78 protein-coding genes and 2 tRNA genes are annotated in these 88,914 nt (G+C 69.5%); 38 read left to right on the top strand and 42 right to left on the bottom strand.

What is annotated here, in order from left to right:
• The coding region (locus BMY74_RS32155) for an integrase core domain-containing protein (RefSeq protein ID WP_143091777.1) at window positions 1-339 on the top strand (339 nt) is incomplete at its 5' end.
• On the opposite strand, the gene BMY74_RS32150 is transcribed toward BMY74_RS32155, so the two are convergent.
• From BMY74_RS32150 to BMY74_RS45345, 7 genes are all read right to left on the bottom strand, one after another.
• On the bottom strand, window positions 336-1,778 hold the full coding sequence (locus BMY74_RS32150; protein WP_089922243.1) for a DHA2 family efflux MFS transporter permease subunit: 1,443 nt from the start codon (window positions 1,776-1,778) through the stop codon (window positions 336-338). The two genes, BMY74_RS32155 and BMY74_RS32150, sit on opposite strands and share 4 nt — an antisense overlap.
• Before the next feature lie 40 nt (window positions 1,779-1,818).
• Entirely contained in the window at window positions 1,819-2,301 is a 483-nt protein-coding gene (locus tag BMY74_RS32145; RefSeq protein ID WP_218159812.1) for a MarR family winged helix-turn-helix transcriptional regulator, read from the bottom strand.
• A gap of 49 nt (window positions 2,302-2,350) precedes the next feature.
• Window positions 2,351-7,750 (bottom strand): pullulanase-type alpha-1,6-glucosidase, encoded by a 5,400-nt coding sequence (pulA, locus tag BMY74_RS32140; RefSeq protein WP_089922242.1) that lies wholly within the window; start codon window positions 7,748-7,750, stop codon window positions 2,351-2,353.
• A 94-nt stretch (window positions 7,751-7,844) separates the two neighbouring features.
• Window positions 7,845-9,089: a hypothetical protein gene (locus tag BMY74_RS45350; RefSeq protein WP_177230022.1), complete on the bottom strand. Its 1,245-nt coding sequence runs from the start codon at window positions 9,087-9,089 to the stop codon at window positions 7,845-7,847.
• Window positions 9,090-9,109: 20 nt separating this feature from the next.
• The gene (locus BMY74_RS32130; RefSeq protein WP_089922241.1) at window positions 9,110-10,618 is read right to left on the bottom strand and encodes an alkaline phosphatase D family protein; all 1,509 of its coding nucleotides are present in this window, start codon (window positions 10,616-10,618) and stop codon (window positions 9,110-9,112) included.
• Between the two features lie 51 nt (window positions 10,619-10,669).
• Window positions 10,670-11,095 carry a hypothetical protein gene (locus BMY74_RS32125; protein WP_089922240.1) on the bottom strand — a complete coding sequence of 142 codons (426 nt, stop codon included), beginning with the start codon at window positions 11,093-11,095 and terminating at the stop codon, window positions 10,670-10,672.
• Window positions 11,096-11,138: 43 nt separating this feature from the next.
• Complete coding sequence (locus BMY74_RS45345; protein ID WP_177230021.1) at window positions 11,139-11,822, bottom strand: ESX secretion-associated protein EspG; 684 nt, start codon at window positions 11,820-11,822, stop codon at window positions 11,139-11,141.
• A gap of 243 nt (window positions 11,823-12,065) precedes the next feature.
• On the opposite strand from BMY74_RS45345, the gene BMY74_RS45340 reads away from it, so the two are divergent.
• The 4 genes from BMY74_RS45340 to BMY74_RS32100 are packed head-to-tail and all read left to right on the top strand — an operon-like array spanning window position 12,066 to window position 14,882.
• Window positions 12,066-13,040: a DUF6346 domain-containing protein gene (locus BMY74_RS45340; protein WP_177230020.1), complete on the top strand. Its 975-nt coding sequence runs from the start codon at window positions 12,066-12,068 to the stop codon at window positions 13,038-13,040.
• A 36-nt stretch (window positions 13,041-13,076) separates the two neighbouring features.
• The gene (locus BMY74_RS32110; protein ID WP_089922237.1) at window positions 13,077-13,520 is read left to right on the top strand and encodes a YbaB/EbfC family nucleoid-associated protein; all 444 of its coding nucleotides are present in this window, start codon (window positions 13,077-13,079) and stop codon (window positions 13,518-13,520) included.
• A 9-nt stretch (window positions 13,521-13,529) separates the two neighbouring features.
• Window positions 13,530-13,835, top strand: coding sequence for a hypothetical protein (locus BMY74_RS32105; RefSeq protein ID WP_245786473.1), 306 nt, complete (start codon window positions 13,530-13,532; stop codon window positions 13,833-13,835).
• 3 nt (window positions 13,836-13,838) lie between these two features.
• The gene (locus tag BMY74_RS32100) at window positions 13,839-14,882 is read left to right on the top strand and encodes a WXG100-like domain-containing protein (RefSeq protein ID WP_089922235.1); all 1,044 of its coding nucleotides are present in this window, start codon (window positions 13,839-13,841) and stop codon (window positions 14,880-14,882) included.
• A 27-nt stretch (window positions 14,883-14,909) separates the two neighbouring features.
• On the opposite strand, the gene BMY74_RS32095 is transcribed toward BMY74_RS32100, so the two are convergent.
• The 3 genes from BMY74_RS32095 to BMY74_RS32085 are packed head-to-tail and all read right to left on the bottom strand — an operon-like array spanning window position 14,910 to window position 19,293.
• A complete protein-coding gene (locus tag BMY74_RS32095) occupies window positions 14,910-15,326 on the bottom strand; it encodes a DUF4233 domain-containing protein (protein WP_089922234.1) in 417 nt (138 codons plus the stop codon).
• Window positions 15,323-16,660, bottom strand: a complete 1,338-nt coding sequence (gene folC, locus BMY74_RS32090; protein WP_089922233.1) for a bifunctional tetrahydrofolate synthase/dihydrofolate synthase — start codon at window positions 16,658-16,660, stop codon at window positions 15,323-15,325. Before folC ends, BMY74_RS32095 begins: the two co-directional genes overlap by 4 nt.
• A gap of 5 nt (window positions 16,661-16,665) precedes the next feature.
• Entirely contained in the window at window positions 16,666-19,293 is a 2,628-nt protein-coding gene (locus BMY74_RS32085) for a valine--tRNA ligase (RefSeq protein WP_089922232.1), read from the bottom strand.
• A 136-nt stretch (window positions 19,294-19,429) separates the two neighbouring features.
• Here BMY74_RS32085 and BMY74_RS32080 point away from each other — a divergent pair, with 136 nt between their 5' ends.
• Together BMY74_RS32080 and BMY74_RS32075 are read left to right on the top strand one after the other, a co-directional pair.
• Window positions 19,430-20,287, top strand: a complete 858-nt coding sequence (locus tag BMY74_RS32080) for a hypothetical protein (RefSeq protein ID WP_089922231.1) — start codon at window positions 19,430-19,432, stop codon at window positions 20,285-20,287.
• A 150-nt stretch (window positions 20,288-20,437) separates the two neighbouring features.
• On the top strand, window positions 20,438-22,726 hold the full coding sequence (locus BMY74_RS32075) for an FdhF/YdeP family oxidoreductase (RefSeq protein ID WP_089922230.1): 2,289 nt from the start codon (window positions 20,438-20,440) through the stop codon (window positions 22,724-22,726).
• A gap of 1 nt (window position 22,727) precedes the next feature.
• On the opposite strand, the gene BMY74_RS45335 is transcribed toward BMY74_RS32075, so the two are convergent.
• Window positions 22,728-22,886, bottom strand: a complete 159-nt coding sequence (locus BMY74_RS45335; RefSeq protein ID WP_177230019.1) for a hypothetical protein — start codon at window positions 22,884-22,886, stop codon at window positions 22,728-22,730.
• A 23-nt stretch (window positions 22,887-22,909) separates the two neighbouring features.
• On the bottom strand, window positions 22,910-23,467 hold the full coding sequence (locus BMY74_RS32070) for an ArsR/SmtB family transcription factor (protein ID WP_089922229.1): 558 nt from the start codon (window positions 23,465-23,467) through the stop codon (window positions 22,910-22,912).
• Window positions 23,468-23,634: 167 nt separating this feature from the next.
• Between BMY74_RS32070 and BMY74_RS32065 the strand changes: the two genes are divergently transcribed.
• A complete protein-coding gene (locus BMY74_RS32065; protein WP_218159811.1) occupies window positions 23,635-24,102 on the top strand; it encodes a DUF2238 domain-containing protein in 468 nt (155 codons plus the stop codon).
• Here the strand turns inward: BMY74_RS32065 and BMY74_RS32060 are convergent.
• A complete protein-coding gene (locus BMY74_RS32060; RefSeq protein ID WP_089922227.1) occupies window positions 23,993-24,484 on the bottom strand; it encodes a hypothetical protein in 492 nt (163 codons plus the stop codon). The two genes, BMY74_RS32065 and BMY74_RS32060, sit on opposite strands and share 110 nt — an antisense overlap.
• A gap of 47 nt (window positions 24,485-24,531) precedes the next feature.
• A complete protein-coding gene (locus tag BMY74_RS32055) occupies window positions 24,532-26,046 on the bottom strand; it encodes a phytoene desaturase family protein (protein WP_089922226.1) in 1,515 nt (504 codons plus the stop codon).
• 65 nt (window positions 26,047-26,111) lie between these two features.
• Here BMY74_RS32055 and fdhD point away from each other — a divergent pair, with 65 nt between their 5' ends.
• Genes fdhD through BMY74_RS32040 form a run of 3 tightly spaced genes read left to right on the top strand, consistent with a single transcriptional unit; the run spans window position 26,112 to window position 28,977 of the window.
• On the top strand, window positions 26,112-26,939 hold the full coding sequence (fdhD, locus tag BMY74_RS32050) for a formate dehydrogenase accessory sulfurtransferase FdhD (RefSeq protein WP_089922225.1): 828 nt from the start codon (window positions 26,112-26,114) through the stop codon (window positions 26,937-26,939).
• Window positions 26,926-28,056 (top strand): CaiB/BaiF CoA transferase family protein, encoded by a 1,131-nt coding sequence (locus BMY74_RS32045; RefSeq protein WP_089922277.1) that lies wholly within the window; start codon window positions 26,926-26,928, stop codon window positions 28,054-28,056. Before fdhD ends, BMY74_RS32045 begins: the two co-directional genes overlap by 14 nt.
• 39 nt (window positions 28,057-28,095) lie before the next feature.
• Window positions 28,096-28,977, top strand: coding sequence for an alpha/beta hydrolase (locus BMY74_RS32040; RefSeq protein WP_089922224.1), 882 nt, complete (start codon window positions 28,096-28,098; stop codon window positions 28,975-28,977).
• Here the strand turns inward: BMY74_RS32040 and BMY74_RS32035 are convergent.
• From BMY74_RS32035 to tig, 6 genes are all read right to left on the bottom strand, one after another.
• Complete coding sequence (locus tag BMY74_RS32035) at window positions 28,974-30,272, bottom strand: serine hydrolase domain-containing protein (RefSeq protein ID WP_089922223.1); 1,299 nt, start codon at window positions 30,270-30,272, stop codon at window positions 28,974-28,976. The two genes, BMY74_RS32040 and BMY74_RS32035, sit on opposite strands and share 4 nt — an antisense overlap.
• 71 nt (window positions 30,273-30,343) lie before the next feature.
• On the bottom strand, window positions 30,344-30,922 hold the full coding sequence (locus tag BMY74_RS32030; protein WP_089922222.1) for an RBBP9/YdeN family alpha/beta hydrolase: 579 nt from the start codon (window positions 30,920-30,922) through the stop codon (window positions 30,344-30,346).
• A gap of 625 nt (window positions 30,923-31,547) precedes the next feature.
• A complete protein-coding gene (clpX, locus tag BMY74_RS32025) occupies window positions 31,548-32,828 on the bottom strand; it encodes an ATP-dependent Clp protease ATP-binding subunit ClpX (RefSeq protein ID WP_089922221.1) in 1,281 nt (426 codons plus the stop codon).
• Between the two features lie 316 nt (window positions 32,829-33,144).
• Window positions 33,145-33,774, bottom strand: a complete 630-nt coding sequence (locus tag BMY74_RS32020; protein ID WP_089922220.1) for an ATP-dependent Clp protease proteolytic subunit — start codon at window positions 33,772-33,774, stop codon at window positions 33,145-33,147.
• 19 nt (window positions 33,775-33,793) lie between these two features.
• Window positions 33,794-34,378: an ATP-dependent Clp protease proteolytic subunit gene (locus BMY74_RS32015; protein WP_089922276.1), complete on the bottom strand. Its 585-nt coding sequence runs from the start codon at window positions 34,376-34,378 to the stop codon at window positions 33,794-33,796.
• A gap of 228 nt (window positions 34,379-34,606) precedes the next feature.
• Window positions 34,607-35,956 carry a trigger factor gene (tig, locus tag BMY74_RS32010; protein ID WP_089922219.1) on the bottom strand — a complete coding sequence of 450 codons (1,350 nt, stop codon included), beginning with the start codon at window positions 35,954-35,956 and terminating at the stop codon, window positions 34,607-34,609.
• Between the two features lie 477 nt (window positions 35,957-36,433).
• Here tig and BMY74_RS32005 point away from each other — a divergent pair, with 477 nt between their 5' ends.
• Window positions 36,434-37,333, top strand: coding sequence for a LysR family transcriptional regulator (locus tag BMY74_RS32005; RefSeq protein ID WP_089922218.1), 900 nt, complete (start codon window positions 36,434-36,436; stop codon window positions 37,331-37,333).
• A 37-nt stretch (window positions 37,334-37,370) separates the two neighbouring features.
• On the opposite strand, the gene BMY74_RS32000 is transcribed toward BMY74_RS32005, so the two are convergent.
• Window positions 37,371-38,360, bottom strand: a complete 990-nt coding sequence (locus BMY74_RS32000; protein ID WP_089922217.1) for a LacI family DNA-binding transcriptional regulator — start codon at window positions 38,358-38,360, stop codon at window positions 37,371-37,373.
• Between the two features lie 97 nt (window positions 38,361-38,457).
• Between BMY74_RS32000 and BMY74_RS31995 the strand changes: the two genes are divergently transcribed.
• From BMY74_RS31995 to BMY74_RS45330, 9 genes are all read left to right on the top strand, one after another.
• On the top strand, window positions 38,458-39,711 hold the full coding sequence (locus BMY74_RS31995; RefSeq protein ID WP_177230018.1) for an ABC transporter substrate-binding protein: 1,254 nt from the start codon (window positions 38,458-38,460) through the stop codon (window positions 39,709-39,711).
• A 5-nt stretch (window positions 39,712-39,716) separates the two neighbouring features.
• Window positions 39,717-40,586: a carbohydrate ABC transporter permease gene (locus tag BMY74_RS31990; protein WP_218159810.1), complete on the top strand. Its 870-nt coding sequence runs from the start codon at window positions 39,717-39,719 to the stop codon at window positions 40,584-40,586.
• Window positions 40,583-41,404: a carbohydrate ABC transporter permease gene (locus tag BMY74_RS31985; protein ID WP_089922215.1), complete on the top strand. Its 822-nt coding sequence runs from the start codon at window positions 40,583-40,585 to the stop codon at window positions 41,402-41,404. The genes BMY74_RS31990 and BMY74_RS31985 overlap by 4 nt, the downstream gene beginning before the upstream one ends.
• Before the next feature lie 16 nt (window positions 41,405-41,420).
• Window positions 41,421-42,527, top strand: coding sequence for a glycoside hydrolase 5 family protein (locus BMY74_RS31980; protein ID WP_089922214.1), 1,107 nt, complete (start codon window positions 41,421-41,423; stop codon window positions 42,525-42,527).
• A gap of 7 nt (window positions 42,528-42,534) precedes the next feature.
• Window positions 42,535-45,441 carry an alpha-mannosidase gene (locus BMY74_RS31975; protein WP_089922213.1) on the top strand — a complete coding sequence of 969 codons (2,907 nt, stop codon included), beginning with the start codon at window positions 42,535-42,537 and terminating at the stop codon, window positions 45,439-45,441.
• 3 nt (window positions 45,442-45,444) lie between these two features.
• The gene (locus tag BMY74_RS31970) at window positions 45,445-46,344 is read left to right on the top strand and encodes a glycoside hydrolase family 18 protein (RefSeq protein WP_089922212.1); all 900 of its coding nucleotides are present in this window, start codon (window positions 45,445-45,447) and stop codon (window positions 46,342-46,344) included.
• Window positions 46,345-46,462: 118 nt separating this feature from the next.
• On the top strand, window positions 46,463-47,953 hold the full coding sequence (locus tag BMY74_RS31965; RefSeq protein WP_143091775.1) for a PKD domain-containing protein: 1,491 nt from the start codon (window positions 46,463-46,465) through the stop codon (window positions 47,951-47,953).
• A 12-nt stretch (window positions 47,954-47,965) separates the two neighbouring features.
• Window positions 47,966-49,441 (top strand): PKD domain-containing protein, encoded by a 1,476-nt coding sequence (locus BMY74_RS31960; RefSeq protein WP_143091774.1) that lies wholly within the window; start codon window positions 47,966-47,968, stop codon window positions 49,439-49,441.
• A 119-nt stretch (window positions 49,442-49,560) separates the two neighbouring features.
• Window positions 49,561-49,737: a hypothetical protein gene (locus BMY74_RS45330; RefSeq protein WP_177230017.1), complete on the top strand. Its 177-nt coding sequence runs from the start codon at window positions 49,561-49,563 to the stop codon at window positions 49,735-49,737.
• Between the two features lie 71 nt (window positions 49,738-49,808).
• On the opposite strand, the gene BMY74_RS31955 is transcribed toward BMY74_RS45330, so the two are convergent.
• The 3 genes from BMY74_RS31955 to BMY74_RS31945 are packed head-to-tail and all read right to left on the bottom strand — an operon-like array spanning window position 49,809 to window position 53,689.
• A complete protein-coding gene (locus tag BMY74_RS31955) occupies window positions 49,809-50,729 on the bottom strand; it encodes an ABC transporter substrate-binding protein (protein WP_177230016.1) in 921 nt (306 codons plus the stop codon).
• A 54-nt stretch (window positions 50,730-50,783) separates the two neighbouring features.
• Window positions 50,784-52,730 carry an ABC transporter permease subunit gene (locus BMY74_RS31950; RefSeq protein WP_089922208.1) on the bottom strand — a complete coding sequence of 649 codons (1,947 nt, stop codon included), beginning with the start codon at window positions 52,728-52,730 and terminating at the stop codon, window positions 50,784-50,786.
• Entirely contained in the window at window positions 52,727-53,689 is a 963-nt protein-coding gene (locus tag BMY74_RS31945; RefSeq protein ID WP_218159809.1) for a quaternary amine ABC transporter ATP-binding protein, read from the bottom strand. Before BMY74_RS31945 ends, BMY74_RS31950 begins: the two co-directional genes overlap by 4 nt.
• A 302-nt stretch (window positions 53,690-53,991) precedes the next feature.
• Between BMY74_RS31945 and BMY74_RS31940 the strand changes: the two genes are divergently transcribed.
• Window positions 53,992-54,930 (top strand): ABC transporter substrate-binding protein, encoded by a 939-nt coding sequence (locus BMY74_RS31940; protein WP_089922206.1) that lies wholly within the window; start codon window positions 53,992-53,994, stop codon window positions 54,928-54,930.
• 9 nt (window positions 54,931-54,939) lie between these two features.
• Here the strand turns inward: BMY74_RS31940 and BMY74_RS31935 are convergent, their stop codons facing one another.
• Window positions 54,940-56,694 carry a hypothetical protein gene (locus tag BMY74_RS31935; RefSeq protein ID WP_143091773.1) on the bottom strand — a complete coding sequence of 585 codons (1,755 nt, stop codon included), beginning with the start codon at window positions 56,692-56,694 and terminating at the stop codon, window positions 54,940-54,942.
• Window positions 56,695-56,713: 19 nt separating this feature from the next.
• Here BMY74_RS31935 and BMY74_RS31930 point away from each other — a divergent pair, with 19 nt between their 5' ends.
• On the top strand, window positions 56,714-57,472 hold the full coding sequence (locus BMY74_RS31930) for an alpha/beta hydrolase family protein (protein ID WP_089922204.1): 759 nt from the start codon (window positions 56,714-56,716) through the stop codon (window positions 57,470-57,472).
• Window positions 57,473-57,530: 58 nt separating this feature from the next.
• Here the strand turns inward: BMY74_RS31930 and BMY74_RS31925 are convergent.
• Window positions 57,531-57,604: transfer RNA gene (locus tag BMY74_RS31925), tRNA-Pro, on the bottom strand.
• A 62-nt stretch (window positions 57,605-57,666) separates the two neighbouring features.
• On the opposite strand from BMY74_RS31925, the gene BMY74_RS31920 reads away from it, so the two are divergent.
• Window positions 57,667-57,737: transfer RNA gene (locus BMY74_RS31920), tRNA-Gly, on the top strand.
• A gap of 150 nt (window positions 57,738-57,887) precedes the next feature.
• Here BMY74_RS31920 and BMY74_RS31915 read toward each other — a convergent pair.
• Entirely contained in the window at window positions 57,888-58,436 is a 549-nt protein-coding gene (locus BMY74_RS31915) for an NAD(P)-dependent oxidoreductase (protein ID WP_089922203.1), read from the bottom strand.
• A gap of 57 nt (window positions 58,437-58,493) precedes the next feature.
• On the opposite strand from BMY74_RS31915, the gene BMY74_RS31910 reads away from it, so the two are divergent.
• From BMY74_RS31910 to BMY74_RS31900, 3 genes are all read left to right on the top strand, one after another.
• Window positions 58,494-58,793, top strand: coding sequence for a winged helix-turn-helix transcriptional regulator (locus BMY74_RS31910; RefSeq protein ID WP_218159808.1), 300 nt, complete (start codon window positions 58,494-58,496; stop codon window positions 58,791-58,793).
• Window positions 58,790-59,125, top strand: coding sequence for a VOC family protein (locus BMY74_RS31905; protein ID WP_089922202.1), 336 nt, complete (start codon window positions 58,790-58,792; stop codon window positions 59,123-59,125). The genes BMY74_RS31910 and BMY74_RS31905 overlap by 4 nt, the downstream gene beginning before the upstream one ends.
• Before the next feature lie 147 nt (window positions 59,126-59,272).
• Window positions 59,273-59,647, top strand: a complete 375-nt coding sequence (locus BMY74_RS31900; protein WP_089922201.1) for a histidine triad nucleotide-binding protein — start codon at window positions 59,273-59,275, stop codon at window positions 59,645-59,647.
• Here the strand turns inward: BMY74_RS31900 and BMY74_RS31895 are convergent.
• Window positions 59,628-60,236: an MBL fold metallo-hydrolase gene (locus BMY74_RS31895; RefSeq protein ID WP_089922200.1), complete on the bottom strand. Its 609-nt coding sequence runs from the start codon at window positions 60,234-60,236 to the stop codon at window positions 59,628-59,630. The genes BMY74_RS31900 and BMY74_RS31895 overlap by 20 nt on opposite strands.
• Window positions 60,233-60,898, bottom strand: a complete 666-nt coding sequence (locus BMY74_RS31890) for a 2-phosphosulfolactate phosphatase (protein WP_342718257.1) — start codon at window positions 60,896-60,898, stop codon at window positions 60,233-60,235. Before BMY74_RS31890 ends, BMY74_RS31895 begins: the two co-directional genes overlap by 4 nt.
• A gap of 26 nt (window positions 60,899-60,924) precedes the next feature.
• Here BMY74_RS31890 and BMY74_RS31885 point away from each other — a divergent pair, with 26 nt between their 5' ends.
• Both BMY74_RS31885 and BMY74_RS31880 read left to right on the top strand, forming a co-directional pair.
• Complete coding sequence (locus BMY74_RS31885) at window positions 60,925-61,374, top strand: ribose-5-phosphate isomerase (RefSeq protein ID WP_089922198.1); 450 nt, start codon at window positions 60,925-60,927, stop codon at window positions 61,372-61,374.
• On the top strand, window positions 61,374-62,174 hold the full coding sequence (locus BMY74_RS31880) for an Fpg/Nei family DNA glycosylase (RefSeq protein WP_089922197.1): 801 nt from the start codon (window positions 61,374-61,376) through the stop codon (window positions 62,172-62,174). Before BMY74_RS31885 ends, BMY74_RS31880 begins: the two co-directional genes overlap by 1 nt.
• 4 nt (window positions 62,175-62,178) lie before the next feature.
• Here BMY74_RS31880 and BMY74_RS31875 read toward each other — a convergent pair whose 3' ends face one another.
• From BMY74_RS31875 to BMY74_RS31855, 5 genes are all read right to left on the bottom strand, one after another.
• The gene (locus BMY74_RS31875; protein ID WP_089922196.1) at window positions 62,179-62,913 is read right to left on the bottom strand and encodes a hypothetical protein; all 735 of its coding nucleotides are present in this window, start codon (window positions 62,911-62,913) and stop codon (window positions 62,179-62,181) included.
• A gap of 57 nt (window positions 62,914-62,970) precedes the next feature.
• Window positions 62,971-64,185: a GNAT family N-acetyltransferase gene (locus tag BMY74_RS31870; protein WP_089922195.1), complete on the bottom strand. Its 1,215-nt coding sequence runs from the start codon at window positions 64,183-64,185 to the stop codon at window positions 62,971-62,973.
• Window positions 64,186-64,226: 41 nt separating this feature from the next.
• Window positions 64,227-65,579: an aldehyde dehydrogenase family protein gene (locus BMY74_RS31865; RefSeq protein WP_089922194.1), complete on the bottom strand. Its 1,353-nt coding sequence runs from the start codon at window positions 65,577-65,579 to the stop codon at window positions 64,227-64,229.
• A 397-nt stretch (window positions 65,580-65,976) separates the two neighbouring features.
• Window positions 65,977-66,837 carry a DNA-3-methyladenine glycosylase family protein gene (locus tag BMY74_RS31860; protein WP_089922193.1) on the bottom strand — a complete coding sequence of 287 codons (861 nt, stop codon included), beginning with the start codon at window positions 66,835-66,837 and terminating at the stop codon, window positions 65,977-65,979.
• 41 nt (window positions 66,838-66,878) lie between these two features.
• Window positions 66,879-67,487 carry a mycothiol-dependent nitroreductase Rv2466c family protein gene (locus BMY74_RS31855; RefSeq protein WP_089922192.1) on the bottom strand — a complete coding sequence of 203 codons (609 nt, stop codon included), beginning with the start codon at window positions 67,485-67,487 and terminating at the stop codon, window positions 66,879-66,881.
• Window positions 67,488-67,660: 173 nt separating this feature from the next.
• Between BMY74_RS31855 and pepN the strand changes: the two genes are divergently transcribed.
• Genes pepN through BMY74_RS45810 form a run of 3 tightly spaced genes read left to right on the top strand, consistent with a single transcriptional unit; the run spans window position 67,661 to window position 72,030 of the window.
• Window positions 67,661-70,222 carry an aminopeptidase N gene (gene pepN, locus BMY74_RS31850; protein ID WP_089922191.1) on the top strand — a complete coding sequence of 854 codons (2,562 nt, stop codon included), beginning with the start codon at window positions 67,661-67,663 and terminating at the stop codon, window positions 70,220-70,222.
• A gap of 9 nt (window positions 70,223-70,231) precedes the next feature.
• Complete coding sequence (locus tag BMY74_RS31845; RefSeq protein ID WP_177230015.1) at window positions 70,232-71,398, top strand: barstar family protein; 1,167 nt, start codon at window positions 70,232-70,234, stop codon at window positions 71,396-71,398.
• On the top strand, window positions 71,395-72,030 hold the full coding sequence (locus BMY74_RS45810) for a GNAT family N-acetyltransferase (protein ID WP_218159807.1): 636 nt from the start codon (window positions 71,395-71,397) through the stop codon (window positions 72,028-72,030). Before BMY74_RS31845 ends, BMY74_RS45810 begins: the two co-directional genes overlap by 4 nt.
• Window positions 72,031-72,080: 50 nt before the next feature.
• Here the strand turns inward: BMY74_RS45810 and BMY74_RS31835 are convergent, their stop codons facing one another.
• The 3 genes from BMY74_RS31835 to BMY74_RS31825 are packed head-to-tail and all read right to left on the bottom strand — an operon-like array spanning window position 72,081 to window position 73,982.
• Window positions 72,081-72,560: a DUF5130 family protein gene (locus BMY74_RS31835; protein ID WP_089922189.1), complete on the bottom strand. Its 480-nt coding sequence runs from the start codon at window positions 72,558-72,560 to the stop codon at window positions 72,081-72,083.
• Window positions 72,547-72,792: an aa3-type cytochrome oxidase subunit CtaJ gene (ctaJ, locus tag BMY74_RS31830; protein ID WP_089922188.1), complete on the bottom strand. Its 246-nt coding sequence runs from the start codon at window positions 72,790-72,792 to the stop codon at window positions 72,547-72,549. The genes BMY74_RS31835 and ctaJ overlap by 14 nt, the downstream gene beginning before the upstream one ends.
• A gap of 20 nt (window positions 72,793-72,812) precedes the next feature.
• Window positions 72,813-73,982, bottom strand: coding sequence for an MFS transporter (locus BMY74_RS31825; RefSeq protein WP_177230014.1), 1,170 nt, complete (start codon window positions 73,980-73,982; stop codon window positions 72,813-72,815).
• A gap of 240 nt (window positions 73,983-74,222) precedes the next feature.
• Here BMY74_RS31825 and BMY74_RS31820 point away from each other — a divergent pair, with 240 nt between their 5' ends.
• Window positions 74,223-74,825: a DUF2345 domain-containing protein gene (locus BMY74_RS31820; protein WP_177230013.1), complete on the top strand. Its 603-nt coding sequence runs from the start codon at window positions 74,223-74,225 to the stop codon at window positions 74,823-74,825.
• A gap of 19 nt (window positions 74,826-74,844) precedes the next feature.
• Here the strand turns inward: BMY74_RS31820 and BMY74_RS31815 are convergent, their stop codons facing one another.
• Complete coding sequence (locus BMY74_RS31815) at window positions 74,845-75,513, bottom strand: HNH endonuclease (protein WP_177230012.1); 669 nt, start codon at window positions 75,511-75,513, stop codon at window positions 74,845-74,847.
• Window positions 75,514-75,665: 152 nt separating this feature from the next.
• Between BMY74_RS31815 and BMY74_RS31810 the strand changes: the two genes are divergently transcribed.
• The 4 genes from BMY74_RS31810 to BMY74_RS31795 all read left to right on the top strand — a co-directional run bounded on the left by BMY74_RS31810 (window position 75,666) and on the right by BMY74_RS31795 (window position 80,858).
• Window positions 75,666-77,762: a prolyl oligopeptidase family serine peptidase gene (locus tag BMY74_RS31810; RefSeq protein WP_218159806.1), complete on the top strand. Its 2,097-nt coding sequence runs from the start codon at window positions 75,666-75,668 to the stop codon at window positions 77,760-77,762.
• An 86-nt stretch (window positions 77,763-77,848) separates the two neighbouring features.
• Entirely contained in the window at window positions 77,849-78,682 is an 834-nt protein-coding gene (locus BMY74_RS31805; RefSeq protein ID WP_089922271.1) for a mechanosensitive ion channel family protein, read from the top strand.
• A 142-nt stretch (window positions 78,683-78,824) separates the two neighbouring features.
• Entirely contained in the window at window positions 78,825-79,208 is a 384-nt protein-coding gene (locus BMY74_RS31800; protein WP_245786471.1) for a globin, read from the top strand.
• A 57-nt stretch (window positions 79,209-79,265) separates the two neighbouring features.
• On the top strand, window positions 79,266-80,858 hold the full coding sequence (locus BMY74_RS31795) for a glycoside hydrolase family 13 protein (protein WP_089922183.1): 1,593 nt from the start codon (window positions 79,266-79,268) through the stop codon (window positions 80,856-80,858).
• A 27-nt stretch (window positions 80,859-80,885) separates the two neighbouring features.
• Here BMY74_RS31795 and BMY74_RS31790 read toward each other — a convergent pair whose 3' ends face one another.
• From BMY74_RS31790 to BMY74_RS31780, 3 genes are all read right to left on the bottom strand, one after another.
• Window positions 80,886-82,001, bottom strand: coding sequence for a low temperature requirement protein A (locus BMY74_RS31790; RefSeq protein ID WP_218159805.1), 1,116 nt, complete (start codon window positions 81,999-82,001; stop codon window positions 80,886-80,888).
• 73 nt (window positions 82,002-82,074) lie between these two features.
• The gene (locus tag BMY74_RS31785) at window positions 82,075-82,701 is read right to left on the bottom strand and encodes a DUF8010 domain-containing protein (RefSeq protein WP_089922181.1); all 627 of its coding nucleotides are present in this window, start codon (window positions 82,699-82,701) and stop codon (window positions 82,075-82,077) included.
• On the bottom strand, window positions 82,694-83,125 hold the full coding sequence (locus tag BMY74_RS31780; RefSeq protein ID WP_089922180.1) for an acyl-CoA thioesterase: 432 nt from the start codon (window positions 83,123-83,125) through the stop codon (window positions 82,694-82,696). Before BMY74_RS31780 ends, BMY74_RS31785 begins: the two co-directional genes overlap by 8 nt.
• Before the next feature lie 93 nt (window positions 83,126-83,218).
• Here BMY74_RS31780 and BMY74_RS31775 point away from each other — a divergent pair, with 93 nt between their 5' ends.
• Window positions 83,219-83,716 (top strand): DUF2975 domain-containing protein, encoded by a 498-nt coding sequence (locus BMY74_RS31775; RefSeq protein ID WP_089922179.1) that lies wholly within the window; start codon window positions 83,219-83,221, stop codon window positions 83,714-83,716.
• 60 nt (window positions 83,717-83,776) lie between these two features.
• Here the strand turns inward: BMY74_RS31775 and BMY74_RS31770 are convergent, their stop codons facing one another.
• The gene (locus BMY74_RS31770; protein ID WP_089922178.1) at window positions 83,777-88,714 is read right to left on the bottom strand and encodes an NAD-glutamate dehydrogenase; all 4,938 of its coding nucleotides are present in this window, start codon (window positions 88,712-88,714) and stop codon (window positions 83,777-83,779) included.
• Between the last annotated feature and the right edge of the window lie 200 nt (window positions 88,715-88,914).

The following is an 88,914-nucleotide window of genomic DNA, read 5'->3' as shown; positions in this document are numbered from 1 at the left end:
ATCGCCTGGTTCGCCGACCGCGATGTCATGGTCGAAAGAGTGTTGTCCGACAACGGATCCTGCTACCGCTCGCATGCCTGGCGCGACGCCTGCGCCGAGCTCGGCGTCCGGCACAAACGGACCCGGCCCTACCGTCCGCAGACCAATGGCAAGATCGAACGCTTCCACCGCACCCTGGCCGACGGCTGGGCCTACGCCCGCCACTACCCCTCAGAAACCCAGCGCCGAGCAGCCCTGCCCGGCTGGCTGCATTTCTACAATCACCACCGAGCCCACTCCGCCCTCGGAGGCCAGCCACCCATCACCCGGCTGACCAACCTCCCTGGACATCACACCTAGTGCACCAGAACGGGCTGGGCGTCCCGCGACACGGCGACCTGCCGCAGCACGAACACCGCGAGCCCCAGTGCCACCGCGACGAGCGCGGCCGAGATCCAGAACGCCAGGTGGAAGCCCGAGGTCAGCGCCTCCAACCGGCCGACGCCCGACGCGAGCAACGACGACGTGTAGCTCGTCGAGGTCGTCGCCAGCACCGCGAGCCCCAGCGCGCCACCCACCTGCGCGGTCGTGTTCACCAGACCGGACGCCAGCCCCTCCTCGCCGTGCGAGGCACCGGACATCGCCAGCGTCATCAGGGCCGGGAACGACAGCCCCAGCCCGATCCCCAGCGGCGCGACCGCGGGCAGGATGTGCGCGACGTACGACCCGTCGACCGGCACCTGCGTGAACACCAGCATGCCGGCGAGCATGAACAGCAGGCCCACGATCAGCATGTTCCGCTCGCCGAACCGCGTGTTGAGGCGCGCCGACAGCGACACCGAGAACACCGCGATGGCACCGGCGACGGGCATGAACGCCAGACCGATCTGCAAAGGCGTGTACTGCAACACGAGCTGCATGTAGAGCGTGCCGAGGAAGAACAGCCCGAACATGCCGGCGACCATCGAGATCTGCACGAGGTTCGCGCCCGTCACGTTGCGGGACTTGAACACCCGCAACGGCAGCAACGGCTTCGCGGCAGTCCGTTGGCGCAGCACGAATCCCACCAACAACGCCACCGCCACGGCACCAAGACCCACCGTGTGCGCGGAGCCGAAGCCGTAGTGCTCGGCCTTGACGATCGTGTAGACGCCGAGCATCACCGCGGCCACGATCAGCAACGCCCCGAGGACGTCCGCGCCCTCTCGCAGCCCCAGGCCTTCCGAGTCGGGCACCAGGCGCACGGCCGCAACGGCGGCGACGAGGCCGATCGGGATGTTCACGAAGAAGATCCAGTGCCACGACATGGCGTCCGTGAGCACGCCACCGAGCAACAGCCCAAGGGATGCGCCCGCCGCCGCCACGAAGCTGAACACACCGATGGCGCGCCTCTGCTCGTCAGGCCTCGGGAACATCGTCACGACCATGCCCAGCGTCACGGACGTGGCCAGCGCACCGCCCGCACCCTGCACGAAGCGGGACACGATCAGCATCTCGGCGCTGACGGACAGACCGCACAGCAACGACGCGACGGTGAAGACGCCGAGGCCGATCAGGAACACCTTCTTGTGCCCGATCAGGTCACCCAGGCGACCGGCGAGCAGGAGCAGACCGCCGTAGGCGATCAGGTACGCGTTCACGACCCAGGCCAACCCGGCCTGGCCGAACTTGAGGTCCTCCTCGATCGCGGGCAGCGCGACGTTCACGATCGTCTGGTCCAGCACGATCATCAACATCCCCGCGCACAGCACGATCAGCGCGAGCCAGCGCGCGTCGGTTCTCGATCCCCCTGATGTCATAAGAGGGACCGTAGCAGATAGTTTTGTACGGGACTATCTTCTACCCAACTGCATGACGCAGAGCACGCTTGCGCGGCGGCTTGTCACACGCGACAGGGGTGCTCAACCGGCCTTCCACCAAGCGCGTCAAGCCGTTGACCATGCCTGTTCGCTCGTCATCGGGCAGCGAGCCCAGCACACTGCCGACCACGTCCTCGTACACGTCGTCGGCCTTCGCCACGATCTCGCGCCCACGGTCGGTCACCACGACAACGCGCGCACGGCGGTCCGTCGGGGACGGCTTGCGTTCGGCGTATCCAGCGGATTCGAGGGCGTCCATCGTCACGACCATGGTCGTCTTGTCGATGTTGACGCGATCGGCGATCTCGGTCTGCGTGAGGCCCGCGTCGAGGGCGCTGGACAACACGCAGCGGGCTCGCGGAGTCAGTCCGATCTCCGCGAGCCTCGCCGTCAGTTCGGTCTCCAGTGCGTGACCCGTGCGATGCAACAGCATCATCAGGTCGGTACACCCCTTCGTGCCCATGAGCACGACGGTACCAAATAGTCTCGATCCGAACTGTTTATCAGCGGAACTATCGTTCCAGCACGACGACCGACCGTGGCGCGCCGACCTTCTTCTCGCTGGTCACGGCCTTCCAGTCACCAGCGGGCAGCGTGACCGCCTTGTCCGTCGGGTACGGGTTGATGACCACGACCAGTCCGCGACGCGCCGGGTCCACGTCCGGCCCGACGGTGTCGTCGACGTGCATGACGATCACACCGGGCTCGGCCGCGGGGAACGAGACCTTCTGCTGCACCAGGTCCGCGCTGCCCAGGGAGAACAACGGCGACGTCTGGCGGATCCGCAGCAACTCGAGGGTCGCGTCCAGCGAGGCCTTCATGTCCGCCGACGCGGGCTTCGGCCCGGCCAGCAACGGCTTCGCGTACGGCCACTTCGCCTCGTTGTCGGCCTTGGGCGGCAGCCCGCGACCGAACCCGTTGTCGCGCAACGACGGGTCGTAGGCGTTGAACCAGTCGCCCGAGTCGTAGCTGTTGCGGTCCAACGACTTCGAGCGCAGGAACTCCGTACCCGCGTGGACGAACGGCCGCCCCTGCCCGAGCAACGCGGGCGCCAGGGACACCGTCTGCATCTTCACCCGGTCGGCCATCGAGGTCTCGGGCTTCAGCTTGTACATCAACGCGTCGAACAGCGCTTCGTTGTCGTGCGCGTCCACGTACGTGATGGCCTCCAACGGCTGCCCGGTGTACCCGGCGGGAGAGCCGTTGTACTGAACGTCCCGCCCGGCGACGACGGGCCCGGCTGTGGACTGGAACCGGTACGACGCCATGTTGCCCGCCATGCCGAGCTTCACCAGGTCGCTGTAGTTCTCCAGCCGCTGAGCCACGTTCCCGTTGGCGGGCGACGAGTTCACGTCCCCGGCCAGACCGGAGCCGATGCCCTGCACGCGCGGGTCGTCGTCGAACGGACCGCCGCCGCGCACCGCGTCCCGGAGCCGGTCGCTGAACGTGCCGATGCCCGTGCCGGCCATGTTCGCCTGGGTGGCCTGCTCGAACCGGGCGTTGCCCGCGACCTCGCCGAAGTCCCAGCCCTCGCCGTAGACGCCGATCTTGCGCCCGTCCACGCCGTCGCGTTCGACGGTCAGCGCGTCCAGGGCGGCGCGCACCGCGAGGATGTTCGCCTTCGGGTGGTGGCCCATCAGGTCGAACCGGAACCCGTCGACCTTGTAGTTCTTCGCCCACCGCACCACCGAGTCCACGACGAGCTTGCCCATCATGGCGTTCTCGGTCGCCGTGTTCGCGCAGCAGGTGGAGTTCGCGACCGAGCCGTCGAGGTTGAGCCGCTGGTAGTAGCCGGGCACGACCTTGTCGAGCACGGACGTCGGTGCGTCGCCGAACGCCGCCGTGTGGTTGTAGACGACGTCCACCACCACGCGGTTGCCGTTGTCGTGCAACGACTTCACCATCTCGCGGTACTGCTTCGAACGCACCCAGCCGTTCTGCGCGTCCGCCGTGGCGTACGAACCCTCGGGCACGTCGTAGTGGAACGGGTCGTAACCCCAGTTGAAGCCGTCCTTCGCCGCGACCGCACCGACGCAGGCCTGCTGCTGGTCGGAGTCGGCGGGCAGCGAGGGCAGGTCGCACGCGGGAGTGGCCTGGTCGGACCGCTTCTCGGGGATCGTCGCGATGTCGAACGTCGGCAGCAGGTGCACGGTGTCCATGCCCGCCGCGGCCAGCGTCTTCAGGTGCTTCATGCCGGTCGAGTCGCGGTGCGTGAACGCCTTGTAGGTGCCGCGGTCCGCCGCCGGAACCGACTGGTCGTTGATCGAGAAGTCGCGCACGTGCAGCTCGGTGATCGCGCCGCCCATGCCCTTCGCGACGTCCTTCGCCCACCCGGACGGCATCGAGCGGCTGTCCTTGAGGTCGGCGAACTGCGAGTGCGTCGAGTTCACCGACAGCGCCACGGAGTACGGGTCGGTGACCACGACCGTGCGCTCCCAGTTGGTGACCTCGAACTGGTAGTACTTGTTCTTCCAGTTGCCGTCACCGGACCACGAGCCGGAAGCGTCGTCTCGTTTGAGCTGCACGACCTTGCGAGGCTCACCGGAGGGCTCGTCGAACAGCCGCAGCTTGACGTTGGACGCCGTCGGCGCCCACAGCCGGACCGAAGCGCGGTCGCGGTCGAACGCCGGCCCGAACGCCAGTTTCGTCGCCGCGGCGGCATAACGGTCGTCCAGCACCCCAGCGATCTGCACGCTCGTGCGGTGCCGGATCGCGCCGCCCGCGTCGACGTGCACGGCCACGAGCCTGTCCCGCAACGCCTCGTCCACGAACCCGCGCACGGCGAACACCGGCTTCCCGCGCAGGTGCGGGAACTGCGCCGGGACCTCGTCGGTCGTGGGCGAGAGCCGCAGCACCTTCGCGCCGTACTCCAGCCGGTAACCGTCGGACTGCACCGACGGCACGTCCCAGACGACCTTGTCCTTCGAGATCCAGATCGCCTTGGCCTTGGTCAGGTCGTCGTCGGCGGCCGGACCGGCGTTCGGCGGCAGCAGGTAGGTCTCGTCGCCCTGCAACTGCCACACCTCGTTCCCCTTCTGCCCCAGGTCGAGGAACTGGTCGGGCCCGGGGTCCTTGGTGTCGCCGCGGTGGACGATATAGCTCAGGCCCGCCGCACCGGCCGCGAGCGGCACGGACCAGTAGACGCCGAACTGGTCACGTCCGTCCGGCACGCGCGACTGGTTCCAGCCGGGTGACGGCTCCGCGGAGCCGGTCCAGTGGTACATCGTCCAGTCGGTGTAGTCGCCGTCCGGGCGGTTGTAGTGGATCACCGCGCGGTTCTCGGCGGCGGCAAGAGAAGCGTGCACCTTGCCGTTCGCCACCCACGAGTGGCCACTCGTGAACTTGCCCGAGGCCTCCACGGTCGTGCCGCGCACGACGGAGAAGTCCGTGGTGGGCGGGAGTTCCGCGATGCCGTTGGTGAACGGCACGTCCCCCCGCCCGGCGACGCGCACGAAGGCACCGGTGGCGTCACCGACGTAGTGCACGACCGCCTTGCCGGTGGCCGCCTGCTCGGACGGGTGCACGGACGGGTCGCCCTGCCTAAGCCACACCTCGGGCGTGACGCTCGGGTCCACGACCCGGTCGACGGACGTGTCCTTCTCGTCGCCCTTGTGCGCGATGAGCCCGACGGACTTGGCGCCCGGCTTCAGCTTCACCCAGGCGAAGCGCCCGTAGGCGTCCTCCCCCGCGAACGGCAGCGGCGCGGCCCACTCGGTCGGCGTCTCCACGTCACCCCAGACGTGCAGGCCCCAGCCGTCGTAGTTGTCGCGCGCGTAGTGCACGACCAGCCAGTCCGGGTTCTTCGTGCCGGGCTCGGGCAGCGGCGGGGCGGCCACGAGCGACACGAACGCGCCGTCCGCGCCGAGCTCCCCCGACTTCGCCACGACGCGCAGTTCGACGCGCTTGCCCACAGCCGCACCCGGAAGCGCGGACAGGTCGGCGAACACGCGGTACGGCGCGGCGTCGTCGGTGCCGAGCACGGTCCAGTCGCGGGTGCCCTCGACGCGAGCGGCGAACGTGGCCGCCGCGTTCGGGGCGGTGATGCCGTCCGCGCGGAGCTCGACGCGCTCGTCCAGCACGGTTCCGGCGGCCGGGGCGACCAGCGTCGGCGCCGGCTTGGACTTGGCGACGTCGCCGGTGCCCTTGAGCACCATCGTCGACAGCGCGGGCACGGTCACCGTGACGCGACCGTTCTGCACAGCGGCGTTCTCGAAACCGGCGGACGACACCGGCACGGTGACGGTCGCGGGCGCGGTGCCCGCGTTGGCGACGACGAGGTGCTCGCGGCCGAGGATCCGGCTGAACGCGAACACGTCCCCGTCGGCGTAGCGGAGGACCTGGTTGCCGTCGCGCCACACCGGGTCCTTGTCGACCTGCGCGGCCAGCGTCTTGAGCTGCTGGTACAGCGGGTGCGCGGTGTTGAAGTTGTCGACGGCACCCGTGCGGTCGGAGCCGACGAACTTCTCCGCCACGTACTCGGGCGTCTTCGAGGCGAACATGTCCTGACGTGCGAGCTTGTCGCCGCCCGTGCCCGCGAAGCCCTGCTCGTCGCCGTAGTAGACGACCGGGTTGCCGCGCCACAGGTACATCAGCTGGTTGCCGAGCTTCAGCCGTTCCAGCAGCTCGGCGTCCGAGATGCCGGGGCGGTCGTTGCGGATCATCCACGCGATGCGGCCCATGTCGTGGTTGCCGAGGAACGTGGGCAGCGACGAGGCGTTGGAGTCGGCGTCGGTGTAGCGGTCGTCGTCGAGCAGGACCTCACCGAGGCGCTGGGAACCCCTGCCGGACAGGAAGGTCAGCGCGCTGCTCTGGAAGGGGAAGTCGAGCGTGGCCTGCATGCGGCCGTCGGTCGTGTACTTCGAGGTGTTCTCGGGCGAGGAGTCGAAGACCTCGCCGAACACGAAGAAGTCCTTCTTGCCCTTGCGGTTCGCGTACTGCTTCACGTGCGGCGCGAGGGCCTGCCAGAACTCCAGGTTGACGTGCTTGACGGTGTCGACGCGGTAGCCGTCGATGTCGAGCGTGTCGATCCAGCTGGTGAAGATGTCCTTCATGCCGTTGACCACGCGCGGGTGCTCGGTCATGAGGTCGTCGAGGCCGGAGAAGTCGCCCTGCTCGCTCGACTCGCCGGAGAACGTCGAGTCACCGCGGTTGTGGTAGAGCTTGGAGTCGTTGAGCCACAACGGGAACTTCGTCGGGCCGTCCTTCACCGGGGTGTACGGGAACGACTTGGTCGCGTCGAGCTTCGGGAAGTCCTTGCGGCCCGCGTACTCCGCGATGTCGAACGGCTTGCCCGACGCGTCCAGGTACGGCTGCGCGCCCGTGGAGACGTAAGACGTCTTGCCTTCCTCGTACTTGATCACGTCGGCGGTGTGGTTCGCGACGATGTCGAAGAAGACCTTGATGCCCCGCCGGTGCGCGTCGCGGATCAGGTCGCGCATCTCCTGCGTGGTGCCGAAGTGCGGGTCGAGCTTGGTGAAGTCGAGCGTCCAGTACCCGTGGTAGCCGGCGGAGTCGCCCTGCACCCAGCGGTTGAGGAACATCGGCGTCATCCAGATCGCCGTGATGCCCATGCCCTCGATGTAGTCGAGCTTCTGGCGCAGGCCCTTGAGGTCACCGCCGTGGTAGAAGCCCTTGTCGGCGGGGTCGAACCCGTGCTCGGCGGCCTTCGACCGGCCCCGGTCGTTCGACGGGTCGCCGTTGGCGAACCGGTCGGGCATCACGAAGTAGAAGCGCTCGCCCCGGAGGTCGTCGCGCTTGGGCGGCAAGGCGAGCCTCGCGTCCCCGTCGCGCACACCGGGCGCGACGTCCACCACCTCGCCCACGGCAAGACGTTGCGGTGGAGCGGCAACGGCCTGGACCGGTGTGAGGGGGAGTAGTACCAGTGCAGCGAGCGCGGCGACGACCCGACGCATCGCGACCTCCTTGTCGCAACTTCTTGCAGGGTTGCTGCACGAAACCACGGCAAACAGCAGGAAACAATACGTCGGGCTCTGCAAATATTTGCAATCAGCCTGCCGGACGCCGGTAGGTGATCGCCATGTTCAACGGATGTGAGCGCCACTCGTTGACCGCCAGTCCGGCGATCACGCCGATGCCCTCGACGGACTCGGGCGTGGCCGGAGCGCTGCGGCTCGCCGAGCCCGCGAGCGGTCCCCCGGCCGGTGGCGGCGAGAACTGGGCGATCACCACCTGCTGCCCCTCGTGCGGCTGGACGGCCAGCAGGACGTGCGGATCGGCCTGCTCGCCGTCGTTCTCGATCGGCTCCAACGACAGGAACTCGCCGCGTTCCGCCGCCTCGCCGCACTTCCGCCCTGCCCACTTGAAGGCGTCCATGACGTCGTCGTCGGAGAGTGCGGCGTTGGCCTCGGCCAGCGTGACCTGCTGCAGACGCGTGCTGTGCGCGGTCATCTGGCCGTTGGTGGTGAACCGGTCGGGGATCATCGCGTCGCCGGTCTCGACATCGATCATGAGCATGTCGCGGAACCGGGTGTCCGCGAGGGGCGAGCGCCCCATGAGGCCGCAGCCGAGCATCTCCCCCAGCGTCGCGTCGGTCGTGCGCCAGTACGTCGTCTGCTCACCGATCCGCAGGCCGACGAAGTCCCTGACCGGGAGGCTCGGCAGGGCGGTGACGAACCTCTGGCCGGGCTCGACCGGAGATGGCGGCGGCTGGGGCCGGAACGGCGGCAGCGAGGCGAACCCAGGATCCACCTGCGCCGTACGGACCACATGGTGGGCCCACGCGCGCACGCGCGACAGCGGGTGGTCGGGGAACCTCGGGTCGTGGCGCGGGTCGTCGCCCGCGTGGAACGGCAGCACGCCCTGCAGCTCGGGCGCGTACGGGTGTTGCTTGACCCAGTTCTCGAACCCGAGCTCGGCGGCGAGCACGGCCTCGCGAGCGCCCGTCATCCCCCGCTCGGCGGCCACCAGCTGCAACACGGCGCTGGAGCGCTCCTTCGGGATGGTGAACGAGCAGGTGAAGACCTGCCCGTTCGGCTGGTTCGGCAGCGGCAGCTTGACGATCCGCAGCAGCGCGGGCGCCCCGCCGAGCTGGACGACGTGCGCCTCGACCAGGCAGCCGGCCTCGCCGTGGATGACCGCGAGGTCGTGCCGGAGCTTCGGCAGGTCGTCGAGCCCTGCCGGGAGGTCCGGGACCAGGCCGAAGTAGGTGAGCACGGCCTGGTCACCGTTGGCGTGCTGCCAGGTGTTCTGGTCGAGCTGACGGAAGCCGGTGGTGTCGAACGAGATGGGCACGCACCGACACTACGTCCCTGCTAGACGGCCTTCAGCGTTTTGGACCACAGCGACGCGCCGGTGGCGTCGCGCAGCCACACCGTGAGCTCGTGGTGCGACGCCTTGACCTCGCCGAAGTGCTGGAACCCGTCCAGCGGCGAGGTGTTGGCGGCGGGTGGCGCGTGCACGAACACGGCCTGCGGGCCGAACGTCGGGTCGAGCGTGTTCGGACCGAACGCGCCGGAGTGCAGCGGGCCGGACACGAACTCCCAGAACGGGTCGAAGTCGCCGACGGCCGCGCGGTCGGGCGAGTAGTGGTGCGCGGCCGTGTAGTGGACGTCCGCCGTCAGCCACACCGTGTTCTTGACGCGGCGCTTCTTGAGCTCCCTGAGCACCCACGCGATCTCGTGCTCACGGCCGTTGGGCGCGCCCGGCAGACCGTTCGCGACGCCCTCGACGTCGGCGCCGTCCGGCACGGTGAGGCCGATCGGCAGGTCCGCCGCGATGATCTTCCACGTGGCCGTGCTGCGGCTCAGGGAGTCGACGAGCCACTTGGCCTGCTTCGCGCCGAGGATGACGCCGGGCTGGTCCTTCGGGGCGGTGTTCCTGTCCTTGTAGGTGCGCATGTCGAGCACGAAGATCTCGACGTTGCGGCCGTAGGAGAACTTCCGGTAGACGCGACCGTCGACCGCACGCTTCTGATCGATCGGCATCCACTCGTGGAACGCCTGGAAAGCGCGCTGTGCCAGCACGTCCACGCGCTTCTCGGTGTACTGCGGCAACTCCAGGATCTCGCCGGGGTACCAGTTGTTGGTGACCTCGTGGTCGTCCCACTGGACGAAGCTCGGGACCTGGGCGGCGAACCGCTTCACGTTGTCGTCGAGGAGGTTGTAGGCGAACTGGCCGCGGTACTCGTCGAGCGTTTCGGCCACTTTGGACTTCTCCGGCGTGACGACGTTGCGCCACACCCGGCCGTCCGGGAGCGTCACGCTCGCCTGCATCGGGTTGTCGGAGTAGACGCTGTCACCGCTGTGGACGAAGAAGTCGGGCCTGCGGTCGGCCATCGCCTTGAAGATCGGCATGCCGCCGATGTCGGGGTTGATGCCCCAGCCCTGGCCCGCGACGTCACCGGACCAGACGAAGCTGACCTCCTCCCGGCCGAGCGGGGCCGTCGTGAAGCTGCCCGTGACCGGTTCGCTGCGGCTGCGGCCGTGCAGGTCCTCGGCCGTCACGCGGTAGTAGGCCGGACGGCCGGGCAGCAGGCTCGAGACGCGCAGCTGGCCCGTGCCGCCGGTCTCCGGGGTGAGCAACGGACCGCGGAAGTGGCGGGAGAGGCGGAACTTCGGGTCGTGGGACACCTCGACGAGCATCCGTGACGGCCGGTCCGCGCGGGTCCAGACGATGCCGCCGTCCCAGGTGACGTCACCGGACTGCACGCCGTGCGTGAGGATCGGGCGGTCGGTCTTCGCGAGGCCGACGCCACCCGGCACCAGGGCGGCGGCCGTGCCGAGTGCGCCTGCCTTGAACAACGTACGACGGTCGAAGGTCATGCGCGGTTTCTAGTCGCCGGTTCTGACCAGCGGCCGAACCGCGGGTGAACTTCAGCAGCGCTTGTCGGTCCAGCCGCTCACGTAGCCGCCGCCGGGCACGGTGACGCTGGCCACCGCGCGGGTGCACTTGTCCAGCGTGGCGCCACCGGCACCCCAGAGCTCCTGCCTGGTGGTGCTGCGGGACTCGCTGCCGGGGTACTCCTCGGTGCCGTCGATCACCGCGATCCAGTTGGTGACGCGGAAGGTGTGGTTCTGGGCGTAGGAGTCCCAGACCCAGGTGTAGGCGTAGTTCTTGCCGCAGCCGGCGAACTGCTTCACCGACGCGATGGTGGCGCCCTGGTACTTCACGTACCCGGTGGTGCCGATCTGCTTGGCGGAGGCACATCCCGGGACGGTCTCGGCGTGGGCGGTGCCCGAGAACCCGGCGGACAGCAGCGTCGCGGCCAGTGCGGCGGCGATGGCGAAAGGCTTTCTCACGGCCGTGACGCTGCGGCAGCCCGGTTAGGCGGTGGTAAATCCCTCAGGTCAGGCGCTTCAGCCAGTCGGCGATGACCTGGCGGGACGCGGGTGTGGCGTGCACCCACTTCTGGTGGTTCTCGTCGGTGTACTTGACCACGAGCCAGCGGCCGTCCTCGAAGTCGATCGTGGTGAGGAACGTCTTGGCCCGCTGCCTGCCCTCGCCGTCGTGCCTGGCCGCGTACAGCTTCGCCGTGCCCTTGCGGGGCCGGGCGAGCAGCCGGCGCAACGAGAGCGTCGGCGACGCCAGGCCCTGCTGGTGCAGGTTGATCTCGGTCTCGTGCACGTTGATCGACGCGCCGCGGCCCGCCGGGACGTCCGGCAGCTGCATCGCGAGGACCTCCGGCGCGTTCTCCGGCCGGATCGGGTGCAGCTGCACGAACCCGTTGTCGTGCACCGCGAGCACACCTTGCTGCGCGTTCGCCGCCACGACGACGGGCCTGGTCTCGTGCGGTGTGACCGCGATCCAGGCCGAGTAGTCGTGCTCCGCCTTGGCGATCAGGTGCAGCGCGCCCCTCACGTCCGGGTGGTCGAGCCCCACGCGGTGCAGCTCAGCGAGGACGTCGCGCTGGTCCTCGGTCTCGCCGGGCGAGCCGACCGGCAGGGCGGGGTGGTGCTCCCCCAGCTCCTCCTGCTTCCACAGCACGTCGAAGGCCAGGTCGGACAGTTGGATGGACGACCGCAGCACGTCACCCCCCGATCGTCGGCCGTACGACCACCAGCATGGCACCGATGATCTCGTTCGTCTTGTCCTCGGTGATGAGGTGGTCGGCGGACTGGTGCTCCAGGTCGGTGCCTCGCGCAGAATCGAGTTCCGAACAGCATAGCGCCAGGTCGCAGGCCTCGTCCGGGCTTCGGGGCCCGATCGGGTGAACCCGGACGGCTGCCGAAAGCGACCTGCCGTCGCGTTGCCAATGTCTAGGGTGGGCGGGTGCGCGCACTCGCTTTCGGACTCGCCGCCGTCCTCGCCTTCCTGGCCCTGGCCACGACGATCCGCACCACGGACGTCCTGACCGGCGCGCTGGAAGCACGGCAGGTCGGCACCGCCACCGTGACGTCGTGCACCGAGCACGGCCCGATCGGGCGGTGGGGCGTCGGCACGTCCCACGCGTGTGAGGCGGACGTGCGGTGGGACGGCGGCGGCACCGAGCGGGTCGCGTTCGCGCCGGGGCAACTGGAGCCGGGCGAGCAGGACGTCGCCGTGTTCCGGTCCACGAGGGAGGCCGGGCGCAACGACAGCGCGCGCTGGTTCCTCGCCGGGCCGCTCGCCGCCGTCGCGCTCGGGTTGCTGGCGCTATGGTTCCTGGTCGCGGCGGTGCTGTCGCTCGTTCCCGCGCGGACGGCCGCGAAGAAGCCCGACGACCAGTGGCCGGTCACCAAGGCAGAGGTGAAGGCCACTCCTGTCACGCGGCGCGTGCGGCGGTTGCGTCTGCTGGCGTGGCTCGCGCTGGCCACGGCCGCCGCGGAGGGGCTGGCCTCGATGCCGTTCTTCGACGCTCCGCGCCGCGCCGGGGAGTTCGTGTCGCCCTGGCCCGCGATCGAGGACGCGTGGCTCGTCGACCTGCCGTCCGGGGTGCTGGCCGGGTTCGCGGTGCTCGTCGCCGCGGTCATCGGGCTGATCGCGGAGAGCGTGCACAAGGACGCCGCCCGCATCGTCCGCTATGGACAGTCCTACCTCGACGCGAAGAAGGTGCCGCGGGGCGGGAGCAGCTGGGTGCCGTCGGCGATCCTCGCGGCGCTCGCGGTGTGGGCGGTCGTCGAGGTGGTGCTCGCGATCGACGACGCGCCGGTCGTCGTGTGGCTGGCCGGTGGGCGGGACGCGCTGGTGCTGCTGGCCCTGCTGGGCGTCGTGCTGTCCACCCGGCAGTCCGCAAAGGACATGGCCGCGCAACTGGTGGCGAAGTAAGGGAACCGGAACGCCGCCCGATCAGTCTGACGGGACATGAGTTCCGCAGAACTGGGCGCTGGGCAGCAGCGGCTCGACGACTACATGCGTCGCGTCAACGACATCCAGCGCAGAGCCGAGGAGACGCAGGCCCAGCTCAAAGCGTTGCGCGCGGACGTGAGCAGTCCCGACAGGTCGGTCGCGGTGCGGATGGCGCCGGGCGGCCGGCTCGAGAAGCTCAGCCTGACGCCCGCGGCGATGCGGATGTCGCACGACCAGCTCGCCGCCCTGATCACCGAGACGGTGAGCAGGGCCCACGCGGCCGTCGCCGGGCAGATGGAGGCGACCATGCAGCCGTTGATCGGCGGCACGCCGGCCATGGACTTCCTGCGCGACCAGGTCACCGCGGCGCAGGCGCCGGAGGAGACCGACGAACAGCCGCGAAGGCAACAACAACCGCCGCGCGACGACGACGAGCCGTTCGGCACCATCTACCGGTAAGGGGTCCCGGTGACAGGATTTTCCATGGAGCCCGCCGACGTGATCAGTCACGCGGGCACCGTGCAGTCGTTCGGAATGGAGCTCACGCGCGCCGCCGGACGAGGCGAGAGCGTTGATCTCGGCGTCGAGACGTACGGGCTCATCGGCCAGGTCTTCAGCATTCCCGTGCGCATCCACATCGCGGCGATCGCGAATTCCATCAACGAGCTGGCGAACGCGCTGCCGGACGTGGCCGACGCGCTGCGCGACAGCGCGGACGCGACGCGCGAGACCGACGACGACCACGCGAAGCTCTTCGCGAAGTACAAGGGGTAGCAGATGGTTCTCGACGTCAGTGCCGACAACGCCACCGACGGTGCGCGGATCGTCGACACCGTCTGGAAGTGCGCGGAGGACTTCAACAACCCGAGCGACTGGGCGTTCGACGGTGTGGCCCTCGGGCTCGACGTGCTCGGCTTCGTGGCGAACCCGCTCGGCACGCTCGTGGGCGCGGGCATCGGCTGGCTGATCGAGCACGTGTCGTTCCTCAAGGAACCGCTCGACGACCTGGCGGGCGATCCCGGCGCGATCAACGTCGTCGCGGCCGCCTGGGGCGAGGTCGCCAAGGCGTGCGCCAAGGTGGGCAACGACTACGCGGCCGCCGCCACCAGCCAGACCAGCACGTGGACCGGCCAGTCCGGCGACGGCTACCGCAAGGCGGCCGCCACGCTCGCCGAGCAGATCAAGGCCCTCGAAGGCGCCGCGAACGCCGTGGCCACCGGCATCCGGGGCACGGGCGTCCTGGTCGCGGCGGTGCGCGGCATCATCCGCGACATCGTGGCGGACGTGGTGGCGGAGTTCATCATCGCCGCCGTGACCGCGCTCGCGACGAGCTGGTGCAGCTTCGGCGCCTCGATCGCCGCGTTCACCGGCTGGGCCGTCGCCCGTGCGGCGTCGACCGCGGGCAAGATCGCGGGCAAGGTCAGCAAGCTGCTGATGAAGCTCGCGCAGGCCGTCCGCAAGTTCGACAACCTCAAGGGCGTGTCCGACGCGCTCGCCAAGGCCGCGGTCAACATCGGCCGCAAGGCCAAGGGCGTCGGCCGGTCGATCGGCAAGAACCACGCCGCCGTCAAGCAGATCGAGGACGGCTTCGCGAGCGCCAACAACGCGATCCGCGACAAGCTCACGTTCGGCAACGACGCGGCCAAGAACGCGGCGAACCGGGTCGACGACATCATGGCGCCGCGCGGCCGGGACGGGTTCGCGGACACGGTCAAGCCCGTGGCCCTGGGGCGGACCGGCGCGTCCGAGGCGTTCAAGGAAGGCGCCAACTGGGACGAGAGTTACGAGAAGGGCCAGGAGGACCTGAACAAGCAGAGGTGACGTGCCGGGCCTGACCGCCGCACGCGGTCAGGCCTGCTCCTGCTCCGCCTGCTCCCGTGCCGCCTGCTGCTGTGCGGGCAGCCGCCCCTCGGCCATCCGCTGCAACAGGTCCCTGCGCAGCCACAGCAGGTAGCCCCACACCAGCCCGAAGATCACGCCGATCACGCCCATCGCCGGCAGCAGCAGCCACGAGGCGATCAGCAGCACGTGCAGGCCCACGACGACCGGGATCGCCCACGGCCGGCGGACGAACGCGCACATCGCGATGAACACCGCGATGAAACCGAACGCGATCCAGCCGACCAGCGACGTGACGCCGCCGTGCAGCTTGGCGATGACCGGCAGGGCCAGGGCGACGACGATGACCTCGAGGATCAGCGTGCCGGCCATGATGCCCCGGAACGCCTTCATCGGGTCCTTCTTCAGAGGGGCCGGGGTGGTCATGCCGGCTCCTTTCCGAACAGCGCGCGGGCCTCACCGGCGGTGACGACCGAGCCGGTGACGATGATGCCGCCGCCGGACTGCTCGTCCTCGGTGAGGTGAATGGCTTCCTCGATGGCGTCGACCAGTCTCGGGCGCACCTCGAAGCGGTCCTCGCCGAAGATCGGCACGGCGAGGCCGGCGAGCACGTCCGGGTCCATGGCGCGCGGCGAGGAGTTGGTGGTGATCACCAGTTCCTGCACGACCGGTTCCAGGGCGGACAGGATGCCCTCGGCGTCCTTGTCGGACATGACCGCGACGACGGCGACCAGCTTGCGGAAGCCGAACTCCGACTCCAGCGCCTTGGCCAGTGCCACGGCGCCGTGCGGGTTGTGCGCGGCGTCGACGAACACGTTGGGAGCGCTGCGAACGCGCTCCAGCCTGCCCGGCGTGATGACCGACGCGAAGCCCTCGCGGACGAAGTCGACGTTGATCTGGCGGTCCGGGCCCGCGCCGAAGAACGCCTCGACGGCGGCCAGCGCGATCGCCGCGTTCGCCGCCTGGTGTTCTCCGTGCAGCGGCAGGAAGATGTCCTCGTACACGCCGCTGAGGCCCTGCAACGTGATCATCTGGCCGCCGACCGCGACGGCCCGCGAGATCACGCCGAACTCGCTGCCGAAGCGGGCCACGGTCGCGTCGACCTCGGCCACTCGCTCCAGCAGCACCCGCATGACCTCGGGCGTCTGCTCGCCGATGATCGCGACCGAGCCCGGCTTGATGATGCCGGACTTCTCGACCGCGATGTCCTCGGGGCGGTTGCCCAGGTACTCGGTGTGGTCGACGCCGATCGGGGTCAGCACGGCGACGCGGGTGTCCACGATGGACGTCGCGTCCCACGTGCCACCCATGCCGACCTCGACCACGGCGACGTCGACCGGCGCGTCCGCGAAGGCCGCGTAGGCCATGCCGGTGAGCACCTCGAACTTGCTCATCCGGATCTCGGACCGCGAGTCGACCATCGCGACGTACGGCTCGATGTCGCGGTAGACCTCGACGTAGCGCTCCGGCGAGATCGGCTGGTTGTCGAGGCTGATCCGCTCGGTCGCGAGCTGCAGGTGCGGGCTCGTGAACCGGCCCGTGCGCAGGCCGATGCGCGTGAAGAGCGCGTCGACCATGCGCGACGTCGACGTCTTGCCGTTCGTGCCCGTCAGCTGCACGACCGGGTAGGACGTCTGCGGGTCGCCCAGCACGTGGGCGAGCGCCTTGATCCGGTCCAGCGACGGCTCGAGCTTCGTCTCGGGCCACCGCTGGTTCAGCTCGTTCTCGACGTCGAGGAACTCGTCGAGGTTCGTTTCCACTGTTCTTACGCCTCCGGCAACGCCGCGAGGCGCTCGTTGATGCGGGCGATCTCGGACTCGGCCACGGCCTTGCGCTCCTCGATCTTGGCCTTGACGTCGGCGGGCGCCTTGGCGAGGAACGCCTCGTTGCCCAGCTTCTTCGTCGTGCCGTCGAGCTCCTTCTGCGCCACGGCCAGGTCCTTCGCGAGGCGCTTGCGCTCCGCGGCGACGTCGATCGCGCCGGACAGGTCCAGCTCGACCTTCACCGCGCCCTTGGGCAGACCGACCTCGAGCGTCGCCGAGACGGTGAACTCGTCGCCCGGCTCGGTGAGCCGCGTCATCGCGCGGACCGACGGGACCTGGTCGAGCAGACCGACGCAGCACGCGCCGCGGACCTTGCCCGCGACCTTCTGGCCGGGCTTGAGGCCCTGCTCGGAACGGAACCGGCGGATCTCGGTCGCGAGCTTCTTCAGGCCCTCGACCTCGGCCTTGGCGTCCAGGTCGCGCTCGGCACCGGACGGCTTCGGCCAGTCGGCGACGACCAGCGACTCACCGCCGGTCAGCGACGTCCACAGCGTCTCGGTGATGAACGGGATGGCCGGGTGCAGCAGGCGCAGCAGCGTGTCGAGGACGTGGCCCAGGACGGACTGCGTGGCCTCGGCGCGGCCGTCCGCGATCTGGACCTTCGCGATCTCCAGGTACCAGTCGCAGAACTCGTCCCACGTGAAGCTGTAGAGCGCCTCGCAGGCACGGGAGAACTGGAACGCCTCGAAGTTGGAGTCCACAGTGGACACCAGCGCGTCGAGCTCGTCGAGGATCCAGCGGTCGGCCGCCGTCAGCTCGTCCCGAGCGGGCAGCGGACGCTCCACCGTCGCGCCGTTGGCCAGCGCGAACCGGGTGGCGTTCCACAGCTTCGTGGTGAAGTTGCGGGAACCGGCCGCCCACTCCTCGGCGACGGCCATGTCCGAACCGGGGTTCGTGCCGCGCAGCAGCGTGAACCGGGTGGCGTCGGCGCCGTAGCGCTCCATCCAGTCGAGCGGGTCGATGCCGTTGCCCTTGGACTTCGACATCTTCTTGCCGTACTGGTCGCGGATCAGGCCGTGCAGGAAGACGTGGTCGAACGGCTGGACCTCGTCCATCGCGTACAGGCCGAACATCATCATCCGGACGACCCAGAAGAACAGGATGTCGTAGCCGGTGGACAGGACCGAGGTCGGGTAGAACTTCTTCAGGTCCTCGGTGGAGTCCGGCCAGCCCAGCGTCGAGAACGGCCACAGGCCCGAGGAGAACCAGGTGTCGAGGACGTCCTCGTCCTGGCGCCAGCCCTCACCGGTGGGCACCTCGTCGTCCGGTCCGACGCAGACGACCTCGCCGTTCGGGCCGTAGTAGACCGGGATCCGGTGGCCCCACCACAGCTGGCGCGAGATGCACCAGTCGTGCAGGTTGTCGGTCCAGTCGAAGTACCGCTTGTTGAGCTCGGCCGGGTGGATCTTGGTGCGGCCGTCGCGGACGGCGGCGGACGCGGCGGCGGCGATGCTCTCGACCTTGACCCACCACTGCAGCGACAGGCGCGGCTCGACGACCGTGTTGCAGCGCGAGCAGTGGCCGACCGAGTGGACGTACGGCCGCTTCTCCGCGACGATCCGGCCCTCCGCGCGCAGTGCGGCGACGATCGCCGGGCGCGCCTCGAACCGGTCGAGGCCGAGGAACGGGCCGGGCACGGTGATCGTGGCGCGGCCGTCCATGACCGTGAGGTTCGGCAGGCCGTGGCGCTGGCCGATCTCGAAGTCGTTCGGGTCGTGGGCGGGCGTGACCTTGACGGCGCCCGTGCCGAACTTCGGGTCGACGTGCGCGTCGGCGACGATCGGGATGCGGCGGCCGGTCAGGGGCAGCTCGACCTCGGTGCCGATGAGGTGCTGGTAGCGCTCGTCGTCCGGGTGGACGGCGACCGCGGTGTCACCCAGCATCGTCTCGGCGCGCGTGGTCGCGACGACGATCGAGTTCTCCCCGTCGCCGTAGCGGATCGAGACGAGCTCGCCCTCGTCGTCGCTGTGGTCGACCTCGATGTCCGACAGCGCCGTCTGGCAGCGCGGGCACCAGTTGATGATCCGCTCGGCCTGGTAGATGAGGCCGTCGTCGTACATCTTCTTGAAGATCGTCTGGACGGCGCGCGACAGGCCCTCGTCCATGGTGAAGCGCTCGCGCGACCAGTCGATGCCGTCGCCGAGCCGCTTCATCTGGTCGAGGATCTTGCCGCCGTACTCCTCTTTCCACTCCCAGACGCGCTCGACGAACTTCTCGCGCCCGAGGTCCTGCCGCGACAGGCCCTGCTTCGCTAGGTCGCGCTCGACGGCGTTCTGCGTCGCGATGCCGGCGTGGTCCATGCCGGGCAGCCACAGGACCTCGTAGCCCTGCATGCGGCGGCGCCTGGTCAGCGCGTCCATCACGCTGTGGTTCATGGCGTGGCCCATGTGCAGCGAGCCGGTGACGTTGGGCGGGGGCAGCACGATCGTGAACGGCGGCTTGTCGCTCTTGACGTCCGCCTCGAAGTACCGCCGGTCGACCCACCGCTGGTACAGCTCCGCCTCTACCTCCGCCGGGGTCCACGCGGCGGGGAGTTCGGGACGCTGGGTTGCGGTGTCGAGTTCAGTCACAGCCGAGAAGTCTACGGAGGCCGGGGTCTCGACTTGAAACGAGATACCTGATAACGGCCCGGCGACGATTCCCGCAGGGCGGACCACGTCCTCACCGGGCTGGCCGATGATGTGCGCCGATCATCTGGGGGAACACGTGCACCACGACATCGAAGATCATCCTGATCTGAAGGACGCGGCCTGGATCCGGGGCGCGAACAGACGGGCGAAGCGGGAGATCCGCAGGCAGCGCGGCCGGGCGCGGTGGCGTCGGCACAGCGGCAAGGTCGTCTCCGCGATCGCGCTGCTCGTCATCGCCGGCGTGCTGTTCGGCTTCCACCGGGCCGGGAAGTTCGGCGACGTCTCGTTGCCGGACGTGCAGCTGCCGCACTCGGGCGTGAACGTGGAGGTCCCGTTCGCGAAGACGCCGGCGGAGCAGTGGCCGGAGGGCGAGAAGGGCATCGTCGCGCCCGACGGCAACCCGGCGTACGGGCAGGTCCGGCAGGCGCTCGTCGCCGCGCGACTGGACCCGGCGGTGCTCACCGAGCACAAGCCCGACCGGTTCCTCGCGATGCTGGCACCTCCCGCGCGCGAGCACGTGGCCAAGGACGTCACCGGCTGGGTCACGCGGCTCAAGCAGGGCACGAAGCTGCTGCCGAACGGCATCCGCGTGTCCGGGAAGATGACGCTCGGCGAGAAGGACGGCTACCCGGCCGTCACGGCGGACTACGTGTTCGCGTACGCGTTCGAGCCGCCGGAGCCGGGGAAGCTCACCGACCAGATGGAGATCGTCGCCGCGGTCCGCGAGCAGGTGACGTACGCCATCACACCGGAGGGGCTGTGGCCCTCGGACTCCTCGGGCTACCAGTACTCGATCGCCTGCCAGGCGGCGAAGGACGGCTTCCTGGCGCCGCAGTTCACCGAGCCCCGCAAGCAGGGCGTCGGCCTGCCGGGTCAGGAGAAGAAGTACTTCTCGCCGGACGGGGAGATCCCGACCGAGAACACCTGCGATTGATCACTCTTTCAGAGGTGCCGAGCGAGAGTGACGGCGATCACAATTGAGCGTCACGGACCGTTCAACCCCTTGGGGCCCGTGACGGGCGACGCCGCCGCGTTCTTCGGGGGCGCTGGCGGCGCCGACGTCCATAAGCGTTGAATGGGACGCATGAGCAGCAAGCCCCCGCAGCACGACGTCGACGAGTCCGCGATCGAAGTCAGCACCCCGAAGACATGGGCCGCGGGGATCCCCGGCGTGCTCGTGTCGCTCGACCGCGCGGTCGAGCAGATGGGTGTCGGGCGCACGGTGAAGACGTTGCGGCTGCTCAACCAGCGCGAAGGTTTCGACTGCCCCGGTTGCGCGTGGCCGGAGCCGCAGGGGCACCGCAAGATGGCGGAGTTCTGCGAGAACGGCGCCAAGGCCGTCGCGGAGGAGGCCACCAAGCGCCGCATCGGCCCAGCGTTCTTCGCGGAGCACTCCATCGAGAGCCTGCGGACGAAGACCGACTACTGGCTCGGGCAGCAGGGCCGGATCACCGAACCGATGGTGCTGCGGCCGGGTGCGACGCATTACACACCGATCGCCTGGGACGAGGCGTTCACGCTGATCGCCGACGAGCTGAACGCGTTGCCGAACCCGGACGAGGCGATCTTCTACACCTCGGGCCGCACCAGCAACGAGGCCGCGTTCCTCTACCAGCTGCTGGTCCGCTCGTTCGGCACGAACAACCTGCCGGACTGCTCGAACATGTGCCACGAGTCGTCCGGCTCGGCGCTGAACGAGACGATCGGCATCGGCAAGGGCTCGGTGTCGATCAAGGACTTCGACCTCGCCGACCTCATCGTGGTCATCGGCCAGAACCCCGGCACGAACCACCCGCGCATGCTCAGCGCGCTCGAGGACGCCAAGAAGAACGGCGCGAAGATCATCGCGATCAACCCGCTGCCGGAGGCGGGCCTGATGCGGTTCAAGAACCCGCAGAACGTCGCGGGCGTCGTCGGCAGGGGCACCGCGCTGTCCGACGAGTTCGTGCAGATCAAGGTCGGCGGCGACCAGGCGCTGTTCCAGGCGATCGGGCACCTGCTGCTGCAGTGGGACAAGCTCGACAAGACGTTCATCGAGGCGAAGACGCACGGCTTCGAGGCCTACGCCGAGAGCCTGCGCGAGCTCGACTGGGACCGCGTGCTCACCGCGACCGGCCTGACCCGCGAGCAGATCACCCGCGTGGCGGGCATGTTCGTCGACTCGAAGGCCACCATCGCCTGCTGGGCCATGGGTCTCACGCAGCACAAGCACAGCGTGCCGACGATCCGCGAGATCACGAACGTCATGTTCCTGCGCGGCATGATCGGCAAGCCCGGCGCGGGCCTGTGCCCCGTGCGCGGCCACTCGAACGTGCAGGGCGACCGCACGATGGGCATCTACGAGAAGATGCCGGAGTTCTTCCTGAAGGCGCTGGAGAACGAGTTCGGCATCTCGGTGCCGCGCAAGCACGGTTACGACACCGTCGACGCCATCAACGCGATGCGCCACGGCCGCGGCAAGGTCTTCATCGCCATGGGCGGCAACTTCGTCAGCGCCACCCCGGACACCCCGGTGACCGAGAAGGCGCTGGAGCAGTGCTCGCTCACGGTCCACGTGTCGACGAAGCTCAACCGCTCGCACGTGGTCCACGGGAGGACGGCGCTGATCCTGCCCGCCCTGGGCCGCACCGAGAGCGACGTGCAGCACTCGGGCGAGCAGTTCGTCACGGTCGAGGACTCGATGTCGGTCGTGCACCGGTCCCGCGGCCGGCTGGCACCCGCGTCGGAGCAGCTGCTGTCCGAGGTCTCGATCGTCTGCCGCCTGGCGCGCAGGACCCTCGGCGCCGCGCACCCCGTGGCGTGGGAGGAGTTCGAGAAGGACTACGACGTCATCCGCGAGCACATCTCGCGGGTCGTGCCGGGCTGCGCCGACTACAACACGCGCGTGCGCCGGCCCGACGGTTTCGTGCTCCCGCACCCGCCGCGCGACTCGCAGGAGTTCGCGACGACGACCGGCAAGGCCAACTTCACGGCCAACGAGATGACGGTCATCGACGTGCCCGAGGGCCGCCTGCTGATGCAGACCCTGCGCAGCCACGACCAGTACAACACCACGATCTACGGCCTGGACGACCGCTACCGCGGTGTGAAGGACGGCCGCCGCGTGGTGTTCGTGAACCCGGAGGACGTGGCGGCGCTCGGGTTCTCCGACGGCCAGATGGTCAACATCGTCTCGGAGTGGAAGGACGACCCGACGGGCGTCGTCGAGCGCCGCGCCGACGCGTTCCGGATCGTCGCCTACTCGACCGCCCGCGGCTGCGTGGCGACGTACTTCCCCGAGGCGAACCCGTTGGTGCCGCTGGACTCCAAGGCGGACATCTCCGGGACGCCCACCTCCAAGTCGGTGATCGTGCGACTGGAGCCCGTGGCCTGACTCAGGCGTGCCGGACCCGGACGGAGAGCCGTAAGCGGCGCCGTTCGGGTTCGGCCTTCGTCTCCTCGGCCTTCTTGACGAGCCGGCGCGCGGCCGCGTCGGCCTCGAAGTCCTGCTGACGGTACTTCGCGATAGCAAATGCATCGTGGTGCGAGATCATGCGAGTTCTCCTTCGGTGGGTTGTTATTCGGGTGCGACCGTCACGGCCAGGAAGTACCTGACCGCCCGCGCGCCCTCGGGCCGCAGCGACTCGTCGAGACGGCGGTCGTCGTACTTCTCCAGGAGCGCCTGCACCTCGGCGTGGTACTCGACGGCCTCCTCCGCCGTGAGGAACTTGACGGTGCCCTGGGTGCCGACCGTCCTGCGCCACTCCTCCGGGAGGTGCTCGTGCCGCCGCAGGCGTTCACGGGTGCGCTCGAACTCCTGGTCCAGGTAGGCCATCGCGGCGGCTTCGGCAGCCAGCGCGGCCTCCCCCTCGAGCCCCTCCGACGAGATGGACTGGCGTCCGCGCACGATCCGCCACGGCTTCTGCCGGCCCGCGCCCTCGACCTCCTCGACGAACCCGTACTTGGCCAGCATGTTCAGGTGGTACGAGCAGCTCGCGACGCTTTCACCGAGCTTCTCCGAGCACTGCGTGGCGGTGTGCGGCCCCTGCTCGGTGAGCACCTGGAGCAGCTTCCACCGGAACGGGTGCGAGAGCGCCCGGAGTGCCTTGGGGTCGGTGATGGGACTGTCGGTCATGACACCAAGGTCTCACATCAAGGAACCTTTAGCAAGAAACCTTGATATATAGATCCTGATATAAAGCCGCCCATGACTCGGGGGAAGTGGTGGCCGCTGGGCGCGTTCGCTGACCAGGCTGCCGAGCAGGCGTTGCACGGCTCGCTGACGGCATAGGCACTGCTCGCGTGGTGACTGCTCAGGAAGCCCTCGACACCGCAGAGCAGGCGCTGCCGTTCCTCGCGCTGCACACGGTCGCGGCGCGGTGGATCTACTTGTTCGTCTCCTACGACGACTGGGCGGACGCGCTGCTCGGCGTGCGGCTGCCGGAAGCGTTCTCCAGGGAGCGCAACCACTTCGACCGGCTCGTGCACTTCAACTGCGGCGTGTGCCTGATGGCGGTGCTGCGGCGGAAGTGGCTGCGGTCGCTGGAGGTCGTGCTCGCGATGACGCTCGCGCCCGAGGTCGCCGAGGCCTACAACGGCCAGCAGGGCGACATGTGGGACGCCCACGCGGACATGGCGCTGGCCGCGCTCGGCGCCCTCGTCACCAGTCTGGTGAGTTCCGCGCCACGGCGGTCACGAGCGGAAGCGACTCGATCACCGGCACCCGGAGCAGCTCGGCCGGCACGTCAGGATCCCGGACGGGCTCGATGAGCTCGCGCAGCAACGCGCCGACGACGTCGTCCGCCGACTGGTCGACCTCGTGGATCAGGTCGCGCAACTGGTCCGCGGCCTCGTTGAGCACCCGCGGCCGCTGGGGTTCCTCCAGCATCAGCGCCGCCAGCCTCAGCACGCGACGGCACGTGCGCAGCCTCAGGCTCCTGCTCGCGGACTCGCGCGTGCCGGCGAGACCCAGCCGGCCACGCGTGCGTTCGATCCACGGCTCGACCGTCTCACGCCGCCAGATCGGGCCGGACGCGAGTTCGGCGTCCGGCTCGGGAATGCCGTGGGAGCGCCGCTTTCTCCACACAGCCACCAGCTGCCGACTGAGCCCCATGGCGTCGGCGATCTCCGCGATCCCGTAGAAGTCCCCCACACGCGCAACTGTAACCAGAGATGACGTTGGGTGTCATCGAACATGTCTCAAATTCGTTCGAGGACCGCTTTCGCCGCGTTGTGGCCGCCGATGCCGCTGACCCCGCCGCCGCGCCGGGATCCCGCGCCGCAGACGAGGACGTTGTCCACATCGGTCTCGACGCCCCACCTGCCGATCTGGTCCTCGGTCTCGGCGAACGGCCAGTCGAGCTCGCCGTGGAAGATGTTGCCGCCCGGCAGTCCCAGCTCGGACTCCAGGTCGAGCGGGGTGCGGGCCTCGATGCACGGCTCGCCGTCGGCGTCGGTGGCGAGGCAGTCCCGGATCGGCTCCACGAGGTGCGCGTCGAGCTGGTCGAGGTAGCGCCGCACGAGTTCGTCGCGCAGTTCCTCGTTGCGGCCCTGGAAGAGCGACGCGGGCAGGTGCAGGCCGAACAGCGTCAGCGTCTCGTGGCCCCGCAGCGACGGCCCGAGGATCGACGGGTCCGTCAGCGAGTGGCAGTACATCTCGCCCGGCAGGACCGACGGCACCTGACCGGCCGCGCTCTCCAGGTACGCGGTCTCCAGCTGGTCGTAGGACTCGTCGAGGTGGAACGTGCCGGCGAACGCCAGCCGCGCGTCGACGCCGGACTTCAGCTCGGGCAGCCTGCGCAGCAACATGTTGATCTTCAGCTGGCAGCCGGGCGCGTCCTGGACCTCCTTGCCCCGCAAGCGTCCCAGCACCGACGGTGCCACGTTCGAGAGCACGAACCGGGCCTCGACCGTCGTGTCCCCGCAGGTCACCGCGGCGGTCTTGCCGTCCGACTCGACGGACGTCACCTCGGCTCCGGTGACGATCTGCGCGCCGGCCTCGCGCGCGACCCGTTCCAGCTCGGCGGTGACCCCGCCCATGCCGCCGACCGGGACCTTCCACTCGCCCGTGCCGTTGCCGATCACGTGGTAGAGGAAGCACTTGTTGGCGCTCAACGAGTGCAGCGAGGCGTGCGTGCCGATCAACGCGTCCGTCGCGACGACCCCGCGCACCAGGTTGTTGTCGAACAGCTCCTGCAGCGTCGCGCCGATCGGCCGTTCGAAGACCTGCTCCCACACCCGCCCGCGCGCCACCGCGTCGACGTGCACTCGCAGGTGGTCGCGGGACACCAGCGGTTCCAGCAGGGTCGGCGCCAGGGCCTGGGCCATCAGCTCCAGGTCCGCGTACCAGCGCTGCCACCGCTCCCAGTCGTCGAGCGACCCGCAGACGGCCTCGAACGACTCCACCGTCGCCGCACCCGGCGAGCGTTCGACGAGCAGACCCGTCTTGCCGTTGGGGGTGTACGAGGACGCGGCGCGCGACTTCAGCGCCAGCCGCAGCCCGAGGTCCGACACGATCCGGTCGGGCAGCAGCGACACGAGGTACGAGAAGCGCGAGAGCCGGGCGTCGACGCCCTCCCACGGTGACGCGCTCACCGCGGCCCCGCCGACGTGCGGCAGCTTCTCCAGCACCCTGACCGACTTCCCCGCCCGCGCGAGGTACGCGGCCGCCACCAAACCGTTGTGGCCGCCTCCCACGATCACGACGTCGTCCATGCCCCGGAATCCCTCCCACGTAGCCTGGTCGGTGGGGAACATAGCGGTCCGAAGGAGATGTGCACATGGGCCGAGTGACGGTGCGCCGAGCGGTCGAACGGGTGTCGCCGAGCGGTCGTCGGCGCAGAGTCGACGCGCTCGCCGCCGAGGAGCCGCTGGAGCTGAGGGTCAACGGCAAGGCGTTGGCCGTCACGATGCGCACGCCCGGTCAGGACGTGGAGCTCGCGCACGGCTTCCTGCTCAGCGAGGGCGTGATCGGGTCGTCGAAGGACATCTCGATCGCCCGGTTCTGCGAGGGCACCGGGCCCGACGGCATGAACACCTACAACGTGCTGGACATCGCGCTGGCCGAGGGCGTGCCGCCACCGGACACCGGGGTGGAGCGGAACTTCTACACCACGTCGTCGTGCGGGGTGTGCGGCAAGGGCGCGCTGGACGCGGTGAAGCTCAAGACCCGCTACTCCCCCGCGTTCGACGAGGTGAAGGTGACTCCCGAGATGCTCACGGGTTTCCCGGACGCGTTGCGGGAGCGGCAGAAGGTCTTCGAGAGCACCGGCGGGCTGCACGCGGCCGGGTTGTTCGTCGACGGGGAGCTGCTCGTCGTGCGCGAGGACGTGGGCCGGCACAACGCCGTCGACAAGGTCCTGGGCTGGGCGGTGCTGCAGGACCTGGTGCCGTTGCGCGGCGCGGTGCTGATGGTGTCCGGGCGGGCGTCGTTCGAGCTGGTGCAGAAGGCCGCGATGTCCGGCATCCCGGTCCTCGCGGCGGTGTCGGCGCCGTCGTCGCTCGCCGTCGAGCTGGCCGAGGAGCAGGGCATGACGCTCGTCGGCTTCCTGCGCGGCGACTCGATGAACGTCTACACCGGTGGGGAGCGCGTGGTTGAGACCGCTTGACGGCGTCGTGGTGGTGAGCCTGGAGCAGGCCGTCGCCGTGCCGTACGCGACGCGGCTGCTGGCCGATCTGGGCGCACGGGTCGTCAAGGTCGAACGGCCTGGGACCGGCGACTTCGCCCGCCACTACGACTCCGCGTGCGGTGAGGTGTCGTCGTACTTCGCGTGGACGAACGTGGGCAAGGAGTCGGTGACGCTCGACATCACCCACCCCGACGGCCGCGAGGTGCTGGAGCGGCTGGTCGCGCGTGCCGACGTGCTGCTGTGCAACCTGTCGCCGCGGGTGTGGTCGCGGCTGGCGCTGGACCTGCCGCCGTCGCTGGTCGTCGGCGAGCTGTCCGGCTACGGCTGGGACGGCCCGTACGCCGACCGCAAGGCGTTCGACGCGCTGGTGCAGTCCGAGGCGGGGCTGGTGTCGCTGACCGGGGAGGGCGACGTGGTGGCCCGTGCCGGCATCTCGGTCGCGGACATCGCGGCGGGCGTCCAGCTCCAGGCGGCCGTGCTCGCGGCGTTGCTCCAGCGCGGCCGGACGGGTGAAGGCGCACGGCTGCGGTTGTCACTCTTCGAAGCGATGGCCGAGTGGATGCACCAGCCGATGCTCTACGCCGCCGGGACGGGAGCCTCGGCCCCGCGGTCGGGCGCCCACCACCCGAGCATCGCGCCGTACGGGCCGGTGGCCTGCGCGGACGGCGCCGTGCACCTGGCCGTGCAGAACGACGGGCAGTGGCAGCGGCTGTGCGGCCTGATCGGGCTCGCGCCGCAGGAGAGGTTCGCCACAGTGGCGTCCCGCGTGGAGCACCGCGCGGAGCTCCAGGAACTGCTCGAACAGGCGTTTTCGGGCCTCACCGCGGCCGAGTTGCTGACCACTCTGGACGGTGCGGACGTGCCCGCCGCGCTGACCAGGCCGATCACCGACCTGCCCACCCACCCGCAGCTCGACACGTGGGTTGACGTGCGCGTTCCCGGCGGAACGGCCCGGATGCTGCCGCCGCCCGTGGCCGGTTTCGAGTGGTCGCCGGGTGCGGTTCCGGCACTCGGCGAGCACACTGACGCCGTGCTGACCTGGCTGGGCTATTCGAGTGAGGAACGAACTGCCTTACGCGTGCGTTCCGTCCTCTGAACAGGAAACGAGGAACGGTGCCCACGCGATGAGGTGAGCATGGGGGAACCGAGGTACAGCCGCCGCACCCTCCTCGCGGCGATAGGCGTGGTCATCGCGACAGCCACCGGCGTCGCGACGTACGTGTCGTCGTCCTCCGGTCCCATCGAGCAGCAGATCGCGACGGCGGACAAGGTGCGCGCCACCCCGGTCGCGAAGCCCGTGATCCGGTTCGAGCGCGTCTACTCGGCCGCCCGCCACCGCGAGATCACCCTCGCCTTCTACCTCCCGGCGGGCGTGAGCACGCGCGGCCTGCCGATGTCGATCCTGCTGCACGGCCTGCGCGGCGACGCCCGGCACGCCGCCGTCGGCGACCTCCCCCAGGTCCTGACCGCGGCCGTCGCGAAGGGCTCGGTGCCCGCGTTCGGGTTCGTCGCGGTCGACGGCGGCGACAACTACTGGCACGAGAACGTCCCCGGCGACGACCCGATGGCCATGCTGCTCGACGAGGTCCCGCGCTGGCTTAAGGAACGCGGCTACGGCGAACCGTTCGCGGTGACCGGCGTGTCGATGGGCGGCTTCGGCTCGCTGCTCTACGCACGCCGCCGTGCCGAACGGGGCGACCCGGTCGCGGCCGCCGCGGCCATCTCCCCCGGCCTCATCACGACGTGGCCGGAGATGGCGAAGCGCCGCGCGTTCAAGAGCGAGGCCGAGTGGGCGTCGCTCGACCCGCTGCGCAACCTCAAGGCGACCGGCCCGACGGCGCTGGGCGTGTGGATCGGCGACAAGGACAAGTTCATCGAGGGCACCCGCCGTTTCATCCGCGACGTGCGCCCCCAGGTGAGCGCGGTCAAGCCCGGCGGCCACGACGACGGGCTGTACCGGAAGGTGACGCCCGACGTCGTGCAGTTCCTCGCCAAGTACGCGAAGCGCGCTGTCTAGATCCGCTGGGCCGCGCGGCCCCAGTGCAGGTACTTCACCCTGTCGTCCTCGTCGCGTCCGCACAGGACGATGACCGGGTGGTGGCCGTCGTCCTTCTCGACGGCGATCAGCGCGTCGCCCCGCAGCCCGGTGTACTCGCGTTCACCGTCCTCGAAGAAGGCCTCCCAGAGGGGGTCGAGCGCCACGTACCGGACGTTCACCCTCCCGCCCGCGCCCTCGGAGACGTGCACCTCCACTCCCGCCGACCGGTACACGCCGACGACCCGCTCGACGTCGACCGGCACCGGCAGGGGCGGCGGCATCGGGAACTCGGGCAGCCTGACACCCGCCAGTTCGCCGAACACCTGCTCGTAGACCGCGCGCACCAGCGGCAGCTCCTCACCGCCGTTGGTGAGGACCGCGACCGCGAGCCCGGCCTCGGGGACCACCCGCAGGTAGGCGTTGAAGCCCAGCGTCGACCCGGTGTGCCCCATGCCGGTGACACCACCCGCGTACTCGTGCAGCGCCCACCCGAGCCCCTGCTTCCCGCCGAGGCCGAAGTCGGGCGGCACGACCTGCGTGACGCGCAGCGCGTCGAACTCGCCGGTGCCGAGGTGCATCCCGACGAACACCAGGAGGTCCCGCGCACTCATCGCGAGCACACTGCCCGCAGGCGCGTCGGCCTCGGTCATGAGCTTCCCGGCGGGCGTGCGCTCCTTGCCCAGGTGCCCGGTGGCGCACTCCTGGGAGGCGTACTCGGCGTGGCTCACGGCGGCGGTGCGCAGCCCGAGCCGCTCGATCAGGCGTTCCCGCAGGACGACCCGGAAAGGCTTGCCGCGCAGCACTTCCACGACCCGACCGAGCAGCGTGAAGCCGCTGTTGCAGTACGAGTACAACTCGCCCGGCGCGACCACCTGCCGCGCGTCCGCCATGCGTTCGACGTACTTCTCGAGCATGTCGTCACCGCTGCCGGTGTCGTGGAAGAGATCCCCCTCGAACCCACCGGTGTGGGTGAGCAGGTGCCGGGGCGTGACGACCCGCGCGGCCTCCTCGTCGGCCAGCCGGAACCCGGGCAGCACGTCCCGCACCGGCCGGTCGAGGTCGAGCAGGCCCTCGTTCACCAGCTCCTGGACGAGCGTCGCCGTCCAGACCTTGGTGATCGACCCGATCTGGAAGATCGAGCCGGTCGTCACCTTCTCCCCCGTGACGTTGTTCAGCACGCCTGCCGCCACATCGGTGATCTCACCGTCGTGCAGCACGGCGACCTGAGCGCCCACGACACCGTGTTCGGCGACGAGCGCGTCCAGTCCGATCATGCATCCCCCAGGATTCGTCTAGTGGCTCAGAACGTTCGGCGGCGTATCCGCCAACGCTCTGAGTCACACCACTAGCGCGGCGAGAGCGGCACCGTCCTCGACCGCACCCACTTGAGCACCGCGGGCCACTCCCCGTAGCCCGAGTCGATGTTGATGTGCCCGGCCCCCGGCACCACGTCGACCTCGATCCGCAAGGCCTCCGCGAGCTGCTTAGCGTCCTGCATCGAGCAGTGCGGGTCCCCCTCCCCCGCGACCAGCCGCGTCTCGGTGGCGGCCCGGCGCAGGTTCGCCGGGTCGAGCGGCGACGGCAGGAACGACTTGATGGCCGGCTCCGGGTGGTCCAGCCGGGGCGGCGCCACGAGCAGCACGCGGTCGACGTGGGCGATGCCCTCGCGGGCCGCGTGGTGCAACCACAGGTGGCAGCCGAGCGAGTGGGCGACGACCACGCGTTCGCGGTCGGTCGGCATCGCCTCCAGGTGCGTGTCGAGCTCACGCAGCCACGTGTCGCGGTCGGGCGCCTCGGGACTGCTGAAGTGCGGCATGTCGGCGAGGCCGCCGTGCTCGGAGACGGTCTGGGCGAGCCAGCGCTGCCAGTGGCCGGGGCCGGAGCCGGTGTAGCCGTGGAGCAGGAGCACGTGGGGCAGCGACATGGCTCCCACCCTAGCGGCGTGGCGGTGGGCGACGCTGGGATGTGAGCGCTGGGGCTGGGGGCGCGAACCCGCCGCTGGGGGGAGCGAGGGGAGGCGGGCCGGAGGGAGGGAGGCTGCCGGGCGGCGGGCGGGCAGGAGCGGCAGGGCAGGACGGAAGGCGGGCGCGCGGCGACCAGCAGGAGGGCGGCCAGCCGGGCGGGAAACCAACCGCGCGGCAGGAGGCTCGGCAGCAGCCGGACAAGCGACAGCGGCAGGCCAGCAGGCGGGCGGCAGGCAGGCGCGCGGCGGGAAGCGGCAGGCGGTAGGCAGAAGCGCGGATGGCCGGCGCGCGGTCGGGAAGCAGCTGGGCGGCGGGCGGAAGGAAGGTGTGGTTGCGCCTCGTGGCTCTAGGCGGTCAGATTGGGCCCCCGCCGCGCCCTCATCGACACCGAAAGGCGAGGCGCACCCGCCACGTTCCCGCCGCACCAACGCCGGCTCGGGTGCCCGGCGCCGTACCGCCCTGCCGCGCCATCACCGTCCGCCGTGCCATCTCCGGCTCGCCCATCACGCCCGGCCCGCGCGGCCGAACCCCGGCACCGCGAAGGGCGCCCGGTTTCCCGGGCGCCCTTCGCGGTGTGGCTCGAACCTAGGCCGACTTCTCGCGGCGCTCTCGGCGCGAGGGCTGCCGGGCCACGATGGTCGGGTTCACGTTCTCCTTCACCGTCTGCTCGGTGATGACGACCTTGGCGACGTCCGTGCGGCTCGGGATGTCGTACATCACCGGGAGCAGGACCTCCTCCATGATCGCGCGCAGGCCTCGGGCACCGGTGCCGCGCAGGATCGCCTGGTCGGCGACCGCTTCGAGCGCGGTCTTGGTGAACTCGAGTTCTACGCCGTCCATCTCGAAGAGCTTCTGGTACTGCTTGACCAGGGCGTTCTTCGGCTCGGTGAGGATCGAGACCAGCGACGGCTTGTCGAGGTTCGTGACGGAGGCGACCATCGGCAGACGCCCGATGAACTCGGGGATCAGGCCGAACTTGATCAGGTCTTCCGGCATCGAGTCGGCGAAGTAGTCCGCCGCGTCCGTCTCGGCCTTCGAGCGGACCTCGGCGCCGAAGCCCAGGCCCCTCTTGCCGACCCGGTCCTGGATGATCTTCTCCAGGCCTGCGAAGGCACCGGCCACGATGAACAGCACGTTCGTCGTGTCGATCTGGATGAACTCCTGGTGCGGGTGCTTGCGGCCGCCCTGCGGGGGCACCGAGGCGGTGGTGCCTTCCAGGATCTTGAGCAGCGCCTGCTGCACGCCCTCACCGGACACGTCGCGCGTGATCGACGGGTTTTCACTCTTCCGAGCGATCTTGTCGACCTCGTCGATGTAGATGATGCCCGTCTCGGCGCGCTTGACGTCGTAGTCGGCGGCCTGGATGAGCTTCAGGAGGATGTTCTCGACGTCCTCGCCGACGTACCCGGCCTCCGTCAGCGCCGTCGCGTCGGCGATGGCGAACGGCACGTTCAGCATCTTCGCGAGCGTCTGCGCGAGATAGGTCTTGCCGCACCCCGTCGGGCCGAGCATCAGGATGTTCGACTTGGCCAGCTCGACGCCGTCGTCACGACCCTCGCGCCCGCGGTCGCCCGCCTGGATGCGCTTGTAGTGGTTGTAGACGGCGACGGAGAGGGTGCGCTTGGCATCACTCTGGCCGATGACGTACTGGTCGAGGAACTCGTGGATCTCGGCGGGCTTCGGCAGCTCGTCGAGCTTCACGTCGCCGGCTTCGGCCAGCTCCTCCTCGATGATCTCGTTGCAGAGATCGATGCACTCATCGCAGATGTAGACGCCGGGGCCGGCGATGAGTTTCTTCACCTGCTTTTGGCTCTTTCCGCAGAAAGAGCACTTCAGCAAGTCGCCGCCGTCACCGATACGCGCCATGACCGCTGACCTATGTCCCCTCCGGCGCACACCTGCTGTAGTGCGCCTGCTGACTTGCTGTGGCAGTCCCACTGGCTGTGGGTGCGAAGCCCGTTCTCCTGACGGTACCTGGCCGACCCCGTTTCAGGGGAGGACCCGCGTGCCCCCGACGCGCCGATCAGGCCAGATGACCGGTCACATCGGCGTGTCGGGTGGGCGAGCGATGTCCGTGGAGTGGTTTCCCAGCCCCTGGGACGTACCCAGGGTCGGGGGACCTCCCCGGACGGCGGGTGGGCGAGCGCTCCTCACGAGCACGCCTCGCCCGTCCGCCGGCACCTCAGGACTTGGCGGAAAGCTTCCGGTAGGGCAGCACCGAGTCGACGATGCCGTACTCCTTGGCCTCGTCGGCCGTGAGGATGCGGTCGCGCTCGATGCTCTCGCGAACCTCCTCCGCCGTCCGGTTGGTGTGCCGCGCGAGGGTGGTCTCCATCAGGCGGCGCACGCGCTGGATCTCGTTCGACTGGATCTCCAGGTCGGACACCTGACCGTACGCGCCCTCCATGGAGGGCTGGTGGATCAGGATTCGCGCGTTCGGCAGCGCGTGGCGCTTGCCGGGCGTGCCGGCGGCCAGCAGCACCGCGGCGGCCGAGGCGGCCTGGCCGAGGCAGTACGTCTGGATGTCCGGACGCACGAACTGCATGGTGTCGTAGATGGCCATCAGCGAGGTGAACGAGCCACCCGGCGAGTTGATGTACATCAGGATGTCGCGGTCCGGGTCCTCGGACTCGAGGACCAGCAGCTGCGCCATGACGTCGTTGGCCGAAGCGTCGTCAACCTGCACGCCGAGGAAGATGATGCGCTCCTCGAACAGCTTGTTGTACGGGTTCGACTCCTTCATGCCGTAGCTGGTGCGCTCGACGAACGACGGCAGCACGTACCGCGACTGAGGGGCGTGGAACTGGCTCACTTCGAGATCTCCTCAGCTGCTAGTTGCTCGAGCCGACCGGCTGCGCGCGGGTGACGACCTTGTCGACGAAGCCGTATTCCAGCGCTTCCTGCGCCGTGAACCAGCGGTCGCGGTCGGAGTCACGGGTGATGGTCTCCACCGACTGCCCGGTGTGCTCCGCGATGAGCTCGGCCATCTCGCGCTTGGTGCGCGTCAGCATGTCCGCCTGGATCGCGATGTCCGCGGCCGTACCGCCGACACCGGCCGACGGCTGGTGCATGAGGATGCGCGCGTGCGGGAGCGCGTGGCGCTTGCCGGGCGCGCCCGCCGAGAGCAGGAACTGCCCCATCGAGGCCGCGAGGCCCATCGCGTACGTGGCCACGTCCGGCTGGATCAGCTGCATCGTGTCGTAGATGGCCATGCCCGCCGTGACGGAGCCACCCGGCGAGTTGATGTAGAGCGTGATGTCCTTCTCGGGGTCCTCAGCGGCGAGGAGCAGCAACTGAGCGGTGATCTGGTTGGCGATGCCCTCTTCGACCTGCGATCCCAGGACGATGATCCGCTCGCGGAGCAGCCGCTCGTACACCGAGTCGTTGAGGTTCATCCCGGCGGTGGCCGACCGCATCTCGGGGGTCGGGAAGGAGTGCTGCGTCACGTCTGCCTGCCTAACTCCAGGTGGAACGAATCTGGAAGCGAAAACTCTCTGCGATCGACCTTAACGAAGGCGGGCGGCGTCAGATGCCCGACACCGCCCGCGTTCGCTATCAGCTGTATTTCATGGAGCTCGCCCGCTCGCGGTAGGGCGCGTGAACTGCCCGTCTGAGATGGGCTTCACCCGTCTCAGACGATCCACTCACGCCTCCTGGCCGTCCTCATCGGACTTGGTCTCGCCGAAGAGCTCGTCGAGGTCCAGCTTGGCGCCCGAGGTGTCGGACACCTCGGCCTGGCGCACGACGCTCGCGAGCGCCTTGCCGCGGCGGACGTCGGCGAAGATCGCGCCGAGCTGGCCGGACTGCTGCGCGCGCTTGACGTACTCGTCCGGCGAGATGCCGAAGCGCTGGGCCTGGTAGATGATCCGCTCGGTCAGCTCGCCGTCGGACACCGTGACCTGCTCGGCGTCGGCGATCGAGTCGAGCACCAGCTGGGTCTTGACGGCCTGCTCGGCCGCCGTGCGCAGCTCGGCGTCGAACTCCTCCTCGGTCTGACCCTGCTCGGTCAGCCACGCGGCGAACTTCGCGTCGTCGTGGTCGAAGGCGTGCACGGCGTCGTGCTTGCGCGCGTCGATCTCGCCCTGGACGATGCCCTCGGGCAGCGGGACCTCGGTGGTCTCCAGCAGAGCCTCGAGGACCTTGTCGCGCGCCTGCACGCCCTGCTGCATCTTCTTGACGCGGCCCAGACGGGTCTGCAGGTCGGCCTTGAGCTCCTCCAGCGTGTCGAACTCGCTGGCGAGCTGCGCGAACTCGTCGTCGAGCTCGGGGAGCTGGCGCTCCTTGACGGTGCTCAGCACGACGGTGACCTCGGCCTCGCGGCCCTCGTGCTCACCGGCGACGAGCGTCGTGGTGAAGGTCTTGGTCTCACCCTCGGAGGCGCCGACGAGCGCCTCGTCGATGCCCTCGACGAGCTGGCCGGAGCCGACCTCGTAGGACAGGCCGCTGGTGCGCGCCTCCTCGACCTCTTCGCCGTCGACGGTGGCGGACAGGTCGACGATCACGAAGTCGCCGGTCTGCACCGGGCGGGAGACGCCGGTCAGCGTGCCGAAGCGCGCGCGGAGCTCGTCGAGCTGGGTGGTCACGTCCTCGTCGGTGACCTCCTGCTCGTCGACGGTCACGGCGAGCTCGCCGAAGGCGGGCACGGTGATCTCGGGGCGGACGTCGACCTCGGCGGTGAACTCGAGCGTCTGGCCGTCCTCGATCTTGGTGACCTCGAAGTCCGGACGGCCGAGCGTGCGCACCTCACCCGCGTTGACCGCCTCCAGGTACTTGGCCGGGATGGCCTCCTGGATGACCTCGTCCAGCACCGGGGCGCGGCCGATGCGGTTCTCCAGGACCTTGGCGGGGGCCTTGCCCGGGCGGAAGCCGGGGATGCGGACCTGCTTCGCGAGCTTCCGGTACGCCTGGTCGAAGTTCGACTTGAGCTCGTCGAACGGCACCTCGACGTTGATCCGGACCCTCGTCGGGCTCAGGTGCTCGACGGTGCTCTTCAACGTGGACTCCTCGATACGAACAAGAACGTGCAAGACAGCCGGTACCACCACTGCGGGCGCCCGGATTCCCAGCGAGTCTAGGCGAGACCCGCACCGTGACCGCCGCCACCCCGTTCCGAGCGGCCCCGGACCCGCCGGCCCGGCCGTCGCACGCGACCCGGAACCGCCGCGCCGCGGCACACGTCCAAGCGATCTCCGGACAGCTCCCGAACCGCTTCCCGCCGCCCCGTTCATTGTTCGCCTCGCGAAAGGCTTCACAGAAGGAAGTCACGCCACTACGGCGCGTCAAAACATTGCCCACAATTTCACTCGTTCGGCGGAAACAGCCTTTCCGCGACCCGTGGAGATGACTCCATAAGCACCAATCATCCCGCCTCCGCGGACAGGTAGCGTTACTGCTCCCGCACCATCCGTAACAGGACCACGGGAACGAACGAGAAAAAGACGTCGCACCGTTTTACCCCGAGGATCCGCCTGATGGAGACACGCCAGCTTCTCGCGTTCACGACCGTGGTTCAGACAGGGAGCTTCACCAAGGCCGCAGCCACGCTCAACTGCTCGCAGCCGACCATCACCACACGCATCAAGGCGCTGGAGGAGGCCCTCGGGGTCGTCCTTTTCCGACGTCTCCCCAGAGGTATCCAGATGACGTCCGCGGGCGTGGAGTTACTCCCGTTCGCACGAAACATCATCAACCTCACCGAAAAGGCTCGAAAAGCCATCACGATGAACGGCGAGCCGCACGGCAAACTCGTCATCGGTTCCGCTCAGAGCCTGACCGACTACCGTCTGCTACCGCTCATCGAATACATGTGCTGGCGCTACCCGTCGGTCCAACTCTCACTCCACTCGCGCAACGCGCTGAACAACCTGAACTCGGTGCGCGACGGCCAACTCGACTGCGCGTTCTTCATCGGCGCCATCGAACCGCGCGACGGCCTGGAAACGACGGTGCTGTGCCCGGAGCCCCTCGTCATGGTGGCGGGCCCGAACCACATGCTCACCCAACGCCAGTCCCTGACCGAGGACGACCTCACGAGCAGCACCCTCATCCGCGCGGAGAACGGTGCCTCGTACCACGAGCTCTTCGAGCACTCCCTCGGCTACGACGACACGAGGGCCCCGGTCCTGGAACTGGACTCCGTCGACGCCGCCAAGCGAGCGGTCGCCTCGGGCCTCGGCATCGCGCTCATGCCGGAGGTGACGGTGTCCGCCGAACTGGCCGACGGCAGGCTGGTCCGCTTGCCCTGGTCCCCGACCTTCCGCGTGTACACGCAGTTCGGGTGGCGCCAGGACAACTCGACGAACCCGGCGGTGACGGCCCTGGTGTCGGCGGCGGCCCAGGTGGTGAGCGACCAGGTCGCGTCGCTGACCTGACGCACGGAGTCGCACGCGGGGTGCCGCGTGCGACTCCTCAGACTCCCGGCGCGACCCCGGAACTGGCCCGCACGACCAGTTCCGGCAGCACGTCCTCGACGTCGGTGGGCGATGCGCCCTCGATCACCGCGACCAGCGCTCGAGCGGCCCTGGCCCCGAAGGCGAACGTGTCCCGCGACAACGCGGTGAGCCGTCCGTGCTGGCACAGCACCGAGTCGTCCCACGCGACGATCGACAGCTCCTGCGGCACGGCGACCCCCAGGTCCGCGGCCACCTCGGCTCCCGCGACCGCCATCACGTCGTTGTCGTACACGATCGCCGTAGGCCGAGCATCCGAGGACAACAACGCCCGAGTAGCGGCAGCTCCCGACTCGGCCGTGTAGTCGCCGGCCACCACGACACCGTCCACAACGGACGAGGCGAAGGCCGCGTCCCGCCGAACGGTGTGCAGCAACGACGACAACCCCGCCACCCGCGCGATCCGCCTGTGCCCCAACGATTTCAGGTGCTCCACCACGGACGTCATGGCCGCGTAGTCGTCAGCCCACACCGAGGCCAGTGAACCGTGGTGGCCGGCCCCACCGACCACCACGGCCGGCAGCCCGAGCGCGGTCATCAACTCGACCCGGGGGTCCGACACCAGCAGGTCGACCAGGAACACCCCGTCGACCCGGTGCTCGGCCCACCACCGCTGGTAGAGCGCGATCTCCTCCTCCCGGGACGAGACCACCTGCAACAACAGCGCGCAGGACATCTCGGACTGCATCCCGGCGATCAGCTGGAAGAAGAACGCCTCGTCCCCCAGCGCACGCGGCGGCCGCACCAGCACCAGCCCGACCGCGTCAGCGGAGGCGGACGACAGGGCACGGGCGGTGACCGAGGGCCGGTACCCGAGCGAGGACGCGACCTCCAGCACCCGCGCACGGGTCGACTCCGACACGCCGGAACGGCCGTTCAGGGCCAACGACACGGCGCCTTTGGAGACCCCCGCGGCCGCCGCGATGTCCTTGATCGTTGGCCTCTTCACACGCGCACCCTGTCCAGAACCAGACAACAAGACGTTCGGAGGCTAGCCGGAGATAAACCGGTTTAGCTAGGGTCCGCGACCAAGGAGGTGGGTGTCAATGAAGAGGCGCACGTTCCTCGCGGGCCTGGCGGCGGTGCCCGTGGCGGGCTGTGGACTGTCCGGCACGTCCAACACGTCATCGAGCGCATCAGGCCAGGTCACGGGCGAGATCACGTTCCAGACCTGGTCCCTCAAGCCCAAGTACACCGACTACGTCAACGGTGTCGTCGACGCTTTCCAGAAGCAGCACCAGGGCACCACCGTGAAGTGGGTCGACCAGCCCGCGGACGGGTACCTGGCCAAGGTCATGGCGGACGCGAGCGCGGGCAGCCTGCCCGACGTCATCAACGTGCCGCCGGACCTCAGCTTCCCGCTTGCCAAGGCGGGGCAGCTCGTCGACCTCGACGAGAGCCTGAAGGACGCCAGGCCCGAGTACCTCGAGAACGCCTGGCAGGCGTTCGAGATCCCCGGCAGGGGCGGCTGCTACGGCTTCCCCTGGTACCTCAACACCGGCCCGATCTTCTACAACAAGGCCCTGTTCCAGCAGGCGGGTCTTGATCCGGACAAGCCACCTACGAACTTCAAGGAACTCGAGGCCACGGCGCTCAAGCTCGCCGAGAAGAAGGTCGCGATCCTCGGCCAGACCCCCAGCATCGCCGACTTCGGCCTGTACGGCGTCAAGCTGTTCGACAACGACAAGTTCACGTTCAACGAGCCCAAGGGCGTGGAGTTCGTCGAGACCTACAAGCGCATGTACGACGCGGGTGCGCTCATCCCCGAGGCGCTCACGCAGAACTACACGGGCGCCGGCGCGAAGTTCATGGCGCAGCAGACGGCGATGAACGCGGGCAGCGCGTACGACCTCGGCAAGTTCAAGACCGACGCGCCCAGCCTCTACGCGAACATCGGCATCACCACGCCCATCACGAACACGGGCAGCGCCAACATGTTCCTGCACGGCGTGAGCGTGCCGAAGAGCAGCAAGAACCAGGCCACGGCGCTGGCGTTCGGCCGCTTCCTCACCAGCGCGGAGAACCAGGTGGCGTTCGCCAAGCTCGCCTCGATCTTCCCCAGCACCAGCAAGGGCGGCGACGACCCGTACTTCACCACCGAGGACGGGACGGACGAGGCACGGGTCCGGGTCGCCGCGGCCAAGCAGCTCAAGACCGCGGTGAACTACACGCCCGTGCAGTTCAGCGACCAGATGCGCGAGGCGCTGCTGCAGCAACTCGCCGACGCCATGCTCGGCAAGAAGTCGCCGAAGCAGGCGCTGGACGACGCCGTCGCCGAGTGCAACCGGCTCCTGAAGTAGGCACCGTGACCCACCGCCCGTACACGCCGTGGCTGTTCCTGGCCCCAGGACTGGCCATCTGCCTGCTGTTCGTCATCTTCCCGTTCTTCAACATGATCGTGCTCGCGTTCACCGACGCGAGCGCGCTGGGCGGTGGTCAGTTCACCGGCGTGGACAACTTCGTGCGAATGGCCGGGGACCCCAAGTTCTGGGCCGCCGCGCGCAACAGCCTGCTGTACATGGTCGGCGTCGTCCCGCCGCTGGTGCTGTTGCCGCTGCTGATCGCGATGCTCGCGCAGAAGGTCGTGCCGGGCATCGGGATCTTCCGGACGGCGTTCTTCACGCCGGTGATCGCGTCCACGGTCGTGGTCGGGCTCATCTGGACGTGGCTGCTCGACAGCCGCGGCCTGGTGAACAGCGTGGTGGAGGCGTTGGGCGGCACCAGGATCGGGTTCCTGACCGACTCCACGCTGCTGCTGATCAGTTCGATGGTGGTGACGGTCTGGCGCGGCCTGGGCTACTACATGGTCATCTACCTGGCCGCGCTCGCGAACGTGCCGAAGGACCTGCACGAGGCCGCGATGGTCGACGGCGCGGGACCGGTCAGGAGGTTCTGGTCGGTCACCGTGCCGAGCCTGCGGCCCACGATGGTGCTGGTCGCGGCGCTGAGCGCGGTCAACGGGTTCCGCGTGTTCTCCGAGATCTACCTGCTGTCGGGCGGCACCGGCGGGCCGGGCGGGGCGAGCACCACGCTGGTGATGCTCATCCAGTCCGTCGGCCGCGGCCTCACCGGTGAGGTCGGGTACGCGTCGGCGCTCAGCGTGGTGCTCTTCGTCATCCTGCTCGGCCTGCTGCTGATCACCCTCAAGCTCAACCGCAGGGAGGACCAGCTGTGAAGCGCGCCCACGGCTCCCTGGCACTGCGCTACCTCGGCCTGCTCGCCATCCTCGCGATCAGCATCGGCCCGTTCCTGTGGCAGTTCGTCACGAGCATCAAGGGGCCGAACGAGGACGTCTTCGTCCCCGACTTCGTCCCGGACGACCCGACGTTCGGCAACTACGCCGCCGTGGCCGACGTCGTACCGGTCTGGTCGTTCGCGCTCAACTCGCTCGGCGTGGCGAGCGTCAACGTCGTCACGAACTGCCTGGGCGCGGCCATGGCCGGTTACGCGCTGGCACGTCTGAAGTTCCGCGGCCGCCGGTTCGCCGCGGTGATCTTCGCGAGCAGCATCCTGGTGCCGTTCGAGGCGATCATGATCTCGCTGTTCCTGGTGATGCGCGGGTTCGGCCTCACCAACACGCTCACCGCGGTCGTGCTGCCCGGCGCGATCGCCGCGCTCAACGTCCTGTTGATGCGCAACGCCTTCCTCGCACTCCCCGCCGAAGTCGAGGAAGCCGCGATCATCGATGGCGCCAACGCGTGGCAGCGCTTCACCCGCCTCGCGCTGCCGTCGGTGAAGGGCACGCTGGTCGTGGTGGCGCTGTTCTCGTTCATGTTCAGCTGGGACGACTTCCTGTGGCCGCTCATCGTGCTGAGCGACCAGGAGAAGTACACGCTCACCATCGGTCTCGCGTACCTCCAGGGCACGTTCGTGCAGAACCAGCGGCTGGTCGCGGCGGGCACGATCATCGCCGTCGTGCCGCTGATCCTGCTGTTCCTGTTGCTGCAGAAGCACTTCTTCCGCGGAGTGGGAGAAGGCGCGATCAAGGGATGATCCATTGCGTTTCGGCGTGAACTACACCCCGTCCCACGGCTGGTTCCACCACTGGCTCGACTTCTCCCTCGACGACGTCCAGCGCGACTTCGAGTCCATCGCGGGTCTCGGCCTCGACCACGTGCGGGTCTTCCCGCTGTGGCCGGTGTTCCAGCCCAACCGCGGTCTGGTCCGCCCGCAGGCCGTCGAACAGCTCGCCCTGGTGCTCGACGCGGCTCGCGGAACAGGACTCGACGTCCAGGTCGACGTCCTGCAGGGGCACCTGTCGAGCTTCGACTTCTACCCGTCGTGGGTGCAGACCTGGCACCGCCGCAACATCTTCACCGACCCCGACGTGATCGACGGGCAGCGCCTCTACGTCCGCACGCTCGCCGAGGCCCTGAAGGACAAGCCGAACTTCCTCGGCTTCACCCTGGGCAACGAGGTGAACCTGCTCACCGAGTCGAACCCGTGCGTGCCCGAGCAGGCCGGCGAGTGGATCGACGCGCTGCTCGACGAGTGCGAGAAGGCCGCTCCGGGCCTCCCGCACGTCCACTCCGAGTACGACGCCGTCTGGTACGAGAGCGACCACGCGTTCCTGCCGGAGCACGCGGCCAACAAGGGCGCGATGACCACCGTGCACTCGTGGGTCTTCAACGGCACCGCTCAGCGCTACGGGCCGATGTCCGTGGAGAGCGTCCACCACGCCGAGTACCTCGTCGAGCTGGCGAAGGCGCACGCGAAGGACCCGGACCGGCCCGTGTGGCTGCAGGAGGTCGGCGCCGCCCAGCCCGAGATCAGCGCGGAGCAGGCGCCGCGGTTCGCCGAGCAAACGCTTGCGAACGTGTTGACGTGCTCGAACCTGTGGGGCGTCACGTGGTGGTGCTCGCACGACGTCGACCGTGCGTTGGTGGACTTCCCCGAACGCGAGTACGAGTTGGGGTTGTTGACGACGGAACGCAAGGCCAAGCCGCTCGGCGAGGCGATCGCCCGGATCGTGCGCGAGGCAGTGCACGAGCCGGTCGAGCGCACGCCGATCACGCTGCACGGCGACCGGCCCTCGTGGGGTCCGGGCGGCGCTTTCTTCGAAGAGTGGATGAGCCACGCGCGGGACGGCGTGCGGGCTTCGATCGAGCTGGGGTGACGACGACGTGCACGACGAACGCGCGCTGCTGGAAGAACGACTCAACCGCACGCTGAAGGAACGCATCCGCCCGGCCGTCTACGGCGAGACCGCACCGCTGGAGCTCGCCGTCTGGACCGTGCCGGACGAGCCCGTCCCGGTCGCCGAAGCCCTCGCCGCCACCTACGCACCGGCGCGGGTCGGCGACGCCTGGGGCGCGCCGTGGAGCACGAGCTGGTTCCGCCTCACCGGCACCGTTCCCGAGGCGTGGCAGGGCAAGCAGGTCGAGGTCGTGCTGGACCTCGGCTTCACCCACCCCGGCCCCGGTTTCCAGTCCGAGGGCCTCGCCTACACGGCGTCCGGTGAGCCCATCAAGGGCATCGAGCCGCGCAACACCTACCTGCCCGTCGACGGCGGCGAGGTGCTGTTCTACCTCGAGGCCGCCGGCAACCCGACGATCCTCGACTTCCACCCGTTCCTGCCGACCGCGCTGGGTGACAAGGAGACGGCGGGCACCGAGCCGCTGTACAAGATCCTCAAGGCCGAGCTCGCGGTGTTCCAGCCGCAGGTGTGGCACCTGATGCTCGACATCGAGGTGCTGCAGGGCCTGATGAAGGAGCTCCCGGACCACGACCCGCGCCGGCACAAGATCCTGCACGCACTGGACCGGGCGATGGACGCGCTGGACCTGAACGAGGTCGCCGCGACCGCCGACCTGGCCCGCGAGGAGCTGGCCGGTGTGCTGGCACTGCCCGCCAACGCCTCCGCGCACAAGGTCTCCGCGATCGGTCACGCGCACATCGACTCCGCCTGGCTCTGGCCGCTGCGCGAGACGGTCCGCAAGTGCGCGCGCACGTTCTCGAACGTCACCAAGCTGATGGACGAGTACCCGGACTTCTACTTCGCCTGCTCACAGGCCCAGCAGTACGCGTGGATGCGGGAGCACCACCCGCACGTCTGGGACCGCGTGCGGGAGAAGGTCCGGAGTGGACAGTTCGTGCCGGTCGGCGGCATGTGGGTCGAGTCGGACACGAACATGCCCGGCGGCGAGGCGATGGCCCGCCAGCTCGTGCACGGCAAGCGCTTCTTCCTGGACAACTTCGGCGTGGAGACCGAGGAGGTCTGGCTGCCCGACTCGTTCGGCTACAGCGCCGCACTCCCCCAGCTGATCAAGCTCTCGGGCTCCCGGTGGTTCCTCACCCAGAAGCTGTCGTGGAACCAGATCAACAAGTTCCCGCACCACACGTTCTGGTGGGAGGGCATCGACGGCACCCGGATCTTCACGCACTTCCCGCCCGTCGACACCTACAACTCGTCGCTGTCCGGCGAGGAACTGGCCCGTGCGTCCCGCCAGTTCGCCGAGCACGCCAAGGCCTCGCGGTCGCTGGTGCCGTTCGGCTACGGCGACGGCGGTGGTGGCCCCACCCGCGAGATGATGGAGACCGCGCACCGCGTGGCGAACCTCGAAGGCTCCCCGACCGTGCGCGTCGAACCGCCGCGCGAGTTCTTCCAGGCCGCGCAGGACGAGTACCCGGACGCGCCGGTGTGGGCGGGCGAGCTGTACCTGGAGAAGCACCGCGCCACCTACACCACCCAGGCGAAGACCAAGCAGGGCAACCGCCGCAGCGAACACCTGCTGCGCGAGGCCGAGCACTGGTCCGTCGCCGCCGCCCTGCAAGGCGCCGACTACCCGTACGACGAGCTCGACCGGTTGTGGAAGACCGTGCTGCTGCACCAGTTCCACGACATCCTGCCGGGCAGCTCGATCGCCTGGGTGCACCGCGAGGCCGAGGCCACCTACGCCCGCGTGGCGTCCGAGCTGAAAGCCCTGACCGCTACCGCCATCGACGCGCTGAAGGGCGACGGCGACGACGAGCTGACGTTCGACGTGCTCGGCGGCGACGCCCCCAGGCCGTTCGTCGCACCGGCCGGCGGCGTGCTGGACAACGGCAGGCTGCGCGTCACGATCGACGCCGAGGGCATCGTCACCTCGATCCTCGACCTGGAGGAGGACCGCGAGGTCCTGCCGCCGCACGGGTTCGCGGGCATGCCGCAGCTGCACCGCGACAACCCGAACCAGTGGGACGCCTGGGACATCGACCCGTTCTACCGCAACTGGAAGGCCGACCTGATCCCGTCCGAACGCGTGGACGCCTCGGACGGTGTCGTGGTCAGGGCGAAGTTCGGCGACTCCGTGCTCACCCAGACCGTCCGGCTGCGCGAGGGCGCGAAGCAGGTCGACTTCGACACCGAGGTCGACTGGCAGGAACGGGAGAAGCTGCTCAAGATCGCGTTCCCGCTCGACCTGCGCGCCGAGGTCTCCACGGCCGAGACCCAGTTCGGCCACCTGCACCGCCCGGTGCACACCAACACCTCGTGGGAGGCCGCGAAGTTCGAGATCTGCGCCCACCGCTTCCTGCACGTCGGCGAGCCCGGCTACGGCGTCGCGGTGGTCAACGACTCGACCTACGGCCACGAGGTCACCCGCACCACCCGAGAAGACGGCGGAACCACCACGACCGTGCGCCTGTCCCTGCTGCGCGCACCGAGGTTCCCCGACCCGGAGACCGACCAGGGCGAGCACCGCTTCCGCTACGCCCTCGTGGTCGGCGACCTGCCGGCGGCCATCGACGCCGGCTACCGCATCAACCTGCCGCCGCAGGCCGTCCGCGGCTCCGTGACGCCGGAACCCCTGGTGCGCACGGACAACCCCGCGGTCAGGGTCGAGGCCGTGAAGCTAGCCGACGACCGGTCGGGCGACGTCGTCGTCCGGCTCTACGAGGCGCACGGCGGCCGTGCCCGCGCCTCGATCAGCACCTCCTTCGCCCACACGCGGATCCAGGAGACCGACCTGCTCGAACGGCCGCTGGCCGACGCGACGGCCGAGGTGGTGCTGCGCCCGTTACAAGTGATCACCCTGCGAATCACGAGGTAGCGCATGAAGAAGCTGTTCCTGGCCCTGCTGCTGGTGGCGCTCGCCGCGCCACCGGCCCAGGCGGCCACCCAGAAGCGAACCGTCGTCTACTACCAGACCCAGTACAGCAACGGCGCGACCGGCACGTACGTCTCGCCCAAGCCCCTGCTCGACCGCGGCACCGGCGTCACCGACGTCCTCGTCGCGGCCATCCACCTCAACGACAACAGGATCGTCCACCTCAACGACCACCCGCCTTCGCACTCGCGGTACACCCAGATGTGGGCCGACCTCGCCGCGATGCAGGCCCGCGGCGTCAACGTGATCGGCATGGTCGGCGGCGCCGCGCAGGGCTCGTTCGCGCGGCTCGACACGCAGTTCGACACCTACTACCCGTTGCTGCGCGACACGATCCGCACCTACAAGCTCAACGGCGTCGACCTCGACGTCGAGGAGCGGATGTCGATCGCCGGCATCCGCCGCGTGATCGACCAGCTCAAGACCGACTTCGGCGCGAACTTCATCGTCACGCTCTCGCCGGTCGCGTCGGCGTTGTGGGGCGGCGGCAACCTGTCCGGCTTCAACTACGAGGACCTGTACCGCAGCCACGGCTCGAAGATCGCGTGGTTCAACGGCCAGTTCTACAACGGCTGGGGCAACGCGGGCAGCACCTCGAACTACGACCAGATCATCAACCGGCGGTTGATCCCGGCGAACAAGGTCGTGCTCGGCGTCCTCACCAACTCGGCCAACGGCGGGTCGGGCTACGTCTCCACGACGACCCTGAAGAACACCGTGACCAGTCTCAAGACCAAGTACACCAACTTCGGTGGCGTGGCGGGCTGGGAGTACTTCAACTCGCTGCCGGGTGGCACCGCGGAGCCGTGGCGGTGGGCGAGCGAAGTCACGGCGATGCAGAAGTAGGCCGTTCGGGGCAACTTGCGGCGGGGTGGTCAACTTCCACCCCGCCTGGCGCATCATGTGCTCGAGTGCCTCCGTCGGGGGAAGGTGGGGGCAGGGGGTTTTGGGGGGTCTTTTTCGCATGCCTTCTTGGAGATCGATCGCGGCTGTCGTCGTGGTCGCACTGGGGATCGTCACTCCGGGTGTCGCGCACGCGGCGCCACCGTCGAACGACGACATCGGCGCCGCGACGCCGATCACCGCGCTGCCGTTCACCGCGCAGCAGAGCCTGTCGGAGGCGACCACCGCCTCCGACGACCCCGGTGCGTGCGACGGCTACTCGCCGCGCGGCTCGGTGTGGTTCAGCCACACCGCCACCGAGGACGGGTTCCTGCGGATCAGCACGGACGGCAGCAGCCGGCAGCTGCTCACCACGGCGTTCACCGGCGAACGAGGTGATCTCAGGTACTTCCCGAACAACTGCACCTCGGCCAACAGCAGGCCGATCACGTTCCGGGCGAAGGCCGGCACCCGATACCACTTCATGGTCAGCGACTCCTCCACGCCGGGTGCGCAGGTGAACCTGACGGTCCAGCGGGTGGCACCGCTCGCCAACGACGACTTCGCCGACGCGCAGTCCGTGCCGTCGCTGCCGTTCAGCACGCCGGGCCCTGACCTCGCGCTGGCCGGCTACGAGACCGACGAACCGGCGGCGCAGGGCTGCTCCGGTGCCGAGGGATCGCCGAGCGCCTGGTACTCCTACACGCCCGCGACGACCCAGTCGGTGCTCGCCCGCGTGCAGACGAACGGCAGCGGTCCCCGCCTCGCGATCTACGACGGCCCGTCGCTCACCGGACTGCGCCTGGTCGGGTGCACCGGCGCGAGCTACTACGACGGCAAGGCGATGCGCCTGAACGCGGGCACGACCTACTACATCCAGGTTTCCGGCCCCACCTACAACTCCTCGCCCGTCACGGTGCGGCTGGACGAGGCGCCCGCGCTGCGAACGTCCGTCTACGCGGACTCGTCGGGGGACCGGTCGGTCTACGAGACCGTCGGGTTCACCCTCGACCACTCCGCCCAGTGGGGCAACGCGGTGACCTCCGTCGTCGACTTCGGGGACGGCACCACCTCGGCGCCCACCGGTGAGGAGCAGGTCGGGCACCGCTACTCGGTGGACGGCGTCTACACGGTGACGGTCAGCGCCACGTCCGCCGACGGCCGGACCGCCACGGACACCACCACGGTGACGGTGAAGACGCACGACGTCGCGATCACCAAGTTCACCCCACCTTCCTCGGCACGGGCCGGGCAGCAGAAGCAGATCACCGTCCAGGTCGGCAACACCCGGCACCTGGAGAAGGCCACGGTCACGCTGTTCCGCAGCGACGGCGACTGGTGGAAGGAGGTCGGTGTGCTCACGCTCGACGTGCCGGCGCACCCGACCCGCAAGGTCTCCTTCCCGTTCGCGTACACCTTCACCCCGGAGGACGCCGCGATCGGCAAGGTGACGTTCCGCGCCGTGCTCTCGCTGCCGTACCCGGTGCAGGACGCACGCCCGATGGACAACGAGGTGATCGCGATCGCGACCACCGTCCGTCCGGCGGCCACGACCACCGCTCTCGCGAACTGACCTGGGGGAACCATGAGACTGTCCACGCGTTTGCGCGTGTCGGTCGTCGCGCTCGCCGCGGCGGTGACGGCGGCGCTGGCACCCGGTGTCGCGCACGCCGCCCCGCCCGCGGGCGACGACTTCGACACCGCCACCGAGATCACGGCGCTGCCGTTCAGCGCGACCATCGACACCACGGGTTCCACCAAGGCGCCGGACGACCCGACGTCCTGCTACTCCTCCAGCCAGGGATCCGTGTGGCTCGAGTACACGGCTCCCAGCGACGGCATCGTCCGCGCGAAGGCGCAGAGCGGCCGCTACGGACCGCTCCTGTCCGTCCACACCGGACAGCGCGGCGCGTTGTCCATGGAGCCGGGCACCTGCACGTACAACGTCGGCGGTGCCAAGTCGGTGCACGTCGAGGCGGGTAGGACCTACTACTTCCTGCTGGCCGAGCACTACGCGGGCGCGGGCGGTCCGGTGACGTTCACGCTCAGCGCCTCCGGGCCGGAACCCAACGACAGCAGGGCTTCCGCCGCGGTGGCGTCCCTGCCGTCCACGTTCGACGGCGACCTGTCCCGGGCGACGGCCGAACCCGGCGAGGTGCCGCCGAGCTGCGACACCGCGGCGACCCGGTCCGTCTGGTACTCCTACACCACGACCCGCGACCGGTTCGTCCAGGTCATCACGCAGCGGGCGGCGATCAGCGTGCACCTCGCGACGGATCTGTCCGAAGTGGACTGCGTGTCGTCCGAGGCCGAGGACCAGGGCGCGGTGTTCGCGGCCGAGGCGGGCCAGACCTACCTGGTGCGGCTGGCCGAGGACGCCGAAGACGCCGGCACGTTCACGGCGTGGCTCCAGACCGCTCCGGAGATCAGCCCGTTCACCTACGTTTCAGGCTTCCCGTCGGTCTACGCCGACCTGTGGTTCAACAACTATCCCGGCGACCCGGCGGGCCGGCCTCTCGTCAGCGGCACCGTCGACCTGGGTGACGGCACGACCCACCCGGTCACCACGCCCGTGTTCCAGCACCGCTACGCCAAGGACGGCACGTACCGGGTCGTCACGACCGGCACCACGGCCGACGGGCGCACCGGGTCGAGCGAGACCGAGGTCAAGGTCGAGACGCACGACGTGTCGATCGCGGCCCTGACCGTGCCCACGTCGGCACGGGCGGGTCAGACGAAGCCGATCAAGGTGTCCGTGGCGAACACCCGGTACGCCGAGGACGTCAAGGTCACGTTCTACAAGGTCGGCGTGAACGGCGCCTACGACCAGGAGATCGGGCACTCCACCCAGCGGGTGGCGGCGTCCCCGACCGGTCAGGTCGTGTTCCCGTTCGCCTACACCTACTCCGCGCAGGACGCGGCCACGGGCGCGGTGACGTTCCGCGCGAAGGCCGTGATCGAGAACTGGTCGCCGGGTGACCCGAAGCCCGACGACAACGAGGCCCGCGCCACGACGGCCACCGTCCGTCCGGCGGCCGGTGGCAACGCACGAACCGACTGACCGGTCGCGGCCTTCGGGTAAGGGGTTCGCGGCGATGCCTTAGGTGATCGTCCGATGCAAGCGGCCACCCCTCAGGAGCACTCTCATCGTTGTCAGCAACGACCTGAGGAGTGAGTCAGATGGAGTGGACGCCCGAGGCGATCAAGGCGGAGATGGACTACCGGCAGGAAGCCCTGCGGGAGGACGCCCGCCGCGTGCGGGAGTACTACCGCAACGGCGGGAAGCCGCGGTCGTGGTGGCACCGGATGACGCACCGCCACGAGCCCGAGGTTCCCGCCGGACCGAAGGCCGCGTGATGCCACAACAGCAGCGGGGTGTGGTTCCTCTCGTCCAGGAACCACACCCCGCTGCCGTGCTCGGGCTCTGACTAGGCCTTGGGCAGCCACGCCTTGATCTTGTCGGCGTTGGCGTCCGCCCACTTCTTGGCGGCGTCCTCGGGCTTCATCTTGTCCTCGGCGATGTACTTCGCCACGGTGTTCTGGTCCTCGTTGGTCCACTTGAAGTTCTTGACCAGCTGGGCGGCGGGGCCGTTGGCGTCGGCGAACTTCTTCGACACGATCTTGTCGAGGTCGTAGTCGGGGTAGTCGCAGGCGATCTTCTCGGCGTCGGCGTCACACCCCGCGGTGTACGGGGGCAGCTTCACCTTCTCGAGCTTGATCTCGTTCAGCAGCCACTGCGGCGAGTAGAAGTAGCCGATGACCCACTTCTTGTCCTTCTCCGCCTGGCGGAAGGCCTGGATCAGCGCGGTCTCGCTGCCGCCGTAGACGACCTTGTAGTTGAGGTTCAGGTTCTTGACCAGGGCCTCGTCGTTGGTCACGAACGACGGGTCGCCGTCGAGCAGCTGGCCCTTGTCGCCGGACTCCGAGGTCTTGAACTGGTCCGCGTACTTGTTGAGGTTGTTCCAGTCCAGGATGTCGGGGTGCTCCTTGGCGAGCCACGGCGGCACGTACCAGCCGATCTGCCCCTTCACGCCCGTGGAACCCGCGCTGACGGCCGTCTTCTGCTCGTCGATGTACTTCTTGCGCAGGTCGTCGTGGCCCCAGTTCTCGACCACGGCGTCGACCTCACCGGTGCCGAAGCCCTGCCAGGCGACCTCTTCCTTCAGCTCCTTCTTGGTCACCTTGCACTTGAGCTCCTTCTCGGCCACGTACGCGAGCACGGCCGCGTTCGCCTCGTAACCGACCCACGGGTTGATCGCGAGGTTGAACGTGCCGCAGTCGCCGGTCGCACCCGAGGAGGTGTCACCGACCTTGGCGCCACCGCAACCAGACAGAACCACGAGCGCCACGAGCCCTGCGCTCACAGTTCCGAGCACGCTGTGCCTTGCCACTGTCCAGACCTCCTAGTTGGTCCACCGCTTGGCGGCCGCCTGGGTGAGGCGGTCGAGCATGACGCCGAGCACGACGATCGCGACACCGGCCGCGAGCCCCTTGCCGTACAACTGGCCCTGCGAGAACCCGGCCACCACGTCGTAGCCGAGCGCGCCGGCGCCGACGAGACCGCCGACGACGACCATCGAGAGCACGTAGATCAGGCCCTGGTTGGCGGCGAGCGTCAACGCTCCGCGCGCCATGGGCAGCTGCACCTTCACGATCGTCTGCCACGAGCTCGACCCCAGCGCCGTGGACGCCTCGACCGTCGCGGGCGAGACCGCCCGGATGCCGTCCGCGATGATCTTGATGGCCACCGGTGCGGCGAACACCACCGCGGCGATGATCGCGGTGAAGCGCGACGCGGAGAACAACGCGAGGAACGGCACCAGGTAGACGAAGGCGGGCATGACCTGCGCCGCGTCGAGGACCGGGCGGATGACCCTGTCGGCCCGCCTGCTGCGGCCCATCCACACGCCGACGACGACCCCGAGGACCATCACCAGGATCGTGGCGACCAGCGTGGACGCCAGCGTGATCATCGAGTCCTGCCACAGGCCGGTCGCGATCAGCAGCGCGACGCACGCGGCGGACACGACCGCGGACCGGACGCCGCCGACCAGGAACGACACCGCGACGACCACCAACGCCACCAGGAACCACGGCGACTCGGCCAGCAGCGCCTGCAGCGGGTTGATCAACGCGAACGTGACGAAGTCCTTGAACCCGCCGGTGAGCACGGGAAGCGAGTCCTGCGCCCACTCCGTCACGGCCGTCGCACCCTTGTTGATCGAGCTGCCGATCTCCACGTCCGACTGGAACTCCGCCGCCCACAGGTAGGTGTAGGAGAGGTAGACGCAGACGGCCGTCACGCCGGCACCGCCGAACAACGCCCAGCGGGGAAGCCCACGGCGTTCGTTCGCGGCGGCGGTCGTGACGCGGTCCAGCACGATGGCCAGCACCACGATCGCGAGGCCCGCGTTGAACGCCGTGCCGACGTCGAGGGTCTGCAGCGCCTTCACGACGGTCTTGCCGAGGCCCGGCGCGTCGATCAGCGCGGCGATCGTGACCATGGCCAGCGCGGCCATGATCGTCTGGTTGACGCCGAGCACGATGGTCTTGCGCGCGGACGGCAGCAGCACCTTCACGAGCGTCTGGTTCCGCGTCGCGCCGAGGGACTCGCTCGCCTCGACGGTGTTGCGCGGCACCGAGCGGATGGCGTGCGCGGTGATCCGGATCGCCGGCGGGGCGGCGTAGATCAGCGTCGCGATGGTCGCGGACGCCGGTCCGATCAGGAAGAACAACGTGAGCGGCGCCAGGTAGACGAACGTCGGCATCGTCTGCATGAAGTCGAGCACCGGCGTCAGGAGCCGGTGGGCCCGGTCGGACAGGCCCGCCCAGATGCCCAGCGGAATGCCGATGAGCAACGAGATCACGACGGCCGCGAGGGTCAGCGAGAGCGTGTCCATGCTCTCCTGCCACAACCCCTGCAGGCCGAGGAACACGAAGCCCGCGACGGCGAGCAGCGCGACCCGCCAGCCGGCGACCGCGAGGCTCACGAAGCCCGCGATCGCGACCACGCCGAGCCAGCCGATCACCGGCACCGGCCTGCCGAACGACGGCTGCGCGATCAGGGCCTGCACGAACGTCACGAACTCGTCGATGACGAGCCGGATCTCGTTGAAGAAGTACAGGAACACGGGGTTCGAGTTCCTGGACGCGCCTACGGCGTCGTTGACGTCGTTGATCCAGCGGTGCAGCGGCGTCAGGTCGGCGGCGCCGAGCGAGAGCGTCCAGACGTTGCGGAACAGCACCCACAGCACCAGCCAGGCGACGACGATCCCGGCGAGGACCAGCGACTTCCTGTGCTGCAACGCCCTGGGCTGCGAGGTGGGGGCGGCGACGGCTACCAAGATCACGCCTCCCCGGCCACGACCCCGAGGATCTCCTCGTCGGCGACGACCCCGAGCAGTTCGCCGTCGCGGACGACCTTCACCGGCCTGCCCGCGCTCAGCACGCTGCGCACCGCTTCCCGCACCACGGTTTCCGGCGCCAGCTCGGGACCGTCGAGGTCGTCGTCGGGCCGGGGCGGCCGCATGATCCACTTCAGCGTCAGCACGTTCGAGCGGGGCACGTCCCTGACGAAGTCGCGCACGTAGTCGTCCGCCGGCGCGCCGACGAGCTCGTCCCCGGTGCCGACCTGCACGACCTTGCCGTCGCGCATGATCAGGATGCGGTCGCCGAGCTTGAGGGCCTCGCTCAGGTCGTGGGTGATGAAGACCATCGTCTTGCCGACCTCGCGGTGCAGCCTGATGACCTCGGACTGCATGTCGCGCCGGATCAGCGGGTCGAGCGCGGAGAAGGGTTCGTCGAAGAACAGGACGTCGGGGTCGCCCGCGAGTGCGCGCGCCAGACCGACGCGTTGTTGCATACCACCGGAAAGTTGATCCGGGAAAGACTTCTCGTAACCGGTCAGCCCCACCAGGTCGATCACTTCCTGGGAGCGCTCCCCACGTTTCGCGCGCGGTACCCCGCGGATTTCCAGGCCGTAACCGACGTTGTCGGCGACCGTCCTGTGCGGAAGCAGACCGAAGTGCTGGAAGACCATGGAGAACTTGTTCCTGCGCAGGTCTCGCAGACGTTTCGCGTCTGCTTCGAGAATGTTCTCGCCTTCGAACGTGATCGTTCCAGTGGTCGGTTCCACGAGCCTCGTGAGACAACGGACCAGTGTGGACTTGCCCGAACCGGACAATCCCATGACGACGAACATCTCACCGGGAGCGACGTCGAAGTCCACTCCGCGCACGGCGGCGACGGCACCGGTCCGGTCCATCAACTCCTGCCGTGACAACGCTTTGAGCTCGTCCGATGCCGCCACCCGAGCTGCGCTGGGGCCAAAAACCTTCCACAGGTCCCTGACCGAAATCACGGGATCCACGCCAAACCACTCCGACCTGTTGCGGACTGCGCACACCGTTTCTCGATGCGCGACAGCATTGACCTTCACACGAGTACGGTCAAGGGCTGATACAAATCTGATCCTTTGTGGACAACCGGTCATCCCATGACTTGACGCGATCTCGTGGATGGGGAAAAGCTGAACTGAGCGGTCTTCTGCACCGCTTCTTCCCCTCCGACGAGGAGCTGTTGTTCGTGCAAGCGCCCAGAATCGCTCTGGCAATGACGCTCGTGTTGACGATTGCCGGTTGTGGCGGTGGATCAACGGCATCACCGCGCTCCAGTTCGGCAGCACCCACCGAGCCCTGCGACTCGATCACCATCGCGGTCAACCCGTGGGTCGGTTACGAGGCGAACGCGGCCGTCGTCGCGTACCTCGCCGAGAAACGGCTCGGCTGCAAGGTGACGAAGAAGGAAGTCGACGAGCAGACCGCCTGGCAGGGCCTCGACTCCGGCGAGATCGACGTGATCCTCGAGAACTGGGGTCACGAGGACCTGAAGCAGAAGTACGTCGACGAGAAGCGCTCCGCCGTGCGGGTCGGCCCGTCCGGCAACAAGGGAGTGATCGGCTGGTACGTGCCTCCGTGGATGAAGAAGGAGTTCCCGGACATCACGAACTGGCAGAACCTGAACAAGTACGCCGAGAAGTTCAGGACGGCGCAGTCCGAGGGCAAGGGCCAGGTGCTCGACGGCGACCCGTCGTTCGTCACCAACGACGAGGCCCTGGTCAAGAACCTGGGCCTGAACTACAAGGTCGTCTACGCGGGCAGCGAGGAAGCGCTGATCAAGGCGTTCCGCCAGGCCCAGGAGAAGAAGACGCCGCTGATCGGCTACTTCTTCGAGCCGCAGTGGCTGCACCTCGACATCGAGCTGGTCAAGGTCGACCTGCCGCAGTACCAAGCCGGGTGCGACGCGGACGCCGCCAAGGTCGCCTGCGACTATCCGCGCTACGAGCTCGACAAGATCGCGTCCAAGAAGTTCATGGACAAGGGCGGCCCCGCGGCACGGCTCGTCCAGAACTTCCAGTGGAGCAACGACGAGCAGGACACCGTCGCGTCGTTCATCGCGAAGTACAAGATGTCGCCCGACGAGGCGGCGAAGCGGTGGGTCGAGGCGAACCCGGACCGGGTCGAGGACTGGCTCACCAAGGCCAAGCCGTAACTTTCGGCCTCAACTCCTGCCGCGCGACCACCACTTCTCGTCAGGGCCGGAGATGTCCTCGACGCTGAGCCTCCGGACCGATCCCGCCCGCCTGAGCCGGGCGACCAGCTGGTCCTGTCGTTGCGCGAGCCGGCGGTAGATCTCCACGGCGGGGGTCTCCCGCCGGCCCTGCCGCCTCTCGACGGTCCGCCAGTTGCCGAGGAACTCGAGCGTGAGGTCGGCCACCGCCTGCCCGGCGTGCGCGGTGAGCGTGTCGGCCGGCGAGGCGAACCTCCCGGCGTGGAACGCGAGGTTCCTGGTGACGTAGAGCCACTCCAGCAGCGCGGCGGCGGTGTCCTCCTGTTCGCGCAGCCACGCCGCGAGGGCCTTCGAGTCGGCGAGCCTGCCGCGCCACAGTTCGACGAGGTCCCGCACCAGACCGCCCTCGCTCTCCGCGAGTGCGGTCACGGCCTCCTGGGCGGCTGCGAGCGGCGCGTGCGGGCGGGTGTGCGGGATCAGCACCTCGAGCCACGAGTCGACCGATTTCAGGTGGTGCTTCACGCCGGTGGTCGGCACCTGCGCGTCCAGTGGCCCGCGCAGCCCGGAGTCGTGGTTGGTGACCACGACGTGCAGGCTGACGAGGTGCTGCCGCAGCATCTGCAGAGCACAGCCCTTGGCGAGCCACGCGATCTTGCCCGGGTCGAGCCCCGTCGCCTCCAGCGCGCTCCACGCGAGCCCTGCGCCCGCCATCGGGGCGTCGACCTGCCGCGCGAGGTTCGCGACCCGCATGGCGCTGCGCAGTTCCTCGGGCCAGTACGCGGTGAGCGGGTAGGCGTTGTTCACGGTCCGCTGGTGCTCGGCGCCCCGCGTGACCCGCCCGCTCGGCCCGCTGACCTGCCAGAGCGGCGCGATGTGCAACTCGGTGAGCCGCTCCCCCGCCGCGTACTGGTCGAGCACCTCGCTCAGCACCCGGCGCCCGCGCAGCGCGGCCGTGTGCACGTCCGCGGCCTCGACCGGCAGCCGCACCAGCACCGACGACCCGGTGACGGCGTCCTTGAGGAAGTCGTCCTTCGGCAACCTGGTGCGGTGCAACGGCTCCTGCCGCGCCTGCGGCAACAACTCGTCCAGGTGCCTGAGGTGCCGGGCACCCCGCACCACGAGCGCCACGACGTGCCGTTGTTCGCGCGGCCACAGCAACGCGGCCAGGTCACCGGGCTTCTTGAGCCACCGCAAGAGGTCCGCGCGCAGGTTCCGGCCGTCCCGCCCGTGCACCGCCACGACCACGGCGACCTCGGCGATCATCCTGGCGCGCAACGGAAGCGCGACCCCGTTCCACAGTGGAGCGACCCACCCCTTGACGGCCTCCGCCAGCGCGTCCGGGTCGAGCTTCGCGGCCGCCGCTGCCGCGACCTGCGGATCCAGCTTCTGCCCGTCCTTGGCGATAGCGGCGTCGACGCCCTTGAGGATCCTGCGCGCTCCGGCGAGTTCGCCCGCCCCGCCGTGGACGAACGCCGGCTTGGCCGCGTCCATGCACGCCAGTGAGGTGGTGACGATGCGCCGCAGGAGGTTCCACCGGGGCTGGTCCTCCGTCGCGTGGCTCTCCAACGCCGTCCGCGCACGCGTGACCGCGAGCACGGCGCTGGTGAGCCCGGCCACGTGCTCACCGAGGTGCGCGTCCGGGTCCAGCGCCCGCAACACGCCCTGCAGCAACGCCCGCTGCCCGCGATCGAGCCCGGCGTCGTCGAACGCCTGCCGCAGCCGGCCGTCGAGGTACTGGTACCGCACGTGACGCACCATAGAGGTCATGAACAACCGGAAAGCGGTCTTCGAGGGCACCCACGGCCAGGAACTCGCGGGCCGCCTGGAACTGCCCGAGGGGGACGTGGTCGCCACCGCGGTGTTCGCGCACTGCTTCACCTGCGGCAAGGACTCGGTGGCGGCCACCCGCATAGCCCGCGGGCTCGCCGAACGGGGCGTGGCCGTGCTGCGGTTCGACTTCACCGGCCTCGGCCAGTCCGGCGGCGACTTCGCCAACACCACCTTCACCTCGAACGTCGACGACCTCGTCCGCGCCGCACACCACCTGCGCGACACGATCGGCGCCCCGAGCGTCCTCATCGGACACTCCCTGGGCGGCGCCGCGGTCCTGTCCGCAGCACACCAGATCCCGGAGGCACGCGCGGTCGTCACGATCGGCGCCCCCTTCGACACCTCCCACGTCGAGCACCTCTTCGGCTCGTCGAAGTCGCGGATCGAGGCGGAAGGCGTGGCCGAGGTGCTGCTGGCCGGCCGCCCGTTCCGCATCAGCAACGACTTCCTGCTCGACATCAACCAGCAGAACCAGACGGCGTGCATCTCCGGCCTGCGCCGGGCCCTGCTCGTCATGCACTCCCCGCAGGACGACACGGTGGGCATCGAGAACGCGCGGCTCGTCTTCGACTCGGCCCGGCACCCGAAGTCGTTCGTGGCGCTGGACGGGGCCGACCACCTGCTCACCGACCGGGCCGACGCGGGCTACGTGGCGGAGGTGCTGGCGGCCTGGGTGAGCCGGTACCTGGCCTAGGAGGCCGGACGTCGAAAGCCCCCGACGGCACGTGTCGTCGAGGGCTTTCGTCAACCGATCGGGGCGACAGGATTTGAACCTGCGACCCCCCGCTCCCAAAGCGGGTGCGCTACCAAACTGCGCCACGCCCCGGTTGCAACCACCTTACCGCCACCCGCTAAAGTAACGACCGCAGCCCCACACAGGGCGGCAACGCGGGCGTAGCTCAATGGTAGAGCCCTAGTCTTCCAAACTAGCTACGCGGGTTCGATTCCCGTCGCCCGCTCGTGACCGAGGCCGACTCGTGTCTGCGGAGGGCGCAGACCGGGTCGGTCTCTTGCATTTTCCTCTGGGGGCCGAGCCCCCAGACCCCCACGCCGGGGGCCCGCCCCCGGACCCCCATCTCCCGGGTCGGCCAGTTGGTTCGTGACTCAGGTCACGCTGAGGCTATGCCCAGCTGTGTGTGGCGGTGGGTTGGGTGGTCGATCTCGTCCACCACTGCCAGGGCGAAGTCCTCGTAGGTCAGGGTGTCGGACGGGTTCGCCTCGCTCAGGCGGTAGCGGCCCGTCGGGGTGCCGCCGAAGTTTCCCGCCGGGCTCATCACCAGCCAGTCCGCGGTGGACGCGGCCAGCACCTCCACTCCTGCCGCGTGGCCCAGGCAGAACGGCCTGAACTCGGCCGGGAAGTCCGGGGAGTCGACCACGCGCACGCCCGGTGCCGTTTCGAGGAGGGTGTAGATGCCGACCACGATGATGCGGCCCGCGCCCGAAGCGACCAGGGCTCGGGAGACCTCCGTGTAGAACTCCGCCGGGTCGCGCGCGAGGTCCACCACCGAGCTGACCGCCACGTCGTGGTTCGCAGCCACCTCCGGTCGCACGCCGGGGTCGCGGCCGACCCTGGTCACCTCGTGGCCGCGGGCCTGCGCGGTGTCCGCGATCTGGAGGCCCGCTCTGCCGGACGCACCGAAAACAACGATCTTCGCCATGAGCGCGAAGGTAGGGTGCGGACAGCCGGTTTCCGCAACGATATCGGGGGTGAGCAGGTGGAATGCACGCACGACCTGCCGTACCGCATCGGTGACAAGTGGACCGCGCACGTGTTGCGGGCGCTGCAGGACGGGCGGCGGCGGTTCACGCAGCTCCGTGCCGAGATGCCGTGGGTGACGCCCAAGGTGCTCGCCGAGACGTTGCGGGCGATGGAGCGCGACGGGACGGTTTCGCGCGAGGCGTTCGTGGAGAACCCGCCGCGGGTCGAGTACGAGCTGACGGCGCGGGGGCGCAAGGTGCTCGGACTGCTCGACCTCTGTTGTGACTGGGCACGAGAGAACCTGGTGGAGACGTGAGGCTGGAACAGATCGTCATCGACAGCAACGACCCGGGCAGGCTCGTCCGGTTCTGGGCCGAGTTGCTCGGCGGTGAGCCGGTGAACCGCGAGCTCGGGTGGGCGCACGTCGAACCGCCCGGCGGGGTGCGGATGTCGTTCCAGCCCGTGCCCGAGCGCAAGGACGTGAAGAACCGGCTCCACCTCGACTTCGAGGTCGACGACATCGAGGCCGCGGTCGTGAGGGCGGTGAGCCTCGGCGCCACCCGCGAAGGCGTCGTGCACACCGACGACCAGGGCAGCTTCCAGGTCATGCGCGACCCGGAGGGCAACGAGTTCTGCTTCGTCCACTGAGGAACTAGTGGAACGCCCGCCAGAGCGCCTCACCGAAGCGGATCGCGAGGACCAGGAGCAGCACGCCGATCGCGAAACTGATGAGGCACCGCACGACCACCAGCAGTTTGGTGCCCTTCACGCGGCCATGATTCACCGTCGGCGGGCATGAACGACAGGGCCCATCGGTACCAATACGATGCGGGCGTGACCGACTGCCTGTTCTGCCGCATCGTCGCGGGCGAGATCCCGGCGACCGTCGTGGCCGAGACCGACACGACGCTCGCGTTCCGCGACATCGACCCCAAGGCGCCCACGCACGTCCTGGTGATCCCCAAGGAGCACCACACGGCGATCGGCGACGTCGACCCGCTGCTCGCGGGGCAGGTCCTCGCCACCGCGCACCAGGTGGCGAAGGCCGAGGGGATCGACGAGTCCGGCTACCGGCTCGTCTTCAACACCGGCAGGGACGGCGGCCAGACCGTCTTCCACGTGCACTGCCACGTCCTGGGCGGGCGCGGCCTCACCTGGCCTCCGGGATAGCCATCTCCCTCACGAACTGAGCGTCGACGGGGTCTCCGTGGCCCGGCACGACGACGCGCGGGTCCAGTTCCAGCAGTCGGTCGAGGACGTGGCGCCAGTTCGACGGCGTCGCGTCCGGACCCGCCTGAGCGGGCGCGCCCTGCTCCACCAGGTCACCCGCGAACACGACACCGCAGTCCGGCACGTGCACGACCACGTCGTGCGAGGTGTGCGCGGGGCCGAAGTGGTGCAGGTCGACGCGCCGCCCGCCCACGTCCAGCGTGACGGTGTCGCGGAACGTGTGCGTGGGCGCGACGAGAGTGCCGGTGAAGGGGTCGTCGTAGTACTTCGCGCGGTCTTCGAGCAGCCCGGCGTCCACGACGCAGTCCTCGTGCGCCCACACCTCGCACGGCAGGAACGCCTCGGTCGCCAGCACGTGGTCGAAGTGGTTGTGCGTCAACACGATCCGCGACGGACGCACCTCGCGCGCCAACGCGACGTCCATGCCGGAGTCCACGAGCAGCGACTCGCCGTCCCCCACGACGAGCCCGAGCGTCAGGTCGAGTTCGTCGTGCCGCCGGACGAACACGCCCGGAGCGATCCCGATCACCGCAGGACCCCGTCGACCAGCACCGGGACGGCGCTGCTGACGTTGATCCGCACCGCGAGGTCGACGTCGGCGCGGTGGCCGTTCTCGACCAGCTCCCGGCCCGACCCGCAGTCCCGCACCGCGGCCGGCACGTCGGTGGTCCGGAACGCGGTGGCCGCGAGCCGCGCCTCCGGCGACGCCTTCCCCGCCAGCGCCGCGATCACCGCGCCCGCACCCAGGTAGTCCTCGACGCACGGGCGCAACGGCCCGAACTCGCGCGGACCCGAGTTGAGGACGTCGAGGCCCCAGCGCTCGCCGCCGGGGACCACCCCGATGGTCTTCCCCAGCTCCTGGGCCCTCCTGGCGACGGCGGACGCGTTGCGCAGGCACGCCGCCAACACGTGTGCGCCGGTCTCCCCCGCGAGCGAGCAGAGGTTCGACCCGTTCGGCGACGGCAACTCGACCAGCCCGGTCGCGTCGACGAGTGACGCTGGTCGCAAAGTCCGGCCCGAAGCGGGCTTCCAGCGGGACGGGCGCACCTGGCCCCCGTTGCCGACGACCAGGTCGACGGACGTGGTGAACGACAGGACGTCCACGACGACCAGCACGTCGCAGTCCCGCAGCGCGTGGACGCCCTCGGGCCCCCATTCCAGCTTCAGCTGGTACCCCTCTTGGCTGAACACACACACCAGCGTGTCAGACTCGTGACGTGCGCGTTTATCTGGCAGCAGACCACGCTGGCTTCGAGCTGAAGTCCCACCTGTCCAAGGCTCTCACCGAGCAGGGCTACGAGGTCGTCGACGTCGGCGCCCACGAGTACGACGCCCAGGACGACTACGTGTCGTTCTGCGTCGACGCCGCCGAGAAGGTCGTCGCCGACCCCGGCAGCCTGGGTGTCGTCATCGGCGGCTCCGGCAACGGCGAGCAGATCGCCGCGAACAAGGTGAAGGGCGCCCGCGCGGCACTGGCGTGGAACGTCGACACGGCGCACCTCGCCCGTCAGCACAACGACGCCCTCCTGGTCGGCATCGGCGCCCGCCAGCACACGACCGAGGAGGCGACCGAGATCGTGTCGGAGTTCCTCAGGACGCCGTTCTCGGGTGAGCCTCGCCACCAGCGCCGCATCGACCAGGTCAGCGCCTACGAGAACAGGGCCTGATGCCCGAAGGCCACACGCTGCACCGCCTCGCGCGGCTGCACCAGCGCCGGTACGCGGGCGGGCCCGTCGCCGTCACGAGTCCGCAGGGGCGCTTCGCGGCGTCCCTTGTGGACGGGCGGAAGCTCGTCCGCGCCGAAGCGCACGGTAAGCACCTGTTCCACGTGTACGGCCCGGACGCGATCGTGCACGTCCACCTCGGCCTGTACGGCACGTTCACCGAGTCGCCGCTGCCGGTCCTGCTGCCCGTGGGCCAGGTCCGCATGCGGATGGTCGGCGAGACGCACTGGACGGACCTGCGCGGCCCGACGGCGTGCGAGGTGCTGAACAAGGCCGAGGTCAAGGCGATCCGCGACCGGCTCGGGCCCGACCCGTTGCGCCGCGACGCCGACCCGGACCGCGCCTACGAGCGGATCATCCGGTCGAAGCAGTCGCTGGCCGTGCTGCTGATGGACCAGAGCGTCCTCGCGGGCGTCGGCAACGTCTACCGCGCCGAGGTGCTGTTCCGGCACAACGTGAACCCGACGCTGACCGGCAACAAGGTGAGCCGCGAGCTGTGGGACGCGATCTGGGCCGACCTCGTCGTGCTCATGAAGGACGGCGTGAAGGTCGGGCAGATCAACACCGTGCGCCGCGAGCACATGCCGAAGGCCATGGGCCGGGCGCCGCGCGTGGACCGGCACGGCGGTGAGGTGTACGTCTACCGCCGCGCCGGGGAGCCGTGCTTCCTCTGCGGCACCGAGGTCCTGACCACCGAACTCGCGGGTCGCAACCTCTTCTGGTGCCCGGTCTGCCAGCCGTAGCGGGCTAGAAGTCGAACCCGCCGCCCATGTCGCCGAAGTCGAAGCCCCCGGTGTCGCCCATGTCGACGGCGTCGGAGACACCGCCCATGTCCCCCATGTCGCCCATGCCCATGTCGCCCATGCCGTAGTCGCCGACGCCGTGCATGCCGGAGAACATGGCGTCCATCAGCAGGAACGTGCCCACGCCCCAGGCGCCGGCCACGAGCGCGGGCTTCCACCACGGCTCGGAGTACCAGCCACGCGGCACCGGACGTCCGGCCACCATGCCACCGGGGTAGTAGTAGGGCGTGCCCGAACCGGAGTGCGGCGACGCGGCGTACTGGTGGCCCTCGACGCTGACCTGGCGGTCCTCGCTGACGGCACCCGCCTGCTTCTGGCCCGCGCTCTCGGGCAGCGCGGGACCGGGGTCCATGTCCATGGCCTGCCGGGCCGCGCGCACGTAGTGCAGGCCCTCCATCGCGGTCTCGGTGACCAGCTTGGCCTGCGGGATCGTGCGGGCCTGCTCCATCTGCGACCCGGCGGCGGTGAAGCGCTCGGACGCGTCGGCCAGTGCCTGCGTCGCGGCGGCGTTGCTGCCGGTGAGGCTCATCACCTGCCCACCCAGCCGCTCGACCCAGCGACGTGCCTCCGCCTTGGCGTCGTCGAGCTCCCGCGCCTTGCGCGCGTTGCTCTGACTGACCAGGTAGAACACACCAGCGACCAGCAGTACCAGCACTACGACCCACACGACGGTGCCCACGGCATTACCTCCCACACCAGGTAATCCGTCAACGAGCAACAACGGCCGCGAGTTCCGTCAGAACACCTCGGGGCAATGTGGCTCACGTGTGCCGAGGAACGCCAACGTCAGCGCGTCCACGTGTCCGGGTGTGTGCTCGACCACGCGGTGTGCGTGCCTGAGCACGGAAAGCCGTAGCCCGCCGAGGAAGACACTGCCGAGCGCGGCGATGTCCAGCGACACGTCCGCCGGGTCGTCGGTGCGCGTGACCGCCGCCTCCCCGTTCTTCACCGTGAAGCGCCAACGGCCGGAGTTCCACGGGCAGAACGAGTCCTCGACCTCCAGCACGCTGTCCACATCGGACGAGTACGCGCGCAGCGGCAGCGCGCGGTCGACGTCGACGATCCGGATCCACAGCGCGTCGGTCGCCTCGCGGCGGACCTTCCGCGGGTTGTCGACCATGTGCAGGACCGGGTCGTCCCAGGCGGTGTAGAAGGAGATGCTCGCCGCCAGGTCCATGTCCAGCAGGAACCGGTAGAGGTCGGCGTACGCCTGGTCCGTCTCGCAGACGAGCTCGCGCACGTGCAGTTCGTTGGCCGGACCGCCGGAATCCCCCGCGTACTTGACCCGGAACACCACGTACCCCTCGGGGTGCAGGGCGTACCGGTAGGAGGTGAGCCCGTTGCGGTCGACCTCGCGGTCCCCCAGCTGCACGTCCCACGTCTGCTCGACGCGGCTCAGCCAGCCGACCCGCCTGCGCCACACCAGTTCGTGGATCTCGCGCATGACCGGCAGCGCTTCTTCTCGCGTCACCTGACGGATCCGTGCGTCGCTCACATGCACGTTGTTGTGGAACGGCATACGCGTCGGCATCGTCAGCATGGCAAGGCTTGTGGCGTATTCGCCGTACCCATACCTGCGGTAGATCGCCCCCTCGGACGCCCACAGCATCGCGAGCGCCTCACCGTTCTCGTGCATGCCGTGCAGCTGCGTCTTCATCAGCAGCGAAGCCACGCCACGACGCCGATGGCCGGGTTTCACCGACACGACGGTCACGGCTCCGGCCGGGGCTTGGCGTTCACCCGGAACGGTGATCTGCCGGCTCAGGATCGCGGCGGTGCCGATCATCTCGTCGTTGTCGAACACCGCGTGCGCCCGGTCCGGTTCGAGGACCTTGAGCCACTTGCTGTCCTCCCCCGCCGGATCGCTGAGGAAGGCCCACGCCATCACCCCCTGGAAATCGCGGAGGTCGGCTTCGGTGATGGTCCGGATGCTCAGCGCCGAGTCAGCCATGCCCGCAGTGATACGCGGGTGCGGCGCGACTCGCAGCTCAATTACCGCTGGACCGACTTGACCTCGCAGAACTCGTCCAGCCCGAACCGCCCGAACTCGCGGCCGTTGCCCGACTGCCGGTACCCACCGAACGGCGCGCTCGTGTTGAACGCGGCCGCGTTGATGTCGACCTGCCCGGTGCGGAGCCTCCTCGCGACCCGCAGGGCCCGGTCGGTGTCCGCGGAGAACACGGCACCCGCCAGTCCGTAGATCGTCGAGTTCGCGATGCGCACCGCGTCGGCCTCGTCGGCGTACGGCATGACCGACAGCACCGGCCCGAAGATCTCCTCCTGCGCGATGGTCATCTCCGGCGTCACGCCCCCGAACACCGTCGGCGTGACGTAGAAACCGCGCGGCAGCGGGGCTTCGGGCCCACCGGCGGCGAGCGTCGCCCCCTCCTCGACACCCTTGCGGATGTAGCCGACGACGCGGTCGCGCTGCGCCTTCGACACCGCGGGCCCGATCCGCGTCGAGGGCTCAGCGGGGTCGGCCGAGGTGTACTTCTTCGCCGCCTGGACGGCCAGCTCGACCGCCTCGTCGTGGCGTTCGGCGGGCACCAGCAGCCGGGTCCACGCGCTGCACGCCTGGCCGTTGTTCATGAACGAGTTCGCGACCGCGATCTTCACCGCGCGCCCGAGGTCGGCGTCGTCGAGCACGATGCACGCGGACTTGCCGCCCAGCTCGAGCGCCACCCGCTTGACCGTCTCGGCGGCCACGGCGGACACCCGCCGCCCCGCCTTCGTCGAGCCGGTGAACGACACCATGTCGACGTCCGGGTGCGCGGCCAGCGCCTCCCCGACGACCGGCCCGGTGCCGTGGACGAGCTGGAACACGTCCGGCGGAGTCGCCCCGGCGATGATCTCGGCGAGCAGGTCGGCGGTCCCCGGCGCGAGCTCGCTCGGCTTGAGCACCACCGCGTTGCCCGCGGCGAGCGCCGGGACGACCTTCGCGACCATCTGCTGCAGCGGGAAGTTCCACGGCGTGATCGCCGCGACGACCCCGACCGGCTCGCGGAAGACCAGCGAGTTGCCGATCTCCTCCGGTTCGAAGTAGCCGGCCTCCAGCACCTTCGCGACGCCTTCGGCGATCGAGACGGGGTTCGCGACCTGCACCTTCTGGCTGAAGGTGAGGGGCGTGCCCATCTCGCGGGTCATGGTGGCGGCCAGTTCGTCCGCGCGCTCCTTCAGGCCGTCGATGATCGCCTGGACGGCCTTGGCGCGTTCCTCGACCGGGGTCTCCGACCACGCGGGGAAGGCCTGGACGGCCTTGGCCACGGCCGCGTCCACGTCGGCCGGTGTGCCTTCGGGGAGCGTGCCGATGACTTCCTCGGTGGCGGGGTTGACGACCTCGATCACGAGAGCCCTCCAGGCGGATGTGACACCACTGCGCTGACAACGGGTCAGCCTGTCACATCGGCTGGCGGCGGTCACGTCGGAGTGGGGCGGGGGCGGGGATGGAGGCGGGGATGGAGGCGGGGTGGAGATGGGGGCGGAGTTGCCGGCGGAGTTGCAGAGGCGGCGGGCAGGCCCACGCCGGAAGCGCGGTACGGCTGTCGCGACGCGGTGCAGCGAGACGGGGCGGGGCCGGGCGGGGCGCGGCTCAGCGAGACGCGGCTCGGCCGGACGCGGCTCACCGAAACGCCGCTCAGCCAAACGCGGCTCAGCCACGGCGCGGCGCAGCCAAGCGCGGGCTCGGCCGGGCGCGGGCTCGGCGGGCACGGGCTCCGCGGGCACGGGCTCGGCCGGGCGCGGCTCAGCCAGGCACGGCCTCGGCCTGCGCACCTGCCGGCACCCCTGCCAGCCGCCGCTCCCGCAACACCCGCAGGTGCACCGAAGCCCACGTCCGGTAAGGCCGCCACTCCTCCGACACCTCGGCCAGCGGCCTGCCGTACCGCTCCGCCACCTCGTCGCTGAGCCGGGCCTCGTTGTGCGGCACGGCGTCCGGGGCGTTGGCCCCGCGCAGCACCACCAGCTCCGCCGCGAACGGCCCCAGCCCCTTGACCTGCTGCACCTCCAGCACGGCGGCGGCCGGCTTGAGGGCGCGCAGGCGAGGGCCGTCCAGCACCCCGTCCAGCGCGGCCTCGGCCACCGCCCGCAGGTACTCCGCCTTGCGGCCGGGTAAGTCGAGGTCGGCACCGCGCAACTCCGCGGGTGGGATGAACACCCCGTCACGGAGCAGCGAGGCCTTCAGGGCGGCCGCCTGCGACATGCGGATCCGCTGGGCCAGCACCGACCACGCCGCCGCCTCGTACGGCGAGTAGAAGCCGCACGGCCGCAAGCCGGGTAACGACGATTGGGCGAGACCTATGACCGGGTCTCGCAGGCCCACGTCCGGCCACGCGCGGCCGTCGACGTCCAGGGACAGGAAGCGGCACACCTGCGTCGCCGCGCGGTCGAGGTCGCCGGCGCCGGACAGCGACAGAACAGCAGTGGCGCCGTGCTGGGTCACGGAGACCGAAGCACGGCGCCACTCACCTTCGACCAGGAAGGTCGCCTCCAGCGCCTCGCCCGTGCGCTCGGGGAGCGCGGACGGGGTGAAGCCCTCCCAGAACGCGCGGGAGGTGGCCAGCGACCAAGGGCCCTGGACTGCGACTTCGACGCGGTGAACTGCCATGTCAGGGACGGTAGCGAGCAGCCCTGACAGAAAATCCGGGCTCAGCTGAAGTCGAGGTCACCCGTCCGGGTGCGCTTCAGCTCGAAGAAGTACGGGTAGCCGGCCAGCAGCCGGGCGCCGTCGAAGATCGTGCCCGCCTCCTCGCCCCGCGGGATCTTCGTCAGCACCGGGCCGAAGAACGCGACGCCGTCGATGTGGATGGTCGGCGTGCCGACGTCCATGCCGACCGGGTCCATGCCGCGGTGGTGCGAGGCCCGCAGCGCCTCGTCGTACTCGGTCGAGGTCGCGGCCTCGGCGAGCTCGGCGGGCAGGCCGGCCTCCTCGAGCGCCTTCGGGATGACCTCGTCGAAGTCCTTGATGCCCTCGTTGTGGATTCGCGTGCCCAGCGCCGTGTACAGCTTCGGCAGCACCTCGTTGCCGAACTTCTGCTCGGCGGCGATGGCCACGCGGACCGGACCCCAGCCCTTCGTCATGAGCTCCTTGTACTGCTCGGGCAGGTCACGGCCCTCGTTCAGCACGGAAAGACTCATCACGTGGAAGCTCAGGTCGATGTCGCGGACCTTCTCCACCTCGAGGATCCACCGGGAGGTGATCCAGGCGAACGGACAAAGAGGGTCGAAGTAGAAGTCGACCTTCGCCTTGTCGGCCATGCGTGCCCCTTCGGTCGCGTTCTGTCGCGTCGGGTGCGGTTATCGCCCCATCAGCCCAACCAGATCACCCTGTCATCTCTTCCCGTACGCCGGTTCCGTGATTGGATGCGGGAGTCATAACCATTCCCGACGACGTCAGCGCGTAACCAAACGCGTGGCAGACGAGGTGACCAGTGGCCGCGCCCAACCTCACCCGCGACCAGGCTCAGGACCGTGCTGAGCTGCTGGAAGTGGAGTCCTACCGGATCGAGCTGGACCTGACCGACGGCGGCGGAAAGCCGGGTACGGACACGTTCCGCTCCACCACCACCGTGGTGTTCCGCAGCCGGACTCCGGGTGCTTCCTCGTGGATCGACATCGTGGCGGCGACCGTGCACCGCGCTGTGCTCAACGGGAGCGAGATCGACGTCTCCGACTACCGCGAGGAGGACGGCATCAGGCTGCCGGACCTCGCGGAGACCAACCAGCTCACGATCGAGGCCGACTGCCGGTACATGAACACCGGCGAGGGCCTGCACCGGTTCGTCGACCCGGTCGACGGCGGCGTGTACCTGTACTCGCAGTTCGAGACCGCGGACGCCAAGCGCATGTTCGCGTGCTTCGACCAGCCCGATCTCAAGTCCGTCTACTCCATGAAGGTGACGGCACCGCACGACTGGAAGGTCATCTCGAACGGCGAGATCACCGCCACCGAGGACGGTGAGGGCGGCTCGGCCGTTCACACGTTCGCGACCACCAAGCCGATGTCGACCTACATCGTGGCCCTGGTCGCCGGCCCGTACGCCGAGTGGCGCGACGAGTTCGTCGAGGGCGACTTCAGGATCCCGCTCGGCATCTACTGCCGCGCCTCGCTCGCCCCGCACATGGACCACGAGCGGCTGTTCACGGAGACCAAGCAGGGCTTCGGGTTCTTCCACAAGGCGTTCGGGGTGCAGTACCCGTTCGGCAAGTACGACCAGTGCTTCGTGCCGGAGTTCAACGCGGGCGCGATGGAGAACGCGGGCTGCGTCACGTTCCTCGAGGACTACGTCTTCCGCAGCCGCGTCACGCGCTACCTCTACGAGCGCCGCGCCGAGACCGTGCTGCACGAGATGGCGCACATGTGGTTCGGTGACCTGGTGACCATGCGCTGGTGGGACGACCTGTGGCTGAACGAGTCTTTCGCCACCTGGGCGTCCGTGCTCGCGCAGGCCGAGGCCACCGAGTACCGCCAGGCCTGGACGACGTTCGCGAAGATCGAGAAGTCGTGGGCGTACCGGCAGGACCAGCTGCCCTCGACCCACCCGGTCGCCGCGGACATCTCCGACGTGCAGGCGGTCGAGGTCAACTTCGACGGCATCACGTACGCCAAGGGCGCCTCGGTGCTCAAGCAGCTCGTCGCGTACGTCGGGCTGGAGAACTTCCTGGCGGGCCTGCGGGTCTACTTCGCCAAGCACGCCTGGGGCAACGCGACCCTCGCGGACCTGCTGGGCGCGCTCGAGGAGGCGTCCGGCCGCGACCTGTCGTGGTGGAGCGCGCAGTGGCTGGAGACGACGGGCCTGAACCTGTTGCGCCCCAAGTTCACCGTGGACGCCGACGGCAAGTTCACCGAGTTCGCCGTGCTGCAGGGCGGCGCGCGTCCGGGCGCCGGTGAGCTGCGCACGCACCGCATCGCGATCGGCGTCTACGACGACGACGGCTCCGGCAAGCTCGTCCGCACGCACCGCCACGAGCTGGACGTGACGGGCGACCGCACCGAGGTCCCCGAGCTCGTCGGCGTGCACCGCGGCAAGATCGTGCTGGTCAACGACGACGACCTGACGTACTGCACGATGCGCCTCGACCCCGACTCGCTGGCCGGGCTCATCGACCACATCTCGGACATCGCCGAACCGCTGCCGCGCACGCTGTGCTGGTCGGCAGCGTGGGAGATGACCCGCGAGGCCGAGCTCAAGGCCCGCGACTTCGTGAACCTGGTCCTCGGCGGCCTGGGCTCGGAGTCCGAGGTCGGTGTGGTGCAACGCCTTCTGCTGCAGGCGCAGACCTCGCTGTCGTCCTACGCGGACAGCTCGTGGCGCGCGGAGGGCTGGCGCCGGTTCGTGGCGAAGGCCCTCGAACTGGCCCAGGCGGCCGAGCCGGGTTCCGACCACCAGCTGGCGTTCGTGAACGCGCTGGCCTCGTCGGTGCTCGACGACGCCACCGTCGAGGTCCTGCGCGGCTGGTACGACGGATCCGCGGTCCTCGAAGGCCTCGACGTCGACACCGACCTGCGCTGGCGCCTGCTGCAGGCGCTCGTCGCGCACGGCAAGGCCGACCTGGCGGAGATCACGGCCGAGGAGGAGCGCGACCCGACCTCCACCGGCCACCGCCGCGCCCAGTCGACGCGCGCGCTGCGCCCGACCAAGGAGGCCAAGGACGAGGCCTGGGACCGCGCCGTGAACGACGACGAGCTGCCCAACGCGGTCAGCGAGGCGATCATCGCGGGCATCTCCCACCCCGGCCAGAAGGAGCTGCTCGCGCCATACGTCGAGCGTTACTTCGCCGACGTCAAGGGCGTGTGGGACCGCCGCTCCTCCGAACGCGCGCAGTCGATGGTCGTGGGCATGTTCCCGGCGTGGTCGATCGCGAAGTCCACTGTGGACGCCGCCGACGCGTGGCTGGCCGACGAGCACCCGCCGGCCCTGCGCCGCCTGGTGTCCGAGGGCAGGGCGGGCATCGTGCGCGCACTGGCCGCGCAGGAGTTCGACCGCTCCTGAAATCGCTTGGTGGGGAAGGCCCCGTGCCGCTTCGATGGCGGCACGGGGCCTTCCCGTCTGCTGGGGGTGCGTTTGTTCGGCTACGAGGTCGTGCACTGGTACGAGACGGACGACGACGAGGTCGTGGAGGTCGTGACACGAGCCGTCGACGTGGACGGGCTGTTCACCGACCCGCTGCCGGTCCCGCGTGAGCGGGTCGTGCTGCGCGGGTGCCCGCCCGGTTTCGCGGATCTGACCGGGGACTTCGCGATCGAGGTCTGCACGGACGACGAAGTGCAGTGGTGGGACCTGACCGGCCTGGTCGTCCACGGCACCGTCCAGGACGGCGACCGGGTGGACGTCGTCGCGAGTGCTGCCGTGCGGCTCGATGATGCCGGTTCCGCGTTCGGACCGGTGCCGCGTCATCTGCTGTTCCGCGACGACGAGCAGCTGGGTGAGTTCCTCGGAGCCGACGGCTTCCCCCGGCCCTGGTACGGCCACGAGTGGCCGCCCGTCACGTTGATCGGCGCCGAACACCCCGAACGCGTTCGACCGGCGCGGCAACGCTCACATCTCCACGACCACGGGACCCGCCTGCACGCGCTGGACCGCCACGGCAGGGTCGTGGCCGCGGTGCCGATCGCCCTCGACACCGCGTCGGTGACGCCGTCCGTGCTGGGCGACGGGCTCTTCGACGTCGTGCTCGACCAGCCCGCCACCCGGAACCCGCCGCGGTGGCGCGACCGGCCGGCCCCGTCGGCGCGTGCGGTGTGGGACCTGTGGCGCGACGGCGTTCCGGCCGAACGCAACCTCTGGGTCCCGTTCGACGACGACGGCCGCGAGGCGTGGGGTGACCTCACCTTGGTGGCGCGCGGGAAGTTCGGCACCGACGAGGTGGGCGGTGTGTACACGCTGGACGGACGCCACGTCACCGACGGCCGGAGCCTGCACCTCGCGATGTGCGAGGCGCTGGTGGGGCCCGGCGGGTACTTCGGCCGGGAGTACAACGCGTTCAGGGACTGCCTCAGCGGTGGCTGGGGCGTGCGGCCGGGGTTCACCCTGGTGTGGAACGACGCCCAGGTGGCCAGGAACGCCATCCCCGGCTACCTGCGGGACGTCGTGGAACTCTTGGAGAGCTTCGGCGTCACCGTCGAGCTGAAGTCGTCCACTCCGGACGCGCACGAGGGGGAGACATGATCGGTGAACTGGTGGAGCGCTGGCACCGCGGCTGGATCGCGGCCGACGGGCTGACGTCCGAGCACCGCGACGGCCACCTGGTCGTCCACGTGAACCGGCCGCACCGGGTGTTCGAGTGGATCGCGACGGACGACGCGGAGACCGCCGCGCTGGCCGCGGTCGTGGCCGCGTCCGCCGAACCGAGTTGGCTGAGCGTCCCCACGCACTCGCCGCAGAAGGTGGTCGCGGAGCTCGAAGCGGCGGGGCTCGTCGTGGCACGGCCGGACGAGACGTTCATGCGGTGCGCGCTGGCGGGTCACCCGGCGCCGGAACCGCCCGCGGGCTACGTCGTGGAGGTGACCGGGGACGCGGTGATCGGTGTGCGGGTGCTGGCGGACGGCGAGGTGGCGGCGAGCGGGCTGATGGCCGTCGTCGGGGAGGACGCCGTCGCCCACCGCATCGAGACCGCGGAGGCGCACCGGCGGCGTGGCCTCGGCAGCGTCGTGATGGGCGCGTTGATCACCGAGGCTCTGGCCAGGGGCGCGGTGACGGGACTGCTGTTCGCCTCGACCGACGGCGTGCACCTGTACCGCGGGCTGGGCTGGGAGAAGATCTCCGACCTCGTGGTGGCCCAGAACGCCGTCAGCCCGTGAACGCGCGAACGCCCCCGGTGCGGCACCGGGGGCGTTCGGGAGAAGCGGGATCAGGAACGGGTCGTGCTGCCGGCCTGGTCGGTCAGCATGCGCAGGCCCGAGATGAGGCCGCCCGCGAGGTCGCCCTCCTTGAAGGACGCGACCATGCTCATCACCGCGAGCTTGGCGCCGCGGTCGGCGAGACGGCGGTGGGACTCCTCGCCCGTCACGACCTCGACGACGCGCTCACCCGGCGACACGGCCACGAGGACGTGGTGCGACGGGCGCTCGGTGGAGCCGTGCAGCTCCTGAGCGCGCTCGTGGGCGTTCGAGCCGAGCTCGCCCAGGTACACGCTGAAGTCGAGGCCCGTGGTGCGGCTGGAGAGCGTCAGCGCCTCGTCCAGCTGCGCGAGCTGGGCCGGCGTGAACGGCAGCTCCGGTGCGTGCGGCTCGTACATCTTCGCCGCGGACACCCGGCCGCTGTTCGTCACGACGGCACCGAGCGGCAGCGACGCCGGGTCGACGGCCTCGATCGCCTTACCAGTTGCCACGTGCGCCTCCCTTGGCGGTCGAGCCCGCGGTACCGGGCTCGGCGACGCTGTGGTGGTCCGCGCTCAACCCAGCCGGGTTCGCGCTCCACCACACCGGGGCGTAGCCCCACTCCTGGCCGGGCCTGTACCGGGGAATCCGGGTGGCCTTTGGCCTCACCGTCAGCAGCGTGATCACGCCGTAGATCGCCAGCGGGATCAGCGCGAAGACGAGAACGGTCTCCACGATGGTCACGGCGGGTACGGTAGCCGAACTCAGCCGCGCACGAGCGGCCGGGCCAGCAAGATCGCGGTGAATCCCACGATCGAGCCCGCCACGACGTAGACGGCGCCCAGCGACGTGGCCTGCGCCAACGGTCCGGCGAGGCCCGCGCCCAGCGGCGAGAGGCCCCAGGCGAGCACCCGGTAAGCGCTGGTCACACGCCCCATCATCGGTCCGGGCGTGAGTCGTTGCCGCCGGGTCGCGGACAGCACGTTCCACCCCGCGGACGCCAGGCCGAACAGCACGCAGGCGATCACCGCGACCACCAGCCACGGCGTGAGCCCGAACAACGCGAACGCGGCGCCGAGCAAGGCCAGGAACCCGACCATGACCCGGCCCGCACCCCACCGCCTCGCGAGCCGCGGGGACAGCCACGCGCCTAGCAGAGCACCGGCCGCCATACAAACGACCAGGGCGGGAACCACCGGTTCGGCGAGGCCGAGTACCTGGATGGAGTAGAGCGCCAGCATCGCGTTGATCGCGGCGGCGCAGAAAGCTGTGATTGCAACGGCAACTACCAGTGACCGCAGCCCAGGAGTCCGCACGAGGAACCGCGCGCCCTCGGCCAGTTGCCCCCGGAGATCACCTCCGGAGCGTTCCGCGGCGACGTCCGGCACGCGGGACACGAGCACCGCGGCGACGGCGAACGAGAGCGCGTCGAGGGCGAAGCAGGCCGCCGGGTCCCACCAGAACAGCGCCGCGGCGGCCAGCGGACCGGCGAGGTCCATGCCGACCGTCTCGACGGCCACGAACCTGCCGTTCGCCGCCTCGAGCTCCCCCGGCCCCGCGAGCTCGACCAGCAGCACCTGGGACGCCGAGTCCGCGAACGTCTCGGCGGACGTCAGCACGAAAGCCGTGGCGCACAAGACGACGACCGTCGCGTGTCCGGTGTGGACCGCCAGCGCGAGCACTCCGGTCACCCCGGTGCGCAGCGAATGCGCCACCAGGACAACGGTCCGGGGTCTCCAGCGGTCCACGAGCGCGCCGGCGGGCAGCGCGACGAGCAACCAGGGCAACGTGAGTGCGACGGCCACAGCGGACACGGCGAGCGGACTGCGGGTGCTCGCGGCGGTGAACAACGGCAGCGCGACGACCCGCACGCCGTCGCCCACGAGCGACACCGCCCAGGCCCTGGTGAGCGCTCGGAAACCCTGTTCCCGCACGCCTTTCACGGTATGACCCACATCACGTTCCATCAGATCGAACGTTACAGAGCGTGTCCATACCGGCCAGTAAGGCCAACGAGTGCTCTCGTGCGGCGCAGCGGTTACACCCGGTCAGGCCTCACCCGGTCGGAGGCGAACGGGTGCCGGTTTGGGGTCTTGTTCCCGGATCACCCACCTCTTAGCTTTTCACCTATACGGGTCTTGCGCACCCGCCCCGGACGAGTTGGAGGACACAAAATGTTCACGATGACCCCCGCCCAGGCCGTGACCTTCACTCTTCCGAGCTACAAGGACGATTCGGTGCGTATCACCGCGCGTGACTCCGTCCGGATCACGCGGGACGACTCCGTTCGGATCACCGCGTCCGATTCGGTGCGCATCACGGCGAGCGATTCGGTCAGGATCACGTGCGCCGACTCGGTGCGCATCACGGCCCTCGACGACTCGGTGCGCATCACCGCTCAGAGCGATTCGGTCAGGATCACGGCGCACGATTCCGTCCGCATCACCGCACACGACGACTCGGTCCGCATCACGGCCCACGACGACTCCGTCCGCATCACGGCCACCGACGACTCGGTCCGCATCACCGCTCAGCAGGACTCCGTGCGCATCACGGCGCACGACGACTCCGTGCGCATCACCGCCACGGACGACTCCGTCCGGATCACCGCCACCGACGACTCCGTGCGCATCACGGCGCACGACGACTCCGTCCGCATCACCGCCACGGACGACTCGGTGCGCATCACCGCCACGGACGACTCGGTCCGCATCACGGCCCACGACGACTCCGTGCGCATCACGGCACGCCGGAACGACTTCTCCCTCGCGGCCTGACCCGCCCGGACGCGGCAGATCAGGCCGCGGGTTCACCCAGGTACGGCAACCACTGCGGATCCGCCTCGGCCACCCCGGCGAGCAACCGCCAGTGCGGGCCCCGCGGCGCCGCCGGAACGACGCGCAGCCGCCAGCCCAGTTCGGACAGCAGCTTGTCCGCCTTGCGGTGGTTGCACTTCGCACAGCAGGCGACGCAGTTGGTCCAGGTGTGAGGTCCGCCACGCGAGCGCGGCACGACGTGGTCGATCGTCTCGGCCCGCCCGCCGCAGTAGGCGCAGCGGTACCGGTCGCGGTGCATGAGCCCGGCACGGGTCATCGGCACGCGGCCGCGATAAGGCACGCGCACGTAGGAGCTCAGCCGGATCACGGACGGCACGAGCACCTCGGACTTCGACGAGTGCAGCACCAGCCCGGAGGCGTCCCCGTGGACGACCTCGGCTTTCCCGCAGACCACGAGCACGACCGCGCGGCGCAGCGACAACGCCGTGAGCGGCTCGAAAGTGGCGTTCAGCAGCAGGACCTTGCGTCTGCCCCAGGGGAAAACCACCGGCGTCGGACCGGAACCTCCCCCGTCTCGATCCCCGTCGGGCACCGCCCGCAGCTCGGGCTGATTTCGGCATGGGGGGACCGTCGGCGCGATCTCGCCCTGGAGCGAGCCGCCGACAGGGGTCGGTTGTCGGTCTGGCACGCGACCACCTCCACCGGTTCAGCCCTAGGAGACCACACTTACCAGGAAAAAATCACGTGTGATAAGTGACGCGTCACGGATGCGTGATCGAACCTGGGGTGAACCCGCTCCCTATCGAAGATGGTTTTCAAGAGACCGCTACCCTTGACAAGGTGACAGAGGTCCCTCCCACTCCACTGCCTGCGACGATCACCTACCCGATCGCCGAGCGGCTGAACATCGCCGAGCAGCTCCACGGGCGCACCGTCGCCGATCCGTACCGCTGGCTCGAGGACACGGCAGACCCCCGCACCGCGGAGTGGTCGCAGGCGCAGGACGTGCTCGCGCGCTCCTGGCTGGACGCGATGCCCGGCCGCGAGCGCCTCGACGCCCGGCTGCGGGAGCTGATGCGCACGGGATCGGTGTCCACTCCGACCTGGCGCGCCGGCAGGGCGTTCTTCACCCGCCGCGGCCCCGAGCAGGACCACCCCGTCGTCCTGGTGCGCGAGAGCGACGGCACCGAACGCGTGCTGCTCGACGTGAGCGCCCTCGACCCGTCCGGCAGGACCACTCTGGACGCCTGGTCCCCCAGCCTCGAAGGCACCCGCCTCGCCTACCAGGTGTCCGTCGGCGGCAACGAGCACTCGCTGCTGCACGTCATCGACGTCGAGACCGGCGAGCTCGTCGAGGGTCCCATCGACCGGTGCCGCTACTCCGCGATCGGCTGGCTGCCCGGCGGCGAGGAGTTCTACTACGTGCGCCAGCTCGACCCGGCGCTGCTGCCCGAGGACGAGAAGCTGTTCCACCGCCGCGTGTGGCGCCACCGGGTCGGCACGGACCCGCGGACCGACCTCAACGTGCACGGCGACGACCAGGCGCACACCTTCTACTACTCGGTGACCGTCTCGCACGACGGCCGCTGGCTCGTCGTGAGCGGGTCGCCCAGCACGCTGAAGCACGACTCCGTGTGGATCGCGGACCTGCACGGTGACGGCGCGCTCAAGCCGGTGATCCTCACCGAGGCGGGCGTCCAGTGCTCCGCGTCCGTGGCCAGGGACGGCAGGCTCTACCTGCACACCAACCACGGCGCGCCCCGGCAGCGCCTGTGCGTCGCCGACCCCGCGAACCCCACCGAGTGGACGGAGCTGATCGCCGAGGAGCCCGACTCGGTGCTCGACGGCGTGCGCTGGCTCGACGGCGACCTGGTCGTCCTGCGCACCCGGCACGCGGTGTCCGAACTGCACCTGCACGACGCCGCGACCGGCGCGCACAAGCGGGAGATCCCGCTGCCCGGCACGGGCTCGCTGCACGGGATGTCCGTCGTGGACTCGCAGACGCCGCACGACCAGGACACCGTGTGGTTCGGGTGGACGGACTTCGTGACGCCCCAGTCGGTGTTCCGGTACTCGCGCGCCACCGGTGAAACGGTGCTGCACGAGGCCGCACCGGGTCGCGTCGAGCTGCCGGCCGTGACGACGCAGCAGATCGCGTACTCCTCCAAGGACGGCACGACGGTCCGGATGTTCGTCGTGAGCGGCGAGCAGAAGCCCGACCTGCCCCGTCCCGCGCTGCTCACCGGCTACGGCGGCTTCGCGATCGGCCGCGGCCCCGGCTACAGCGCGACCACGCTGGCGTGGGTCGAGGCGGGCGGCGTGTGGGTGCACGTGTCGTTGCGCGGCGGCGACGAGGAGGGCGAGGACTGGCACGTCGCCGGCATGCGCGCCAACAAGCAGAACGTGTTCGACGACTTCCACGCCGCGGCGGAGCACCTGGTCCGCACGGGGTGGACGACGCCGCAGCAGCTGTCGATCATGGGAGGCTCCAACGGGGGCCTGCTCGTGGGCGCCGCGCTGACCCAGCGCCCCGAGCTGTATGCGGCCGTGGTGTGCTCAGCGCCACTGCTCGACATGGTGCGCTACGAGAAGTTCCTGCTCGGGCGGCTGTGGGCCGACGAGTACGGCAGCGCAAGCGTTTCCGAGGAACTGGGCTGGCTGCTCTCCTACTCGCCTTATCACCAAGTGGTAACGGACGTTGAGTACCCTTCTGTGTTGTTCACGGTGTTCGAGTCGGATTCTCGTGTGGACCCCAACCACGCCAGGAAGATGTGCGCGGCGCTGCAGCACGCTTCGTCAAGTGATCCGACCAAGCACCCGGTGCTGATCCGCCGCGAGACCGAAGTCGGTCACGCCGGACGGTCGGTGAGCCGGACGGTGTCTCTCGCCGTGGACCAACTGACGTTTCTCGCGAATGCCACCGGCATGGAGTTGTAGGAGGGCACGACCACGTGACGAGTCCCGTGGACGACATCTCGAACAAGACCGCGCAGGCGGTCGGCTTCTTCGAGAAGTACGGCCCGATGATCCTGACGGGCGCGATCAAGATCGTCGTGATCCTGATCGCCGCCTTCATCCTCCGGGCTCTGCTCCGCAAGGTCATCGACCGGATCACCATCCCCGGCAAGGAGGGCAAGAAGCCGGGGCTGCTCAAGCCGTTGCGGGAACGCGCTCCGCAGGCGCTCGGGAACCTCGTCTCCGAGCGCCGCGAGCAGCGCGCCCGCACGATCGGCTCGGTGCTGAAGTCCATCGTCACGATCCTGATCTTCGGAATCGCGTTCCTGGAGATCATGATCGTGGTCGGGCTGGACATCACGCCCGTGCTGACGTCGGCGGGCATCCTGGGCGTCGCGATCGGCTTCGGCGCCCAGAACCTCGTGAAGGACTTCCTGTCCGGCATGTTCATGCTGCTGGAGGACCAGTACGGCGTGGGCGACGTCGTGGACCTCGGCCCGTCCATCACCGGCACCGTCGAGGCGGTCGCCCTGCGCACCACCACGATCCGCGACACCGGCGGCACGGTCTGGTACGTCCGCAACGGCGAGATCCTGCGCGTCGGCAACTCGTCGCAGGGCTTCGCGGTCGCCGTCGTCGACCTGCCGCTGAGCTACGGCGCGAACCTCGCCGAGGCCACCGCCGTGCTGGAGCGCACGGCCGCCGAGGTGGCCGAGAAGGAGCCGATCAAGACGGACATCACGGCCAAGCCCGAGGTCCTCGGCGTGGAGAAGTTCACCGTCGACGGCATCACCCTGCGGGTCACCGTGAAGACACGCCCCGGCCGCCAGTGGGCGGTCCAGCGCAACCTGCGCGCGCAGCTGATGCCCGCGCTGGAAGAGGCCGGCTTCACCGCCAAGTGAGGTCCAAACGCGGGCGCCGGGTGAGTTGGAACACCCATTCGAGACGATGATCACCCGGCGTCCTGCCAGTTCACACCCCTATGGCACGGCCTACACCCGGGGCGCCCTGCACGAGGTGGCCCGCGTGAGTCAGGATGGGTGTGTGGGAAACCCCGTGAGCTTCTTCGAACAGGTCGGTGGCGAGGAGACGTTCCACCGCATCGTCGCGCGCTTCTACAAAGAGGTGAAGTCCGACGAGGTCCTCCTCCCCCTGTACCCCGAAGAGGACCTCGGACCTGCGGAGGAGCGGCTGCGGCTGTTCCTCATGCAGTACTGGGGCGGACCGCACACCTACTCGGACAACCGGGGCCATCCGAGGCTGCGGATGCGCCACGTGCCGTTCAAGATCGGACCGGTCGAACGGGACGCGTGGCTGCGCTGCATGAGGATCGCCGTCGACGAAGCCGGCCTGGACGAGGCTCACCGCAAGCAGCTCTGGGACTACATGGAGATGGCCGCGAACAGCTTGATGAACAGCTTCTCGTAACCGACCATCACCCGTTCGGGTCCTTTAGCAGCGAGACGAATGGCAGGATGACCCCCCGTGCGACGATCCTCCGACCTCAGCCCCGAGATCGCCGAAGAGGCCGCCTGGTGGCGTGACGCCGTCTTCTACCAGGTGTACGTGCGCTCCTTCGCCGACTCCAACGGCGACGGCGTCGGCGACCTCGACGGCATCAGGTCCCGCCTCGGCTACCTGGAACTGCTCGGGGTCGACGCCCTGTGGCTCACCCCGTTCTACCGCTCGCCGATGGCCGACCACGGCTACGACGTCGCCGACCCGCGCGACGTGGACCCGCTCTTCGGCGACCTGGCCGCGTTCGACCGGCTGGTGGCGGACGCGCACGAGCACAACATCCGGGTGACGGTCGACCTGGTGCCGAACCACTCGAGCGACCTGCACGAGTGGTTCCAGGAGGCCCTGCACGCGGGCCCCGGCAGCATGGAGCGCGCCCGCTACATCTTCCGCGAGGGCCGCGGTTTCGACGGCTCGCAGCCGCCGAACAACTGGACGTCGGTCTTCGGCGGTCCCGCGTGGACCCGCGTCCCGGACGGCCAGTGGTACCTGCACCTGTTCGCGCCGGAGCAGCCGGACCTCAACTGGGAGCACCCGGAGGTCCGCGCCGACCTGGAGCGCACCCTGCGGTTCTGGCTCGACCGCGGCGTCGACGGCTTCCGCATCGACGTGGCGCACGGCATGGCCAAGCCCGAGGGCCTGCCGGACATGGAGATCCGCCCGCAGGCCCCCGGCGTGCTGAGCGACGACGCGCACGACCCGCGGTTCGACAACGACGGCGTGCACGAGATCCACCGCATGATCCGCAAGGTCATGGACGGCTACCCCGGCACCATGGCCGTCGGCGAGATCTGGGTGAAGGACGACGAGCGCTTCGCCGCCTACGTCCGTCCCGACGAGCTGCACCTGGGCTTCAACTTCCGCCTGGTCGAGGCGGGTTTCGACGCCGACGCGGTCCGTTCGGCGATCGAGCACTCGCTGGCCGCGGTCGCCCTGACCGGCACCCCCGCCACGTGGACGCTGTCGAACCACGACGTCGTCCGCCACGTGACCCGCTACGGCGGCGGCGCGGTGGGTGAGCAGCGGGCCCGCGCGATGACGCTGGTCGAGCTGGCGCTGCCGGGCGTCATCTACCTCTACAACGGCGAAGAGCTCGGCCTGCCGAACGTGGAGTTGCCGGACTGGGCCCTGCAGGACCCGACCTGGGAGCGTTCCGGGCACACCGAGCGCGGCCGTGACGGTTGCCGCGTGCCGATCCCGTGGGAGGGCACGAGCCCGCCGTTCGGGTTCTCCACGGCCGTGAACACCTGGCTGCCGCAGCCGAACGAGTGGGACCACCTCACGGCCGAGGCGCAGCTCGAGGACCCGGGCTCGATGCTCTCGCTGTACCGCGAGGCGCTGGAGCACCGGAAGTCCAACGCGTCGTTCGCCGGCACGGAGCTCGAGTGGTACGGCGCCCCGGCCGGCTGCTTCGCGTTCCGCCGCAAGGGCGGCGGGCTGATCTGCGCCCTGAACACGTCGGGCGCGTCCGTGCCGCTGCCGCCCGGTCAGGTGCTGCTGTCGTCCGGCCCGATGGACGGCGACCAGCTGCCGCCCGACACGGCCGTCTGGCTGGCCTGACGCCGTGTCCCGCTGCGGGCGTGCCGGTCACGCCCGCAGCCTGCCCTCCACGGCCAGCAGCGCGCCGAACACGAGGACCAGCGCGGCCACCTGGGCGATCGCCAGCCACAGGCCGATCGGGACGGTCGCGAGCGCGACAACACCGGCGATCACCCGCCACCGGACCGTGCCGATGCCCATGCGGTGGCGGAAGAACACCTGCCCGGCCAGGAAGACGGCCGCTCCCCCGCCCAGCGCCAGCGCGCCGCTGAGGTAGAGGTGCTCGGTGGCGTGCCCGATGGTCTTCTTGATGCCGACGCACACGACGATGATGCCCAGCAGGATCGGCACGTGCGCCCAGCCGAACGCCGACAGCGCCGCGCGGGACCGTTCGACCTGCGTCATGGCCGCGAGGCTGTGCTCGGCCCGGACGTCCTGGTCCCGGCCGAAGTGGCACCACCAGAGCTGGTAGGCGAGCGTCAGGCCCAGCAGGGCCGCCACGACGAGCTGGAAGTTGAGCGGCAGGCCCGCCGCCCCGATGCCCATCGCGATGATCGACTCGCCGAGGGCGATGATGACGACGAGCCCGTGCCGTTCGACGAAGTGCACCGGCCTGATGCGGAACTCGCCGTGCCGCCGGTTCACGTACGGCGACATGACGATGAGCACCACGGCCGCGAACCAGGCGGCGGCCCGCCACACGGGCGGCAGGAACCCGCCCGCCAGCACCAGGACCGCCGAGCCGAGGTTGAACGGCGCCAGCCGGGCCATCGCCGCGGCCGACCCCGGCCCGCCCGCCGAGATGAAGAGCCCGGAGTGGACCAGGTTCACGATCAGGTACCCGATCCCGAACGCGGGCCCGGCGGCGGCGAACCCGGAGGGGATCGCCAGCGCGATGATCAGGAAGCCGCCCATGCCGCACATGAGCAGCACCCGCCGCAGCGTGGTGTTCGGCGGGACGGCGTTCGTGAGCCAGACGTACCCGAAGTACATCCAGAGGATCACGAACAGCATGAGCAGGACCTGCCCGAAACCGGTCGGCGACATGTCGTCGGCCAGCTTCTGGGTCAGCTGCGTGATGGTGAAGACGAAGACCAGGTCGAAGAAGAGCTCCAGGGTCGAGACCCGGTACTCGGTCTCCTCCTGCGGCGATTCGGCAGACACGCGCGACATGGTGCCACGCGCATCTGCTTGCGGCGCAGTGATTTCCCGAAAAGAACCTGAAGTTAACTCCAGGTCAGACGAGCAGCGGCAGCATGGAGTGGCGGCGCCGGACGACCGCGCCGAACCGGGCGTCGATCCGCAGCCACGAGTCGGTCGCCGTCACGCGGACGTCGCCGTCGTCGCCGAGGAAACCCATGCCCGACAACGCGAACAGGACCCGCAGCGGGATCTTGACGTCCAGCCCGGACCCGCTCACGGTCAGCACCGTCTGGTCCAGCAACGAGGCCGGCGGCGTGCCCTGCGGCCCGGTGTTCTCGCGCGCCACCTCGACGCCCTCGTCGGCGATCTTCGCGACGACTTCGACGGGCAGCCGGTCGACCACGAGCCAGCCTTCGGCGGGCGGCAGGGCCGAGCGCCACATCAGGTCCTTGGCCGGTCCGGGGTCGATGCGGTCGTCGCGCATGACCGCGAGCCCCGTCAGCAGCTCCGAGCCGGACACCGTCACGTCGGCCGGGTTCGCCTGTCCCGCAACGGTTCGCGTGGCGAGCGCGTCGAACGGCGTGGCCACCCACGCGTCCAGCAGCTCCTCGTTGCGGTTGCGCAGCCGCACGACGCCCTGCGCGTCGAGCCGCACCGCCCGCGCGGCGAACGCCCCGAGGTCGTCTCTCTCGGCCGCGTCGGCCAACACCAGCTCAGGCACCGTTTCCCCCTGCCCGCCACCCGGCGAGAAAGTCGCGCTCGGCCTCGGTCAGGCGGCGCGGTCGTGCTGTCGTCACGTTGTAGGGCGCCATGAGCGTCTCCGCCCTGACGACCACCGGGCTGTTCGCGTCCCGGCTGGAGCGCACCACGTAGTCGAGCGTCAGCGACGCGGACTTCAACTCCCGCACCGACATCTCGACGACGATGTCCTCACCGGTGAACACGATCGGCGCGAGGTACTCGACCACGAGCTTCGCCACGACCATGCCCTCGGCCAGTTCCTTGACGCCGTGGCGGGCCGCCTCGGTGAACAGCAGCTCGATCCGGGCCTCTTCGAGCAACGTCACCGTTTTCGCGTGGTTGACGTGACCGAACGCATCCATGTCCGACCATCGCGGCCGCACACCAGTGACGAAGACACCCATGGAGGGACCCTACCGCCCACGACCGCGTGAACCTTCACAGGACCTCCACACCAGCCGATTGAAAGTCGATAGGCAGCTGTCGATACTCGATTCATGACCCGCGCACTGGTGTTCTTCCTGCAGACCCTGCTCGCCATCGCGTTCCTCAGCGGGCTGTTCGCCCAGGTCGTGGTGATCCCGACGACCGCGGCGGACGAGGCCGGGCTCTTCCCGCCGTACGAGTCCGTGCGGGTGCCGTTGGTGGTGTTCGCGATCGTCTTCGTCGCCTGCCTGCAGGTGCTGGCGGTCGCGCTCGGAGTGATGCTGCAGCGGGCGGGGGACGACACCGTGTTCGAGTCCCGTTCGGTCACCTGGACGAACGTCGCGATCGGTGCCATCACCGCGGGGGCCGTGGTGATGGCGGCCCTGTTCGTCTACGTGACGTTCGCGGACATCCCCTCCCCCGCCGACGGCATGGAGGTCCTGGGACTGTGGATGGGATCCGGCGCCGGCACGGTCGCGGCGGTCGGCGTGGCGTTGCTGGTCTACCTGGGCCGCAAGTGGCTGGGACAGGCGATCGCGCAACGCGCGGAACTCGAACAGGTCGTCTGACGTTGACACAGCACGGGGCGCCGCGGAGGGGATTCCGCGGCGCCCCGTTTTCGCTGCCTGCTACCTGACCATGCTCCGCACCTGGCGCGCGGCCACGGACAGGGTCGCCAGGTCCAGCTGGTGCACCCGGTTGATCTCCTCCAGCGCACCGCGCGAGCGGGACAGGCGCGAGGCGTTGGCCTGCTCCCACTTGGCGATCTTCTCGCTCGCCGTGTCGTCCTCGTCGCTCGCCCGCAGCACGTCGACCGAGATGGCCCGCAGCGACGAGTAGAAGTCGTCGCGCAGTGCCAGCCGGGCCAGGGCGTGCCAGCGGTTGCCGCGTTCCAGGCTCGTCACCGAGTCCAGCATGTGGTCGATGTCGAGGTGGTCGGACAGCGCGAAGTACAGCTCGGCCGTCTCCCGGTGCGTGCGCTCCGGGCCGGCGCCGCCGGTCGGGCCGAACTCGCGCTCGGCCAGCTCGGCGATCTCGGTGACGTCGAGCAGGCCGTACATGTAGAGCAGCGCCGCGACCTTGCGGGCCAGCTCGGCCGGAACGCCCTGCTCGACGTAGCGGTCCGCCTTGCCGGCGACCACGTCGAGTTCCTTGCCCTGCAACAGGTCGAAGGCGTGCGGGCTGAGGTCCTCGACCACCTTGCGGAAGCGGTTGATCGTCGAGCCCACCGCGAGCGGCTGCGGGCGGTTGGACAGCAGCCAGCGGGACGCGCGGTCCAGCAGGCGGCGGGTCTCGAGGACCATGTTGTCCTGCACGTCCGTCGGCACCACGGTGTCGAGCGCCTCGATCTCGCGCCAGATCGACGGCAGGTCGAAGACCTGGGTGACCACGGCGTACGCGCGGACCGCGTCCGTCGCCGAGGCGCTCGTCTCCTCGGCCAGGCGGAAGGCGTAGGAGATGCCGCCGCCGTCGACGACCTCGTTGACGACGACCGTGGTGATGATCTGCCGCGCCAGCGGGTGGTTCGGGATCTCGGCGCCGAAGCGTTCGCGCAGCAGGCTCGGGAAGTAGTCCGGGAGCTTGCGGGTGAACGTGTCGATCGTCGGGATGTCGCTCGAGAGCAGCTCTTCCTTGAGCGTGAGCTTGGTGAACGCGAGCAGCGTGGCGAGCTCGGGCGAGGTGAGGCCCTGGCCGCTCTTCTCCAGCGCCTTGAACTCGGCCGGGCTCGGCAGGGCCTCCAGCTTCCGGTTGAGCGCGCCGCGCGCCTCCAGGTCCGCCGTGAGACGTGCGTGCACCGACAGCATCGGGGCGGCGTGCGCCCGGCTGACGCCGAGGACGCTGTTCTGCGAGTAGTTGTCCGCCAGCACGAGCTCGCCGACCTCGTCGGTCATCTCGGCGAGGACCTCGTTGCGCTGCTGCTGCTCCACCGAGCCCTCCCGGACCAGGTGGTCCAGCAGGATCTTGATGTTGACCTCGTGGTCGGAGCAGTCGACGCCGGCGGAGTTGTCGAGCGCGTCGGTGTTGACCTTGCCGCCCTTGCGGGCGAACTCGATGCGGCCGCGCTGGGTGAGGCCCAGGTTGCCGCCCTCACCGATGACCTTGACCCGCAGCTCGTCGCCGTTGACGCGGATCGTGTCGTTGGCCTTGTCGCCGACGTCGGCGTGCGACTCGGTCGACGCCTTGACGTACGTGCCGATGCCGCCGTTCCACAGCAGGTCGACCGGCGAGAGCAGGATCGCCTTCTTGAGCTCCGGCGGGGACAGCTTGGTGACGCCCTCGTCGAGCCCCAGCGCGACGCGGGCCTGCTCGGAGATCGGGATCGACTTGGCCGTGAGCGGGAAGATGCCACCGCCCTCGCTGATCAGCGAGCGGTCGTAGTCGTCCCACGACGAGCGCGGGACGTTGAACAGCCGCACGCGCTCGGCGAACGACGTGGCCGCCACCGGGTTCGGGTCGAGGAAGACGTGCCGGTGGTCGAACGCCGCCACGAGCCGGATGTGCTCGGACAGCATCATGCCGTTGCCGAACACGTCACCGGACATGTCGCCGATGCCGACGACGGTGAACTCCTCGGTCTGCGTGTCCACGCCGAGCTCGCGGAACGAGCGCTTCACGCTCTCCCACGCGCCCTTGGCCGTGATGCCCATGGCCTTGTGGTCGTAGCCGATCGAGCCACCGGACGCGAACGCGTCGCCCAGCCAGAAGCCGTAGCTCTGGCTCACGCCGTTCGCGATGTCGGAGAACGTCGCGGTGCCCTTGTCCGCGGCCACGACCAGGTACGTGTCGTCACCGTCGTAGCGCACGACCTGCGGCGCGGGCACGACCTCGTTGTTGATCAGGTTGTCGGTGAGGTCGAGCAGGCCCGAGATGAACATCTTGTAGCAGGCGATGCCCTCGGACATGAAGTTCTCGCGGTCGATGCCGGGGTCACCCGTGGCCGGGATCGGCTTCTTGACGACGAAGCCGCCCTTCGCGCCGACCGGCACGATCACCGCGTTCTTCACGGCCTGCGCCTTGACCAGGCCGAGGATCTCCGTGCGGAAGTCCTCGCGGCGGTCGGACCAGCGCAGGCCACCGCGCGCGACGCTGCCGAAGCGCAGGTGCACGCCCTCGACGCGCGGCGAGTACACGAAGATCTCGAACTTCGGCCGCGGCTGCGGCAGGTCCGGGATGGCCTGCGGGTCGAGCTTGACCGACAGGTACGGCCGCCCGTTGCCGTCGGCGTCGCGGAAGAAGTAGTTCGTCCGCAGCGTGGCGTTGATCAGGCTGAGCAGGCTGCGCAGGATGCGGTCCGCGTCGAGGCTCGTCACGTCGTCGATCAGCTTGCCGATCTCGGTGACCATGGTCTCGGTGTGCGCGGCCCTGGTCGCGTCGCTCAGCGCCGGGTTGAACCGGGCCTCGAACAACGCCACGAGCGCGATCGCCACGCTCGTGTGGCCGAGCACGGCGTCCTCGATGTAGTCCTGCGAGTACGGCGTGCCCGCCTGGCGCAGGTACTTCGCGTACGCGCGCAGCATCGCGGCCTGCTGCCAGGTGAGCCCGGCCTGCAGCACCAGCGAGTTGAACCTGTCGACCTCGGCCTCACCACGCCAGACCGCCGCGAACGCGTCCTGGAAACGCACGCGCACGCCGTCGAGGTCGGCCTCGGAGAGCTGCGCGAGCGCGGCCTTGTCGATGCGCAGGCCGAAGTCGTAGATCCAGCACTGCACGCCGTCCTCGCGCGCGATCTCGTACGGCCGCTCGTCGACCACGATGACGCCCATGCGCTGGAGCATCGGCAGCACGTCCGAGAGCGTGATGCCCTCGCCCGTCACGAACAGCTTGAAGCGCCGCTCGCCCGGTTCGGCGTCCTCGGGCACGTAGAAGACCATGTCGAGGTCGCCCTCGACGAGCTTCTCGATGCGCCGGAAGTCCTCGAGGCCCGTGGCGGCCGGGAAGTCCTCCTTGTAGGCCTCGGGGAACACCGAGGCGAATCGCTGGCCCTGCTCCGTGGCGGACTCGGCGCCGAGGTCGTCGCCCCCGACGGCCTCGACCATGCGGTCGTCCCAGCTGCGGACGGCCTCGCCCAGCTTCGCCTGGATCGCCTGCACGTCCGGCTCCAGCGTGCGCGCCGGGTCCGTGTGGACCATGAAGTGCACGCGGGCCAGCGCGGACTCGCCGATGCGCGCGCTGTACTCGAGGTTCAGGCCGCCGAGCTCGGCGAGCAGCACCTCCTGCATCGCGAGGCGGCTCGTCGTCGTGTAGCGGTCGCGCGGCAGGTAGACCAGGCAGCTGAAGAAGCGGCCGAACGGGTCGCGGCGCAGGAACAGCCGCAGCCGGCGGCGTTCCGCGAGGGCGATGACGCCCGTGGTCGTCTGGTAAAGCGTCTCGGTGTCGACGGAGAACAGCTCGGTGCGCGGGTAGTTCTGGATCACCTCGAGCATCCGCTGGCCCGAGTACGACTGCAGCGGGAAGCCGGCGCGGTGGATCACCTCGCGCACGCGGCGCTCGACCACCGGGATGTCCAGCACGTTCTCGTGCAGCGCCGTGGTGCTGAAGATGCCGAGGAACCGATGCTCACCGGTGACGTTGCCCTCGCCGTCGAAAGTCTTCACGCCCACGTAGTAGGGGTAAACGCTGCGGTGCACGCTGCTCTGCGCGCTGGCCTGCGTCAGCACCAGCAGGTCGGGGCTCAGGGCCTGCGCGCCGTTGTCCGGCCCGGCGGTCAGGCTGCGCGCGGCGAGGCTGTCCTGGCGCAGCACGCCCAGGCCGCTCGCGAGCACGGCTCGCAGCGCCGGTTCGCCGTCCTCGCGCACCAGCTCGTACTGCCGGTAGCCCATGAACGTGAAGTGCCCGTCCGCGAGCCACCTCAGCAGGTTCGCGCCGTCCGTGGTGGCCTCGGACGAGTCCTTGCCGAGCTCCTCGGCCAGCTGCAACGCCGTGGTGACCATGCGGTCGGTGTCCTCGACGACCTCGCGGACGTCGGTCAGCACCGCCAGCAGGCGCGTCTCGAGCTCGCGGGCGCGGTCGGCGTCGGTGATGAGGTCGACCTCGATGTTCATCCACGACTCGGCCAGCGCGTCCGCGGGCGGATCCGCCGGATCGGCCGTCGGCAGCACCTCGGTGCGCTCGCCGGTGACCGGGTCGCGCCGCACCACGACGATCGGGTGCACGACGCGCTGCACCTGCACACCACCGCGCGTGAGCTCGGACGCGACCGAGTCGACGAGGTAGGGCATGTCGTCCGTGACGACCTGGACGACGGTGACAGGACACTGCCACCCGTCGGCGCTGCGCGTCGGGTTGAGGATGCGCACCGCGGGGCGTCCGGGGACGCGGCTCTCGGCGAGCTGGTAGTTCGACCGCACCGCACCGACCAGGTCCACCGGGTCGTCGTCGTTGACTTCCTCGGCGGGCACGTGGCGGTAGAAGAGGCGGATCAGGTCAGCGAGTTCGGGGGCATTGGCGGCGGCCCGTTCGATCAGCTCGTCACGGACCTGCTCAGGACTGGCCGTTCGACTGCCATCACCCGCGGCGGGGGCCGCGGAGACGTCGTCGGTTCGGGTCGGGGCTCCAGTCGAGGTCATGTTCAGGCGACTCCACGCTATCCGGCACCTCTGTGTGCCGGGTCCGGCCCCACCATAGATGGGGTGGCGGCCGTCACCGGCAACAGGAGGGGCACTGACTGGCCACTGAATCGTGGGCTGAATCGAGTCACATCATCAGTGGGGACAAGGCTTTCCACATCCGCGGACGCGACAGGACGCCGGCTGTCTCCGCCGGCCCC

The sequence above is a fragment of the Lentzea albida genome (genome assembly GCF_900111005.1).
GTDB classification, from domain to species: domain Bacteria; phylum Actinomycetota; class Actinomycetes; order Mycobacteriales; family Pseudonocardiaceae; genus Lentzea; species Lentzea albida.
Note: the sequence above shows the minus strand (reverse complement) of the source record. Positions and strands in the feature narration are given on the sequence as shown.

What these genes read in the sequence shown, in the direction of transcription:
- BMY74_RS32150 (WP_089922243.1), bottom strand. Translation starts at nt 1,778, where the DNA reads ATGACATCAGGGGGATCGAGAACCGACGCGCGCTGGCTCGCGCTGATC.
- BMY74_RS32015 (WP_089922276.1), bottom strand. Translation starts at nt 34,378, where the DNA reads ATGCGGTCGGCCACCGCCGGGATGAACCTCAACGACTCGGTGTACGAG.
- BMY74_RS32070 (WP_089922229.1), bottom strand. Translation starts at nt 23,467, where the DNA reads ATGACCGACAGTCCCATCACCGACCCCAAGGCACTCCGGGCGCTCTCG.
- pulA (WP_089922242.1), bottom strand. Translation starts at nt 7,750, where the DNA reads ATGCGTCGGGTCGTCGCCGCGCTCGCTGCACTGGTACTACTCCCCCTC.
- BMY74_RS32110 (WP_089922237.1), top strand. Translation starts at nt 13,077, where the DNA reads ATGAGTTCCGCAGAACTGGGCGCTGGGCAGCAGCGGCTCGACGACTAC.
- BMY74_RS32100 (WP_089922235.1), top strand. Translation starts at nt 13,839, where the DNA reads ATGGTTCTCGACGTCAGTGCCGACAACGCCACCGACGGTGCGCGGATC.
- BMY74_RS31770 (WP_089922178.1), bottom strand. Translation starts at nt 88,714, where the DNA reads ATGACCTCGACTGGAGCCCCGACCCGAACCGACGACGTCTCCGCGGCC.
- BMY74_RS32040 (WP_089922224.1), top strand. Translation starts at nt 28,096, where the DNA reads ATGGGGGAACCGAGGTACAGCCGCCGCACCCTCCTCGCGGCGATAGGC.
- BMY74_RS32030 (WP_089922222.1), bottom strand. Translation starts at nt 30,922, where the DNA reads ATGTCGCTGCCCCACGTGCTCCTGCTCCACGGCTACACCGGCTCCGGC.
- BMY74_RS32005 (WP_089922218.1), top strand. Translation starts at nt 36,434, where the DNA reads ATGGAGACACGCCAGCTTCTCGCGTTCACGACCGTGGTTCAGACAGGG.
- BMY74_RS32055 (WP_089922226.1), bottom strand. Translation starts at nt 26,046, where the DNA reads ATGGACGACGTCGTGATCGTGGGAGGCGGCCACAACGGTTTGGTGGCG.
- fdhD (WP_089922225.1), top strand. Translation starts at nt 26,112, where the DNA reads ATGGGCCGAGTGACGGTGCGCCGAGCGGTCGAACGGGTGTCGCCGAGC.
- BMY74_RS31965 (WP_143091775.1), top strand. Translation starts at nt 46,463, where the DNA reads ATGCCTTCTTGGAGATCGATCGCGGCTGTCGTCGTGGTCGCACTGGGG.
- BMY74_RS31870 (WP_089922195.1), bottom strand. Translation starts at nt 64,185, where the DNA reads ATGGCTGACTCGGCGCTGAGCATCCGGACCATCACCGAAGCCGACCTC.
- BMY74_RS31780 (WP_089922180.1), bottom strand. Translation starts at nt 83,125, where the DNA reads ATGGGTGTCTTCGTCACTGGTGTGCGGCCGCGATGGTCGGACATGGAT.
- BMY74_RS32075 (WP_089922230.1), top strand. Translation starts at nt 20,438, where the DNA reads ATGAGCAGCAAGCCCCCGCAGCACGACGTCGACGAGTCCGCGATCGAA.
- BMY74_RS45330 (WP_177230017.1), top strand. Translation starts at nt 49,561, where the DNA reads ATGGAGTGGACGCCCGAGGCGATCAAGGCGGAGATGGACTACCGGCAG.
- BMY74_RS31960 (WP_143091774.1), top strand. Translation starts at nt 47,966, where the DNA reads ATGAGACTGTCCACGCGTTTGCGCGTGTCGGTCGTCGCGCTCGCCGCG.
- BMY74_RS32095 (WP_089922234.1), bottom strand. Translation starts at nt 15,326, where the DNA reads ATGACCACCCCGGCCCCTCTGAAGAAGGACCCGATGAAGGCGTTCCGG.
- BMY74_RS31855 (WP_089922192.1), bottom strand. Translation starts at nt 67,487, where the DNA reads ATGGCCGACAAGGCGAAGGTCGACTTCTACTTCGACCCTCTTTGTCCG.
- BMY74_RS31940 (WP_089922206.1), top strand. Translation starts at nt 53,992, where the DNA reads ATGACGCTCGTGTTGACGATTGCCGGTTGTGGCGGTGGATCAACGGCA.
- BMY74_RS45810 (WP_218159807.1), top strand. Translation starts at nt 71,395, where the DNA reads ATGATCGGTGAACTGGTGGAGCGCTGGCACCGCGGCTGGATCGCGGCC.
- BMY74_RS31970 (WP_089922212.1), top strand. Translation starts at nt 45,445, where the DNA reads ATGAAGAAGCTGTTCCTGGCCCTGCTGCTGGTGGCGCTCGCCGCGCCA.
- BMY74_RS31930 (WP_089922204.1), top strand. Translation starts at nt 56,714, where the DNA reads ATGAACAACCGGAAAGCGGTCTTCGAGGGCACCCACGGCCAGGAACTC.
- BMY74_RS45335 (WP_177230019.1), bottom strand. Translation starts at nt 22,886, where the DNA reads ATGATCTCGCACCACGATGCATTTGCTATCGCGAAGTACCGTCAGCAG.
- BMY74_RS31880 (WP_089922197.1), top strand. Translation starts at nt 61,374, where the DNA reads ATGCCCGAAGGCCACACGCTGCACCGCCTCGCGCGGCTGCACCAGCGC.
- BMY74_RS31820 (WP_177230013.1), top strand. Translation starts at nt 74,223, where the DNA reads ATGTTCACGATGACCCCCGCCCAGGCCGTGACCTTCACTCTTCCGAGC.
- BMY74_RS32035 (WP_089922223.1), bottom strand. Translation starts at nt 30,272, where the DNA reads ATGATCGGACTGGACGCGCTCGTCGCCGAACACGGTGTCGTGGGCGCT.
- BMY74_RS32145 (WP_218159812.1), bottom strand. Translation starts at nt 2,301, where the DNA reads ATGGGCACGAAGGGGTGTACCGACCTGATGATGCTGTTGCATCGCACG.
- BMY74_RS32130 (WP_089922241.1), bottom strand. Translation starts at nt 10,618, where the DNA reads ATGACCTTCGACCGTCGTACGTTGTTCAAGGCAGGCGCACTCGGCACG.
- BMY74_RS31860 (WP_089922193.1), bottom strand. Translation starts at nt 66,837, where the DNA reads ATGGCAGTTCACCGCGTCGAAGTCGCAGTCCAGGGCCCTTGGTCGCTG.
- clpX (WP_089922221.1), bottom strand. Translation starts at nt 32,828, where the DNA reads ATGGCGCGTATCGGTGACGGCGGCGACTTGCTGAAGTGCTCTTTCTGC.
- BMY74_RS31900 (WP_089922201.1), top strand. Translation starts at nt 59,273, where the DNA reads ATGAACGACAGGGCCCATCGGTACCAATACGATGCGGGCGTGACCGAC.
- BMY74_RS31805 (WP_089922271.1), top strand. Translation starts at nt 77,849, where the DNA reads ATGATCCTGACGGGCGCGATCAAGATCGTCGTGATCCTGATCGCCGCC.
- BMY74_RS31915 (WP_089922203.1), bottom strand. Translation starts at nt 58,436, where the DNA reads ATGGCGAAGATCGTTGTTTTCGGTGCGTCCGGCAGAGCGGGCCTCCAG.
- BMY74_RS31995 (WP_177230018.1), top strand. Translation starts at nt 38,458, where the DNA reads ATGAAGAGGCGCACGTTCCTCGCGGGCCTGGCGGCGGTGCCCGTGGCG.
- BMY74_RS31775 (WP_089922179.1), top strand. Translation starts at nt 83,219, where the DNA reads ATGACCCGCGCACTGGTGTTCTTCCTGCAGACCCTGCTCGCCATCGCG.